Origin of the sequence: Mesorhizobium sp. M0663 (genome assembly GCF_040320585.1) — a bacterium.
GTDB lineage: Bacteria > Pseudomonadota > Alphaproteobacteria > Rhizobiales > Rhizobiaceae > Mesorhizobium.
Map to the genome: position 1 here is coordinate 166,721 of NZ_JAMYPX010000004.1, position 111,865 is coordinate 278,585.

Here is a 111,865-nt window from a genome sequence, read left to right on the forward strand (position 1 = left end):
GCCGCATGTCGAGGTCGACCCCGAAACCTATGAGGTCCGCGCCGACGGCGAACTCCTGACATGCGAGCCGGCTACCGTGCTGCCGATGGCGCAACGCTACTTCCTGTTCTGAACCACAGGCGTTAGAACGACCGATGTAGAACATGCCGCGCCAGGCCTATGGACCCGCAACTCCCCTACGCCCACGACATTTTCCCGCATATCCGCATCGTCCTGGGCATGGTGATCGGCCTCGGCGTCACCCGCCTGCTGTCGGGGGTCGCCCGCATCGTCCAGCATCCCGGCCAATACCGGCTCTATCCCGTGCACCTCGCCTGGGTTGCGTCGGTGCTTTTAATGCTGGTGCATTTCTGGTGGTGGGAGTTCGGCCTGTTCCAGATCGAGAATTGGACCTTCGGCAAATACCTGTTCATCATCTTCTACGCCGTCACGCTGTTCCTGCTCTGCGCGCTGCTGTTTCCGGATTCGATGCTGGACTACACCAGCTATGAGGATTTCTTTTATTCGCGCCGGGCCTGGTTCTTCGGCCTGCTGGCGGCGACTTATCTGCTCGACGTGATCGATACGCTGCTGAAAGGGCCGGAGCATTTCGCCCATTTTGGCGTCGAATATCTGATCCGCACGCCGGTTTTCGTCGCGCTTTGCGTCATTGCGATCCTGCTGCGCGACCGCCGCTTTCACATCGCCTTTGTCGCCGGCGCGCTCGTCTATCAGATATCGTTCATCCTGCGGCTCTTCGACACGATCGTCTGAGCCCCATTGGGGCGGCGGACGCGATAGGCTAGGCTTTTTGGGAGAGGCAGTTTTTACATGAAGCTCGATATTCGCACCGACTTCACCAAATTCCCGCGCGCCGTCTCCGTCCTGGCCGCAGGCGAAGCCGGAACCACCACGCCATACGACAGTGCGGTGCTTGCCCATGACGAGCGGCATCTGCGCCGTCGCGCCATCGAAACGGCCCGTAGCGACAAGGTGCTGGTCGACCTGCCCGAACCGGTGACCTTGAACCATAGTGACCGGCTGGTGCTGGAGGATGGCCGCCACATCGAGATCGTCGCGGCCGAGGAGCCGCTCTACGACGTCCGGGCCAGCGACCCTGTCCATCTGGCAGAGCTTGCCTGGCACATCGGCAACCGCCATCTCGCAGCCGCCATCGAAGCTGGGCGCATCCTCATTCTGCGCGACCATGTCATCAAGGCGATGCTGGAGGGATTGGGCGCCACCGTTAGCGACGTCTCCGAGCCGTTCAAGCCGGTGCGCGGCGCCTATTCCGGGCATGGCGGCCACGGCCACGCTCATGCCGAGGCGCATGCGCACAGCCACGCCGAAGCGCATTCCCATACCCATAGCGAATCGCATTCCCACAGCCATTCGCATGACCATGACCATGACTGACCAGCCTTCCAACGTTGCCCAGCCTTCCAATATTGCTTTGTTGCGGCTGATGGCGTGGCTGTCGCCTTCCTTCCCGGTCGGCGGCTTTTCCTACAGCCATGGTCTCGAGCAAGCCGTGCATGCCGGGCTGGTTGCCGACAGCAAAGAGCTCGCCGCGTGGCTGGAAACGCTGGTCGAGATGGGTTCGGGCTGGAATGATGCGGTGCTGTTTGCCGAAAGCTGGCGCAGGGGGCGCGAAACCGGCGATCTCGATGAAATCGTCGCCCTTGCCGAAGCTCTGGCAGGCTCGCGCGAGCGCCATGCCGAGACCATGCTGCAGGGCGCTGCTTTCCTGAAGGCGGCCTTCGCCTGGCCGTGCCAGGTGCTGGATCGCCTGCCGGCCGAATGTGCCTATTGCGTTGCCGTCGGCGCCGTTGCCGGCGATCACGGCATTGCGCTGCGGGACGCCCTGGCGGCCTTTCTGCAGGCCTTCTTCTCCAATCTCGTCCAGGCCGCGATCCGGCTCGGCATCGTTGGCCAGAGTGCCGCGATGACGCTACTGGCCGCCTTCGAACCGCTTGCCCTGGCCACGGCCGACCGCGCTGCCGGCTCGACCCTCGATGATCTCGGCGGCTGCGCTTTCATCTCCGACGTCACGGCGATGAAGCACGAAGCCCAGTATTCGCGGCTGTTCCGCTCATGATCGTCCTCGCTTTCGCGCTCTCGCTGGTCCTGCTGTTGATCACAGCACTGCATGTCTATTGGGGCATTGGCGGCATCTGGCCGGGCAGGGACGCCGCCTCCTGCGCTCGCGCGGTCATCGGCTTTCGCGGCGTCGACGAGATGCCGGCACCCTTCGCCAGCTTCGCCGTTGCCGCCTGCCTCGGCCTGGCGACGCTGTGGCCGATGGCGCTCGAAGGCGTGTTCGCCACGCCCTTTCCCAAGGCCGGGCTGGCCGCCACGGCGCTGCTCATCGCGCTGGTCTTCCTGGCGCGCGGCATTGCCGGCTTCACGCCGTGGTGGCGCCGGCTGGCGCCCGAACAGCCTTTCGCGCGGCTTGATGTCAGCTACTATTCGCCGCTCTGTCTGTTGATCGGGCTCGGCTTCGCCATTCTTGCCATCACGGAGTTCCCTAGATGACACAAGCCAACGGTCCTCTTCGCATCGGCATCGGCGGCCCGGTCGGCTCCGGCAAGACGACGCTCACCGAAAAGCTCTGCAAGGCGCTGCGTGACGAGTTCTCGATCGCCGTCGTCACCAACGACATCTACACCAAGGAAGATGCCATGATGCTGGCCCGGCTTCAGGCGCTGCCCGAGGATCGCATCATCGGCGTCGAGACCGGCGGCTGCCCGCACACCGCCATTCGCGAGGACGCCTCGATCAATCTGCAGGCGATCGCCGAGATGACCAAAAAATTCCCGGATCTCGACATCGTCTTCATCGAATCGGGCGGCGACAACCTCGCCGCCACCTTCTCGCCGGACCTTGCCGACCTGACGCTCTATGTCATCTCGGTTTGCCAGGGCGAGGAGATTCCGCGCAAGGGCGGACCGGCGATCACCCGGTCCGATTTCCTGGTCATCAACAAGAGCGACCTTGCGCCCTATGTGAACGTCAATCTCGACATCATGGAACGCGACGCTGCCCGCATGCGCGGCAAACGGCCGTTTGGCTTCACCGACCTGTCGCGCGGCAAGGGCCTGCAGGAGGTGATCGATTTCATCGTCGAGCATGGCGGGCTTCGGGTCGGCGCGGCCACCAGCACGGCGGCATAACGGCGCTCGCCTGTACCAAACGAAACCGGTTGCGCGTGTTCCAGCCGCGCGGCATCCTTGCTTCTTTCACGGAGGTTACGATGAGCATCACGCGCCTGCAGAAGGAAGTGCTGACCAACCTGCCGTTCTATGAGGAGCGCGTCGATCTGGCTTGCGCCTTCCGCTGGACGGCGCGGCTTAACATGCATGAGGCGGTGGCCAATCATTTTTCGCTGGCGGTCAACGACGATGGCTCGCAATTCCTGATGAACCCTAACCAGGTGCATTTCTCGCGCATCAAGGCGAGCGATCTGCTTCTGATCGACGCCAATGATCCCGACACGCTGGTCGGCCCGAATGCGCCCGACCCGACGGCGTGGGGCCTGCATGGTGCCATCCATCGCAACGTGCGTCATGCACGCTGCGTCATGCATGTCCACTCGATCCACGCCACCGTGCTTGCCTCGCTCGCCGACTCGACGTTGCCGCCGATCGACCAGAACTCGGCGATCTTCTTCAACCGCCATGTCGTCGACGCTCATTATGGCGGGCTGGCCTTCGAGGAAGAGGGCGAGCGCTGCTCCCAGCTTCTTGTCGACCCGAAGGTCAAGGTGATGATGATGGGCAACCATGGCGTGCTGGTCATCGGCGACAGCGTCGCCGACACCTTCAACCGCATGTTCTATTTCGAGCGCGCCGCCGAAACCTATATCAAGGCGCTGTGGACCGGCCGGCCGCTGCGGGTACTGTCGGATGAGATCGCGGAGAAAGCGGCAAGGGAACAGGAAGACTATCCCGGCCAGGCCGAGCGCCACCTTTCCGAACTGAAGGCGATCCTCGACGAGCAGGAGCCTGCCTACCGGAGTTGAGCGCGGTCCCGCCGGGCCTGGCTTAAAGCCCGAGTTCGGCCCGCAATTCGCCGGCGCTGTTGATGACAATCGCCCCCGGCGGCCCCTCCATGGGCACCTCTGGCCAGAAAATCGTCTTCATTCCAGCTGCCAGCCCCGCCGTGGCGCCGGTCACGCTGTCGTCGACCGCCACGGCCTCGGCGGGATCGACGTCGGCCAACCAGGCGGCGCGCAGGAAAGGTTCGGCATGCGGCTTGCCTTCACGCACGTCGTTGCGGCTGACCGTCTTCATGCCGGGATATACGAGGCCTACGGCGCGCAGATTGGCATCGACGATCAGCCTGTCCGAGTTGGACACCACCGCTTGCGGCACGCCAAGCGCGAGCAGCTCATTGAAAATCTCGATCGCGCCGGTGCGTGGCGTCAGCGTTTCGGCCATCGGCAGATAGTGATCGTATTTGCGCACGATCCAATCGTCGAAAGGCAGGTCGAGGCCGAACTCGTCGCGCAGCATTTCGTAGACCGGCCATGCGGCGATGCCGAGCACGCGCTCATGCAGGTCGGCCGGCGGCGCGATGCCGACGCTGTGCAGCGCCGCAATCAGCGCCGCCTCGTGCAGCGGCTCGCTGTCGACCAGCGTGCCGTCCATATCCCAGAAAACCGCTTTCGGCGTCATGCAAGGCTCCATTCTCAAAAAATTCCTTAAAGCGTTTAGCGCGCGAGATAAACCGCCGCGTCCCCGCTAATGCATGTCGCGCAAAGTGTGCAGCGGTTTTGCGATGACGACATGCATAAAAAGGAACCTAAAACGCGTCGCATGAGGCCGATCGAACGCAACGCGCTTTAGAACCGGGATTGGTGCGACCTCGACAGCCTTGCTGTTGCAACGAGACTGGGTCGACCTGTCACTTCGCTCCAAACACCAAGTTTCATCACTAAGCAATTGCTCTTACAATAGGCAATTGCGCGCAAGTTCATTCCCTGCGAAACTACTGCGCTCCGCCTCTTATGCTCGGCGGGGTTGGGAGGCAGGAACTTGAATTCGCGGCAGGACAGCGGCGGCAACAGGCTGGACGACGCGGCGCGTGCCGGCTGGCTCTATTATGTCGCAGGCAACACCCAGGACCAGATCGCCGCCACGCTTGGCATCTCGCGGCAGACGGCGCAGCGGCTGGTGTCGCTCGCAGTCTCCGAAGGGCTGATCAAGGTGCGCGTCGACCATCCGATCGCCAATTGCCTCGACCTTGCGGCACGGCTGAAATCGCGCTTTGCGCTTGATCTGGTCGAGGTGGTGCCGAGCGACCCTTCTTCTTCCTCCACCGTCATCGGCGTCGCCGAGGCGGCGGCGGCCGAGATCGAACGGCGGCTGCGGTCGCCGGTGCCGATCGTAATGGCGATCGGCACCGGCCGCACGCTGAAGGCCGCGATCGAGCAACTGCCGCCGATGGAATGCCCGCAGCACAAAGTGGTGTCGCTGACCGGCAACATCTCGCCGGACGGCTCGGCGGCCTTCTACAACGTCATCTTCACCATGGCCGACAGGGTCAAGGCGCGTTCGTTTCCGATGCCTTTGCCGGTCATCGCTTCCTCGCCCGAGGAGCGCGAGATGCTGCTCAGCCAGCCGATGATCCAGCCGACGCTGGCGCTTGCGGCCGAGGCCGACGTCACCTTTGTCGGCATCGGCGATCTCGGCCCGAAGGCGCCGCTTTACGAGGACGGCTTCATTTCGGAGGGCGAATTAAAGGCGCTGCAGAAGGCCGGCGGCGTCGCCGAGATCGTCGGCTGGGTATTCGATCGTGACGGCCGCATGATCGAGGGCATCACCAATGATCGGGTGTCGTCGGCGCCGCTGCCGTCGCGCGAAAAGTCGCTGGTGATCGCGCTTGCCATGGGCGACCGCAAGCTGCCGGGCATCTTCGCCGCCGTCAACCGGCGGTTGGTCAACGGCCTCATCACCGATGAGCGGACCGCCGCCGCCTTGCTGGCGGGCGCATGATCTCCGAGCCGCTGGCGGTCGGAAACGATCATGTGAAATCGAAACGCATCTGAATCCCCGATAAAACGAGCGTCACTACTGGTGCCGGCCGCAAGGATCGTTGCCGTCGAGAAAGCCCATGTCGCGCTGCAGATGCGGCGGCAGCTCCCGGACGTCGAGATAGGCCCGTTTCCGCGCCGCGTGCCTTGCCAATCCCCGCGCCAACCGTGAAAACCAGCCATGGGCTGGAGCAAGAAGCAGCTTTTCCTGTATTGTGGTCATGATCGTCAGCCTTCGCTATCTCTAGGCGTAATTGATCTTCAATACGGAATATCGGTAGGACCGGCCGGTGCCGCCAATCAAACGTCGATCACTGCCCATAAGGAGGGCTTATGCCGGAGCTCAATTCACGACAGCTGGTTTCGCAGCTTCCTCCGCTTCAGGCGATCCGGGTGTTCGAGGCGGTGGCGCGGCATCTCTCGTTCACCAAGGCCGCCCAGGAGCTTGGCATGACGCAGGCGGCGGCAAGCTATCAGATCAAGCTTCTGGAGGAGCGCATCGGCGCGCCCCTGTTCTTGCGCCAGCCAAAACAGATCGTGCTGACCGAACCCGGCCAGCGCCTGGCGCCTGCGGTCAGCGAGGCGTTCGCGCTGTTGAGCGGCGCCTATGCCGCCGCGCGCACCGGCGCCGACGGCTTGCTTTGCGTTTCGACGCTGCTGACATTTGCCTCCAACTGGCTGGCGCAGCATCTCGGTTCGTTCCAGGTCGCGCATCCGTCGCTGGCGGTGCGCGTCGATACTTCGAACAGGGTTGTCGACTTTGCCAGAGAGGATATCGACATCGCCATCCGCTCCGGCGGCGGCAACTGGCCGGGCGTCGAGACCCATATGCTTTTCAGGGCCGATTTCACGCCGGTCCTTAGTCCAAAGCTCGCGGCAAGCATCGGCGGCGTCAAGGAGCCGGCCGACCTGCTGCGGCTGCCGATCCTCGACCCGGGTGACATCTGGTGGCGGGACTGGTTTGCCGCCGCCGGCCTGCCGGTCGAGGAACTGGCCAGGCGTCCCGGCACCAGCATGGGCGCGCAGGCCTACGAGGCCAATGCCGCGATTGCCGGCCACGGCGTGGCGATCGTTACCAAGGCGCTGTTCAAGACCGAACTTGCCGACGGCCGCCTGATCCAGCCCTTTGATCTGGTCGGAGACGACGGCCACGCCTATTGGCTGGTCTATCCGACGGCACGACGCAACGTGCCGAAGATCCGCGCCTTCCGCGATTGGATCCTGAGCGAGATCGCTTGCCAGTAGGCTGAATCCCAGCAAGCCCGATAGCAAAGCGCCGGGCCCAATCAGCCCGGCCGAATCCTTCGTCAGACATGCCGCAAACGTCCCAGGCTTGCCGCTGCACGAGACCCGGCGTGCTGCGCTGCAGCAACGAATCCGTCTTGACATAATTCATCGCAAGTGAGTAATTGCTCACAGCCAAGGCAAATGCTCATCTTGGTTTATGGGAGGAATTTTGATGAAACTTCGCACGTTCACCCTAGGCCTGTTCTCGGCCGGCGCCCTCGCTTTCGCCGCGCATGCCGAATCCATCACCATCGCCACGGTCAACAATGGCGACATGGTCCGCATGCAGAAGCTGACCGACGACTTCACCGCCAAAAATCCCGACATTCAGCTGCAGTGGGTCACGCTCGAGGAAAACGTCCTGCGCGAGCGCGTCACCACCGACATCGCCACCAAGGGTGGCCAGTACGACGTGATGACCATCGGCACCTACGAAGTGCCGATCTGGGCCAAGCAGAACTGGCTTTTGCCGCTCGACAAGCTCGGCGACGATTACGACGTCAAGGACATCATCCCGGCCATAGCCGGCGGCCTGTCGGTCGACGGCAAGCTCTACGCAGCCCCGTTCTACGGCGAAAGCTCCTTCGTCATGTACCGCAAGGACCTGATGGACAAGGCCGGACTCAAGATGCCCGATGCACCGACCTGGGACTTCATCAAGCAGGCCGCCGACAAGATGACCGACCGCGCCAACGGCGTGAACGGCGTCTGCCTGCGCGGCAAGGCCGGCTGGGGCGAGAACATGGCCTTCCTGACCGCCATGTCGAACTCATTCGGCGCGCGCTGGTTCGACGAGAACTGGAAGCCGCAATTCGACCAGCCCGAATGGAAGAACACGCTGCAGTTCTATGTCGACCTGATGAAGGCCGACGGCCCCGAGGGCGCGTCGTCCAACGGCTTCAACGAAAACCTGGCGCTGTTCCAGCAGGGCAAATGCGGCATGTGGATCGACGCTACCGTCGCTGCCTCCTTCGTTTCCGACCCGAAGAACTCCACCGTCGCCGACAAGGTCGGCTATGCGCTGGCGCCGGACAATGGCCTCGGCAAGCGCGGCAATTGGCTGTGGGCATGGTCGCTAGCCATCCCCGCCGGCACGCAGAAGGCCGACGCCGCTCAAAAGTTCGTATCCTGGGCAACCAGCAAGCACTATGCCGAGCTCGTCGCCTCGAAGGAAGGCTGGGCCAACGTTCCGCCGGGAACGCGCTCGTCGCTCTATGCCAATCCCGAATACCAGAAGGCAGCACCTTTCGCCAAGATGACGCTGGACTCGATCAACTCCGCCGATCCGACGCACCCGACCGTCAAGCCGGTGCCTTATGTCGGCGTCCAGTTCGTCGCCATTCCTGAGTTCCAGGGTCTCGGCACCACCGTCGGCCAGCTCTTCTCGGCGGCACTTGCCGGCCAGTCGAGCGTCGACGATGCCTTGAAGCAGGCGCAGGACGCCGCCACCGCGACGATGACCGAGGGCGGTTACATCAAGTAAGCTCCTCCCGGTGCCGGTTGCCAATGGCGACCGGCAACGGCCGCCCGAATCCCAGTTCGGGCGGCCAGCTTTCACACCGCTGAAAAACTTGGCCGACCTCGAAGGGTGACCGTCATGGCTACTCAGCAGACCCGTTCGCTTGCCCGTTTCATGATGGCGCCATCCGTGGTGCTGCTGCTGGTCTGGATGATTGTGCCGCTGGCATTCACGCTGTGGTTTTCCTTCCAGCAATACAACCCGCTCAATCCGATGCGCGACGGCTTCGTCGGGTTTTCGAACTACGCGCTGTTCTATTCCAACCCGGCATTCCTGCAGTCGATCCTCAACACGCTCACCATCGTCGTCAGCGTGCTTTTGATCACGGTGATCGGCGGTATTCTGCTCGCCCTTCTGCTCGATCAGCCGATGTGGGGACAGGGCATCGTCCGCATCCTTGTCATCTCGCCGTTCTTCGTCATGCCACCGGTGGCAGCACTGGTCTGGAAGAACATGATCATGCATCCGCAGTACGGGGTTTTCGCCGATATTGCGCGCTTCTTCGGCGGGCAGCCGATCGATTGGTTCGGGCAGCACCCGCTCCTGGCGATCATCATCATCGTTGCCTGGCAATGGCTGCCGTTTGCTACGCTGATCCTGTTGACCGCGCTTCAGTCGCTCGACGTCGAGCAGAAGGAAGCCGCCGAAATGGACGGCGCCGGCTTCATCAGCCGCTTCATCTATTTGACGCTGCCTCATATGTCGCGCGCCATAACCGTCGTCATCCTGATCCAGACGATCTTCCTGCTGTCGGTCTATGCCGAGATCCTCGTCACCACCAATGGCGGCCCGGGTTACGCCTCCACCAACCTGCCCTTCCTCGTCTATCAGAAGGCATTGCTGGAGTTCAAAATCGGCCAGGCGTCCGCCGGCGGTATCATTGCCGTCATTCTCGCCAACATCGTTGCCTTCTTCGCCATGCGCGCTGTCGGCAAGAACCTGGATAAATAAGGGAGGATAAGATGGCACGTGCGCTGAACCACCCCCACTCCGTCCCGCTGCGCGGGACACCTCTCCCCCTGCCCGGGAGAGAGGAAAGGCCTGCATCGAAGCCGCGCCCTTCCTCTACCCCGTCGATCGGGGGAGAGGTGGTTTGCGCAGCAAACCGGAGTGGGGGTCGACCCTGCCGCCAACATCGCCGATAGGGAGGACCTGACCATGGCACGTGCAGTCACCACCCAGCACAAGACGATTGCTACCGCGGCCGCCTGGATCGTCGCGCTGCTGATCTTCTTCCCGATCCTCTATACGATCATCACCTCGTTCAAGTCGGAGCAGGAGGCTATCCAGGGCTTCAACCTGTTCCCGTCGGGAACCACGGAGAGCTATTCCGAGGTCCAGGCGCAGAACGGCTATTTCAAATTCTTCCTGAACTCGGTGTTCCTGTCGGTCGGCTCGACCATCCTGGCTCTGCTCGTCGCCATACCGGCGGCATGGTCGATGGCGTTTTCGCCGGGCAAACGCACCAAGGACATCCTGATGTGGATGCTTTCCACCAAGATGATGCCGGCCGTCGCCGTGCTGTTTCCGATCTATCTGATCTTCCGCGATACCGGTCTGCTCGACAGCCGCATCGGCCTGATGGTCATGCTGATGCTGATCAACCTGCCGATCGTGGTCTGGATGCTTTACACCTATTTTCGCGAGATCCCGGGCGAGATCCTGGAAGCGGCGCGCATGGACGGCGCATCGCTCTGGAACGAGATCATCTATGTGCTGACGCCGATGGCGGTCCCCGGCATCGCCTCGACCATGCTGCTCAACATCATTCTCGCCTGGAACGAGGCGTTCTGGACGATCCGGCTGACCACCACCGAGGCCGCGCCGCTCACCGCTTTCATCAGCTCCTTCTCCAGCCCGCAGGGGCTGTTCTGGGCCAAGCTTTCGGCCGCCTCGACGCTGGCGATCGCGCCGATACTGATCATGGGCTGGTTCAGCCAGAAGCAGCTGGTCCGAGGCCTGACATTCGGTGCGGTAAAGTAGCGGGCATCGCCTGACGCAAAACGAAAAGATAGCCCTTCGGGGGAGGAAACCATGGGAAACATCACGCTCAAGAACGTCTCCAAATCCTTCGGGGCGACGTCCATCATCCCCGGCCTCGATCTCGTCATCGAGGACGGAGAGTTCGTCGTCTTCGTCGGCCCGTCGGGCTGCGGCAAATCCACCCTGTTGCGTCTGATCGCCGGTCTCGAGGATACCAGCGGCGGCACCATCATCATCGATGGTCGCGACGTCACCGGCGAGGCGCCGGCCAAGCGCAAGCTGGCTATGGTGTTCCAGTCCTATGCGCTCTACCCGCACATGACGGTGGCCAAGAACATCGCCTTCCCGCTGAAGATGGCGGGCGAGGACCAGGCGACCATCGACAAGAAGGTGAAGGACGCCGCGCGGATCCTGAACCTCACCAACTACCTCGACCGCCGCCCCGGCCAGCTCTCCGGCGGTCAGCGGCAGCGCGTCGCCATCGGCCGCGCCATCGTGCGCCAGCCGTCCGCCTTCCTGTTCGACGAGCCTTTGTCCAATCTCGACGCGGCGCTGCGCGGCACCATGCGGCTGGAGATCAGCGAGCTGCATCACCAGCTCAAGACAACCATGGTCTACGTCACCCACGACCAGATCGAGGCGATGACCATGGCCGACAAGATCGTCGTGCTCAATGCCGGCAATATCGAGCAGGTCGGCTCGCCGATGGAGCTCTATAAGACGCCGAAGAACCTGTTCGTCGCCGGCTTCATAGGTTCGCCGAAGATGAACCTGATCGAAGGCGCGCCGGCCGCCAAATATGGCGCCAAGACAGTCGGCATTCGCCCGGAGCATATGAACATTTCGAAGACGTCAGGCGACTGGAAGGCGACGGTCGGGGTTGCCGAGCATCTCGGCTCCGACACGTTTTTGCACGTCCAGGCGGATGGTGTCGGGCAGCTGACGGTGCGTGCCGACGGCGAGTTGGCCGCCCATCACGGCGACACGATCTACCTGACGCCGGAAAAGGCCAAGCTGCATCGTTTCGGCGCCGACGGGAAGGCGATGCTGCAATGAGGCTCCGGGGTAAATCGGCGCTGATTACCGGATCGGCGCGCGGCATCGGCAGGGCGTTTGCCGAAGCCTACATGCGCGAAGGGGCGACGGTCGCGATTGGCGACATCAATCTCGAAGCCGCCGAGAAGACGGCTTCGGAAATCGGCCGCAACGCCTACGCGGTAAAGCTCGACGTCACCGATCTCGCGTCTATCGATGAGGCCGTCAAGGCGGTCGAAGCCAGGGCCGGCGGCCTGGATATCTTGATCAACAACGCTGCTTTGTTCGACCTGGCGCCGATCGTCGAGATCACCAAGACAAGCTACGACAAATTGTTTTCGGTCAACGTCGCCGGCACGCTGTTTACGTTGCAGGCCGCCGCCCGTTCGATGATTGCCCGGGGCAAGGGCGGCAAGATCATCAACATGGCAAGCCAGGCCGGGCGCCGCGGCGAGGCGCTGGTCACCGTCTACTGCGCCACCAAGGCGGCGGTCATCTCGCTCACCCAGTCGGCAGGGCTCGATCTGATCAAACACCGCATCAACGTCAATGCCATCGCCCCGGGTGTCGTCGACGGCGAGCATTGGGACCATGTCGATGCCTTGTTCGCCAAGTTCGAGAACCGGCCGAGGGGCGAGAAGAAGAGGCTGGTCGGCGAAGCCGTGCCTTATGGCCGCATGGGCACGGCGCAAGACCTCACCGGCATGGCGGTGTTCCTGGCCAGCGATGAGGCCGAGTACATCGTCGCCCAGACCTACAATGTCGATGGCGGCCAGTGGATGAGTTGAGGGGGCGAAGGCGCTCTTCCCCCCGTCTCCTCCACGGGGGGAAGAGCCGTCCCGCTAAAGGGTAAAAGCAGATGACCGTGAAACTCTCTTCTTCCATCCTCGCCAAGCTGCCGCCCAAGGTCGCCGGCCCGAAATATGATCGCGCCGCGCTCAAGGCCGGCATCGTGCATTTCGGCGTCGGCAATTTCCATCGCTCGCACCAGGCCGTCTATCTCGACGACCTGTTCAATTCGGGTGTCGGCCACGACTGGGCCATTGTTGGCGCCGGCGTCTTCGAGGGCGAGAAGGTCGGCCGCGGCAAGTTGCAGGAGCAGGACTGGCTGACCACCGTGGTCGAGCAGGACAGCGGCCATATGAGCGCGCGCGTCACCGGCGTCATGATCGACTTTCTGGTGCCGGGCGATGCGGTCGCAATCGTCGAGCGGCTTGCCGATCCGTCGATCAAGATCGTCTCCCTGACCATTACCGAGGGCGGATATTTCATCGATCCGGCATCCGGCGTCTTCAATCCGACACATCCCGACATCGTTGCCGACGCTGAGCCGGGGGCGACGCCGAAGACCGTCTTCGGCCTCGTCCTCGCCGGGCTGCTGCGCCGCCGCGCCGACGGTATCGTGCCCTTCACAATTATGTCCTGCGACAACATCCCCCATAACGGCCACGTCACCTCAGATGGCGTCATCGGCCTTGCGCGGCTGATCGACGAAGGTTTGGCAAACTGGGTGAGCGAGAACGTTGCCTTTCCCAATGGCATGGTCGACCGCATCACGCCGGCCACCACCGACCGCGAGCGCGGCATTCTCTCCAGCGAGTTCGGCCTCGACGACAATTGGCCGGTGTTTTGCGAACCGTTCAAGCAATGGGTGCTGGAGGACCGTTTCACCGACGGCCGCCCGCCGCTGGAAAAGGTCGGCGTGCAGTTCGTCAGCGACGTCGCGCCCTATGAGCTGATGAAGATCCGCATCCTCAATGGCGGCCATGCGACCATCGCCTATCCGGCCGGGCTGATGGACATCCATTTCGTCCATGAGGCGATGCAGGAGCCGCTGGTACGCGGCTTCCTCGACAAGCTCGAGCATGACGAAATCATCCCGACCGTGCCGCCGGTTCCGGACACCGACCTCGAAGATTACTACCAGCTCATCGAGCACCGCTTCTCCAATCCGAAGATCGGCGACACCATACGCCGGCTTTGCCTCGACGGCTCCAACCGCCAGCCGAAATTCATCATCCCGACCATCGCCGACCGACTGAAGGCTGGCAAAAGTGTCACCGGCCTTGCGCTGGAATCGGCGCTCTGGTGTCGCTACTGCTTCGGCACGACGGATTCCGGTGCCGTCACCGAGCCCAACGACCCGAACTGGGGCCGGTTGCAGGCGACGGCCAAGGCGGCCAGGGACATGCCTGCCGCCTGGCTTGCCATGGAGGACATCTATGGCGATGTCGGCCGCTCGCCGCCGTTCGCTGAAGCCTTCGGCCAAGCGCTGAGACTGCTGTGGGCGGACGGCGCGCGCGCGACACTGACGCGCTATCTCGCCGGCGACCTCTGAAGCCGATCCAGCGCGATGACGCCTGAACTAGTCATTTTCGACTGTGACGGCGTGCTGGTGGACAGTGAGATGCTGTCCGTCTCGGCATTGCTGGAGATGATCGCGCTTGCCGGCGGCAACGTCAGCGAGGACATTGCCTACGAGCACTTCCTCGGCAAGAGCATGAAGAGCGTCCGCGAAATCCTCGCAAGCGACTTCGGGCTCGATCTCACCGACCAGCATCTGACCGAGATGCGCTCCGAACTGATGCGCAGATTCCGCGAGGAGCTGAAACCGATGCCAGGTATCGCACAGGTCCTGCCGAGGCTCGGCGTACCGTGCTGCGTCGCCTCCTCCGGCACCCTGGAACGCATCCGCTATGCGCTCGCCGTCACCGGGTTGCTTGGGCTGCTGGAGCCGCATTTGTTCAGCGCCGCCATGGTGGCGCGGGGCAAACCGGCGCCCGATCTCTTTCTCCACGCAGCAGATAAAATGAGAGCGGCCCCGCGAAACTGCCTCGTCGTCGAGGACAGCCCGGCCGGCATCGAGGCGGCGCGGGCGGCCGGCATGCGCGTCCTTGCCTTCACCGGCGGCTCGCACACCGGCAACCCGGCATTGAAAGCGCGGCTTGCGTCGAGTGAGCCGGACTTTATATTCGCTGACATGCTGCAATTGCCCGATCTGATTGCAGGCCTGGGAGCGAGAGCAAGAACACCTTGACCAACAGTTTCGTTTGCGCGGTCGATGTCGGCACCGGAAGCGCTCGTGCCGGCATTCTCGACACCGGTGGCGCCTTGCTCGGCCGCGCCGAGCACCCGATCGCCATGCAACAGCCGAAGGCCGACCATGCCGAGCACGATTCGCAGGATATATGGTCGGCGGTGTGCATGGCCGTCCGCGCTGCCCGCGAAAAGGCGGGCGTGCGGGCCGAGGATATCGTCGGCATCTCCTTTGATGCCACCTGCTCGCTGGTGGTGCGAGACCGGCATGGCGGCCAGCTCAGCGTGTCCGTCACTGGTGAAAGGCGCTGGGACACCATTGTCTGGCTCGACCATCGCGCAATTGCCGAGGCCGACGAATGCACTGAAAGCGGCCACGCTGTGCTCGACTATATCGGCGGCGTCATGTCGCCGGAAATGGAGACGCCGAAGCTGATGTGGCTGAAGCGCAACCTGCCCGGAACATGGAACGAAGCCGGCTATCTATTCGACCTCACCGACTTCCTCACCTGGAAGGCAAGCGGCTCGCTCTCCCGTTCACAATGCACGCTGACCGCCAAATGGACCTATCTAGCCCATGAAGCGACCGGCTGGCGGCGCGACTTCTTCGAAGCCGTCGGGCTCGGCGATATCTTTGAGCACGGCAACCTGCCGGAAAAGGCAAGCCCGGTCGGTGCCGATATCGGCCCGCTCGGCGCGCAAGCCGCGACGGAGCTTGGCCTCACCGAAAAATGCCGGGTCGGCGCCGGCGTCATCGATGCCTATGCCGGCGCGCTTGGCGTGCTCGGCGGTTTCGCCGGTGACGCGACGAACATCGGCCGCCATCTGGCCCTGATTGCAGGTACGTCGAGTTGCGTCATGGCGATGTCGCCCGATCCGCAGCCTTTCGCCGGTGTCTGGGGCCCATATTATGGCGCAGCCCTTCCCGGCCTGTGGCTGTCGGAAGGTGGCCAGTCGGCCACCGGCGCGCTGCTCGACCACATCATCCGCTGGCATGGCGCCGGCGGCGAGCCGGATGCCGCCATGCATGCCAGGATTGCCCACCGCGTCGCCGAGCTGCGCGCCGCCGAGGGCGACAACCTCGCCGCAAGGCTGCACGTACTGCCCGATTTCCACGGCAACCGCTCGCCGCTCGCCGACCCGCATGCCGTCGGCGTCATCAGCGGGCTGACGCTGGATGCCTCCTTCGACAGTCTGTGCAAGCTCTACTGGCGCACCGCCGTCAGCATCGCGCTTGGCGTCCGTCATGTGCTGGAAGCGCTGAACGAGAACGGCTATCTGATCGACACGCTGCACGTCACCGGCGGCCACACCAAGAACCCGCTGTTGATGGAGCTCTATGCCGATGCCACCGGCTGCACGGTGGTCGAGCCGCTGGCGGATGAAGCGGTGCTGCTCGGCACCGGCATGATTGCCGCCACCGCGGCCAGGCTTTTTCCCGATTTGAACGCTGCCTGCGTCGCCATGCAACAGGGCGGCAGGACGCGAGAGCCCAATCCGGCTGCCGCCGGCCGGTTCGATCGCGACTACCGCGTGTTTCTCGAAATGCACAGGCAAAGGCAGGCGCTGGACGCGATCCGATAAATCGGGATCGGTTGCTATCTCTGGTTCCAGCGCCGGATGACCGGCTCGTCAAGGTCGTGCTCATAACCGAGCACGCTTATGCCGGCGGTATCCAGCACGAAAAACGCGCCGGCTTGCGGCGGCAGGCCGAGGCAGCGTGCGGCCAGCACCCTAAGGAAATGCGAGCTTGAGAAGACCAGGACATTGCTGCCGACCTCGCGCAACTGGCTGACGATCCGGTCCGCCCTCGAGCCGACATCCGTGGCGGACTCGCCGCTCGGGCAGCCGTCGCGAAAGAGACGCCAGCCGGGGCGCTCGGCGAGGATTTGCTTGGTGGTCAATCCCTCATAGGCACCATAATCCCACTCCGCCAGATCGTCCTTCTTCACGCCTGACGAGCCGAAGCCGGCCAGCGCACAGGTGTTGAAGGCGCGCTGCGACGGGCTCGACCACACCGCCGAGAAGGACAGGCCCTTGAGCCGCTCAGCGATCCGCCTTGCCGCTTCCTCGCCGGCCGGCGTCAGCGGTATGTCGGTTCGGCCGGTATGTTTTCCGGACGCACTCCATTCCGTCTCGCCATGCCGAACCAGATAGATTTCGGGAAACGCGCTCATCAGGCTGCCTTTCAAATGGATTCTGCCGCGACCATAGCGGCTTCCATAGCCTCTCCAATAGCCTGCATTGAACCGACTGGCTTAACCCTTCCGCAAGTCAGCCTCTTGCCACCGGTGCCCATTTGATAGACAAACCCGTCGTAATGCGGAATCCGGCCGATCTTGGCCATTTTCCGCGCTGAGACGCGGCTTCCGGCTCTTGCCGACGTGCCGCAATCGGATAGGCGGAAAACTAGAATGTCTGCGATCGAAGCCGACGCTCGCGCGCCGGAAAACCTTTGGCGTCGGGAAATCAGGGCGATGCTGGCGCTCGCCTGGCCGATGGTGCTGACCAATCTCGGCCAGACCGCGATGACCGCTACCGACGTCATGATGATGGGGCGGCTGGGGCCGGACACGCTGGCCAGCGGTGCGCTTGGTGCCAACCTCTACTTCATGCCGCTTATCTTCGGGCTCGGCCTGATGCTGGCGACCTCGCCGATGATGGCGACCGAGCTCGGCCGCCGTCGGCACTCGGTGCGCGACCTGCGCCGCACCGTGCGCCAGGGTCTGTGGCTGGCGATCCTCATTTGCATTCCGATCTGGGCCCTTCTCTGGCACGGCGAGAGCGTGTTGCTGGCCATGGGTCAGGAACCGGCGCTGGCGCACCAGGCCGGCATCTATCTGCGCTGGCTCGAATGGGCGGTGCTGCCCTTTTTCGGCTACATCGTCCTGCGCTCGTTCATTTCGGCGCTGGAGCGGCCGGGCTGGGCGCTGATCATCGTGTTCGTTGCCGTCGCCTGCAACGCCTTCTTCAACTGGCTGTTCATGTTCGGCAATCTCGGCATCCAATCGATGGGCATCGCCGGCTCCGGCCTCGCCACCACTCTGTCCAGCACGTTGATGTTCGCCGGCATGGCGGCGGTGGTGATGCTTGAGAAGAAATTCCGGCGCTATCGTCTGTTCGGACGCTTCTGGCGCGCCGATTGGCCGCGCTTCAAGGGCCTGCTGCGGCTCGGCCTGCCGATCGCGGGCCTGCTGGCGTTCGAGGTGACGATCTTCAACGCGGCGGCCTTTCTCATGGGCCTGATCGATGCAGCTTCGCTTGCCGCCCATGCGATCGCCATCCAGATCGCCTCGATCACCTTCATGGTGCCGCTCGGCCTCAACCAGGCGGTGACGGTGCGCGTCGGACTTGCCCACGGCGCCGGCAATCCGGAAGGTGTCAGCCGGGCTGGCTGGACCGCCTATGTCGTCGGTGTCTCCTTCATGGCGCTGATGGGGCTAGTGATGATCCTGTGGCCGCATCTCTTGATCGGCGCCTTCATCGATCTCGGCAATCCGGCTAATGCCGAGGTGGTGGCGCTTGCCGTGTCGTTCCTCGCCTTTGCCGCGCTGTTCCAGGTTTTTGACGGTGCGCAGGCGGTCGCCAGCGGCATGCTGCGCGGCCTGCACGACACCAAGGTGCCGATGATCTATGCCGCGATCGGCTATTGGGGCATCGGGCTGCCGCTCGGCGTGCTGCTGGCCTTTCGTTTCGGCTTCAACGGCGTCGGCATCTGGATCGGCCTGTCGTCGGGACTGGCGGTAGTTGCGGCGCTCTTGCTAGGGCGCTGGCTGCGGCGTGACAGGATCGCGCCGCCGCTGGTATTCGGGCGTTGAATTGCTGGTCGCACGCTCAGCGGGCCGCCGCCCGCTGCTCGAGCGAACGTGCGTATTGCGTCAGCGGAAAGCACATGACGAAGAAGATCAGCGCTACCAGCCCATAGACTTTGAACGGTTCGAAGGTCGCATTGTTGATCGCGTTGGATGTCCTCACCAGCTCCTCGAAACCGATGATCGACGTCAGCGCGGTCGACTTGATCAGCTGCACCAGAAAGCCGACGGTCGGTGCGCGGGTGATCGAAAACGCCTGAGGCAAGATGATCAGCCGGAGTTCCTGTAGATAGTGCAGGCCGAGGCTGGCGCCGGCGTCCCACTGGCCGCGCGGCAGTGCATCGACGCCGCCGCGCCAGATCTCGGCGAGATAGGCGCTGGCAAAGAAGGTCAGGCCAAGCACCGCCGCGGTCCACGGCTCGATGCGCAGGCCCAGCATCGGCAAGCCGAAGAACATCAGGAAGAGCTGCATCAGCAGCGGCGTGCCCTGGAAAAGCGCGATGTAGCCGGAGGCAAACCGGCGCGCCCATTTATTCTTGGCGATCCGGAAGAACAACACGATCATGCCGACCACGGCCCCGCCGACAAAGGCGGCCAGCGACAAGAGCACCGTCCAGCGCGCCGCCAGCAGCAGGTTGCGCAGAATGTCCCAGAAGGTAAATTCGATCATGACACGCCGGCTCCGAGAAGCCGGCGCCCGCCGCCGACCAGCAGCCGGCGCAGCCCAATCGACAGGATGAGATAGACCATCGTCACGATGAGATAGGTCTCGAAAGCCCGGAACGTGCGCGCCTGCAGCATGTCGGCTTCATAGGTCAGCTCGCGAACGGCGATCTGCGATACCACGGCGGATTCCAGCATCATGATAACGATCTGGCTGGTCAGCGCCGGATAGATCACCTTGAGCGCCTGCGGCAGCACGATCTTGATGAAGACCTGGCGCGGCCTGAGCCCAAGCGCCAGTGCCGCTTCCGTCTGCCCGGGCGGCACCGCGTCGAGCCCGGCGCCAACGATCTCGATCGTATAGGCGGCCATGTTGAGCGTCATCGCCAGCATGGCTGCCAGCACCGGATCGAGCCTGACGCCGATGCTGGGCAGCCCGAAGAAGATGAAGAATAGCTGCACCAGGAACGGCGTGTTGCGGATCACCTCGACATAGACGCCGATCGCCCGCTTGAGCAGGAGCGGACCGTTCCGCCGCCCTGCGGCGCCGAGGATGCTGAGCAACGTTCCCGCCAGCGTGGTCACGGCGATCAACAGGATCGTCGTGGCCGCGCCGCGCGCGATCGCCCCTGTCGCCCCGGCAAGCCAGCCGAAGTCGAGGCTATAGCTCACCGGCCATCAATCCTTGAGATTGGCGGGATCGAGCGGCGTCTTCAGCCAGGCTTTCGAGCTTTCGTCCAGTCTGCCGTCGGCCAGCATCTTGGCAACCGCGTCATTGACCGCCTGCTTCAGGCGGTCTTCCTTCTTGTTGAGGCCGATATGCGAGGGCGAGGTGAGAAGCTGGAATTTCTGCTCCGGCTTCAGTTCCTCCTGGCGGGCAAGCACCTGGGCGCCGACATCGTTGCCGACCACCATCAGCTGGGTCTGGCCCGAAATGAAGGCCTGGATGACGGAATTATAGTTGTCGAAGCGGCGGATGTCGGCCGAGGCCGGTGCCGCCTCGGTCAGCGAGGTATCCTCCAGCGTGCCGCGATTGACGGCGATCGACTTGTCGGCGAGGTCTTCCTTGCCTTTGACCGCAAGAGCTGCCGGGCCGATGACGGCGATGTAATAGGGCGCGTAGGCGGCGGCGAAATCGATCACCTGCTCACGCTCCTTGGAATAGCCGACGCTCATCAGCAGGTCGACGCGCTTGTCGGTCAGGTACGGAATGCGGTTCTGGCCGGTCACGCTGACCAGATTGAGCTTGACCTTGAGCTGGTCGGCGATGGATTGCGCCACGTCGATGTCGTAGCCCTTGATGCTCATGTCGGCGCTGGCCGAGGAGAAGGGCGGGAAGTCGGAAAAGATGCCGACATTGATGGCGCCGGCCTTGGCGATGTCGTCGATCGCGTCGGCATTGGCGGCCTGGTTGGTGAAAGCAAGACCGGTCGCGCCGAGCATCAGCACGGCGGCGATGGATGATTTGAGCTTCATGTGAAGTGTCATTGTCATTCCCCTGCTGGAAGCTTGTTTGTTTGAGTGCAACCGCCGACTCCAGCGCGGCGGTCGCCTTTGGGTTCTCTAGTGGACCATGATCTTCTCCGAAAACCGGTTCCGCCTTTTCGGGATCATGGTCGAGCGTGTCAGCCCGCCTTGCTGGTGATTGCCGGGCTGAAGACGATCAGGCTGAGGATCTCGAACAGCACCTGCGCGCCGGCATGCGCCGTGTTGCTGGTCGCGTCGTACTGCGGTGCCACCTCGACGACGTCGCCGCCGACGATGTTGAGGCCTTTCAGGCCGCGCAGCAGCTCGAGCACTTCGCGCGTCGTCAGCCCGCCGACCTCCGGCGTGCCGGTGCCCGGCGCGAAGGCAGGATCGATGCTGTCGATATCGAACGAGACATAGGTCGGGCCGTCGCCGACTATCCTGCGCGCCTTGTCGATAATGGCGGGAATGCCGAGGCCGGTCACCTCTTCGGCATGCACGACGGTCATGCCGGACTCATAGGTGAACTCCCACAGATACTCGGCCGAGCCGCGAATGCCGATCTGGATGGTGCGGCTCGGGTCGAGCACGCCGTCCAGCACCGCGTTACGGAACGGCCCGCCATGGTGGAACTTGGTCATGTCGAACAGGCCGCTGGTGTCGCAATGGGCGTCGATATGGATCATGCCCACAGGCGCCTTTTTGCCGACCGCCTTCAGGATCGGATGGCTGATCGAATGATCGCCGCCGACCGAAAGCGGCAGAACGCCGGCGTCGACGATCTGGTTGGTGCGGCGTTCGATGTCGTCATGGCTGGTCTCTAGCCGGTAGCGGCTCTGGAACGGCACATCGCCGATGTCGGCGACCTTCAGCTCATGCGTCGGTGCGCATTCCAGCACATGATTGTAGGGGCCGATGCGCTCGATGGCGCGCAGCGCCCTTGGCCCGAAACGGGCGCCCGGCCGGTTGGTGACGCCCAGATCCATCGGCACACCGATCATCGCCACCTGCAGATCGCCGAAATCCGGATTGTCGGCGGCGATTTCACGATAGGGCGCCGCGAGGAAGGTCGGGATGCCGGAATAGGGCGCCAGTCGCGTGCCGGTCTTGGAGAAGATCTTGTCGGCGACACGCTGGAATTTCGGGTCGAACATTTCGCCGCCATGGCTCTCGCCGTATTTGCGGCGCAACGCTTCGAGCTTGCCGCGGTCGTAACCCATGTCGGTCCTCCATGGCTGGTGCGGCGCGCGGACAGCGGTCCCGATAGCCGCAGCCGTCGGCTGCCTGCAGATTTCACGTCTTGATGCAATGCCTGGGCAAAGTGTCCCGTAGCTGCATTGAAAAATCAATTGATATTGTTAGTGTGTTATCTGTGAGAAAATCTCACAGAGCCTCGGGTCCAAATGGCCAAGCGTTTGCCACCGCTCAACCCGCTGCGCGCCTTCGAGGCGACGGCGCGCCACGCCTCGCTGACCAAGGCGGCGGCTGAGCTCAACGTCACCCACGGCGCCATCAGCCATCAGATCAAGGCGCTCGAGCAATCGTTGGGTGTCAAGCTGTTCGAGCGTGCCGGTCAGCGGGTGAAGCTGACGCCACACGGCGCCGAGTTGCTGCCGGCGGTGTCGACCGCCTTCGACGGCATTGCCGCCGCCACGCAGCGCATGACGAGGCCGGCCAGCACCGGCGTTCTCTCTGTATCCTGCGTGCCGGCGCTACTGTTGCTGTGGATGATCCCGCGGCTGGGCAGCTTCACGTCGCAATATCCGGATATCAGGCTGACGCTGATCCCATCCAATGATGCCAAGGACGTCCGCGCACCGCATATCGATGTCTGCGTGCACTATGGTGACGGCAGCTGGACCGACTGCTGGATGCGCAAATGGTCGGGCCTCGAACTGTTCCCGGTGGTCAGCCCGACGCTGATCAACAACCGCCCGATCCGCACCGTCCGCGACCTCGCCGATCACGTCTTCCTGCATGGCGACGACGGCCGCGAATGGCATACCTGGCTGGCCGCCGCTGACGCGCTGGACCTGGAGCGCGGCCGCCGCCACCATCTTGGCGACGCGCGCATGGCGACCGAGGCCGCTGTCCACGGCCATGGCGTGGCGCTCGGCGACACGGTGACGGCAAGCGGACTGCTCGCCAGGGGCCTGCTTGTCGCCCCGTTCAGTCTTTCCGTGCCGGCCGTCGACGATTTCTACATCGTCTGCCGCAACGAGATGCGGTCGGCGCCGATCGTGCAATTGTTCATCGACTGGCTGTTTGCCGAGAAAGAGCAGGCCGACCGCCGCGCCGACGCGCCGGTGGCAGGCCGCATCGGCATTCGCCGCAAGCGTCCAGCGCTCAAGGTGGTCGGCGCCAAGACCGCATCCTGAGGCCGAAACTGCCGTAGGCGCCGCTTGCCGCAGGGGCTTCTTTTTGTCGGGCCAGCCCGCAAAGCGGGAGGCGCGTTCAAAAATTCGATGCTAAGAGGCATTTGGAGCAATTCCAGGAAAAGTGCGCAGCGGTTTTCCGTCCGGAATTGCGCTAGACAAAAGCTAGACCGAGCAGCGAAGGCGCATTGAGCGATGGCAAAGACCGATATAGCGCGGCGCGTCTACAATCACACCTGGAAGCTCGACCCGATCGTCCGCAGCTTGCTCGACACCGATTTCTACAAGCTTCTGATGCTGCAGATGATCTGGGGCATGTATCCCAAGGTCGACGCCACCTTCTCGCTGATCAACCGCACCACCTCGGTCCGCCTTGCCGAGGAGATCGATGAGACGGAGCTGCGCGAGCAGCTCGACCATGCCCGCACCTTGCGCTTCTCTAAGAAAGAGATGATCTGGCTCGGCGGCAACACCTTCTATGGCCGCAAGCAGATATTCGAACCGGAATTCCTCGCCTGGCTGGAAAATTTCCGGCTGCCCGAATACGAGCTTTCCAAGCGCGACGGTCAATACGAACTCGCCTTCAGCGGTCCGTGGATGTACACGACGCTGTGGGAGATCCCGGCGCTGGCAATTATCAATGAACTTCGATCTCGCGCGGCCATGCGGGCGTTCGGGCCGTTCGCGCTCGACGTGCTCTATGCCCGCGCCAAGGCCAAGATGTGGGCCAAGACCGAGCGGCTGAAGGCGCTGCCCGGCATCCGCATCTCGGATTTCGGCACCCGCCGCCGTCATTCTTTCCTGTGGCAGCGCTGGTGCGTCGAAGCGTTGAAGGAGGGCATCGGCGAGGCCTTCACTGGCACCTCCAACGTGCTGCTCGCCATGGACAACGATCTCGAGGCGCTCGGCACCAATGCGCATGAACTGCCGATGGTGTTCGCCGCGCTCACCAATTCGGAAAAGGAATTGAAACAGTCGCCCTACAACGTGCTGCAGGACTGGCAGCGCTACTACGGCGGCAACCTGCTGATCGTACTGCCGGACACCTTCGGCACCGCGGCGTTCCTGCGCGATGCACCGGACTGGGTCGCCGACTGGACCGGCTTCCGCCCCGACAGCGCGCCGCCGATCGAAGGCGGCGAGAAAATCATTTCCTGGTGGCGCGAAAAGGGCAAGGACCCCAAGCAGAAGCTGCTCATCTTCTCGGATGGGCTGGAGGTCGAGACCATCGAGGAAACCTACCGCCACTTCCGCGGCAAGGTGCGCATGTCCTTCGGCTGGGGCACCAACCTGACCAACGATTTCGAGGGCTGCGCGCCGACCGAGACCAACCGGCTAGACGCCATCTCGCTGGTCTGCAAGGTCACCGAAGCCAACGGCAGGCCGGCGGTCAAGCTTTCCGACAATCCGGCCAAGTCGACAGGCGACGAGAAAGAGATCGAGCGCTATTTGCGCATCTTCGGCCAGAAGGACCGCGTGGAGCAGTTGGTGAAGGTGTGAGGTAGGGGAACTCTTGCGTAGTATGAGTTCCTTCGCGCCCCCCTCTGTCCTGCCGGACATCTCCCCCACGAGGGGGGAGATTGCGCCCTCATTGCTGCTTTCGCCAATCGCTAAAGTTGCAGAAGGAGAGCCGACGGCGGAACCGCCGATCTCCCCCCTTGAGGGGAAGATGTCCGGCAGGACAGAGGGGGGCGCCGTAGAGCGCTGCATTTCTGCAATCAGGCCCTTTCCCGGCCTCGTCGCTTCCTTGGCATTCCCATCCACGCCCGCCTTCGCCCACGCCTCCGACCGCGGCCACGTCCTGCTCCTCCCCACCGGCTACTACGTCGTCGGTGGCGCGCTCTCGGTTGCCGCCAGTTTCCTTGTCCTGGCGCTACTGCCGCCGGACTCCCTCGACCGCTTCTGGCGCAAACGCCTGCCGCTTTTTACCTTCGGCGACGGCGCGCGGACTGCCGTCAGCCTGGTATCCTTTGCCGGCTTTGCAATTCTGATTGCCGCCGGCCTGTTCGGCAGCCGCGATCCGCTTTCCAATCCGATGCCGCTGACCGTATGGACGCTTCTCTGGGTTGGCCTGGCTCTGTTGCAGGGGCTCGGCGGCGATCTCTGGTCGTGGCTCAACCCCTGGTACGGGCCATGCCGCGTCGCCTCGCGCCTGTCCGGCAGAACGCAGCCGTATCTGCTCCCCCAACGGCTCGGCTATTGGCCGGCTTTCCTGCTGTTCTTCGCCTTCGCCTGGTTCGAGCTGATCGACCCTGCGCCCGACGATCCGGCGCGGCTGGCCTGGGCCGCCGGCCTCTACTGGCTGCTGAGCTTCGCCGCCATGCAGGTCTTCGGCTACCGCGACTGGACCCTGCGCGGTGAGTTCCTGACCGTGTTCTTTTCCATGGTGGCGCGCTTCGCCATCGTCGAACGTAGCGCAGACGGCCGGCTAAAACTCTGCTGGCCGGGCGCCAAGCTGCTCGGTGCCGCGCCGCTACCGCGCAGCGGCGTCGCTTTCCTGCTGCTTGCGCTGTCGTCGGTGTCCTTCGACGGCCTGTCGAAAACCTTCTTCTGGCTAGGCTGGTTCGGCATCAATCCGCTGGAGTTTCCGGGACGCACCGCTTTGATCGGCATCGGCAGCTTCGGCCTTGTGCTGAGCTTTGCCGTGCTTGCGGCCGTGTTCGCGCTCGCCGTCTTTCTTGGCCAGAACCTTGCCGGCAGCAAGCATTCGCTCGGTCACGCCGCCGGGCTTTTGGTCTGGTCGATCGTACCGATCGCGCTCGCCTACCACTTCGCGCATTATCTGACGGCGCTGCTGGTCGACGGCCAATATGCGATTGCCGGTCTCTCCGACCCGTTTGCGCTGGGCTGGAACCTGTTCGGTACCGCCGACATGTCAATTGAAGCCGGCGTCGTCGCCGGTGCCGGTTCGGCGTGGTGGCTGTGGAACCTCCAGGCCGGCGTCATCATAGCCGGCCACATGCTTGCTGTGCTTGTCGCCCATGGCTTGGCCTGGCGGCTGCACGCCATTCCGGCTCGCGCCGCGCTCAGCCAGTTCCCGCTCACCGTGCTGATGATCGCCTACACCGTCCTCGGCCTATGGCTGCTTGCGACGCCGAGCGCCGGATGAACGAGGTGTGCGATGCCCGCCAATCGAACCTTGGGGAAAGCTCGCTTGCCACGTCAGAGCTTTGGTGATTTAGTTTGTACACATGCAATTTTCGCCCCTCTTAACAAGAGTGGCCTGCCTGCTACAGCCATTGGTCAAAGCTCAAAAACAAGGGGAACTGCCGTGACTGACAAGAATGGGTTTTTCGATCTCTCCAGATCCGCTCTCACCCGCCGCACGGCGCTGAAGGGCCTTGCCGCCGGCGCCGGTCTTGCCGTCGCGCCGGGTTTCGTGCGTTACAGCCAGGCGCAGAGCTCGGCGCCGATCAAGATCGGCTTCCAGTCGCACCGCACCGGCATCGGCGCCGCCTATGGCCGCTGGTACGAGAAGACCACAGCGGCTGCCGTCAAGGCGATCAACGAAGCCGGCGGCATCAACGGCCGGCCGGTCGACGTGATCATCGAGGATGACGGCACCGATCCCGGCCGGGGCGCCGAAGTCGTCGGCAAGTTCGCCTCCCAGCACAAGACCGACATCGTCTACGGCACGCTGTTTTCGCATGTCGTCATCGGCTCGGCGCCGGCCGCCGGCGAGGCCAAGATGCCCTATTTCGTTGTCAGCGAAGGCCACCACGTCGCCTCGACCAAATTGAACCGCTACGTCTTCCAGCCCGGCATCACCGATGTGAAGAGCCAGATCCAGTCGATGGCACCGTGGATTGCCGCCAATGCCGGCAAGAAGGTGACGCAGATCTTCCCCGATTTCGCTTTCGGCTATGACCATCGCGACTACCTGCCGCCGGCGCTGAAGGCGCAAGGCGCCGAGGTCATTGCGCAGATCGCGATTCCGCCGACGGAATCCTCCTTCACCAAATATTTCCCGCAGATCCCCGCGGAGACCGAGGTGATCTACCACGTCATGGTCGGCCCGGCGGTGCTCACCTTCGTCAAGGAGCTCGGCGAGTTCTACGGCTCCAATCGGCCGCAATTGTTCGGCTTCATCGATTCGCTCGAAGCCACCGACATCAACAGCCCCGGCCTCGAATTCCTCGACGGTAGCCATTTCTGGGAAGGCTCGCCGCGCTACGCGCAGCCCGATGATTCCCCCGCACAGAAGGCCTACCGCGCCGCCGTCGGCATCGATGACAATGGTGCCGCCGTCGGCGACCCCAAGGACGTCTCCACCGCCGCGCACATGTTCGGCTGCTGGGAAACGCTCTACGTCGTCAAGAAGGCGATGGAGGATGCCGGCTACAAGGGCCCGGAAGACCGCGCCAAGCTGGTCGAGGCGACCGAGGCGTTGACCGAGTTCGCCGAGGGGCCCGAGCATCCGCAGGGACCGAAAACCTTCAACGGCAAGATCCACCAGTGCTTTGGTATCCAGAACATCTCCAAGGTCGAAGGCGGCCGGCTGAATGTCGTCCACAAGACCAAGATCGAGGACGGCCTCTATGAGCCTGAGGGGGATTACACGACGCAGACGCTGTGAGCTTGGTTTCATTAAGCACAGTGCGCTTCGGCCCACCCCCCTCTGTCCTGCCGGACATCTCCCCCTCAAGGGGGGGAGATTGGCTGTCACCAGCGCTTTCGCCAATCGCAAAGGCCGGTAGGTGGCCGCCTTCGCGGGAACTGCCAATCTCCCCCCTTGAGGGGGAGATGTCCGCAGGACAGAGGGGGGTGCGCCTCGCACCTGCGATGGGTGTGTAACCGATGCACTTCGGACCTCACCTGCTCCTCGCCGCTCTCGAAGGCCTCGTCACCTCCGCCGTGCTGGCGCTGACGGCGCTTGGCCTGTCGCTGGTGTTCGGCGTCATGCGCGTCGTCAATGTCGCGCATGGCGAGTTCTTCATGCTGGGCGCGGTGCTTGCCTGGGCGATCTCAACGGCGGTATCCGGCCATCCGGCGCTCGGCTTCCTGGCCGCCCTGGTGCTGGCGCCGCTGATCGTCGGCCTGATCGCGCTGCTCGCCGAACGGCTGGTGCTGCGCCGGCTCAACTACAATCCGGAAGCCACCATCGTCGCCACTATCGGCATGCTCTACATCATCCAGCAATTGGCACTGACCTTCTACGGCCCGGAGGCGCGGCCGGTGGAGCCGCCGTTCAGCTACCGCATCCTCCTGCCGTGGTTCGGTTATTCCGGCTACAAGCTGTCGATCATCGCCGCGTCGGCGCTGCTGCTGGTCGCGACCTGGCTGGTGCTGACGCGCACGAAAATCGGCCTCGTCATGCGCGCCACGCAATATGACAGCGAGACGGCGCAGGCCTTCGGCATCCCGGTGACCAGAGTCTATGCCGGTGTTTTCGCGCTCGGCGCCATGCTGGCTGCTGTCGCCGCGGTGCTGATCGTGCCGATCAGCCAGGCCCACTATCTGATGGGGCAGGACCCGCTGTTGCTGTCGTTCATCGTCGTCATCATCGGCGGCCTCGGCTCGCTGCGCGGCACGGTCGTCGCCGCGGTGCTGATCGGCCTTTCCGACGGCATCATCTCGGTGTTCTTCTCACCGACGCTGGCCAAGATCATCGCCACCTTGCTCGTCGCCATGGTGCTGGTGTTCCGGCCGCAGGGCCTGTTCGGGACGACATCGCGATGAAGGATGCTTCGCCGGCAAAGCCATATGCGCTGCACCTCGGCGCCATCGCCCTGCTTTGCGGGCTTAGCTTCGTCCTGCCGGAATACCATCACGGCCTGCTCGCCCGCATCATGGTGCTGGCGGTCTTCGCCATGGGCTACAATCTGCTGTTCGGCTATGTCGGGCTGCTTAGCCTCGGCCATGCCATGTTCTTTTCAGCCGGGCTCTATGGTGCCGGCCTTGCCGTCATCCATCTCGGCTGGAGCGTGCCGGCCGCCTTCGCAGCCGGGCTTGCCTGCGGCGCGCTTCTCGCGCTGGGGATCGGGCTGCTGGCGCTGCGCACCTTCGGCGTCGCCTTCATGATCGTCACTATGATGTTCGCGCAGGTATTCTATCTCGTCATCCTCTATTTCGCTGCCTGGACCGGTGGCGACCAGGGCATGGTCGTGCCGCAGCCGATGCGTGTCCTTGTCCTGGGCAGCACGTCACTCGACCTCACCAACCCGACCGTGCGCTATATGAGCGCGCTGGCACTGTTCTCGATCGTGCTGCTCATAAGCCTGGCGATAGTCCGCTCCGGCTACGGTCGCGTGCTGGTCGCCATCCGCGAGAACGAAGAGCGGACCAAAATGCTTGGCTACGATACATTTTCCAACAAGCTCGCCGCCGTCGTCATCTCAGGCAGCATCTGCGCGGCTTCCGGCGCGGCCTATGCGCTGCTGTTCGGCTATGTCGGCTCGAGCTTCGCTTCGGTGCAATATTCCATCCTGCCGCTGCTCTGGGTGCTGCTGGGCGGCGCCGCCACCACGCTCGGTCCGCTGATCGGCACGCTGTTCATGTATTATGTCATCGACATCGCCAGCGGCTACACCTCGGCCTATCTGCTGATCGTCGGCATAGCGCTCATCCTGCTGGTGCTGTTCTTCCCGAGAGGCGTTCTCGGCAGCATCCGCCAGCGCTGGCTCGGGTGGTTGCCATGATGCCGCTGCTCACCACCAAAGGCCTGTCGCGCAGTTTCGGGGGCTTGCGTGCCGTCGACGGCGTCGACTTCGCGCTGATACCGGGCGAGATTCGCGCCATCATCGGCCCTAACGGCGCCGGCAAGACCACCTTCGTCAGCCTGGTCAGCGGCCGCATCCAGTCCTCGTCGGGCACGATCATCTTTGACGGCGCCGATATCACCAGCCTGCCTGCCTACGCCAGGGTTCGCCTTGGCATCGCCTATACGTTCCAGATCACCAGCGTCTTTGCCAATCTCAGCGCCTACGACAATGTTGCCCTGCCGGTGCAGCGCACGCTGACCGACGGCCGCTCGAAGGGCGCGGTTCACACCGGCGTCATGGCCGCGCTCGAGCGTACCGGCCTTGCCGACCGCGCGCAAATGCCGGCCGGGCAATTGTCCTACGGTCACCAGCGGTTGCTGGAAGTGGCGATGGGACTGGCACTGAAGCCGCGGCTGCTGATCCTCGACGAACCGACGCAAGGGCTGGCCGACAGCGAGATCGACAATTTCATCGAGCTGGTGCGCGAGATCGCCGATAGCGCCACCGTGCTTTTGATCGAGCACAACATGCCGGTGGTCATGCGGCTCGCCGACCGCATCACCGTCTTCAACGCCGGCAGGATTTTGGCTGAAGGCACGCCCGAGCAGATCCGCGCCAATGCCGCGGTGCAGGACGCTTATCTGGGGACCACCCATGACTGAGGTCCAGTCCAAGGCACTGACCGTTTCCGGGCTCGATTGCTTCTATGGCGAGGTCCAGGTGCTCTATGGGCTGGATCTGGTTCTGAACGAGGGCGAGGTGCTTTGCCTGTTCGGCCGCAACGGCGCCGGCAAGACGACGACGCTGAAGGCGATCATGGGCCTGGTGCCGGCAGCCGCCGGCTCGATCAGGCTCGAAGGGCGGGAATTGACCGGCTTGCCGGCGCACGAGGTGCCCAAGGCCGGCGTCGCCTACGTGCCGCAGGGCCGGCGGCTGTTCGCCGAGATGACGGTGGGTGAAAACATCGAGATCGGCCTGATGGCCCGCAACAAGGGCAAGGCGACGCGCGAAAACGTGCTCGATCTTTTCCCGCTGCTGCGCCAGCGCCTCAGGCAGCGTTCCGGCACGCTATCCGGCGGCGAGCAGCAGATGCTGGCCATGGCCCGCGCCCTGTGCCTGGAACCACAGGTGCTTCTGCTCGACGAGCCGACCGAAGGGCTGATGCCATCGATGATCGCCAAGATCCGCGAAACGGTGTCGAAGCTGCGTGCGCTTGGCGTGTCGACAATTCTTGTCGAGCAGCGCGTCGATGCCGTGCTCTCGGTCGCAGACCGCGTTTGCTTCATCGAAAACGGCCGCAACCGCGAGACGGTCGATGTCGAGGAACTGCGTTCCGATCCCTCCGCGGTCCGCCGCTATGTCGGCGTCGGATGATCAGGCAAAGAACAGCAAGCCGGCAAGCAGGAATGTCGGGATCAGCACCGCGCCCGACCATGCCATATAGCCAAAGAAGCTCGGCATCTTGATGCCGCGATGCCTGGCAATGGCATAGACCATGAAATTCGGCGCATTGCCGACATAGGTGTTGGCGCCCATGAACACCGCGCCTGCCGAGATCGCCGCCAGCGTCGAGGCGAGCTCGGTCATCAGATGCTGCGCATCGCCGCCAGCCAGCTCGAAGAACACCAGATAGGTCGGCGCATTGTCGAGGAAGGACGACAGCGCTCCGGTCAGCCAGAAATAGGCAAGGTTGTCCGGCGCGCCGGTCGGCGAACTGACGAGCAGCACCAACGGCGCCAGCGCGCCGTCGAGCCCGGCCCGCAATATGGCGACAACCGGCACGATGCAGATGAAGATGCTGGCGAACAGCTTCGCCACCTCGGCAATCGGCCCCCAGCTGAAGGCGTTTGCGCCGCGAAACTCCTTCGGCGAGACGACAAGCGAAGTGAAGGCCAGTATCAGGATGGCGGCGTCGCGCACCAGATTCTGCAGCTCGAGGCTGACGCCCTGAAAAGAGAAACTCACTCCCGGCTTCCAGGCAGCGGAAATCAGGATCGCGGCGATTACGCCGGCCAGCAGCGGGATGTTGGCCAGGCCGCGAATGCGCACCTTGCTGTCGGGCGTCGGATCCTTGATCTTCGGCGCGCCTTCCTCCCGGCGATGCATGATGATGTCGATCGCCAGGAAAACAGTCAGCACCACGCCGGCGACGAACAGCGTCTCGGGCAGCAGGTGAACTGTCGTCCAGAAGAAATCGACGCCGCGCAGAAAGCCGACGAACAGCGGCGGATCGCCCAGCGGCGTTAGCGACCCGCCGATGTTGGACACCAGGAAGATGAAAAAGATGACGACATGGGCGTTGAAGCGCCGGTTGTCGTTGGCGCGGATGAGCGGCCGGATCAGGATCATCGAGGCGCCGGTTGTGCCAATGATCGAGGCAAGCAGCGCCCCTCCCAGCAACAGCCCGGCATTGACCAGCGGCGTGCCGTGTATGTTGCCGGCAACGAAGATACCGCCCGAAATCGTGAACAGCGCAAACAGCAGGATGATGAACGACATGTATTCGGTGAGCAGCGCATGCAGCACCGCCTGCGTGGCGGACGGGATGCCGAAGGCGATGGCCAGCGGCCCGATCACCAACGCTGCCCAGAAGGCAGCGATCTTGCCGTAATGGTGCTCCCAAGCATGATGGAACAGCAGCGGGCCGGTCGCGATGCAAAGCAATAGCCCTGCAAACGGCAGCACCCACCAAAGCGACATGGCGGCGCCCGGCAATTCGTGCGCTTCGGCCGCGAGAACCGCATTCGGAGAAAAGATTGCTGCAATAAGTGCAGCACTTGCCGTGGCCGCAAACCGCATGAAGCCCTCAAAAGTCTGTCAGGTTCGGCTGGATGACGTTCAAATCAGTGTCACGCCGGCATCGCGCATCCGGCCCAGCATCCTCTCCACGGAGCCGTTGAGATCGATGCCGCGGCAGGCGTCGAGCCGCACGGACGTCTCAAAACCGAGCTTGACCGCGTCGAGCGCCGAAAAGGCGACGCAGAAATCCGTCGCCAGGCCGACCAGGGTCAGCGTCTCGATGTTCCGATCCCGGAGATAGCCGGCAAGGCCGGTCGGCGTCGTCCGGTCGTTCTCGAAGAATGCGGAATAGCTGTCGATCGCAGGACGGAACCCCTTGCGGATCACCAGCTCGGCCTTGCTCCAGGCGAGGCCCGAATGGAAATCCGATCCCAGGCTGCCCTGGATGCAGTGATCCGGCCACAGCGTCTGGTGGCCATAAGGCACGTCGATCGTTTCGAACGGGTGCTTGCCGGGGTGGCTGGAGGCAAAGCTCGAATGGCCGGCAGGGTGCCAGTCCTGCGTCAGCAGGACGTGCTCGGTCCGCCGGATTAGGTCATTGACCAACGGCACGATTTCGTCGCCACCGGCCACTTCAAGGGCGCCACCCGGGCAGAAATCGTTCTGCAGGTCGATAACGACAAGCGCTTCGTCGGCCATGGAGCCTCCTTATTTTCTTGGTCTTGAGCTTAGGCTCCAATGAAAACGCGACCGGACGCAGAAACTTGACCAGATGGCCGGCTGCGTCAACCTCTCATGGCATAACAAATGCGTTCCGGGTGCACCGGTGCCAACAGCCGTGCAAACTCTGGCTTTGACAATTCCTGCCGGCTTGATATCATTTGCATACGAATGAATTTCCTGCCTTGAATGCTCGGGAAAATCTTTCGGCAGGATCCCCTCTCGGGAAGCCCATTCTGGGAAGGCAAAGCGTGATCCGTTACGCAAAACCCACCACGGTCGACGACGCCCTCGCTTTGCTCCGCGAAGGGCAATGGCGCATCCTCGCCGGCGGCACCGACTTCTATCCGGCACAGGGCAGCAAGCCTTTCCGCGACAATGTCCTCGATATCAATGGCCTGGTGGCATTGCGCGGCATTGCCGAAGCCGAAAACCATTGGCTCGTCGGCGCGCGCACCACCTGGACCGATCTCGTCCGCCATCCTCTGCCGGCGGCTTTCGACGCGCTGAAGCAGGCGGCGCGGGAAGTCGGCTCGGTGCAGATCCAGAACGTTGCCTCGATTGCCGGCAATCTCTGCAACGCCTCGCCGGCCGCCGACGGTGTGCCGGCGCTGCTGGTGCTCGATGCCGAAGTCGAACTGCGTTCCGCTGTGGCGACCCGGCATCTGCCCCTTGCAGAATTCATCCTCGGCAATCGTCGCACCGCACTGCAGCCCGGCGAAATGGTCACGGCAATCCGCATTCCCAAACCCGCGACCGCCGGCAGCTCCGCCTTCGTGAAACTCGGCGCGCGGCGTTATCTCGTCATCTCCATCGCCATGGCCGCCGCACGCCTGGCCGTCGAAGATGGTATGGTCAGGAACGCGGCCGTCGCCGTCGGTTCCTGCTCGGTTGTCGCCAGGCGCCTGGCGGGTGTCGAGGCGGCGCTACGCGGCCGGCCCGTCGGCCACGCGCTGGCCACTGCGATCCAATCCGCACCGATGGACGAGCTGTCGCCGATCGGCGACGTGCGCGGCAGCGCCGAATATCGGCTGGACGCTGCGCGCGAGATCGTCGCCCGCGCCGTGCTTGGTGCGATGGGCGCTGTTCCCGACGAAAGGGCGGCGGCCTGATGGGCATGGAGCGCGCCGACATCGCCTTCGAAGTCAACGGCGCCGCCGTCAGCGTTTGTGTGCCGCCGGTGCGGCGGCTGTCCGCGGTGCTGCGCGACGAGTTGCGGCTGACCGGCACCAAGATCGGCTGTGATGCCGGCGATTGCGGCGCCTGCACGGTGCTGGTCGACGGCGAGCCGGTCTGCGCCTGCTTGATGCCCGCGGCTTCCGCCTCCGGCACCGTGGTGACGACAGTCGAAGGCCTCGCCAATGGCCGGTTGTCGGCGCTGCAGGCTTCGTTCCTCAGCCATGGCGCAGCGCAATGCGGCGCCTGCACGCCCGGCCTGCTGGTCGCGGCAACGGCACTCCTGGACAGGACGCCTTGCCCGAGCGAGGCCGAAACGCAGGATGCACTTGGCGGCGTGCTCTGCCGCTGTACCGGCTACCGCAAGATCGTCACCGCGGTGATGGATGCTTGGCGCCACGCCGATGGTCTCGATCAGCGCATGCCATCCTCTGGCCATGCCGTCGGCTCCTCCCCGATCCGCCTCGATGGCCTTCCGAAAGTCACTGGCGGCGAAAAATTCGGCGGTGATTCATTCCCGGCCGACGCATTGTCGGTGCTGGTGGTCCGCTCGCCGCATTATCATGCCGCTTTCACTTTTGGCGATCTCGGCAGCTGGGTGAAATCCCGTCCTGGCATTGCCGGCGTCTTCACCGCCGCCGACATTCCGGGAAAGAATTGTTTCGGCGTCATCGCGCCCTTCGCCGACCAGCCGGCGCTGGCCGAAGGGGTTTCGCGCTTTCGCGGTGAGGCGGTGGCGCTGGTTGCCGGCGAACGCGAGGCTATCCTCGATCTCGACCTTGCCGATTTTCCTGTCAGTTGGACCGAGTTGCCGCATTTTCTGGAAACTGGCGAAGCGCAGGCCGGCGGCGCGCCACTGGTCCATGAAAACCGGCCCTCGAACCTGCTCACCTCCGGCTTTGTCGAGCGTGGCGACCCCGAAGCCGCGCTCGCCGGTGCGGCTTTCGTCGTTTCCGGCGCCATCGACACTTCCTATGTCGAGCACGCCTATATCGAACCGGAAGCCGGCTATGCCTTCATGGACGGCGACACGCTGGTCGTCGTCGCCTGCACGCAGGCGCCCTATATGGACCGTGACGACACGGCAAAAGTGCTCGGCCTTGCCCCGGAACAGGTGCGCATCGTGCCGACCGCCACCGGCGGCGGCTTCGGCTCCAAGCTCGACGTCTCGCTGCAACCGCTCATCGGCCTCGTCGCCATGAAAACCGGCCGGCCGGCGGCGCTCGCCTATAGCCGCACCGAATCGATGATCTCGACCACCAAGCGCCATCCCGCTCAGATGAGAGCGAGCATCGGCGCCGATGCCGACGGCCGCATCACCGGCATGGTCTTCGCCGGCGATTTCAACACCGGCGCCTATGCCAGCTGGGGGCCGACGGTCGCCAACCGCGTGCCGGTGCACGCCTCCGGCCCCTATGCGACGCCGAACTATCGCGCCGAAGGCCGCGCCATCCACACCAATGGCCCGATTGCCGGCGCCTTTCGCGGTTTCGGCGTACCGCAGGCGACGATCATGCAGGAGACCCTCTATGACGAGCTAGCCGACAAGCTCGGCATGGATCGGCTCGACTTTCGCCTGAAGAACTGCCTTCGGAACGGATCCGAAACAGTCACCGGCCAGCGGCTCGAGTCGGGCGTCGGCATCGCCGACTGCCTGGAGGCCCTGCGCTCACATTGGCGGCGTGCCCTAACTGACGCCGATGCGTTCAACGCCCGTAGCAGCAGCGAAAAAAAACGCGGCGTCGGCGTCGCCTCTTGCTGGTACGGCTGCGGCAACACCTCGCTGCCCAATCCGTCGACCATCAAGGTCGGCATCTCGGCATCGGGCGAAGTCGTCCTGCATCAGGGGGCGGTCGATATCGGGCAAGGTTCGAACACTGTCATCGCGCAGATATGCGCCGACGCGTTGGGTCTTCCGCTTGAAAAGCTGCGGCTGAAAGGCGCCGACACGGCGATCACCCCCGACGCCGGCAAGACATCGGCCTCGCGCCAGACCTTCGTCACCGGCAAGGCCGCCGAAAAGGCCGGCCGCGCCTTGCGCGATGAGATCTTGCGTTTCGCCAATGTCTCGGAAAAGGCGGCGATTGCGCTGGACGGCACAAGCCTGAGCATCAGGGAAGGCGAAGCGACGCGCCGCATCGATCTTTCCTCGCTCACGGCGGACGCCGACGGCTTCGTCTTTCACGCCGAGGAAAGCTACGACCCGCCGACGCTGCCGCTCGATGCCAAGGGCCAGGGCAAGCCTTATGCCGTCTATGGCTATGGCGCCCAGATCGCCGAACTGGAGGTCGACCTCAGGCTCGGCACCGTGAAGCTTATAAAAATCACCGCCGCTCACGATGTCGGCAAGGCCATCAACCCTTTACTGGCAGAGGGCCAGATCGAGGGTGGCATCGCCCAGGGCATCGGCATGGCGCTGATGGAGGAATTCATCCCCGGCCGCACCGAAAACCTGCACGATTATCTGATCCCGACGATCGGCGACGTGCCACCGATCGAGACCATCCTGATAGAAGTTCCGGATCCGGAAGGACCCTTCGGCGCCAAGGGTTTGGGCGAGCATGTGCTGATCCCGACGGCGCCGGCGATCCTCAACGCCATCCGCCACGCCACCGGTGTGCTGGTCACCAAAATTCCGGCGACGCCGACCCGCATCCGCGCCGCCATCCTCGACAAGGAGGCGCGCCGATGAGCGAGCTTGCCGAACGCTTCGAGACCCACGATCCCGGCGAGAAGCTGGTGGCCGAGAAGATCCGCTGCGATGCCTGTCCAGTCATGTGCTACATCGCCGATGGCCGCACCGGCGCCTGCGACCGCTACGGCAATGTTGGCGGCAGGATCGTGCGGATGGATCCACTGACCATCCTCGACCACGCGGCCGAGACCGGCGCCGCAATCGTACCCTTTGCCGAAGAAGGCGAGGCATGGGACGGCGAACTGGTCAACACCGGCCGCCGCTTCGTCACCGCCATCGGCGCCGGCACCACCTATCCCGATTACAAGCCGGCGCCCTTCATCGTCAGCCAGGAGGTCGAGGGCGTCGATCTGGTCACCGTCGTCACCGAGGGCATCTTCTCGTATTGCGGCGTCAAGGTGAAGATCGACACCGACCGTCATATCGGCCCCGAAACGGCTACGGTCCGTGCCCAAGGCGAGGCGATCGGCCATGTCACGACCGGCGAATACGGCTCGCAGATGCTGTCGCTGGGCGGCGTACATCATCTGACCGGCGGCTCGAAGGCTGAAGGGCGCACCACCTGCGACGCCATGCTCGCCCTGTGCAACCGCAAACCGGTTGAACTCGTCATCGACGGCGGCGCCACCGTCATCGTCGAAGCCGGCAAGCCGCCGGTCATCGACGGCAAGCTCGAGCAGCGCATGCGCGTCGGCTGCGGTTCGGCTACCATAGGCATGTTCGCGACCCAATGGCGCGGCCTTGTCGACGAGGTGGTGGTGGTCGATGACCACATCACCGGCGTCGTCTCCGAGCATCAGGCCGGCAAGGTGCTTGGCTGGCAGGATACCGGCATCAAGATCATCGGCCGCCGTTCGACGCCGGGCCGTTATTTCAAGGTGTCGGAGCCCGGCCTCGGCTGGGGCGGCACCAGCATTTCCGACCCGCTGTCGATCCTTGGTGAATGGAACGCCAAAAAGGGTGCGCGCCCCGGCATGTCGCTGCTGATGGTCTCGACCACCGGTGAGCAATTCGCCTATTACGAGCTCGACGACGAATTGAAGTCGGTCCAGAAACCGTTCCCGGAGCGGCTGCGGAAGTCGGTCGAACTGATCGAGGACAATTGCGAGCCGGCGCTCTGCACCGTGCTTTTCGTCGGCGGCGCCGGCGGCTCGCTGCGCGCCGGCGTCACCGAGAACCCGGTCAATCTGACCCGCTCGGTGCAGGGCTTGACGACCTACGTGACGGTCGGCGGCGCGCCGGTCTATGTCTGGCCGGGCGGCGGCATCACGCTGATGGTCGACGTCACCCGCGTCCCGGAAGGCGCCTTCGGCTATGTGCCGACGCCGGCGCTGGTGGCGCCGATCGAGTTCACCATGCGCCGCGACGATTATGTCAGGCTTGGCGGCTACGAAGGCGAAATCCGCAGCGTCGACGATATCCTGGCCAAGGGCGGCGAATATCTCAATCCGCGCCGCGGCACGGCCGCACCCCGTGACAATCCCTGGCCGCCGCTGGCGCAGTTGCGTCGCGCGGCCGCAAACGGGGCCGGGCGATGAACGGCCCGCAGGCGCATTGGCTCGAGGACGGCCGGAGGCTTCACCTCAATCATGGGCCGATCGACCTGATCGTCGAGGCATTCGGCGAGGCGAGTGAATGCAGCGCCGCATATCGCCAGGCAGTGGCGCGCTTCCAGACAATCCTGCCCGAACTGGTCGAAGAGTTGCCCGAACTGCGGCGCCCGGCCGCCTCGCGGCCACGTGCTTTCGCTGGCCCGACGGCGCGCCGCATGGAAGCGGCGGTCGTTCCGCTAGCGAAACAATTCATCACGCCGATGGCGGCCGTCGCCGGCTCGGTAGCCGACGAAGTGCTTGGCGCGCTGCTTGCCGGCCGCCGGCTCGAGCGCGCCTATGTCAACAATGGCGGCGACAGCGCGATCTATCTCGGCCACGGGCAGTCGATGACGCTTGCCATTGCCGGGACAGGTCATGGGTTGGCAGATCGTCTCACGATCCGCCCCGAAGACGGGATCCGCGGTGTCGCGACAAGCGGCTGGCGCGGCCGCTCCTTTTCGCTGGGCATCGCCGACGCGGTCACGGTGCTGGCGCGAACGGGTGCTGAAGCCGATGCCGCCGCGACCTTGATCGCCAACGCCGTCGACCTGCCCGGTCATCCGGCCGTTAGGCGCGTACGGGCGCGCGATCTCGCACCTGACAGCGATCTCGGCGACCGTTTGGTGACGCAGGGCGTGGGGCCGCTTTCCGCCGCTGAAATCGATATGGCACTGGAAGGTGGATTTACCGTTGCCGAGGAGTTTCGGCGGCGCGGCCTGATTGCCGCCGCGGCGCTTTTCCTCGGCGGTCAGGCACGCATCGCAGGTCCGATGGCGCTCGCCAATAAGGTTTTAGAGAGGGAAATTGCTCATGCCTGAGTTTCCGATCCGCAAGATCGCCGTGCTGACCGAAGAGATATTTCACGAGGGCGGGCCGGTGGCGAAGGTGCCGCGGCGCCGCGCGGCGGCCATGGCCGTGGTCAAGAACCCGTTCGCCGGCCGTTACGTCGAGGAACTGCAGAGCGCCATGGAGGATTTGAAGCCGCTCGGGCTGTTGCTCTCCGACAGGCTTGTTGCCGCATTGGGCGGCGACGTCAAACAGATCGACGGTTACGGCAAGGGCGCCATCGTCGGCATGGCGGGCGAGCTGGAGCATGGCGCGCTGTGGCATGTGCCGGGCGGCTATGCCATGCGCGAACGGCTCGGCGACGCCAAGGCGATCGTGCCCTCGGCAAAGAAGGTCGGCGGCTTCGGCGCGCGGCTCGATGTGCCGCTCGGCCACATCAACGCCGCCTATGTGCGCAGCCATTTCGATGCCATGGAAATCGGCATTAGCGATGGCCCCCGTCCCGACGAGATCCTGTTTTGCCTCGCCATGACCTGCGGCCCGCGCGTGCACGACCGCATGGGTGGGCTGGCGGCCAAGGACATTAAGGCATGGGATGGGCTGCGGTGAGCGCCGAGGACAATCTGCTCGAGCTGGTCGAGGCCGAGGAGCCTGACGAAAACGACTATCGCTTGCAGGAGCAGGTCGGCTTCATCCTGCGCAAGGCGCATCAGCGCCATGTCTCGATCTTCGCCGCACACATCGCCGATCTGACGCCGCCGCAATTTGCCGCTTTGGCCAAATTGCGCGACGTCGGCGAGACCTCGCAGAACCAGCTTGGCAGCCTGATCGCCATGGATGCGGCCACCGTGAAGGGCGTCATCGACCGGCTGAAAGCGCGTGGCTTTGTCGAACTTAGCAAACACGAAATCGACAAACGGCGCCTGCTGGTCAATCTGACCGCCGAGGGGCGCGACGCGATCGAGCGGCTGATTCCGCTTGCCCGTGAGATTACGCAGGAAACGCTGGCGCCGCTTTCCGCCAAGGAAGCGGCCATTTTCATGAAGCTGCTGGCCAAGCTGGCTTAATCTGCTGCCTGCCGGCGTTTGGTTGTTGTTCCTGCCGGGCGCTGAACGCCCGGCAGGAAAGCCTCGTCTCAGAGGCCGTTGTCCTTCAGGATCTGGGCGGCATTTTCCTTGGTGATCTTCTGCGTCGGCAGGGTGATGGTCTTTTCCACCTTCTCCCCGTTCAGGAACTTGATCGCCTGCCGCAGCCCTTCGGCGCCCGGCGTCACATAAGTGAACGTCGCCGTCAGCTCGCCATTGGCGACCAGCTGCACGCCTTCATTGGGCAGGCCGTCGATGCCGATGAACTTGATGTCCTTCTCACGTCCGACGTCCTTGGCGGCAAGATAGGCGCCATAGGCCATCGGATCATTGTGGCCGTAGACAAGATCGATTTTCTCGTTGTTGCGCAACGCCGTCGCCATGATGTTGTAGGCCTGGTCCTGCTTCCAGTCGCCCGACTGCTGGTCGAGCAGGTATTTTATGCCTGGCTCCTTATCGGTGAATTCATGGAAGCCGTCATGGCGGTCGTGTGCCGGCTGGGTGCCCATGCCGCCCCAGATCTCGACGACGTTGCCGGCGGCCTTGCCCTTGCCGCCAAGCAGCTCGACGGCATATTCACCGGCAGCCCGGCCGATCAGCTTGTTGTCGCCGCCGACGAACTGCGTGTAGTCGTTGGTTTCGACGTTGCGGTCGAGCACGAAGACCGGGATCTTGGCATCGATCGCCTGCTGCACGACACCGGTCAGGCCGGCGGATTCTTTCGGTGATACCAAGAGCGCATCGACCTCCTGACGGATAAGGTTTTCGACATCGGCGACCTGCTTCTCGGTCTTGTCCTCGCCGTCGGTGATGATCAGCTCGACTTCCGGATGCTTGGCCGCTTCGGCCAGGATGTCCTTGTTGAACTGGGCGCGCCAGGGTTCGATGGTCGTCACCTGCGAGAAGCCGATCTTCCACTTCTTGTCCTGCGCATGGGTGCCGCCGGCAAGCATGGCGGTCGTGGTCAGGAGTGCCGCTGTCAGCCCGGCGAGCTTCAACAATTCACGTCGTTTCATTTCTTGTTTCCTCCAATATTCAGAGACGCGGTCTCTTGCGACGGCCGCTTTGCCGCGGCCGTTTCCTTGTGCGCTTGCCCGCCGGGCAGTCGCAGATAGAAGAGAAGATCACCGGCACTGCGCTCCTGTACGAGCACGGTACCGATGATGATCATCCCCTTCAGCACCAGCTGAAGGTTCGAATTGATGTTGTGCAGTTGCAGGATGTTGGAGAGCAGCCCGAAGATCAGCACGCCGCAGAACGTCCCGGTGAGGCTGCCGCGTCCGCCCATCAGGCTGGTGCCGCCGATGACCACGGCGGCAATGGCGTCGAGCTCCAGCCCGGCGCCGGCGTCCGGCTTGCCTTGCCGGTACTGCGCGACATAGAGCACCGCCGCGATGCCGGCCAGCAGCCCTGACACGGCATAGGTGGCGATCTTCACGCGGCCTGCGGCGATGCCCGACAGCCGCGCCGCCTCCTCATTGCCGCCGATCGCATAGACATAGCGGCCGAACGGGGTGAAGCGCAGCACGGCGCCGTAGATCAGGATGGCGCCGAGGAAGAACAGGCCCGGCATCGGGATCACGCCGAATACCAGAGAGCGCAGCATTTCGAAATCGGCGGTGGCATTCGAGCCGGTGTAGACCGGCAGCACCGCATTGTTCTGGCCGGCTGTCAGCCGGGCGATGCCGAGCGCAGTGACCATCATCGCCAGCGTCACGATGAAGGGCTGCAGCCGCCCGGCGACGATGATGAAGCCGTTGAGCGCGCCGAACAGCAGGCCGACGCAAGGCGCCACCAGCAGCACGCCGAGCACGCCGAATTTTGAGCCCACCTGCGGCAGCAGGAACCACAGCACCAGACTGCACAGGATCACCCCGACAATGCCGGGCGTCACCAGCCCGCGAACGCTGTCCAACCTGATGTCGTGCGTGGCCTGCGCGCCGGCGCGGGATTTTTCGATGTTCAGCAGGATGAAACGAGTGACGAGAATGCCGAGGCAAAGGGCTGCCAGGGCAACTGTCGGCACCCCCAGCACCACCGCCGGCGTCACGCCGGGGACCGTCAGCAGCATGGCACAGACGACCGTGCAGATAGCCATCAGCGAGCCGACGGAAAGGTCGATACCGCCGGTGATGATCACCGCAGTCATGCCGGTGGCAATCAGCCCGGTGGTCGACACCTGGCGCAGCACATCGAGCAGGTTGCCGTAGGACAGGAAGATGTTGTTGCCCTTGGAGCTGATCGGCGAGCCGAGCACGCCGATCAGGAAGATGGCGATCAGGCCCCAATAGAGCTTCGTCCGGGACAGGATATGCAAAATGCTCATGCGGCAGGCCTCGTCATCGTCCGTCGCGGCGCCGCAAGCCGCATGATGGCCTCCTCGCTGGCTTGCGCGCGGGACAGGATTCCCGTCTGGCGGCCGTCGGCCATGACCAGGATACGGTCGGAAAGATGCAGCAGCTCCGGCAATTCCGAGCTGATGACGGCGATTGCCAGCCCGTCTCGCGCCAGCTTGAAGATGAGATCGTAGATTTCCCGCTTGGCACCGACATCGATGCCGCGCGTCGGCTCGTCGAGCAGCAGCACCCGCGGCCTCGTCGCCAGCCATTTACCGATGACGACCTTCTGCTGGTTGCCGCCGGACAGCGTGCCGGCCGGCTGCTCGACGGTCTCGCAGCGAATTCCGAGCGCCTTGACGGCGTCCCGTGCCAGCCCTTGCTCGCCGGCCAGCGAGCGCAGGCCGAACCGCGCCAGCGCGCCGACCAGCGGCAGTGCGACATTGTCGGTGATCGAGGCCTCGAGATGCAGGCCTTGCGTCTTGCGGTCTTCGGTGACCAGGGCGATGCCGAGCCGGCGTGCGTCGCGCGGCGAACGGATTTCTACTGCCTCGCCATCGAGCCAGATCTCACCGCCGGCACGGCCGCCGCTGGACCCGAAGATGGTTTCCAGGATTTCGGTACGGCCCGAGCCCAGCAATCCGCCGATACCGAGAATTTCTCCGGCGGCAAGATCGAAGCTGACGCCGTCGAGCACGGTGCGCCAGCCATGGCGATTGGGCTTCGACAGCGACAGCTCGCTTACGGAAAGGACGGTGTTGCCACCGGGAATGCGGTGTTCCTGGGAGGAAGCAAGCAGGTTTCGCCCGACCATCGCCGAAATTATGGCGTCTTCGTCGAGCTTGTCCATCGCCTGCGTCAGGACGTGGCGTCCATCGCGAAACACGGTGACGCGGCTGGCCAGATGCATAACCTCGTCGATGCGGTGCGAAATGTAGACGATCGCCACGCCGCTGTCGGCGAGCTGGCGGATGATGCGGAACAGCCGCTGGCATTCGGCCGGCGAAAGCGCCGAGGTCGGCTCGTCCATGATCAGAATGCGCGCCGACATCGACAGCGCCTTGGCGATCTCGACCAGCTGCTGTTCGCCGACGCGCAAGGCACCGACGCGCGCATCCGGGTCGAGCTCGATGCCGAGCCTTTGCAAGAGCGTTCCGGCGGCGCGGCTGCTCGCCTTGCGGTCGACGATCAGTCCGGCGATCAGCTTCTCGCGGCCGAGAAAAATGTTGTCGGCGACGCTGAGTTCGGGGACGAGGTTCAGCTCCTGGTGGATGATGGCGATGCCGGCGCGCTCGGCTTCGCGGACGCCGGTAAAGCGCACCGGGTGGCCATCGATACTGACCGTTCCGTTATAATCCGTGTAGACGCCGGACAGGATCTTCATCAGCGTCGACTTGCCGGCGCCGTTCTCGCCCATCAGCGCATGGACCTCGCCGCGCCGCAGTTCGAAGCCGACATCGACAAGCGCGGCGATACCGCCGAAGGACTTGGAGATGTGCTCGGCGCTCAGTACGACAGCCGAGCCGTCCGCCATAACGCCTTGCGCAGGGATGGAATTGCCGTGCTGCATGACAAGGACGGCCTCCCTCCGTCGTCACCGAACACCTCAAACGCTAATCTAAACGTTTCGATCATGTCAAGGCAATATCTGGAGCCTGAGATTGTTCCATTTCAATTCTTGCGCAAAATCATAAGATTCCGTACGTATTGCTACCGTGGAGTGGTGAAACGTTTCGAAAATGACAGCGTCAGGACGAAAAAAGCAGCGCAAATTCACTGCTCCGACTATGCTTCATGTGGCCGAGGCCGCGCGTGTTTCCGTGGCCACCGTATCGGCGCTGATCAACGGCACCGCGACCGTCAGCCCCGAGCTCAGCCAGCGCATCGAACAGGCGATCCGCGACATCGGCTACAAGCGCAACGCCATTGCCCGCAGCCTGAAGATGGGCACCACACGCACCATCGGGCTCACCGTCCCACACATCACCAATCCGTTCTTTACCGACGTCGTTTCGGTCATCCAGCAGGCTTTCGACAGGGCCGGCTACGCCGTCATGCTGTGCTGCACCGACGAGCACCTGAACACGCAGGACGACCAGATCAGGCTGCTGCTCGACCGCATGGTCGACGGACTGATCGTCGCGCGTGTCGGTGACGGCGCGATCCTCAAACGGATTGTCGACGACGCCAATGTGCCGGTCGTGCTGCTCGACCGTGTTTGCCAGGGTGTCGACACCGATGCCGTCGTTCTCGACAATCAGCGCGCGGTGTTCGACGCCATCACTTACCTGATCGATCTCGGCCATCGGCGCATCGGCTACATCTCCGGCTCGTTCGATATCTCGCCGATGCATGACCGCATGGCGGGATACCGCGAGGCCCTCCAGGCCGCCGGCCTGCCGGCCGAGACCGAACTCGTCCGCTTCGGCAACTTCCACGAAGTCGATGGCTACAACGCAACCATGCAGCTGCTTTCGCTGCACGACCGGCCGAGCGCCATCTTTTCGGCCAACAACCCGATGGTGATCGGCACCATGAAGGCCATTCGCGATATCGGCCTGTCCTGTCCGGAGGATATTTCGGTCGCCTGCTTCGACGATTTTCCGTGGTCGGATGTGTTCCGGCCGCAATTGACCACGGTCGCCCAGCCGGTGCAGGCGATTGGCGAACAGGCGGCCAATCTGCTGCTCGACCGGCTCGCCGGAAACAGGGATGCGCCGCCGCGCAAACTGACGCTCAAGGGACGCTTGATGATCCGCAATTCATGCCGTCCGCCAGGTGCGATCGCGCAGAGCGTCAGCGCGTAGCGCTTGGGCTCTGTTCAGAAACTTTGCAATGCCGGACGGACAGCGCTCCCTCTGTCCTGCCGACCCCGGGCCTTCGCAGCCACTACGGGCGTTCGTCTTTCGAAAACCGAGCAATTGAAGGACGCGGCGCCGATCGAGCCAAGTGGCCAACAATCAGCCAGCCGACAGTCAGGAAAATCTTGGCAATCGAAGCATGTCGGTTTAGGAATATGACGAGATGCGGCTGATCGCCCACACGGGCGCCGGCTTGAGTCATGCGCGTGAGATCGATCCTAATCGGGCTGGTACTTGCTGGGATGGTCGCATTCTTCGGCTGCACCACCGGCGGCGCATTAAAGACTTTCCCCTCGGCCTATGGCGGCCTCACCGACGCCGGTTTTCGCGTTCCGCCGGTTCCGATCTACAAGGTTGACCAAAAGTTCCGTCGGCAGACAGTGCCTTATGCGACTGAAGAGGCGCCGGGCACCATCATTGTCGATACAGGAGCGAAGTTCCTCTACTACGTGTTAGGAGACGGTCAGGCACTGCGCTACGGCATCGGCGTCGGCAAGGCGGGCTTCGAGTGGCATGGCACTGCTCACGTTGCGAGGAAGCGCGAATGGCCGGATTGGAGCGCGCCGTCCGCCATGATTGTACGCGAGCAGAAGCGAGGCCGCATCATACCGGCCCATATGGAGGGCGGACTCGTGAACCCGCTCGGTGCGCGGGCGCTTTATCTTTTCAACGAGAAGGGTGACACTGGATATCGCCTGCACGGTAGCCCCGAATGGTGGTCCATCGGCAAAGCCGTGTCTGCGGGCTGCATTCGCCTCATGAACCAGGACATCATCGATCTTTATGACCGCGCCACAATCGGCACCAAGGTGATCGTTATTTAGTGGACGCCGCGTTTCCCGCTAACGGACGAGCATGACGGATCGAAAACCTCCGCGTAAAACGCGCGAAATGTTCGCTATGTCTTCGCACACCTGTTCGCGATGTTCCCTGCCTAAGGCCGGCCTTGCCCGCAACAGTGGCAAGTGGCGAACCAACTCTCAGGCAGCTTCCGACAGCGATTTGTGAGCGTCGGCCAGGATCTCGAACGAGCGCACCCGCGCCGCATGGTCGAAAATCTGCGCTGTGACCATCAGCTCGTCGGCCCCTGTGCGGCGCACAAACGCCTCGATGCCTTGCCTGACCGTTTCCGGGGAGCCGACGACGGCGCAGGAAAGCGCTTGGCCGAGCATGGTCTTGGCCATTGGATCGAGGTCGCGCTCATATCCTTCGACCGGCGGCGGCAATCGGCCGGGCCGGCCGGTGCGCAGATTGACGAAGGCCTGCTGCAGCGAGGTGAACAACAGCCGCGCCTCGGCATCGGAAGGAGCGGCGAAGACGTTGAGGCCGAGCATCACATAAGGCTTGTCGAGCTGCTCCGAAGGCTGGAAACGCGAGCGGTAGATCTCCAGAGCATGGTCGAGCTCGGCCGGCGCAAAATGCGAGGCGAAGGCGTAGGGCAGGCTGAGCATGGCGGCAAGCTGCGCGCCGTAGAGGCTGGAACCGAGAATCCAGATCGGCACCTTTTCGCCTTCGCCGGGCACCGCGCGGATGCGTTGGCCGTCTTCGGCCGGCTGGAAATAGCCCATCAGCTCGACGACGTCCTGCGGGAAATTGTCGGCGCCAGCGTCGAGGTTACGGCGCAGCGCCCGTGCCGTGGCCATGTCGGTGCCGGGCGCCCGGCCGAGGCCGAGATCGATGCGGCCGGGATGCAGAGCGTTAAGCGTACCGAACTGCTCGGCGATGACCAGCGGCGAATGATTGGGCAGCATGATGCCGCCGGCGCCGACGCGTATCGTATTGGTGCCGCCGGCCACATGGGCAATGACCACCGAGGTGGCGGCGCTGGCGATGCCCGGCATATTGTGGTGCTCTGCCAGCCAATAGCGCCGGTAACCCAGCCGCTCGGCATGACGGGCGAGATCGAGCGAATTGGCGAGTGACTGTGAAGCGTTGCTGCCTTCGACGATCGGCGACAGGTCGAGAACGGAAAGAACGGTCATCGGCGCGGGTTTCCTGTGGGCCGAAGGGATGTAGGAAGCCGTTGCCGAGGCGGCAAATTCAAAATGTTGATGGAGCGCTGAGGGCACAACGGACGTGCGACCGATGCAAGGTCGTGATCTGCACCATCGGGGGGACGCTTTTGACCCTTTAAGCCGCTACTTTTTCACCTCGGGAATCTCTTCGTCCTCGATCGCTGCCGTGTGTTGCGCCGCCAGGAAATTGCCGACATGGCTGAGACCGTCGAAATGATCGCAGAACACCTTGATGACGACCAGCAGCGGCACCGCCAGCAGCGCGCCGACAAAACCCCACAGCCACGACCAGAAGGCGATGGCGATGAGGATCGCCACTGCGTTGATTTCGAGACGGCGGCCGACCACCGTCGGCGTCACGAACTGGCCTTCGACGACATCGCACATAAGGACGAAGGCCGGCGCCAGCAGCGCATAGGAAATCGTGTCGAAGCTTATCAGCGCGATGATCGTAACCAGCGTGATGGTGGTCAGCGCCCCGATATATGGCAGGAAATTGAGCAGAGCCGCTGCCGCGCCCCAGACCTGCGCGTTGGGCACGCCGAGCGCCCACAGGCCGAGCCCGATGACCACGCCGAGACATGTATTGATGACCGTGACAGTAAGCAGATAATGCGAGATTTCACGTTCTACGTCGTAGACGACGCGCAGCGCCCGCTTCTTTTCGCTGAGACTGGGGAAGGACTGGACGATCTTTTCATAGAACATCGTGCCCGAGGCGAGCAGGAACAGCGACAGGACGAAGACGATGGTAACGCTGGCGCCGGCCGACAGCACATTGCCGGCGGCCTGCGAGAGAATACCGGATGGCGCCGTCGCCACCCTCTGAACGCCCGGCTCCTGGGATGTCTGTGTCAGGCCCTCGATCTGGCGCGAAATCTCCACGATCCGTTCGAACGGACGGCGCAGTTGTGCCAGCCGTTCGGTAAGCTGCTGGCCGATCGTCGAGGTGTTGTTGATGAGGTCGATGACCGGGCCGCTGAGCAGATATCCCGCGACGGCGACGAGGCAGAACGAAAGCAGCACCAACAGTGTCGCTGAAATGACATCGGGCATGCCATGCTTGCGCAGGAAGCGAACGATCGGCGTCAGCGTCAGCGCCAGCAGGAAAGCCAGAATGACCGGCATGAAGAAGGCGCGGGCGAAGTAAAGCGCGTAGATCGCCATGAGGATGAAGATGCCGACGAGCAGCGAACGCATCAGATGCGCATCCGCCCGCGCCTCGACGCGCGGATCCGGGCTTTCGGCAGCGCTTGCGCCCGAAGCGTCGGGTTCGGCTTTCATTCTGACCCTCGGCGGCACACCGCGATTGGTGCAGACCGTTGGCGAAAACGCCTCTGTCGCTTCAAGGTTCCGTTAGCTGGCGTCACCGGCAAGGCCGCCTCGCGGCCTTGGCAATGAATCAGGTGACCGGGAATCAGGCAACCGGCGCCGCCACGGCGGGAACGGCCTTCGCAGTTTCCCGGCGCACGATCGGCGCCACTTTGGTGCCGTAGAGTTCGATGGCCTTCATCACCTTGGCGTGCGGCATGGTGCCGATCGCCATTTGCAGCAGGAAGCGGTCGTTGCCGAATATTCTGTGCTGGGCAATGATCTTCTCGGCCACCTGTTCTGGATTGCCGACGAACAGCGCGCCGTTTGGGCCGCGCGATTGGTCGAAATGCGCCCGCGATGTCGGCCCCCAGCCGCGCTCGCGGCCGATGCGGTTCATCACCTCGGCCTGCGGCCCGTAAAAATCGTCGGCTGCCTGGTCCGTGGTGTCGGCAATGAAGCCGTGCACGTTGAGACTGGTGGCAAGGCTTGCCGGATCGTTGCCGGCGCGCCTGGCTGCATCCCTGTAGATGTCGAACAGCGGTGCGAACCGCGCCGGCTCGCCACCAATGATCGCCAGTGCCAGCGGCAACCCGAGCACACCCGCGCGGGCGACGGATTGCGGTGTTCCACCGACGGCGATCCAGATCGGCAATTTGTCCTGCAAGGGCCGCGGATAGACGCCGCGGTCGTTGATCGGCGCGCGCAGACTGCCCGACCAGGTCACCTTGACATGATCGCGGATGGCGAGCAGCAGTTCGAGCTTTTCGGCAAAGAGCTCGTCATAGTCTTCGAGTTCGTAGCCGAACAGCGGAAACGATTCGATGAACGAACCGCGCCCGGCCATGATCTCGGCCCGGCCGCCGGACAAAAGGTCGAGCGTCGCAAACTGCTGGAAAACGCGAACCGGATCGTCGGAGGAAAGCACGGTGACCGCGCTGGTCAGCTTTATGCGCTTGGTGCGTTCGGCCGCCGCGGCCAGGGCCACGACTGGCGCCGAAGCGGCATAATCGGGACGGTGATGCTCGCCCAGCCCAAACACGTCGAGGCCGACCTGGTCGGCCAGTTCGATCTCCTCGATCAGGTTGCGCAGCCGCTCATGCGCACCGATGGCGCCTGGCCCCGTTTCCGGGCTGACGTCGGCGAAGGTATAGAGACCGAGTTCCATCATGTGTCATCCTGGCGTTTTGTTTTTCGCGCTAGAGGTAGCGACCCGCCCGCCGCGCCGCCAGAGGGCCGGATGGTGAACAGTGCATGTCCGTTTCAGCCGAATTCAATCGAAATGGCGTCTCCCGGCTGCAACAGATCAGAATTTCATGGCTGGCATACCGTTTTGGCGCTTGAACTCTCGGTTTTCGCGCGTATGTAAGCCTCGCAAATTGACTTCAGGGAAGTGGACTTGGCTATCTATAGGGAAAAAGACGTTTTCGAGCGGCGCAATGCCGCAAACGAGGCAAAGAAGGCGCTTCTGGAGCGCTTCAAGGCAAAGCCGGCGCCAGATGATCCAGCGGTGCTGGCACGACAGGCCGAGCGCAAGGCGATCCTCGAGGCCCGCGCGATACGCGAGGCCGAAAAGGCCAGGCTGAAGCAGGAAAAGCTGGCGCGCGAAGCGGCCGAAAAGGCCGAGCGCGAGGCAGCTGCCGAAGCGGCACGCATCGCCGCGGAAGAAGCCGCACAGGCCGAAGCGAAGATCCGGGAAGCTGAAGAGAACGAGCGGATCGCCCGTTTTCTTGCCGACGAGGCCGAACGCAAGGCTAAGCGTGACGCACGCTATGCGGCGCGCAAGCAGCGCACCGGCAGGACGCCGCCCGGCTTCTCCGCGCGATAGCGCCTTCCGGCACTGATCAGCCGAATTCAAGAATCAGGGCCGCCTTGCAGCGGCCCCGAACGCGTTCGTCTGTCAGAATCGGCTAAGCCGCGAGCTTCAGTCCCATGATGCCGCAGACGATTAGCGCGATGCAGGCCAGCCTGATCGCCGTCGCTGGCTCGCCGAGCAGCCATATCCCCAACAGCGCCGTGCCGACGGTGCCGATGCCGGTCCACACCGCGTAAGCGGTGCCGACCGGCAACGCCTTCAGCGCCAGGCCGAGCAAGGTCAGGCTGACGATCATCGAGGCTACCGTCAGGACGCTCGGCAGCGGCTTCGAGAATCCGTCGGTGTATTTGAGGCCGATCGCCCAGCCGATCTCGAACAGTCCGGCGAACAACAGGAAGATCCACGACATCGGAACGCTCCGTTTCGATGGCTTCCGGCCGATTTCTTGAAAAGCGCAAAAATTGCCTTCGCCGCATCCATAGGGGATGCGCGTGAGCTTAGTGAACAATCATACCGGCCGCGTTTGCGGCCGGTCGAGATAAGCCGAAACGGTAGCTGCGGCCCTACTTGTCCTTCAGCTTCATCGCCTTCACCGGCGGTGCCTTCAGGGCCGGCGCCGGAGCCGGTTTCTTCGCGTCCTTCTTCGGCTTGCGGGCCTCCTTGCCTGCCTTCATCGCACCCTTAGCCATGATTCGTTCCTCCAGTTGATGTCTGGCGAAGTGAAACAAGAGAAACGCTCGACTGCAAGAGGCCGCTGCCGTGCAGTCGCCCTGGCCGATGGCTGTCAACTGGTTTCTAATTCCCTCGTAAACCGCAGCGGTCCGTGCCATGGTCTTCTTCGCACTGCAGCATCAGCCCTTGCGTTTCGCCGGCTGATGATCAGGCAGGCCGGTCAGGACGACAATGCGGATCCACATCGGTTGCCAGATGAGCTTCGACTTCCCGCAGGAAACACCGCTGATCGCGATGCTAAACGTCCATTATTCGCGCGCATCCGATCTTGAGCGGCCGGACTTCCTGACGTCGAACCCGCCGGTGCCGATCGAAAGCTACCGCGACAGTTTCGGCAATTGGTGCAACCGTTTCGTTGCGCCGGCCGGGCGCTTTGCGTTCGGCACGGACGCGGTGATCCGCGACCCCGGCTCCTTCGAGACGCGCGAGCTGACGGCGTGGCAGCACGAGGTGCGCGATCTGCCGTCGGAGACGCTGCTGTTCCTGCTGCCCAGCCGTTATTGCGAGAGCGACGTGCTGTCGAATGAAGCGTGGCGGCTGTTCGGCAACACCCCGCTCGGCATTCCGCGCGTCCAGGCGGTCTGCGACTTCGTCCATAACCACATCGTCTTCAACTATTTCAATGCACGGCCGACGCGCACCGCCGCCGAGGCCTATCGCGAGCAGAGTGGTGTATGCCGCGACTTTGCTCACCTCGCTGTTGCCTTCTGCCGCGCCCTGAACATTCCGACCCGCTACTGCACCGGCTATATCAGTGATATCGGCCTGCCAAAGCCGTGGTCGGACATGGATTTCGCCGCTTGGATGGAGGTCTATCTCGGCGGCCGCTGGCATGCGTTCGACCCGCGCAATAACGCGCCGCGCATCGGCCGCATCCTGATTGCCTCCGGACGCGATGCCGCCGATGTGCCGCTGACCCACATTTTTGGGCCGGGCGCGCTGGCTGGCTTCAAGGTCTGGACGGACGAGGTCGTCGAATAGCCCCGCGCCGCCCTTTTGAACAACTGACCCTGTGAACAACTGGGCACTTCGGGCGTTGTGGGGACTGTGGAGCGTGGGCGGGCGCTCCGCCAATCTCGGTGCATCAACCAAGGCAGCACACCATGGCGGCGCATGGCGGGTCGAAAAAAGTGATCTATGCGGCGCTCGCCGGAAATCTTGCGATCGCACTGACCAAATTTGCCGCTGCCTTGTTCACGGGCAGCTCGGCAATGCTCTCGGAAGGCGTCCACTCGCTCGTCGATACCGGCAATGGCAGCCTGCTGCTTTACGGCATGCACCGTGCCGCCCGGCCGGCCGACCGTACGCATGCTCGGCCATGGCCGCGAGCTGTACTTCTGGAGCTTCATCGTCGCGCTCCTCGTCTTTGCACTGGGTGCCGGCATATCGTTCTACGAAGGCGTGACGCACATCATGGCGCCGGAGCCGATTGCCAACGCCAAGGTGAACTACGCTGTCCTTGGCGTTTCCTTCCTCTTCGAAGGCACCTCTTGGCTGGTGGCGCTGAAGGAATTCCGCCACCAAAAAGGCAGCCACGGCTGGCTCGAGGCGGTGCAGCTCAGCAAGGATCCGAGTGTCTACACCGTACTCTTCGAGGACAGCGCGGCACTTCTCGGCCTCGTTGTCGCCTTCGCCGGGATATCGGCGGCGGAACTGCTGGACATGCCGAAGCTCGACGGCGCCGCGTCGATCGGCATCGCGCTGATCCTGGGCGGGACCGCGATCTTCCTGGCGCGCGAAAGCAAAAGCCTGCTGCTCGGCGAGCCGGCTTCGCCCGAGGTGCAAACAGAGGTGCTGGCCATCGTCCAGCAGGACCCGGCGGTGCAGCGGGCGAATGGCGCGCTGACGCTGCATATGGGTCCGCAGGAGATCGTCGCCGCTTTGAGCATCGAGTTCGAGGATCATTTGTCGGCGCCGGAGATAGAGACCTGTGTCGAGCGCCTCGAGACGCGGCTGAAGGCGGAGATGCCGGAGGTGACGCGGCTCTTCGTCAAGCCGCAGACCACCGGCACCTGGGAACGCCGGAGCAAGGCCTTGGCGGCGTCCGGAGGGGAACCGGCCTGAGGAAAATGGCTGCGCCATCGGGCAGTCCCGGTTATGATTGCGGGCAAAAGCTCCAGGAGGAACGAAGATGAAAATCGACGGCGCGTGTCATTGTGGCGCTATCACTTACGAGGCCGAAGTCGATCCGGAAAAGACCACCATTTGTCACTGCATCGATTGTCAGAAGCTAACCGGAACGGCCTTTCGCGTCACCGTGCCGGCGTCCGAGGACAATTACAGGATCACCAAGGGCACGCCGAAGATCTACATCAAGACCGGTTCGAGCGGCGCCAAGCGTGCCCAGGCATTTTGCGGTGAGTGCGGCTCGCATCTCTACGCCACGTCGGCGGGCGAGGGACCGAAGGTTTACGGTATCAGGGTCGGCACGGCACGGCAGCGCGAGCAACTGGTGCCGAGAAAGCAGATCTGGCACCGCTCGGCGCTGCATTGGCTGCCGGAATTCGAAGGCACAACCATCATCGAGGAGCAGTAGCGCCAGACCGGGGCGAAGCCTCCGGTTCCGGCGCAGCTCTCAATCGTCGCCTTCGACGACCCTTAGCCTCAACTGCCCGGTTTTCGAATCGGCGACGCGCGGGCTGCTTTCCGCTTTTGCTCCGCTGCCATTCGAACCAGCGGTGTCCTCCGCCGGCTGCACGCCAAACTCCAGCGCCTCGATCTTTTGTCCGCGCCTGGTCACCTTCGATGTCGAGACCAGAATGTCGTCGATATCCTTGGCCGATTGGCCGAAATGCGTCTGCAATTTGCGCACCCGCTCGTCTAGCCGGGAGACGTCTTCCATCAGCCGGATAACCTCGCCCTGGATCAGGTGTGCCTGCTCGCGCATGCGGGCATCCTTGAGGATCGCCTGGATGACCTGGATCGACAGCATCAAAAGCGATGGCGAGACGATGACGATCCGTGAGCGATGCGCCTTCTGGACAACGGCCTCGAAATTCTCGTGGATTTCGGCGAACACCGATTCCGAAGGCACGAACATGAAGGCGGTGTCCTGCGTCTCGCCCTGGATCAGGTATTTTTCGGAAATATCGCGGACATGCACCTCGATGTCGCGGCGGAAAGCCTGTGCGGCGGTCTTCTGCAGTTCGGCGCCTTCGGCGGCCCGGATGGCATTCCAGGCCTCGAGCGGAAACTTTGCATCGATGGCAAGCGACGGTGCGCCGTTCGGCATCTTCACCAGGCAATCGGGCCGGCTGCCATTCGACAAGGTCGCCTGGAATTCATAGGCGCCGTGCGGCAATCCGTCGGCGACGATGGCTTCCATACGCGACTGGCCGAAGGCGCCGCGCGTCTGCTTGTTGGAAAGGATCGCCTGCAATTGCACGACCTGGCCGGCCAGCGACTGGATGTTGCCTTGCGCGATATCGATGACCGCCAGCCGTTCCTGCAGCTTGGCGAGGCTCTCATGCGTCGATCTCGTCTGCTCGGTCATGGTCTGGCCCAGGCGGCCGGTCATGGCATCGAGGCGCTGGCCGATCGACTGTGTCAGTTCCGCCTGGCGCGCCCCGAACACTTCGGCGATGGCGCCCATGCGGCCCTGCATTTCCGCTTGGGATTGCAGAATGCCGGCCATCCGCGCCTCGGCGTCGCGGGCATGGTCGGCGGCTTCCGCGGCCGCTACCGCACGCGCCTTGGCCGATCGCCACAGCGCAATGACCAACGCCACGAACAGACCGAGGAACAGCATTGCACCGAAACCCAGGACATGGCCGAGGGTGAGTGTGGTGGCGCCGAGGCGGGCGACAGGTTCGGACAGGATGGTGGCCAGTTCGTTCATGCCGACAGCATAGATGATTCGGAACGTCGGCACAGATCAAAACGTGAACGGCCCGGAGGCGCCCCGGTTGACGCTTTTCCTGCGACGTCTTAGGTGAGACGCCATGTCGATCAAGCCGCTTATCATCCTCCCCGATCCCGTCCTGCGCCAGGTTTCAAAACCGGTCGAGCGTGTCGATGGCGATTTGCGCAAACTGGCCGGCGACATGCTGGACACCATGTACGACGCGCCCGGCATCGGCCTCGCAGCGATCCAGGTCGGCGAACCCTTGCGCATGCTGGTGATCGACCTGGCCAAAGAGGACGAGACGCCGGCACCGCACGTCTTCATCAATCCCGAAATCCTTGAAAGCTCCGACCAGCGTTCGGTCTACGAGGAAGGCTGTCTGTCGATCCCGGACTACTATGCCGAGGTCGAGCGCCCCGCGGCGGTGCGGGTGAAATATCTCGATCGCGACGGCAAGCTGCAGGAGATCGAGGCCGAGGGCCTGATGGCGACCTGCCTGCAGCATGAAATCGACCACCTCAACGGCGTGCTGTTCATCGATTACATCTCCAAGCTGAAGCGCGACATGGTGGTCAAGAAATTCAAGAAGCTCGCCAGGGACAAGGCGCCGGGCAAGATGGTGGGGTAGGCGTCGACGAATGCCCCTGCGTGTCATCTTCATGGGTACGCCCGAATTCTCCGTGCCGACGCTGCGGGCGATTGCCGGGGCCGGGCACGAGTTGGCAGCCGTCTACACGCAGCCGCCGCGCGCCGGCGGCCGGCGCGGGCTCGAACTGACGCCGTCGCCGGTGCAGCGCGAGGCGGAGCGGCTTGGCATCGAGGTGCGGTCGCCGGTGTCGCTGAAGGGCGAGGCGGAGCAGGAGGCGTTCCGCGCCTTGGGTGCCGACGTCGCCGTGGTCGTCGCCTACGGGCTGCTTCTGCCCAAACCCATTCTCGAGGCGCCGCGGCTCGGTTGCCTCAACGGTCACGCATCGCTATTGCCGCGCTGGCGCGGCGCTGCCCCTATCCAGCGCGCCATCATGGCCGGCGATACCGAAACGGGCATTATGGTGATGCGGATGGAGGAAGGCCTCGACACCGGCCCGGTGGCAATGGTTGAAAAATGTCCCATTGGTCCCGACATGACGGCCGGCGATCTGCACGACCGGCTGATGGTCCTCGGTGCTGCGCTGATGGTGCAAGCGCTCGAACGGCTGGAGCGGAATACGCTGACATTTACCACACAGGCGGAGGTGGGGGTGACCTACGCCAAGAAAATCGATAAATCGGAGACTCGCATAGACTGGCTGCGACCTGCCGGCGACGTGCACAACCAGATTCGCGGCCTGTCGCCCTTTCCCGGTGCATGGTGCGAGGCCGAAATCGGCGGCCGCGTGGAACGGCTGAAACTGCTTCGCTCGACGCTCTCGCAAGGCGCCGGCGAACCGGGAGGAATTCTCGATGACCGACTGACGGTCGCCTGCGGGTCAGGCGCGATCAGGCTGGTCGAAGTTCAACGTGCGGGCGGAAGGCCCATTGCCGCGCAGGAGTTTCTGCGCGGGGCCAAGCTCGAAAAAGGAATGAAATTGTCATGAGCATGATGTCCATACGCGCGGCGACGCCGCGGGACCGCGAGGCGATCCGCCTTGTCGAAGAACACGCATTCGGCCAGCAGACGGAGGCCGGACTGGTCGACGCGCTGGTCACCGGCGGTGATGCCGTCGTCGAACTGGTGGCGGACGAAGACGGGCAAGTGGTCGGCCATATCCTGTTTTCACGGCTTTTCGTGCAGAATGGCGGCAAGAGCTTCCCGGCGGTGGCTTTGGCTCCTTTGGCGGTCGAGCCGTCGTTCCACGGCACCGGCATCGGCGGTGCCCTGGTACGCGAGGCTCATATCCGCCTGAAGGCTGCTGGCGAGACGCTCGCCGTGGTGCTCGGCGATCCGGCTTACTATGGCCGTTTCGGCTACAGCCGTGCCCGTGCCGCGAAATTCGACAGCGACTATCAGGGCGAAGCCCTGCAGGCGCTTGCCTGGGGCGAGGCGCCGGAGACCGGCAGGCTGGTCTACGCCTCGGCCTTCGGGTCAGCCCTCGCCGCCTGATTTCGCCTCGATCCGGGAATGCCGCGTTTTCGCCTCGACATCGAATATGACGGCAGTCTCTTCGCCGGCTGGCAGCGCCAGGCCAACCAGCCATCGGTGCAGCAGGCGATCGAGCAGGCGATCGAGAAGTTCTGTGGTCAGCAGGTTTCGCTGCGCGCCGCCGGCCGCACCGATGCCGGCGTCCATGCGACCGCTCAGGTGGCGCATGTCGATCTGATCAAGGCATGGCCCGGCGACAAGGTGCGCGACGCCGTCAACGCGCATCTGCAAGCGGCCAAGGTGCGCATCGCCATCCTGAAGGCCGCCGTCGTGCCGGATGGCTTCGATGCGCGTTTCTCGGCGATCGGCCGCCATTACCTCTACCGCATCGTCAATCGCCGCGCGCCGGCGGCGCTCGACAAGGGCAAGATCTGGTGGGTACCGAAGCAGCTCGATGCCGGTGCCATGCACGAGGCGGCAAAGGTGCTGCTTGGCCGGCATGATTTCACCACCTTCCGCTCGACCCAGTGCCAAGCCACCAGCCCCGTCCGCACGCTCGACCGGCTGGATGTCAGCCGGGCGGGCGATTTCATTGAGGTCCGCGCTTCGGCGCGGTCATTCCTGCACAACCAGGTGCGCTCGATGGTCGGCTCGCTCAAACGTGTCGGCGAAGGCGGCTGGACTGTTGCCGACCTCAAGGCGGCGCTTGAGGCGCGCGACCGTGCGGCCTGCGGTCAGGTGGCGCCGCCCGACGGGCTGTTTCTCGTCGGCGTCGATTATCCGACGCCTGGCTGATCCGGAACGCTGATCCCGAGCAGCGCCTGCAGGCCGAACAGGACGATCAGCGACGCCACGAACATGCCGGCAAAAACGGCGCTGCCGGTGGCCGCACCCCTGCCGATCGCAACGTTGGTCATCCGCCAGGTCAATACCATCGACAGCGCGAACAACAGCAGCGACACGAGTCCGGAGACTTCGTTGGCCGACGTCAGGAAAAGCCGGATCAACGCCGATGGCAGCATCATCCAGGCGATGATCGCCGAGGCCCAATTGCTGGCCACGACATAATGGACGAAACGGCCGCCGACGCCGACCCGCGGCGCCACCAGGGCGAGGCCTATGAGCGGCAGCACCCAGGCGCCGATATCGACGGTGGCCAGGCGGATCAACATGCTGAAACGGCCGACGAATGCGTTGGGATCGCCGATCTCGTTGGCAATACCGACCCAGCCGACGATCAGTGCCGGCGCCGCGACAACGATGGCAAAAAAGGAGTTCCAGAAACCGTCCGCCGAAAGGTCGAGCAGGCGAAATCCGTCGGCCTTGCCGAGCATCAGCCGCCAGGCACCGGCAAGCGAAGCGTAGGTTTCATCCGCTGAAAGCATCACTAGGATATGTCCTGCGCAAACCAGTCTTCAACGAAGCGCAGATAAATCTGCGTCAGCGTCTCGAGGTCGGCAATCGCCACGCGTTCGTCGACCATGTGCATGGTCTTGCCGACCAGTCCGAATTCGACCACCGGACAATAATCCTTGATGAAGCGGGCATCGGAGGTGCCGCCAGAGGTGGAGAGCGCCGGCTTCCTGCCGGTCACCGCCTTGATCGAGCCGCCAAGCGTCTCGATCAACCTGTCGTCGCGTGTCAGGAAAACATGGCTCGGCCCGTCGCGCCAGACGATCTCGTAGTCGACCGGCGTCTTCTTGCCGGCGCGGTATTTCTTGCGTTTCGCCGCCCGGTCGAGGCGGTTGTGGATCTCGGCCTGGATCGTCTCGGCAGTCCATGTGTCGTTGAAGCGAATATTAAAAGTAGCCGCTGCCTTCGCCGGGATGACGTTGGTGGCAGGGTTGCCAACATCGATGGAGGTGACCTCAAGATTGGTCGGCTGGAAATCCCTTGTTCCGTTGTCGAAGACGGGGTCAAGCAAGGCGTCGACCAGCGTCACCAGGCCGCGCACGGGATTGTCGGCTAGCTGCGGATAGGCGGCGTGTCCCTGGCGGCCGCTGACGACGACCGTACCGGAGAGCGAGCCGCGCCGGCCGATCTTGATCATATCGCCGAGCGCGTCGGGATTGGTCGGCTCGCCGACGATCGCAGCATGCCATTTCTCACCCTTGGCGGCCGCCCATTCGAGCAGCTTCGTCGTGCCGTTGATCGCCGGCCCTTCCTCATCACCGGTGATCAGCAGCGAGACCGACCCGTTCGGGCCGCCCTTCTGCGCGATATGTCGCGCTACCGCCGCGACGAAACAAGCAATGCCGCCCTTCATGTCGACGGCGCCGCGGCCGAACATCTCGCCATTGGCGATGTCGGCGGCAAAGGGCGGGTGCGTCCAGGCTGTTTCATCGCCCACCGGCACGACATCGGTATGGCCGGCAAACATCAGATGCGGGCCGTTGCCGGAACGCCGCGCGTAAAGGTTCTCTATGTCAGGTGTGTCGGATTCGGAAAACACCGGGCGCTCGACGGCAAAGCCGAGCGGCTTCAACATTTCTTCCAGCGCGCTCAGCGCACCGCCTTCGGCGGGCGTCACGGAAGCGCAGCGGATGAGAGCAGCCAGATTTCTGGTCGGATCGGTAGGCAGCGTCATGGGCAAAAGCGATAGTCGAAAGCGCAAGGCCTGTCACGGCCAGACATAAGGGCCAGCCATGCCGCCGACATTATGGTTTTCATGCCGTATAGTTGCGGCCAGGCCTCTCGACCAGGACAGGGCCATCGCATGATCACGCATGGCAGGACGATCGTAATCGCCGGTGCCGGCAGTATCGGATGCTACGCCGGCGGCTGCCTGATACTTGCCGGACGAAAGGTGGTTCTGCTGGCGCGGCCTCGCATCGAGAAGGCGCTGCAAAAAGGTGGATTGCGCATCACCGACCGTGATGGCCGCGACCGATCCGTCAAGCCGGAGGCATTGTCGGTCACCGCCGATCCGGCCGCGGCATTCCCCGGTGCCGATGTCATCCTGCTAACGGTCAAGAGCGGCGCGACGCAGGACATGGCCGGGCTTATTGCGGCCCATGCCCGACCGGATGCGGTGGTACTCAGTCTGCAGAACGGCGTCGACAATGCCGATAAGTTGCGAGCCCATCTCGCCGCCCGGCGGGTGCTCGCGGGCATGGTGCCGTTCAACGTGGTCCAATCGGCGGAGGGCGAATTGCCGCTTCGTCTGCACCGCGCCAGCGGCGGCAAGGTGATGATCGAACAGGGTCCGACAGGCCTTGACGAACTGCTTGACGTTGAGGGCTTTGCCGTTGCCACGCATGGTGACATCGAAGCGGTGCTATGGGGCAAGCTGCTGCTCAACCTCAACAACGCGCTGGTGGCGCTTTCCGGCCTGCCGCTGGCGGCAGAGCTTGCCGATCGCCGCTGGCGGCTGATCCTGGCCGGCCAGATCGACGAAGCATTGGCGGCAATGATGGCGACGGGCATCGAACCCGCTCGCATCGCCGGCCTGCGTCCCGCGCTGCTGCCGAAAGTGCTTCGCCTGCCCGACTGGCTGTTCAAGTTCTTGGCGCGGCGGATGCTTGCCATCGACCCTGCCGCGCGTTCGTCGATGTGGGATGACCTTCAGCGCCGCCGGCCGACGGAGATCGGCGAACTGCAAGGCGCGGTCCTGCGTTTGGCCGAAAAGGCCGGCACGCCGGCGCCGTTGCTGAAGCATGTCACGGCACTGGTGCGCGCGGCCGAGCAGAAGAGGCGCGGATCGCCCTGCCTGTCGCCGGAAGCCGTTGTCGCGACCGTCAGATCGTAGCCCGCACAGGCGCCCAGTAACGGCCCTTGCCGGTGCGCTTGGCTTCGTAGAGCGCATGGTCGGAACAGGTGAGCAGGATTTCCGGATCGCCTCCGTCGGCGGGTGCGCATGCGCTGCCGACGCTCAAGCCGACATGGATGGCGGAACCGACCCCGAGGTCGAAAGGCACCGAGACCTTTTCGATGGCCCGCTTTGCCAGGTAGGTGGCCTCGATCTCCGAGGTTGCGGGCAAAAGGATGACAAATTCATCGCCGCCAATGCGGAAGACCACGTCCCCCGGACGGAAGCCGCGCTTCAATCGCTCGGCCACCTTGCGCAGCAGCACGTCGCCGACGGCGTGGCCAAAACGGTCGTTGACCTGTTTGAAACCGTCGAGATCCATGCTGAGCACTGCAAACGGCTTGCCGCCATTGGCGGCCGGCGCCGCAAGGTCGCGGCACATGTCGCGCAATTTCTCCTGCAGGAAGATGCGGTTTGGCAGGCCGGTCAGCGCGTCCTTGATGGCCAGGTCGCGATTGTCCAGTTCGGCGCGGATCATGCGGGCATTGATTGCGTGGTTCTGAAGCAGCACGATGATGACGCCGGCCACATAGAACGGCGTTTGAATTCCGACGATCGGCATTCCGGGCGCCGCAGAAAACAATGCACCGACCACGTAAGGCAGGCTTACGGCCAACATGACGAATATGGCGAAGCGCGGGGTCGCCGCATTGCGTGACGACACCACGCCGACGACGCCTGCGACATTCAAGGCGGCAAGTACGGAAAGCGCCATATTCCCGCTGGCAACACAGCCATAGCAGCCGAGGCCGAAAACGACCGACCAGACGCCGCTGGCTGCCATCAGGCCCGCCAGCGGCCCTTTCGAGCCGCGCCTGCGGGCCTGCTCGCATTCCCGCATCAGCAGAACGCGGACGGTGAAAAGCATCAGGTCGGCGGCAATCCAGGCGTAGGGCCACCAATCCCCGGTGGCAAGAGCGGCGCTGACCGCAACCAACAGAACGCTGATGGTGCCGAACAGGACCGCGAATTTGCGCTCGAAGGTGGTGTCGAGAAGCCGGGCGCGGACAGCTTCCGGTTCCAATTTCATCGGCGAAGAGAACCAGGCAAACAGGCGAGCGGCGGCGCTCCACGTTTTGCGCGGCTCGTTGGTGGTCAGGGATAGGTCGCTTGCCAGTCGAGCGCTCCGTGCCGGTCGACACAGTCTTCGCCGGCATGCTGGGCCAGGGTGATTAACATTCGCTTAGAGCATCCGGCGCAAAACCGGGCTTTCGGAACTCCCCGTTCCGCCGCTCTGGAGCAATTCCAGGAAAAGTGTGAAGCGGTTTTCCGTCCGGAATTGCGTCAAAACAAAAAGATAGAGCGGTTCGGCGTTTCTGCGAAACGATGAACCGTTCTAGCGGATCTGCCGCCGGATGGCCGGTTTTAGCTTGCCGGCCCCGGTTGTCTGCGGACTGCAGGCCGACGCGGCGGACCCGGCTCGGGATAGGTCTTCGCCGCACGTGCCGGCTGCCCATGAGGGGTTTCGATCAGCGTGATCTTCTGCCAGATCTTTCGCGAGAGGCTCGAAGCCAGGTTCTCGATGTCGTTGACGCCGTCGATGACCACGGCGTCATTGACCGACTGCGCAAACAGCGCGGCGATCTTGCCGGTGATCGACAGCATCTCGGAGCAGTAGTCGAGATAGCGGGCAAGGTCGGCGGCGTTGGTGATGCGGGCTGGCGAATGCGCAGTCGGCTTGAAACTGGCTGAAAGCGTTGCCGGATCCTTGGTCAGCTGGTGCATGTCGATGACGTGGATCAGCGAACGCAGCCCGTGGAGCTGGCGAAACACCCGCTTGCGCTTGATCCGCTCCTCGGAGCGAATCAGGGCCAGAAAGCCCAGCACCGCGAGGATGATCATGTTGAGGGAGGCTTCGATGCCTTGCATCGACTGGAAGGCATCGTGGTTTCCCGAGATGCGGCCGAGCGGCAGGATTGTGCCGACGAACAGGAACATCAGCGCTCCGACGACGAAGGCGGCGATGATGAGGCCGCGCAGCCACCAGATCGGCGCCTCCAGCGCCTTGGCTGCCTTTGCCAGATCGCGCGACAGCGACACGAGCTCGGCGGCGACGCCGCGCAAGCCGGCATCGGGAAAACGCTCGGCGACGCGCTCTTCCAGCCGTTCGGCGGTTTCGAGGATCAGTTTCGAATCAAGCGAGCGGTAGCGCATGACGAAATATCCGATCGGCGCTCAGGGTTCGGCCGGTGCGTTGGTGCGCTTGCCGTAGCGGTTGGGTCCCGGCTGCCCGGGAAATAGGCAAAGCACGAGGAAAGCGATAATCGAGACAACCGGCACGAACAGCACCAGCGCCGCAACGCCCGGCTTGTCGAGGTCGTGCAACCGCTTCACCGCCAGCACCACGTTCGACCAAAGCGAGGCAATGAAGGCGATGAAGAAAATGAACGACCACATGTTGCTCTCGGTAGTGCCTTCCGGAACCAGCGTGAAACGGTAGAGTGGGAGGGCCTGTATGATGGCCACCAGCAGTCCTCCCAGAAAATAGGCCGCGCGGCTGACGCGGCCCGAAGTTCTGAAGAAAAGCCAGATGAGGTCTGATCTGTCAGGCAAGCGAATTCCGTCCGTATTCGTTGAGAAAGATCAATCGCGCAGCAATTCGTTGATCGATGTCTTGGAACGGGTTCTGGCGTCGACCCGCTTGACGATGACGGCGCAGTAGAGGCTGGGGCCGGGCTCGTTGTTTGGAAAAGGCTTGCCCGGCAGCGAGCCGGCGACGACGACGGAATTAGGCGGCACCTCGCCGTAGAAGATCTCGCCGGTGGCGCGGTCGACGATCTTGGTCGACTGGCCGATGAAGACGCCCATGCCGAGCACCGAGCCTTCGCGCACGATGCAGCCTTCGACCACTTCGGAACGGGCGCCGATGAAGCAATTGTCCTCGATGATGGTTGGGCCGGCCTGCATCGGCTCCAGCACACCGCCGATGCCGACGCCGCCCGACAGATGCACATTCTTGCCGATCTGGGCACAGGAGCCGACCGAAGCCCAGGTGTCGACCATGGTGCCGCTGTCGACATAGGCGCCGATATTGACGAAGGACGGCATCAGCACGGCGCCGGGCGCGACATAGGCGGAGCGGCGCACGATCGACGACGGCACGGCGCGGAAGCCCGCCTTCTCAAAATCGACGGCGCTCCAGCCGTCGAACTTCGAAGGCACCTTGTCCCACCATACCGCCTGACCGGGACCGCCCTTTATGATCTCCATCGGGGTGAGCCGGAACGACAGCAGCACCGCTTTCTTCAGCCACTGGTTGACGTGCCATTTGCCGTCGGCCTGCCGCTCGGCGACGCGGGCGACGCCCCGGTCGAGCAGGTCGAGCGCCGATTGGATGGCCTCGCGCGTCTCGCCGCGGGTTGCGGTCGAAATCGTGTCGCGTTCCTCGAAGGCGTTCTCGATAATCTCCTCGAGGCTCGCGAGATCGGGCTTCGACATGAATTCGCTCCATTACCAAGCTGTTAAGGGCCGGCGCCTTAACCTGTTTGAAAGTCGCGCGGACCCTATGTGAAGGCTTGGGGAGGGTCAATCGCGGCAGCGTCACGGGACGGCGCAGGTGAATGATTGGACGGGTAAAGCAAATATGACTCCCATGGAAAAGACGGGATGGACGCCGCTGCCGCATTCGGACGAGGATCTGGAGCGGTCGAGAAGCGTGCCGGACACGCCGCAAACGCGCGCGGAGACATACCGGCTGGCCTGGAACGATCCCGATTTCATGACGCGGCGCGAGTTGCGCGCGGTCAGGCTGCAGCTCGAACTGCTGAAACCGGAGATGATCCTGGCCGAGCGCGGCATCCAATCGACCGTCATCCTGTTCGGCGGCGCCCGCATTCCCGAGCCCGGCGGCGAAGCCTGGGCGGCCAAGAACGAGACGCAGAAGAAGAACCTCGAGCAAAACAGCAAATATTACGAGGAGGCGCGCAAATTCGCCCGCCTCTGCTCGCAGCAATCGGCCACCTCGTACTTTCGCGAATTCGTCGTGGTGACCGGCGGCGGGCCGGGCGTCATGGAGGCCGGCAATCGTGGCGCCGACGATGTTGGCGCGCCGTCGATCGGTCTCAACATCGTGCTGCCGCACGAGCAGGCGCCAAACGCCTACGTGACGCCGGAACTCTGCTTCAACTTCCACTATTTCGCGGTCCGCAAGATGCATTTCGTCATGCGTGCCAAGGCCGTTGCGGTATTTCCAGGCGGCTTCGGCACGATGGACGAGTTCTTCGAAACGCTGACCCTGATCCAGACCGGCCGCATGGAACGCGTGCCGGTCATCCTGTTCGGCAAGGCTTTCTGGGCAAGGGCGATCGACCTCGATTTCCTCGCCGAGCAAGGCACGATCACGCCCGGCGACCAGGATATCATCGATTTCGTCGACACTGCCGACGAGGCCTGGGGGATCGTCAGCCGCTTCTATAAACTTTGACATGCAAGCAAGGACTTGAAGCGCGCCGGCTGCCTCAAGCAGGGACTTCCACGATCGCCGTGAGAAAGCCGGCGAGGTCGTCGGTGACGAAGTCCACATCGTCCTCGTTGGCCGGGTCGCGTTCCCAGATTTCCGAGAAGGTCGGCTCGAAATTGCGCGGCACCACCAACACTGTGGTCATGCCCAGCGATTTCGGCACCGACAGGTTGCGGGCAAGATCTTCGAACATCACCGCATTTTGCCCGGTAACGGCGTGGAGTTCGGCAAATTTCTCATACGATTGCCGCGCCGGCTTGGGGTTCAGTCCGGCTGCGACGATATCGAAAATATCATCGAAATGCTCGAGAATGCCCAACTGCCGCGCGGTGCGTTCGGCATGCCGGCGATCGCCATTGGTGAAGATGAATTTACGGCCGGGAAGCTGGCGAATGGCGGTGCCTAGGACGGGATCTGGAACCAGCCAGGAATAATCGATGTCGTGGACCTTCTCGAGAAAATCATCGGGGTCGATGCCGTGGCGCGTCATCAATCCGTTCAGCGTCGTGCCATATTCGCGGTAGAGCTCCTTTTGCAGCTTGCGTGCTTCCTCGCGCGGCAGCGTCAGCAATTCTCCGACGTAGGCGGTCATCTTCACATCGATCTGCGAAAACAGATTCGAATGATGCGGATAAAGCGTGTTGTCGAGATCGAACACCCAGTCGGTGACATGGGCAAAGCGGGCGGGGTCGGGAAGTGTGGTCATACGTCCTTATGGCACGAAACGATCTTTCTAACAGGAGGTTTATCCACAACCTATGCGCGCCCTGGGTGGTAAAAATGGCGCCATGATTAAAATCTTAAGGATCGCCGAAAGGTGACATTCAGCGCTTTGCTGGAACCAAGACGGACCAGTGGGAGCAAGCGATGAATCGCATATTTCTAAAGTCTGCCGCCATCGCTTTCGCCTCCGTCGCGGTCTCGCTTTTGCTGACGCTGATCGTCGTGCCGGCAATGGGGTTTCCGATCAATCGCACCATCTGGCTGACATCCACCGTGTGCCCGCTCGCGCTTGCCTGGAGCGTCGGCGCCTATACCTTCTGGCAGGGCGAAAGGTTGCAGACCGCGCATCGCGAGCTCGCCCGCGCCCATGCCCAACTCGCCGCCGCGCACAGGCGCCTGGCGGAAAAGGCGAGCCGCGACGACATGACGGGCATGCTCAACCGCGAAAGTTTCTTTGCCGCTCTCGACGGCTCCCGGCGCAAATCCGATCGCGGGGCATTGCTGATCGTCGATGCCGACCATTTCAAGACCATCAACGACAGCTACGGCCATCTGATCGGCGACGATGCGCTGCTCCTGATCGCAAACGCGATAGAGCGTGGCGTGCGCAGCGGCGACGTGCTTGGCCGCATCGGCGGTGAGGAATTCTGCGCCCTTCTGATTGGTGCCACCGAACACGAGGCCAGGCGCGTCGCCGAGCGCATCCGGCGTGAAGTCGAGCGTATCCGTTTCCGGCCCGTCGACGAACGAACGGTTCCGCTGACAGTCAGTATTGGCGGCATCACCTGCGGCAGAGACGCCGCAGTTTCGGAGCTGATGCGCGCCGCCGACCAGCGGCTCTACGAGGCCAAGCATCGCGGCCGCAATCTGTCGATCATCGACCGCGATATTTCCGAAGCCGCCTGAGCTCGGCCCTAAGCCTTCTGCTGCATTCAACCGCGCCGCTGCCAGACTGTCAAAATCCGAAGATGGCGAGGCGGAACAGCAGGGCGGCCGCCGCCAGCGCGACCAGAGCGATGCCAAGGCCAATGGGAGAGCCCCAGCCATACCACTCCATCGCCAGCTTGGCATATTTGAACTCCTCAGCCGGTGTGAGTAGGCCGCGCATTGGGGTCTGATTCATGTTTCACTCCTTGCAGGCTGCGACAGGCCTTGCCTTGCGCCTGATGCAGCATATTACTATAATGGCCGTAATGTTAGGCAGATTGATAGTTAGATGATCGAAATAAATTCGTCAAGCATGAATCGGGCCGACATGAAGACCGCCATCAGCCTTGCCATTATGGGCTGGCAGGACGCGACGCAGGCTTATGACGAGGCAGTGGGCGATAGGCTTGGGCTGAGTATGGCGGAACGCCATTGCCTGGCGCTGCTCTATGGCGGCCCGCGATCGGCTGGCGAGGTCGCGGCCGCAACAGGGTTGACGCCGGCCGCGGTCACCGCGCTGATCGACCGGCTGGAGGCACGCGGCCTGCTGACACGAACGCGCAGCCTCGAGGACAGGCGCAAGGTGGTCATAGAGGCGACGGAACTCACGCGAGAACTATCGACGCGCTATTATGGCGCGATCGCGCAGGAGGGGGAAAAGGTGATCGCCACATTCAGCGACACTGAACTCGCCACGATCCTGCGCTTCGTTACGGCGTCGCTCGACCTTCAGCGCGACCAGCTGGCCCGGCTGAAGGCCGAGGCGTTGGAAATAACCGACAGCCTATAGGCTCGCCGGGTCGAGCGCTGGCTCGCCTTTGCGGCGCGCCACGATCGCCGCAAGATCGGCGGTCTCGAAAGCATCACGCAGGGCGTCGAACGACGGCAGCACGAAATAGGCACGCTGGAACTTGTCGATCTCGTAGCCGGTGCGCATTACAGTTTCCAGGTCGAAGGGGACATGGTGCGCCTCGCCGCCTTCGACCGCGAACTGAAGCTCGGTGAAGGATGACATCAGCCCGGCACCGAAAGCCTTCAGCGGCTGGCCCGGCTCGCGTATCAGCCCGTATTCGACGGTGTACCAGTAAAGCCTGGTGATCATCTCGTCGCCGCCGAGCGCAATCACGCTGTCGGCCTTTTTGCCATACATCTGCATGAAGTCGGCAAAGACCGGCTGCGTCAGGATCGGCACGTGACCGAAGAAATCGTGGAACATGTCGGGCTCGACGATGTAGTCGAGCTCCTTTTGGGTTCGCAGCCAGTTGGTGACCGGGAAGCGGCGGTTGGCGAGGTGGTCGAAGAACGGCTGGGCGGGGATGAGCCCCGGCACGGCGACGATCTCCCAGCCGGTGAGCTTGCGCAGCTTCTCACTGACCGCACCGAAATCCGGGATCTTGTCGAGAAGGCCGAGCGCCGCGACGCCATCGAGATAGGAATGGTGGGCGAGCTTCCTGGTCAGCTTCGTCTGGCGGTCGCACAGCGTGCGCCACACCGCCTGTTCTTCGTCGCTATAATTGTAGCCCTGCGCCACGGTGAAATCGGCACGGCAGACCGAATAATCGCCGCGAAGGCCTCGCGCAGCGCATTCGCGGGCATAGTCGGCAACGTTCATTGTCATGGCTTGCTCTCCCTGGAAATCATGATCAGCGGATTGCCGGAAATTCTAGCCGGATGGCGCGAGGCAAATCAGCTTTGATGGTGGCTCAAATGCGGGGTTGGAGGTAAAAGACTCCACGATCGAGCTTTGGGAGAGTGAAAATGCCTCAGTTTGATGAATTCGAGATCAAGATGCTCGACATCCTGCAGCGCGACGGGCGCAAGCCGGTCTCCGAATTGGCGCAGGAGATTGGGCTGTCGACGACACCTTGCGCGCGGCGCTTCGAGGCCCTTCAGCAGGCGGGCATCATAAAGGGCTTTGCTGCGGTGCTCAGCCGCCGCGCCGTCGGGCTGATGGTCGAAGTGTTCATCCAGGTGCGCCTCGTAACCCACAGCGACGGCTCGCCCGAAACCTTTATCGCCGCCGTGCAGCGCATGGACGAGGTGTCGTCGTGCTGGACGATGACTGGAGACTACGATTTCCTGCTGCATGTCATGGTGCCGTCGGTCGACGAGCTCAATGCCTTCGTCATGCACCGGCTGATGCGGCTCGAAGGCGTGCGCGACGTACACACGCAGCTTGTGCTGCAGAACATCAAGGGGCCTGGCCATGTCCCGCTTGCACATCTCAGACGATAGGCATTTCTGCGGAAAAGCTGCACACGAACTGCTGAAGCTGGCCAATCTCCAGAGCTAGATCGCCGACTACGACATGCGGACCGCCATTGCAAAAGGCCCGCCATGAAAATCGTCCTGATCAACCCGCCGCATACCGCCATCGGCAGCCGTGTGCCGGACGACCATCTGCCGCCGCTCGGTTTGCTGGCACTGGGCGGTCCGCTGATCGACGCGGGACACGAGGTGCGGCTCGTCGATGCCGAATTCGGGCCGATGCCGCTTGCCACGCTGGTCCGGGACGCCTTGAGCGACCATCCCGACTGCATTCTGATCGGCCATTCCGGCTCGACCTCTGCACATCCGACAGCCCTGCTGATCGCCGGCATGGTCAAGGACATCGAGCCAGCGACAATCCTGATTTATGGCGGCGTGTTTCCGACCTATCACTGGCGCGACATACTGGCCGAAACGCATGCCTTCGACTTCATCGTGCGCGGCGAGGGCGAGGCGACAATCGTCGCGCTGGTCGAAGCGCTTGAGAAACGCAAGCCGCTCTCGGACGTGGCGGGGATCGCCTTTCCTGACGATTTGCGCCGTCCTTTTGCCACCCGGCCGGCAAGGACGATCGCCAATTTCGACGATTACCGCATTGGCTGGGAACTGATCGACTTCAGTCGCTACAGCTATTGGGGCGGCCAGCGTGCGGTGGTCATGCAGTTCTCGCGAGGCTGCCCACATCTGTGCAATTATTGCGGCCAGCGCGGCTTCTGGACGCGCTGGCGGCACCGCGACCCCGGGAAGTTCGCGCGGGAGATTGCCTGGCTATACCGCGAGCATGGCGTCGAGCTGATCAACCTTGCCGACGAGAACCCGACGTCGTCCAAAAAAGCCTGGCGCGCCTTTCTCGATGCGATGATCGCCGAGAATGTGCCGGTGCTGATCGTCGGCTCCACCCGCGCCGACGACATCGTCCGCGACGCCGACAGCCTGCATCTCTATCGCCAGGCCGGCGTCATCCGCTGGCTGCTTGGCATGGAAAATACCGACGAGCAGACGCTTGCATTGATCCGCAAGGGCGGCAGCACCTCGTCCGACCGCGAGGCGATACGGCTGCTGCGCCTCAATGGCATCTTGTCGATGGCGACCTGGGTGGCCGGTTTCGAGGACGAAAGTTTGCGCGACCTCTGGCGCGGCTTCCGCCAGCTGATCGCTTATGACCCCGACCAGATCCAGGCGCTCTATGTAACGCCGCACCGCTGGACGCCGTTCTTCAGGATTGCCAGGGACCGCAAGGTGATCCAGCTGGACGCCCGCCTGTGGGACTACAAGCACCAGGTGCTGCGGATGACGCGCCTCAAGCCGTGGATGTTGTTCTTCGCCGTCAAGCTGATCGAACTGGCCGTGCAGTCGCGGCCCAAGGCGCTGGCGCGCATCCTGTTCCACAAGGATCCGGAGCAACGGCATTCGATGCGCTGGTACACCAAAATGGGCCGCCGCGTCTGGTTCCGCGAAGTCTGGGGCTTTCTGGTCCGCGACCGCCGCCTGAAAAATGGCCCGACGCTCGCCGAATTCTGGGGCGCGCCGCAAGACGAGGAGGAGGAATCGATGGTGGTCGCGCGCCCGGCCCGCAAGGCGGTAGAAACAGTCGTCGCGATCTCGCCCGGCGCCTGATACCTGACTATGCGCATGACGTACGACCGCTCGCGCGACCTCTAGAGATAAAGTGCGATGCGGTGCGCAAACTGATATGTGCGATGGAGAATGGGGAGGGCCGCATGCAGACGAAAGTGCATCAGAGATTTGTTGCTCGAATCGCCGCGTACGAGACGGACCTTGAGCTTTCAAATGTACTACTCAATAAATTTATCAATCAAACGCCGGACAGTAACCAAACGGTGGCCGTCGCTATCAATGCGAACCCCCATACTCATCAAAAACTCGATGGCAGGGTAAACACAAAGACTTCCCGGAAAATCGTGGGTATCCATCTCAAAAGGACTGTCTATGGGTCCTTCATCAAGGATGCTTACGAGGATTTTGGCGAGTTCTTGACTTCGATCGTAGGCGTCGCCGCTCTCGCTGGCTTCGATCCTGCACGCATAATCGGTGACCTCAAGGTCGATATTAAACTAAGCGACCTTCTCGCGACGGGTTCTTGGAATGAGATGATCAAAAAGGTTTCCGAGACGATCTTCCGTTCCCTGGAAAATGAGCGGAGCACGATCAAGCTAATCGAAAAAATAGACAAACGACTGGGCCTGGAATTGACGCAGGTGACGATTGATGCCGCCATGCCCTTCCTGGACGCGCGGCACATAATTGTTCACAACGACGGTAAAATAGATGCGGCTTATACTGCGAAATACGCTGCAATCGCGATATCGGAAGGGCGCATTAAACTTGATTTCCCATTCGTGAACGATGCGAGGCACGCGATATGCGCCTTGGCCCGTCACATTGACGATCAAGTGCAGGCCAAGGGCCTTTGCCGCGCAACGGATCTGGTCGCTTAATCGGTTTTTGCCGATAGTGGCGAGAGGCTCTCTATTCCCTTTGTAGCTTCACGCGGCGCTTGGTCGCCGACGCGTCCAGGTAATTAGCACTGCGCGCTTGAACTTCCGATGCCGCAAATGGGGCATTAGGTTATAATATCCCCATGCCGAACTTCTTTTTCCCCATAACCTGGCTGCTCCCTGAATTCGAGGGGGATGTGTGCGGCAACGACCTCGTACGCGTGCACAAGCGCAAATGGGAGGTCCCGATCTTCGATTTGTATTCCCTCGTCGCGGAACATCATCCCATCAGGGTGCCGGCCGAGCTGATGCAAGTCTTTCTGCAAAGCGTAAATCTCGAATTTGAGACTACTGGCAGAGATTTTCCCGAGGCCGCCGATCGCATCGATGCGTACCGCGCGATGCTATACCTTCGTGGGACTTGCCCCACAGTCGCGCCGTTTGGTTGCAACACGTCGCTCAACGCTTACGCCGGCATAAACGCCCGCTCATCCGGCCATCAAGCGACAATGCACGAAGGAATGCGCGAAGGAATCACGCACGCGACCGCGCGGGTTGAGACCTGGTCGCATGAGCTATCCTTTGTATGCATCGTCGGCGAACCGGGTCAATTTACCCGAAACGTAAGTGAGGGTGTCGCCGATGGGGTCGCCCAAGATATGACAAAGTGGCTCGCTTTCGAAAAAGAGACGCCCGTACTGCGCGCGGCGCGCCGTGCCTTGGTCAAAGCCCCGCTAATCCCTGATCTGGGGAGCTCGATCCTTCATATCTGGCAGGGAATCGAAGGCCTTTTTCCATCGATAAGCACCGAGATAACGTTTCGAACATCTCTGCTGTTAGCGGAGCTACTAGCCCCGCTCAATTCCCGTTCCGTCACATATGAGGCCGCGAAAAAAAGTTATGGGGACCGCAGCAGGATTTCTCATGGTTCACAAAAGCCGGTTAGCATGGAGAATTGGGCGCGGGCTTGGTTGCTCTTACGCGACGCGCTACAAGCAATCCTGCTGCACGGAAGCATGCCAAACGAAGAGGATTTGACGCGAAGCCTGCTCAAAGACGATTGAATCCCGAGGCCGCCAATCACGGCACGATCAGCGTGCCGGCGCCGTGTTCGGTGAACAGCTCGAGCAGCACCGCATGCGGCGTCTTGCCGTTAAGGATGACGACGCCTGCGACGCCGCGCTCGATTGCCTCGATGCAGGTCTCGACTTTGGGGATCATGCCGCCCGAGACCGTGCCGTCCTTGATCAGGGCCTTGGCCTCGGCCACGGTCAGCTCGTCGATCAGCTTCTTGTCCTTGTCGAGCACGCCGGGCACGTCGGTAAGGAACAGCAGGCGCGTCGCCTGGCAGGCGCCGGCGATGGCGCCGGCAAAAGTGTCGGCGTTGATGTTGTAGGTATGGCCGTCGCGGCCGGGCGCCACCGGCGCCAGCACCGGGATCATTTCGGACCGCGCCAGGAGGTCGAGCAATGTGCGGTCGACCTCGACAGGCTCACCAACGAAGCCCAGGTCGAGCACCCGTTCGATGTTGGAATCCGGATCGATCATGGTCTTGCGCGCCTTTTCGGCAAACACCATGTTGCCGTCCTTGCCGCACAGGCCGATCGCCCACTCGCCCTCGGCATTGATCAGCGCGACGATCTCCTTGTTGATCGACCCGGCCAGCACCATCTCGACAATCTCGACGGTCTTCTGGTCGGTGACGCGCAAGCCGCCCTCGAATTTGGATTCGATGCCCATCTTGCTGAGCATGGCGCCGATCTGCGGCCCGCCGCCATGCACGACGATCGGGTTGACGCCGGATTGTTTCAAAAGTGCGATGTCGCGGGCGAAAGCCTTGCCGAGCGCGATGTCGCCCATCGCGTGGCCGCCATATTTCACCACGACCGTCTTGTTCTCGTAGCGCTGCATATAGGGCAGCGCCCTTGAAAGCAGCGCGGCCTGCATTTCGGCGGTGGCGGCGACATCCGTCATCGGCGTGGTTCCCAGCTTGGCATGAACGGCGGCGTCTTAGCGGGAATTGGACGAGGGGGCAAACGGCTTTGCTGTCACGATCGATCAAATCACCGCCTATGCCGGCCGCTGCAGCGGCGCCCGTCGGCCCAACCAGCCCGAGATCCTTTCCATCTGCGCGGCGAACGACAAAAGCGTTTCCTCGTCGCCGGGGCGGCCGGCGGCCTGGACGCCGAGCGGCAGGCCGGCATCGGTGACGTAAACCGGAAGCGTGATCGACGGTTGCCCGCTGACGTTCTGGATCGCCGGCCAGTGGGTGAACCACAGGCTCTTGTCCATCAGCTGGCCGAATAGCGGCTTGAACTTCAGCAGGCCGGCGAGGCGCAGTCTGTCCAGAACATTCTCGATGAATTCGTCGGCGCCTTTCGGGTCCATGGTGCCGCAGGCGAGCGGCGGGTGCGCGATGACAGGCATCAGCACTGCATCATAATGCGCGGTTTCGGTGATAAGCCGGCGCGAGGTTGCGTGCAGCCGCTGCAGGCCGGCATAGATTTCGCCGGCCGAGAGAATTTCACCGAACCGGCTCATCACGCGCGTGGCGCGTTCGATGTCGCCTGAGATGGAGCGGCCGACGCGCAAGGCCTCGCCACGCATCGTGCCGGCCACCGCCGCAGCGACGGTTCTGGCGAAATCGGCGATGAAATCGCGATCGATATAGGGCAGGTCGATCTCCTCGACGCTGTGTCCGCCTTCGCGCGCCAGCCCGATCGCCGCATCCAGAGCTTTCAACGTCTCTTCCGATATCGGCAGGCCGAGCGGCGATTTTCGATAGAAGGCGAGCTTGAGCTTGCCCGGATCGCGCCCGGCGGCCGCAGTGAAACTGCCGTTCGGCGAGGGTGCCGCGTAGGGCGACAGCGGGTCGGGCCCGTGGGTCAGGTCGAGCAGCAGGGCCGTATCGCGCACCGAGCGGGCCAACGCATGGTCGACGACGAAGCCGTACCAGCTTTCGGTGACGAGCGGCGTCAAGGGTACGCGGCCGCGCGAGGTTTTCAGCCCGATCAGCCCGGTACAAGCCGCAGGCACCCTGATCGAGCCGCCGCCATCCGAGGCATGCGCCACCGGCACGACGCCGGCCGCGACCAGCGCAGCCGCACCGCCCGAGGAACCGCCGGTCGTGTGCGCGGTGTTCCATGGATTGCGGGTGACGCCGTAAGCCACCGACTCGGTCACCAGCCTCAGCCCGTGTTCGGGTGCGGTGCTGGTGGCGATCGGGATCAGGCCGGCGGCCAGATAGCGTTCCGTCATCACCGAGCTGAAATCGGGGGTGAAAGCCGGGATGCGGCTGCCGCCATGCGTCGGCACGCCCTTCATGGCGATGCCGAGGTCCTTCAACGCAAAGGGCACTCCGGCAAGCGGCAGCTTGTGGTCGACGGTTTTCGCTCGCGCCCGCGCCGCCTCAAAAAGCGGTTCGGCGATGGCGTTGATCTCCGGCAGGGTGGCCTCGGCCCGGGCGATCGCCGCATCGACGAGATCTTGCGGTGTGATCTCTCCCTTGCGCACGAGTGCGGCCTGGCCGGTTGCGTCATGCTCCCACAGAACCCGCTCGATCGACATGGTCGCCCTCCCGCTCATTGCAAGCTAGCGGGCGGCGATTTCATTGGCAATCGACGCTGGCGCTGCCGGTGCGCAAGACCATTTCAGTCGTTGCAAATACATTGCAATCGCCTAATTTGGCGGCGGATGACGCCGCAGGACATCAGCAACCTGATTGTCCGGACTTCGATGAAGGACCGGGCTGCGTTCGATCTGCTCTACCGGCAGACCAGCGCGAAACTTTTCGGCGTCTGCCTTCGTGTATTGAAGGATCGGGGAGATGCAGAAGAGGCGCTTCAAGAGGTCTTCGTCAAGATATGGACGAAGGCGGACCGTTTCGCCGTTTCGGATCTGAGCCCGATCTCCTGGCTGGTGGCCATTGCGCGCAATCATGCGATCGATCGGATCAGAGCGCGGCGAGAGCCTGCCGCCTATATCGATGCCGCGCTCGACGTGGCCGATCCGGCGCCGGGGCCGGAGGCCATGGCCGTGGCGGGCGGTGAGTCCGAACGCATCTACCATTGTCTCAAGGAATTGGAGAAGGATCGGGCGGCGGCCGTCCGGGGCGCCTATCTGGATGGCAAAAGCTATGCCGAACTGGCGGAGCGCTATGGCGTACCGCTGAACACGATGCGGACCTGGCTGCGGCGCAGCCTGTTGAAACTGAGAGAATGCCTGGAAAGATGACGCTGGCTGACGACAACGGACAGGAACGTGGGGGCGACGACCTGTTCGCCGCCGAATACGTTCTTGGCGTTCTGGCCGCCGATGAACGCGAGATCGCGTCGCGCCGCATCGATGCGGACGCCGCCTTCGCGCGCCTTGTCGATGCCTGGGAGGCGCATCTTTCGCCGATGGCCGCCGCCTATCCGGAGACAGAGCCTCCGATCAGGGTCAAGGAAGCATTGGACCGCCGGCTGTTCGCTGCAGAGCCGCGCGCCGGCCTGTGGTCGAGCCTTGGCTTCTGGCGCGGTCTTGCCGCCGCCGCCATTGCGGCGCTGGCGATCTACATCGCCGTGCCTTACTTCCGCCCGTCCACCGAACCGCCGCAGGCGCGGCTTGTCGCCTCGCTGGCGGCCGAAGGCAGCGACGTCAAATATCTCGTCGTCTACGATGCCGCCCGTCACGAGGTCGGTCTTTCCCACGTTTCCGGCGAGCGGGCCGCCGGCAAGGACTTCGAGCTGTGGATGATCGAAGGCAAGAAGGCGCCGGTGTCGATGGGCGTCATCCCGGCCGGTGCGACCGCGCATTTGGCCATCCCGCCCGCCGTCCAGGAGAAATTGGCGCAAGGCGCCGTGCTTGCGGTCAGCGTTGAGCCTGCCGGCGGTTCACCGACCGGCCAGCCGACTGGACCGGTGGTCGCAGCGGGCGATCTGAAGAGCATCTGACCGCTTCTCATCTCCGGAAGCAGACCTTAAATCTATCTCCCGCGATTTAAACGCCTGCAAAGCTTGTTGGCGGCTGTCGATCCGCGCCGGGCAAATTGCAGCGACAAATATTTTTTTGCGGAGAGGGCGAAACTCCAGCATTTCTATCGCGTATCTCCTTGCGTTCCCAAATGAGGGGAACAATAACCCGAGGAGATTGAAATTATGCGTAAATTCGCCACCATTTTGCTTGCCGGCACGGTCGCCATTTCCGCGCTCGCCACCATTGCCTATGCTCAAAATCCGATGGTCGGCGGCGCCGCCATGTATGCCCAGAAAAACATCGTCGAAAATGCTGTCAACTCGAAGGACCACACGACGCTGGTCGCTGCCGTCAAGGCAGGCGGCCTGGTCGATACGCTGCAAAGCGCTGGCCCCTTCACTGTGTTCGCGCCGACCAACGAGGCCTTTGCGGCACTTCCAGCCGGCACGGTGGAGACGCTGCTCAGGCCTGAAAACAAGGACAAGCTCGTCAAGATCCTGACTTGCCATGTCATCGGCGCCAAAGCGATGGCCGCCGACGTCGCCAAGATGGTCAAGAACGACGGCGGCACCCACAAGGTCAAGACGGTCGGTGGTTGCGAACTGTCGCTCAAGGCCGACGGCGGCAAGGTCACCGTGACCGACGAGAACGGCAACGTCGCCAATGTGACCATCGCCGATGTCGAGCAGTCCAACGGCGTCATCCACGTCGTCGACAAGGTTCTCCTGCCGAAGATGTAACAAACGCACGCTGCCGGCGAAGATATCACTAAGGGCCTCCCTGCGCACACTCCGCGCCGTTCACGCAAGATGTGGATAGGCGCGGAGTCCCGCTTTGAGGACAGCGATCGTCACCGGCTTTTGATTTCCGTGTGGCGGTCGAATTTGGCACAAGCAATGACAGGAGGAATGGCCATGAACCGTCGCGAGCTTCTTTTGAGTGGTGCGGCAGCCATTGGCGTTGTCGCAGGCGCCACCGCGCTGCGCATGGGCGGAGCCCAGGATGCACGCGCGGCTGAGACTTTCGAGGTTACCAAGACCGAAGCCGAGTGGCGCGCCATCCTGTCCGACGCGGCCTTCAATGTGCTGCGCAAGGAGGGCACGGAATACCCGGGCACCAGTCCGCTGCTCAACGAGCACCGCAAAGGCATCTTCGCTTGCGCCGGCTGCGGCCTGCCGGTCTATTCGTCAGAGACCAAGTTCGATTCCGGCACTGGCTGGCCGAGCTTCTGGCAGGAAATCCCGAATTCCGTCGGCAAGACCGTGGACAGGTCTTTGGGCATGACCCGCACGGAGGTCCATTGTCGCCGCTGCGGCGGCCATCTCGGCCACGTATTCGACGACGGTCCGCCGCCGACCGGGTTGCGACACTGCATCAATGGCGTTGCCTTGACCTTCAAGCCGGCGACGGCGTGAGGACGGCTGCGACCCTGACTTTGTCGGAGCGCGAGAGGACTTCGTAATGGTTGATTTTGCGCATGACCCCGAAAATCGCTTTTCGGGGTCATGCGCGAGGGCGCCAGGCGGGGGATCCAGCGCGCCTCAATGGCCTCCGCCACCGCCGCCCTGAGCGGCTGGCTTGCGGATCACCAGGGTGAAGAGCCCAAGCGTCGCGAACAAAACCGTCAGCATGAAGAATACGTCCATGAACGACAGCAGCGACGCCTGCTGCTGGACCATGCCTGACAGTTTGGAGATGGCCGCCTTGGAGGCGTCGAGCCCGGCGGTCTGCTCGAAGTTGAGCGTCATGTTCTGCAGCTTCTGCTGCGCAGCGGCACTTCCCCATTGCACGTGCTCGGAGAGCCTGGCGTAGTGGAAGGCATTGCGGTCGATCAGCACGGTGTTGATGACTGCCAGGCCGACGGCGCCGCCGAGATTGCGGGTCAGGTTGAACAGGCCAGACGCATTCTTCAGCCGCTCCGGCGGCAAGGTTCCGAGCGCAATGTTGTTGATCGGCACCATGCAAAGCATCATCGAGCAGCCGCGCAGGATCTGCGGGATCAGCAGTTCATAGAAATCCCAGTCGGCGGTGAGATGCGTCATCCACCAGGTCCCCGTGGCGAAGCCGAAGAAGCCGATCATCATCATGATGCGCGGGTCCATCTTGTTCGACAGGATGCCGGAGATCGGCGCAGTGAAGAACATGGCCAGGCCGCTGACGAACAGCGCCTCGCCGATCATCATCGAATCGTAGCCGCGGATCCGCCCCAGGAACACCGGATAAAGATAGGTCAGACCGTAGAGGCCGATGCCGACGACGAAGGAGAACAGCGAGCCGAAGGCAAAATTGATATTGCTGAAAGCCCTCAGATCGACAATCGGCTCCTCGGCGGTGAACACGCGCCAGAAGAACAGCACCGCGCCGAAGGTCATGATGACGGCGCAGATGAACACCGCCTGATCCTGCAGCCAGTCGTTGTTGGGACCTTCCTCCAGCACATATTCCATGCAGCCGAGGAAGGCGGCCATGCCGGCAAGCCCCCACCAGTCGAACTTGCTGAACAGCTTGAGATTGGGTTTGTCGAAGTCGATCAGCGACCAGGCGGCCGTCGTCACCAGAATGCCGGGCACGACGTTGACCAGGAACAGCCAGTGCCAGGACATGGCATGGCTGATATAGCCGCCGACGGTCGGGCCGATGGTTGGCGCCAGCGTCGCTACCAGGCCGATCATCGGCGAGACGATGGCGCGACGCGACGGCGGGAAGATGGTGAAGGCGGCTGCAAAGACGCTCGGGATCATGCCGCCCCCGATGAAGCCCTGCACGGCGCGGTAGACGATCATCTGGTCGATATTGGTTGCGGTCGCCGCCAGCGCGCTGGCCGCGGTGAAACCTGCCGCCGAGATTGTGAACAGCACCCGCGTCGACAGCATCCGGCTGAGGAAGCCCGACAGCGGGATCATCACCACCTCGGCAATCAGATACGCCGTCTGCACCCAAGGAATCTCGTCCGAACTGGCGCTCAGGCCCGCCTGGATCTCGGCCAGCGAGGCCGAGACGATCTGGATGTCCAGGATGGCCATGAACATGCCGAACACCATTGCCAGGAAGGCGATGACGCGGCGTGTCGAGATGTGGTCAACCGGCACCGGCATGGCTGGCGTCGGCGCCGATCCTGCAGTTAGGGTTGCGGTCGCCATGACCTTTGCTCCCGGTTCCGCTTTACTTCGATGCCGAAGGCGCCGTGCGGCTGTCGACGGCGACGACGACGCTCAGGCCGGCGCGCAGCTTGCCCGTCTTCAGCACATCCGCGGGCACGTCGATGCGAACCGGAACGCGCTGCACCACCTTGGTGAAATTGCCTGTGGCGTTCTCCGGCGGCAGCAGCGAGAACACTGCTCCCGAAGCCGGGGCCAGCGACGACACGGTACCCTCGATGTCCTGACCGTCGATCGCGTCGACCGACACTCTGACCTTTTCACCAGGCACCAGCCGGGCAAGCTGGGTCTCCTTGAAGTTGGCGACGATGTAGAGCTTGTCCATTGGCACGATGACGGCGAGCTTCTGTCCGGGGCTGATCAGGTCGCCCTGCTCGACCGAGCGGTTGCCGACCACGCCGTCATAGGGTGCGCGCAGCACGGTGAAGGACAGATCCCGCACCGCCTTGTCGTGGGCAAGCTGCAGCGAGGCCAGCGTGCTTGCCGATTCCGCCCGCTGCGCCTGAAGCACGCCGATATTGGCCTGAGCCGCCGCGATCTGCGCGTCGGCGCCGGCTAGTGCGGCATTGGCTTGCTCGACCGCCGTCTGGGCATCGTCCAACTGGGCCTGGGTACCGACGCGGGTCTTGAGCAACTGGGCGGCACGAACCTGAGCTCGCTTCGCATTATCGGCCGCGGCCTGGTCGGCGGTCTTCTGCGCCTGCGCCTGCTTGAGCGAGGCGCGCGCCGCTTCGGTCTGGGCATCGATGCGGTCGAGCGTCTTGCTCAACGTGGCGATCTGCGCCTCGGCCTGGGCAACGGCTATCTTGTAGTCGCCGTCATCGACGATCAGCAGCGGGTCGCCGGCCTTCACCTGCTGGTTCTCGGTCACTTTGACCTGATCGACATAACCCGAGATTTTTGGCGAGATGAACGCCGTGTCGGCCTGAACATAGGCGTCGTCGGTCGTGATCATGAAGCGCCCGTCGGTCCAGTAATCATAGCCATACCAGGCGCCGGCGCCCAGCAGGGCTAGGCCGATGATGGGCAGCAACATCGAGCGCATCGAGCGCTTCTTCTTGGCGGGAGCCAGCGGGGTGACGTCGGCGGGCTTGAGAGGGGTTTCCGGCGCTTCGATCGCAGGCTGGACCTTGGCACTGGGGAAGGGGCGGACTTCGGCACTGGTGGGCGCGTTCGAGGACATGATATCTCTCTAAATTAACTGGCGCTGAATTTCGTCAGACTGAACCGTTCGGTTCGATCTCGACGTTGACTTAGCGCTTAAAGAGGCCCATATCAAGAGCAATCGAACCGGGTGGTTCGAATTATTTTACGAGGTGTGACATTATGGCCGAAGCCCCCAAGGCCGCTCCTTTGCCTGATTCAGGCCCATTGCCCAGCGCCGGCAAGGACCAGTGCGATCTGCTGGACAGTCTGCCGCGCGGCCGCCCGGCCGCGGGGCAAGACCCGGTCAAGCGCAGCCAGATCATCGAGGGTGCGCGCCGTGTCTTCATCGATAAGGGCTTCGAAGCCGCGTCGATGAACGACATTACGCGCGAGGCCGGCGTGTCCAAGGGCACCATCTATGTCTACTTCGCCAACAAGGAAGAGCTGTTCGAAGCGCTGATCGAGGAAGAGCGCGGCACGATTTTCAAGAACATGTACGAAGTGCTCGACCAGATCGGCGACCTTCGCCAGACGCTGGTGAAGTTCGGCATCGTGCTATCCATGAAGATCACTTCGGCGAGGGTCATCCTGGCGCAGCGGACGGTGATCGGCGCGTCGGAACGCATTCCGGAGCTTGGCGCGCGATTTTACGAACGCGGCCCAAAGCGCGGCCATGACAGGGTTGTCGTTTTCCTCAACATGGCTATCGAACGCGGCCTGCTGAAGATCGACGACGTCGAGCTTGCCGCCTATCAGTTCACCGAGCTGTGCCTGGCCGGTCTTTTCCGCCAGTGCATATTCGCCTATCGCACCAAGGCGCCAAGTGCGGCCGAGATCGAACACATCGTCAGGTCGGGCGTCGATGTGTTCCTGAAGGCCTACGGCACCGAACAGCTGGCAGAGCAGGAACGGGCCTCCAGCCCCGCCTGACCAGCCGTCGGAATCCGTTGCCTATCCGCCGTTGGCGGCGAGCACGATCGCCGCACGCAATTCCTCGAGGCCCTCGCTCTTTTCCGACGACGTGGCGAGCACGAAGGGAAATGCCGCCGGGCGTTTCTTGATCTTCTGGAGCGTTTCCTCGATCAGCCGCGGTACCCCCGCCGCTTTGATCTTGTCGGTCTTGGTCAGCACGATCTGATACGACACCGCCGCCTTGTCGAGCAGCGACAGCACCTCGTCGTCCTTGGCCTTGATGCCATGGCGGGCATCGATCAGCACGTAGACGCGCTTCAGCGTCACCCGGCCCTTCAGATAGTCGAACACGAGCTTCGTCCACTCGTCGACCTTTTCCTTCGGCGCCGTGGCGTAGCCATAGCCCGGCATGTCGACCAGGGCCATCGGCGGCAGATCGGCGCCCTCTCCCGAAAATCCGCCCGGCACGAAATAGTTGAGTTCTTGCGTGCGGCCCGGCGTGTTGGAGGTGCGCGCCAGCCCCTTTTGGTTGACCAGCGCGTTGATCAGCGACGATTTGCCGACATTGGAGCGGCCGGCAAAGGCGATCTCGGGTGGACCCTCCGGCGGCAGGAATTTCATCGCCGGCACGCCGCGGATGAAGATCCAGGCTCGCGTGAACAATTCGATGCCGATCGTGGTCTTGTTCAACGCGTTCAAACCGCTGCCTCCAGAAGAAAAATGTTGCTGCCACGAATGGCATCGAGATTGCGGCTGATCTTTTCCACCGGCCAGTGCCACCACGCCAGCGCCAGCAGCCGCCGGATGGTCCTGTCATCGAAGCGCATCTTCACCACCTTGGCCGGATTACCGGCGACAATCGCATAGGCTGGCACATCGTGCGTCACCACCGACTTTGCCGCGACGATAGCGCCGTCGCCGATTTTCACGCCCGGCAGCATCACCGCTTCCATGCCGATCCAGACGTCATTGCCGACGATTGTGTCGCCACGCACCTCCTTCGACCATGTCGCCGGGTCGAAGCCTTCCTCCCAGCCATGGCCGAAGATGTTGAACGGATAGGTCGAAAAGCCGGACATGGCGTGATTGGCGCCGTTCATGATGAAGCGCGCACCCTCGGCAATGGCGCAGAACTTGCCGATGATCAGCCTGTCGCCGATGAACGGATAATGATGCAGCACGCATTTTTCGGCGAATTTGTCGGGTCCGTCAGGGTCGTCATAATAGGTGAAGTCGCCGATCTCGATATTCGGCGCCGTCACCAGCGGTTTCAGAAAGCCGAGGCGTGTGTGCAACGGGATCGGATGCTTGATCGATGGATTGGGTCCGGTCATATCGAGCTCCGTCGAGCAACTGCCAGGCAGGTCAAAATAGCGCGATCCGTCCGGCAGTACCAATCGCTTAATCCAGGCGGGCAGCTTTTGCAAAAAGCCCCGGACGAACCGGGGCTTTTTGGTTTCGCGTCCTAGGAGCGCCGGCTATTCCGCCGGCGACGGTTTCTTGCGGAACAGCGCGACCAGATTGTCCCACAATTCGATCTTGGCGCCTTGCCGCTTCATGATCACGCCCTGCTGCAGGATCGACAGCGTGTTGTTCCAGGCCCAGTAGATGACGAGGCCGGCCGGAAAACCCGCCATCATGAAGGTGAAGATCACGGGCATCCAGGTGAAGATCGCCGCCTGCGTCGGGTCCGGCGGCGTCGGGTTCATGCGCATCTGCAGGAACATCGTCACGCCCATGATCAGCGGCCAGACGCCGATCATCAGCATGTGCGGCAAGGTAACGGGGATCAGCCCGAACAGGTTGAAAATCGATGTCGGGTCCGGCGCCGCCAGATCCTGGATCCAGCCGAAGAACGGCGCGTGCCGCATCTCGATGGTGATGTAGAGCACCTTGTAGAGCGAAAAGAACACCGGGATCTGCAATGCCACCGGCCAGCAGCCGGCGAGCGGATTGATCTTCTCGGTCTTGTAGAGCTCCATCATCGCCTGCTGCTGCTTCATCTTGTCGTCCGCGTATTTCTCGCGGATCTCGAGCATCTTGGGCTGTACCTTCTTCATGTTCGCCATCGACGCATAGGACTTGTTGGCGAGCGGGAAGAACAGCGCCTTGACAATGACGGTGGTGGCGAGGATCGCCAGACCGAAATTGCCGAAGAATTTGTAAAGCGTGTCGATCAGCGAGAACATCGGCTGAGTTATGAACCAGAACCAGCCCCAATCGATCAGCTTTTCGAAAAGCCTTATCTTGCGATCTTTCTCGTAAGCATTGATCTTGTTGACTTCCTTTGCGCCGGCAAAGATCTCCGATTCAATGGTCTTGGATTCGCCGGGCTGCAGCGCAATCGCGTCCGTGCGGAAGTCAGCTTGATAGCGATGACGGCCGTCCTCGTAATAAGCGAAGTTTGGCTGAAACTCCTGCGCCTCTGTCGGCACCAGCGTCGCCGCCCAGTATTTGTCGGTGATGCCCAGCCAACCGTCCTTGGACTTGCTCGGTGTGTACTGCTTGTTTTTCTCGAGATCGGCGTATTTGTGTTCCTGCAGGCCTTCGCTGCCGGTGACGCCGATCAGGCCTTCGTGCAACACATAGGTGCTGGCGACCGCCGGCTTGTCGAAGCGGGTGATGCGGCCGTAATTGAACAGCGAGACAGAGCTGCTACCGGAATTCTGCACGGTGTCGGAAACGGTGAACATGTAGTCGTTGTCGACCGAGAGTGTGCGTTTGAAAGTCAGGCCCTTGTCGTTGGTGAAGGTGAGCGTCACTGGTGTAGCCGGCGTTAGCGTCGGATTGCCGTCGACGTTCCAAACGGTCTTGGGTCCCGGCAGCGTTCCCACCTTGTCTTCGCCAACAAAGCCGATCTCGGCGAAATATCCGTTCGGCAGCGACTCAGGATTGAGCAGCGCGATCTTGGGTGAGTTTTTGTCGACCGTCTCCGTGTAGTGCTTGAGCTTGAGATCATCGAGACGCGCGCCGGTGAGGTTGATCGAGCCTTCGAGGCTCGGCGTGTCGATCTTGACGCGCTTGGTCGAGGCGATCGCCTGGTCGCGGCTAGCCGCGGCGACGGCTTCGCCGCCAGGCGCGCTCGGAATGGCGCCGGGCTGCACCGGTGTTTCGCTGGCGCCCGGACTGGTGCCTTGGGCGGCCTTCTTCTGCTCCGCCACGCGCTGCTCTTCGATGCGGGCGGCTTCGCGCTGCATCTCGCTGCGCGGCATCACATAGAAATATTGCCAAAGCGCCAGGATCAGCACCGACAGTGCGATGGTGATGAAGAAGTTGCGGTTGTTTTCCATCGAAGCCCTTGGCCTATCGTGTTCCACGCAATCTGCGGGAGAGTTCGGCCTTCAACTGGCCGAACGGAGTGGTAAGCACGTCTTCGCGCCCGACGATGACATAATCATTGCCGGGCGCCATGTCATCCGCGGCATGCGTGCGCACGGCCTCTCTGAGCCGCCGCCGGATGCGGTTGCGAACGACGGCGTTGCCGACCTTCCTAGTGACGGTGTAGCCGACGCGCGGCGCCTCGCTGTCGCCGCGGCCCACGACCTCGACGAGGAAAAGCCGCCCGCGGCGCTTTTCGCCGCGGCGGACAGCCAGGAATTCCGCGCGCTTCAGAAGCCGCTTGGGATGGGCACCCGTTGGCTTGCCGGTTGCGGGCAACGATCTTGTCTCTCGCTTGGTGCTCAGGCGCTGAGACGCTTGCGGCCGCGGTTGCGGCGGGCTGCGACGACGCCGCGGCCACCTTTGGTGGCCATGCGGGCGCGGAAACCGTGCCTGCGTTTGCGGACGAGTTTGGACGGCTGGTAAGTACGCTTCATTTGTTTAAATACCGCGGGGTGCGGCCCTTCTTGATTCTGTCACTTTGTAACAGGAGCTTTGCCGGGCCGGTTTTGGCGCGATCGAAACCGCGCCGGGACGAATGGCCCGAGCGTGAGCGGGCTTATAGAAAGAAGGGTTTTGGAAGTCAATCCAGCGTGTCGGGCCGGCATTGTCGGACCGGCATCGGAGTCTTGCGGCCCTTTGTCCGGCTTCGGCCAAGGATGAATTTGGCAAAAAAGCCGCAATCGCCTAATCTCACCCGATCAAGCGATCGTGAAGACGAGCAGTCCCTAAGACAAGCAGCCGTGATGACAGGCAGCCGTGACGACGAGCATGAGTGAAGTCCCAGCAACCGACGAAAGCATCGCCCAGGCGAAGGCGGCCACCCGCAGGGTGCCGCTGGCGCGCGGCCTGTCGACCAAGTTGCTGCTGCTCACCATCGTCTTCGTGCTCTTGGCCGAAATCCTCATCTTCGTGCCCTGGATCGCCAGCTACAGGCTGAGTTGGCTGAAGGAGAGGCTGAGCACCGCCGCCGCGGTTTCCATCGTCCTAGTGCAGGGCGAACCTGCCTCGCTGTCGCGTGCCGCCCAGAACGACGTACTGATGGCGATCGGCGCCAAGGCGATCGCCGTGCGCGACGGCGGCGTCTCGCGGCTTCTGGTCGTGGCCGAAATGCCGCCGCAGGTCGACGAGCATATCGATATCGCCAATGTCGGCATGATCGAGGGTATGACCGGCGCGCTGGACACGCTGTTTTTCGGCGGCAAGCGGATGCTGCGCGTTTTCGGGCCGGTCGGCGACAGCGACAAAGAATTCGAGCTGATCATGCCCGACCACCGCCTGCGCAATGCCATGCTGATCTATTCGCGCAACGTCGCCTTCGTCTCGCTGCTGATCTCGCTGTTCACCGCCATGCTGGTCTACGCCGCGATAGACCTGATCATGATCGGCCCGATCAGGACGATGACACGCTCGATGCTGTCCTTTTCCGAGGCGCCCGACGACCCCGGCCGCATCATTCACCCCGCCGCCCGGGCCGACGAGATCGGCGTCGCCGAACGCGAGCTGTCGCAGATGCAGGAGCGGCTGCAGAAGATGCTGACCGAGCAGAAGCACCTGGCCGATCTCGGCCTGGCCGTGTCGAAGATCAACCACGACATGCGCAACATCCTCGCCTCGGCGCAACTGATGTCGGACCGCCTGCGCCAGGTCAAGGACCCGACCGTGCAGGCCTTCGCACCAAAACTGCTGCGCGCGCTCGACCGTGCGGTGTCCTACTCGGAGGGCGTGCTGGCCTATGGCCGCACCCAGGAGCCGCCGCCGTCGCGCCGCAGGCTGCGGCTGCGCCAGCTGGTCGAGGACGTCCAGGGCCTGCTCGACATCGAATGCGGCATCGAATTCGTCAACGCCGTCGATCCGGTGCTCGAGGTCGACGCCGATTCCGACCAGCTGTTCCGCGTGCTCACCAATCTTAGCCGCAACGCCGTGCAGGCGATGGCGGCCGACACCGAGAGCGCCGTGGTGCGCCGCCTGACCATATCGGCCGAGCGCATCGGCAGCGTCAGCCGCATCGTCGTCACCGACACCGGCCCCGGCCTGCCGCCAAAGGCGCGAGAAAACCTGTTCGCGGCATTTCGCGGCTCGGCCCGCAGCGGCGGCACCGGCCTTGGCCTGGCGATCGCCCATGAATTGATCCGCGCCCATGGCGGCACGGTGGAGCTGGTCGAAAGCATCGGCGGCCGCACCACATTCGCGGTCACCATTCCCGACCAGCCGGTCCGGCTCGACCAGGCCCGCAACGGTCTGCGCCGCCCGGCGTAACGAACCGTTTCGTTACGGACCGTTTCAATTCGCAAATGGTTGGTCCGAGACTACGAGCCGTCGGCTCGGCCGCCGTGCAACGGCGTGTTTCGTTACGGGCCGTTCCGATTGGCAAATGACTGATCCAAGACGACGACCTATCGGCTCGGCCGCCGCGTGACGCGATCTTGCCTTCGCCGGCCGGCACATGACGGCAAAACTTTTGGCCAGGATCGGCTTGCTTTTCGCAAATTCAGTCGCTAGGGAACAGCTCACATTCGCGGCCGGTCGCCAGGATCGGATCGCGGGGCTATGCAAAGCATGGCCTGTTGCGCGCCCGTAGCTCAGCTGGATAGAGCACCAGACTACGAATCTGGGGGTCAGGAGTTCGAATCTCTTCGGGCGCGCCATTAAACCCATGCCTACCCCGGGAACATAGGTAACAGAATCTACCACCGGTGGCCGGAAAGTCGCGAGGGCTGAGCGCCATCCATGCCAAAAAGGGGATCGTCAGCTAATGCTGCTCAGTCGGCCTGCTTAATCTCCGGGCCCGGTTCAGTCGGCGGGCCTGGCGTGCAATCCTGGCCAGTGCATTCCTGCACGGGATCTTTCGCCGGCGGGAGACAATTTTGGCCTTCACAATGAACGGGCGGCTGCGTTGTTGCGGCTTTATTGTTCTGCGGCACAGGCCGATCCTCAGCGCGAACGGCCGGCATTCCAAGGTCGATCATGGCCGTGCACAAGAGCGCAATCCGAAGCAAATTCATTTTCGCCTCCGCAACTGACAGCGAGACGCAGATTATACCTTCGAACTGCGGCCAACATCCTGTCACCCGCGAACGGCGTTAACAGCGCGTTTCATTGCCGGTCGGAAGGGCGTACCGATTGAGATCGAGCGTCGTCCTCTTCCTGGCAAAATAGCGCCAGAAACGGGGCTTTCGGCCAGAGGTGACTGAAGCCAACCTTCCGATTTTCCTGTACACCTGTTCGAAGGGTTCGAGGCGCGTTAGGGCCTCGCATATTCGAGGTTTTCAGTTCTTTCACGGGGGAACGTACATGACGGCATTCAACAGCGTCCGCTTCCGGGTCAAGCCGGGTAGTGAAGACGAATTCGTCGAACTATTCAGCAGCGCTCCGCGCAATTTCGAGGGATTGCGAAAAAGGGCTCTCATCAAATCGGGAGATGGCGCCTTCTTCTCGATTGGAGAGTGGGACACTTTTCACCACATGGTCGATGCCAGGCCCAAAATGCTGGGCAATCTTGATCGGTTCCGGCATACGTTGCAGCAGCTTGAGGGCGGATATACGGATGCTGTTTCCGGCGAGGCTGTCTTCGAAACGGACGGCAGGAGCAGCGGCAGGTCGGTATAGTTTCGCACTTCGAAAAGCTTATGCCGTGCGCCACGTCCCGGCTCTATTACCTAAACCGCACATTCCCCCTGGAAAGCTCTGCCACCGACCTGCATCCCATCAGCCGCATGTCGCGTTCGATCTCGGTTCGCATCAGGCCGAGCGCCCGTTCGACGCCGGCCTTGGCGCCCAACGACAGGGCCTTCAGCACATGCGTGCCGCGCTGGACGCCGCTGTCGATGATCACGTCTATCTTGTCGCTCACCGCGTCGGCAATCTCCGACAGTTGGTCGAAGGGGCTGCGCGAGCCGTCCAACTGTCTGCCGCCATGATTTGACAGAACGATACCGGTGCAGCCGATGTCGACCGCCTTTCTGGCATCGGCGACGCTCATGATCCCCTTCAGGCAAAACTGGCCGTTCCAGAAGCGGACCATGTCTTCGACGTCCTTCCAATCCAGCGACGGGTCGAGGATCTCGGTGAAATAGCGGCTGATGGAAAGTGCTCCGCCGCCGAGATCGATATGGCCGTCCAACTGCGGCAGGCTGAACTTTTCGTGCGCCAAATAGTCGATGGCCCATCTCGGCTTGATCGCGAACTGCATCATGCCGCCGAGCGTAAGCCGAAAGGGGATGGAAAAGCCGGTCCGCAGGTCACGCTCGCGGTTTCCGCCGGTGACGCTGTCGACCGTCAGCATCATCACGTCGACGCCGGACGTCTTGGCGCGCTCCATCATGGCGCGGTTCAGGCCGCGATCCCTGTGGAAATAGAACTGATAGACCTGCGGCGTCCTGTGCTTGCGGACTTCCTCCAGGCTGACCGTGCCGAGCGACGAGACGCCGAACATCGTGCCGAACTTCTCCGCCGCCGCGGCGACGGCGCGCTCGCCGCTATGGTGAAACAGCCGCTGGAGAGCCGTCGGCGAGCAATAGACCGGCATCGCCAGCTTCTGGCCCATGACGGTGACCGACATGTCGACCTGTCCGACGCCGGCAAGGACGTTGGGGACGAGATCGCAATCCTCAAATGCCGCCGTGTTGCGCCGCAGCGTCGTCTCGTCGTCCGCGCCGCCATCGATATAATTGAAGATCGGACCTGGCAGGCGCTGTTTTGCCAGCCGGCGGAAGTCCTGAAAATTGTAGCAGCTTTGCAATCTCATGAAATCAATCGGGTATATGCCGGGCCCGATGTCAAGCCTGTGCCATTGTCGATCGCCGGCGCTCTCGCCTCAGCCCGCCGCAGCGCCAACCGACTCCCGCTCCACCAGCGGGCATTCGAGCTTTGTGATGGGATAGCGGCCACGACCGGGAGCAGCGGGGACTTCGAGCTGCTCGATCGCCCATTGTCCCATCGCCATATGCGGCAGGATCGACGTCGTCAGCGGCGGGAACAGATGTCGCGCGATCTCCTCGTCGTCATAACCGATCACCGAAATATCCCGGGGGATCTGCAGGCCGGCCTCCTTTAGCGCCTCGTAGCAGCCGATCGCGGTGCGGTCGTTCTGGCAGAAGAGGGCGGTCGGCCGGTCCTTCAGCGCCAAGAGCTTGACGGTCGCGGCATAGCCGGCGCTCGCCGACCAATCGCCTTCGACGACCAGCGCCGGGTCGAACGGGATGTCGGCTGTCGCCAGCGCCCGGCGGTAACCCTTCAACCGGTCCTGCGCCGCCTGCATCCAGGGTTCGCCGGTAATGGTGGCGATACGTCTGTGGCCATGGCTGATCAGGTGGCGGGTGGAGCTCTGGCCGCCGGCGATCTCGCTCGGCACCACGGCGGGGAAGGCATAGTCGGCGGTGTAGCAGTTGAGCAGGATGACCGGAATGTCGAGGCCGTAGAGATAGTCCGGCGCGACGATCTCGCGGGTGAAAATGGTCATGTAGATCAGCGCCGAAATGCCCCGCTTGGTCAGTGCCGCGATGGCCCGGGGCTCCATCACCTCGTCGCCCATGGTCTGCGCCACCAACACTACATTGCCGGCGTTCCACGAGGCTTGCCGCGCCCCTTCAATGGCGACGACCGCCTCCGGGCTGGTCGCCAACTGGTCGACGGCGAAGCCGATCACGCCATCCAGCCCGTCGAATGCGGCAACCGGGGCTCGCAAGGCAGAAAACACCGGCGGCGAATAGCCCAGCGTTCGCGCCGTCTCGATCACCCGCTCTCGGGTTTGCTGCGACAGCCTGATGCCCGGCGTGTTATTGAGGACGAACGAAACCGTCGCCTGCGAACATCCGGCAGCCCTGGCGATGTCGGTCATGGTAACGCGGCCCTTGGGATTTTTCCCGGACGGCTTGCGCCGCCTGGTACCCTCAAGGATGGGATCGCGCAGTGGTTCGTTCATGTCATTCGTCCCTCAAATCTCGCATTTATAACGCGAAGCGCTACTAATAGATATAAGCGCCCTCTCAGGTGATTTTAGTCGCCAATCCGAAACGGCAGCGACTTGGGAGGCCTCTCCTTTTTTGTGAGAATTCCGATTAAACTAATACTCTTTACTAATATCTGGCATCCCTATAACGTCAATCCGTCATGCCCGGACGACATCGGACCGTGCATGTTCGGAACGCAAGCCAGCCTGGTATCGGACGGTTCCCGTCAGCCGGAGTTCGCCTGCCGTTTCGGCGAAATGTCAGACAAATCGGACTATTTACGAACGGCGAATGAGTCTCTAAAGTCGATGATCGCGGCTGGAATGGCGTCGTTCTTCGCTGCCGAAACCCTGAGGAGGAGGGCGTCCAAGCCGCGCCGGCACGTTCATCATCAGCGAAAATTACTGAGTCAAATGGGAGGTTGAATATGAAATCTGCGATACGAAATGCGTCCGTCGCCGCTGCGGCCCTGCTGCTCGGCCTGTCCGTCAGCGCAATTGCGCGGGCCGACGACAAGCCGACACTGGCCTTCGTCGTCAACGGCGCTTCCGATTTCTGGAAGGCTGCCGAAGCCGGCGTCAAGAAGGCTCAAGGCGAATTGCCCAATTACAATCTCGAACTCAAATATCCGGAGCAGTCCTCGGTCGCCATCCAGCAGCGCCTTATGGACGATCTGGTGACGGCCGGTGTTAAGGCGATCATGGTTTCGGCCGTCGATCCCAAGACGTCGACCGACGGGCTGAACAAGATCGCCTCGGAAACGGCGTTGTTCACCACCGACAGCGACGCACCGCAGACCAAGCGTGTCGCCTATATCGGCTCTTCCAATGTCGATGCCGGCAAGCAGGCGGCAGAGATCGCCAAGAAGGCAATGCCCGACGGCGGCAAGTGCCTCGGCTTCGTTGGCCTGCTAGGCGCCGACAATGCCAAGGAACGCATCCAGGGCATGAAGGACGGCCTCGCCGGCACCAAGATCGAATTGGTCGACGTGCGTGGCGACGACATCGACCAGGCCCGCGCCAAGAAGAACGTCGAGGACGCGCTGGTCGCCAGCCCCGACGTCACCTGCATGGTCGGCTTCTACTCCTACAACACGCCGCGCATCTATGAAGCGCTGCGCGATGCCGGCAAGCTCGGCCAGATCACCGTCGTCGGCTTCGACGACGATCCGATCACGCTGGGCGGCGTCAAGGAAGGCACCGTCGCCGCTACCGTCGTACAGCAGCCTTTCGAATGGGCCTATCAGGGCATGAAGCTGATGGCCGCCTATCTCGAGGGCGACAAGTCGGGCGTTCCCGCCGATGGCCTGATCATCGTGCCGACCAAGATCATCGGCAAGGACGATGTCGACGCCTACGCCGCCAACCTCAAGGCGATGTCGGGAAACTGAGCGAATAAGTTGCGCCGGCTCAAGGGTTCGCCCTGAGCCGGCGATTCTATTGACGCGCCTCGCAAGGCCCGTCAGTCTGAGGCCAAAACGGCTCACCGGCTGCTGTCAGGCGTGATGAATTATTCCGATCCATCCATCGTTGCATCCACGGCCGCTCCGTTCCTGAGCCTCGACGGCGTGCGCAAGACCTATCCCGGCGTTGTCGCGCTGGACGGGTTCTCGATCGAGGTCAGGCCCGGCGAGGTCATCGGCCTGGTCGGCGAAAACGGCGCCGGCAAATCGACGCTGATGAAGATCCTCGGCGGCGTGACCCGGCCGGACACCGGCACCATCACCGTCGATGGCGTCGCCCATGACAGTCTGACCGTCGAGGCCAGCATCGGTTCGGGCATCGCCTTCGTCCACCAGGAACTCAACCTGTTCGAGAACCTCGACGTCGCCGCCAATATTTTCTTCGGCCGCGAACCGCTGCGCGCCGGCCCGTTCAGGCTGGTCGACCGCGCCAGGCTGCGAGCGCTGGCGGCGCCGCTGCTCAAACGCGTGGGCGCCAATTTCTCGGCCGATACGCCGGTGTCGGCGCTGTCGCTGGCCCAGCAGCAAATGGTCGAGATCGCCAAGGCGCTGTCGATCGAGGCGCGGCTGGTCATCCTCGACGAACCGACATCGAGCCTGCCGATCGCCGAAACCGACAAGCTGCTCGGTGTCATCAAGGCGCTGAAGGCAGACGGCATCAGCGTCATTTTCATCTCGCACCGCCTGCACGAGGTCGAGCGCGTCGCCGACCGCGTCGTCGTGCTCAGGGACGGCATGCTCGCCGGAACCTTGCCGAAGAGCGCCATCAATCACGACCAGATGGTCAAGCTGATGATCGGCCGCATGCTGAAGGAGAGGGAGAAGGCCGCAGAATCGGCGCGCCCGCCGGGCTCTGTCGCGCTGTCGGTCAAGGCCATTCGCACCACTGCCTATCCCGACCGGCCCGTCGACCTCGATGTCAGGCATGGCGAGATCCTCGGCCTCGCCGGTCTCGTCGGCTCCGGTCGGACGGAGCTGGCGCGCGTCCTGTTTGGCATCGACAAGAGCTTTGGCGGCTCGTTCCAGCTTGACGGAAAAGATCTGGTTCTTGGTTCGGCCGCGGACGCAGTGGCCAACGGTATTTTCCTCGTCCCCGAGGATCGCAAGCTGACCGGCATCCTGCTCGACCTTTCGATCGCCCAGAACATCTCGCTGCCCAATCTGCCGGCACATTCGCGGCGCTCGCTGGTCTCGGCCAGCGCCGAGGCCGCCACCGCCGAGAAGCAGAAGACCGATCTCGGCATCAGGGCGCCCTCCGTGCAGACGCGTACCGGTACGCTGTCGGGCGGCAACCAGCAAAAGGTCGTGCTGGCCAAATGGCTGGCGATGAAGCCGAAGGTGATGATTCTCGACGAACCGACCCGCGGTATCGACATCGGCGCCAAGGCCGAGATCTACGGACTGATGCGGGCGCTGGCCGATGCCGGCGTCGCCGTGCTGATGATCTCCAGCGACATGGAGGAGGTGATCGGCGTTTCCGACCGCATTGCCGTCATGCATGAAGGCCAGATCTCGGGCATTCTCGATAAGGACCGGTTCAGCCAGGAAAACGTGCTGCTGCTGGCGGTCGGCAAGCAGCCGAAGTAGTTCGCAGGCACTGGGAGAAGACGATGAGCAAGAAAGATCTCGGCCTGCTGATCCTGATCCTGGTGGTCGGTGCGGTGGTGGCGATCATCAACCCGCGCTTCCTGCTGCCGATCAATCTCGCCAACACCTCGAACCTGATCGGGTTGTTCGGCATCCTGTCGATTGGCCAAGCCTTCGTCATCATCACCGGTGGCATCGAATTGTCGGTCGGCTCGGTGGTTGCGCTGCTCGGCGTGCTGTTTATCGACTTCATCGCCACGCGCGGCATGGCCTGGCCGGTCGCCCTGCCGCTGATCCTGGTGCTCGGCGGCATCATCGGGCTGGCGCATGGCTGGCTGATCACCCGGCTCAAATTGCAGCCTTTCGTGGTGACTTTGTGCGGCCTGTTGATCTATCGCGGCGTGGCGCGCTTCTACACCGCCGACGGCACCGCCGGCTTTGCCTTCGGACAGAACTTCCCGGAACTCGAGTTCCTGACGGCGGGGCGGTCCTGGGGCGTGCCGAACAGCTTCATCGCGCTGATCGTCATCGCCGTCGTCATGTGGGTGGTGCTGCACCGGTCGGTGTTCGGGCGCTATCTCTATGCCATCGGCAAGAACGAGGAAGCGGCAAAATATTCCGGCATCCGCACCGGCCGCATCGTCATGGCCGCCTATGTCATCTGCGGCGTACTGACGGCGCTGTCGGCTATCTATTTCGCCATGTACACACGCTCGATCTCGCCGGCGAGCCACGGCCAGTTCTACGAACTCTACGCCATCGCGGCAGCGGTGCTCGGCGGCTTCTCGTTGCGTGGCGGCGAAGGCTCGCTGATCGGCGTCCTGCTCGGCACCGTGCTGCTGCAGGAGCTGCAGAACCTCGTCAACCTGCTCGGCATCCCGTCCTCGCTCAACTTCGCCGTCATGGGCGGGGTGATCCTCATCGGCGTGCTGGTCGACCAGCAATGGGGCGTGTTCAGGGCGCGGCGGCGGATGCTGGAAGCCACACGCAAGGGCGTGGCGGGTGCTGCCGCTGAGTGACGCAAAAATAGCTGGATGAAATACGCCGACTGCCATGGCAGGTGGCGTGAAAGAGTCAGCCGGAGCTTCGCGACAGCAGTTCAGGTCGGTCTCTATTTGGAACGAAACCCGTATCTGAGCGTTTGTTTAAGCTTTGCTACGCGGAGGCGTTCCATGCCTACGAATCCAGTTAGTTCCGCCAAAGTAGGAACTCACCCCCTCCACCCGATGCTGATACCTTTTCCTGTCGCGTTTCTTGTCGGTGCGTTTGTCACCGACCTGGTTTTCTGGGGAACTGCCGATGCCTTCTGGGCACGGGCATCGATGTGGCTGATCGGGGCAGCCATAGTAATGGCCCTTCTCGCTGCGACAGCCGGTTTTGTCGACTTCCTCAACGAGCCGCGCATTCGCGCCTTGTCCGACGCCTGGTACCACATGCTGGGCAACTTGACCGCGGTCGTTGTGGCACTGATCAATTTCTACCTTCGCTATGCGCAAGGCGCCGAAGCCGCGGTCCGCCCATGGGGTGCGCTCTTGTCGTTCATAGTGGTCTGCATACTGCTGTTCACCGGCTGGAAGGGCTGGGAGATGGTGTATCGGCACCACGTTGGAGTTCTGGATACACCAGCGGATGCGCCAGCGAAGCCTTCGACAACCACTGCCACGGATACTCGTCACGCTGGTCGGGACCGGCACGCCGCATGAGGCCATAATCCCGAAAAGTGGATACCGGTTTCCAAAAAGATATCGGTTAGACAAGTAGCGCCCATACCGAATGCATCGGATGGGCGCTACTTTAGATAAGGCCCGACATGTCGGAGAAGGCCATGGCCTTGCGCAGCACCTCGGCGAAGCGCTCGCCGGCGGCTTCACGAGGGCCGCTATTGTCGATCGAGGTGACACCCGGTCCGGACAGCGCGACATTGGCACTGCGCGCCAGCCGTGCCAGCACTTCGCCGCGCGATTCGCGACCGCGCAATGCCAGCCGCTCGGCCAGGATATCCGGTGTAGCCGTGATCTCGACGACAGCCAGATTGGCGTAGCGCTCCCGCAGCGCCGGGATGATCGCGCGCGAGACGTTGGCGATCGCGACACGGCCGTTGGAGACCGACCAATCGACTTCGGCCGGGATGCCATAGCGCAGGCCATGCGCTTCCCAGGAAATCGCGAAGGCGCCATCCGCTTCGGCCTCGACGAAGGCAACGTCGGCGAGCGTGTCGTGATCCTCGGTGGCCGCATCGCTCGGCCGGGTGATCACCCGGCGCACGAACTCCAGCCGGCTCTCGTCGGCAAACACGGCGCGCGCATAGCCGATCACCGTGTCCTTGCCGGCACCGCTCGGCCCGACGACGGCGACGAAGACACCGTCGCGGATCGGAAATCCCGTAGCGGACAATTCACGCTCGACCGATGCCGATACCATCATGCGACTCGGCGTCCCTGCCGCCAGACCGTGCGGACGACCGGGACATGGTCGTCGACGCGCACGCGAACCAGATCGGCGCGCCGGCCGGGCTCGATGACACCGCGATCGCTGAGGCCGACCGCCTCGGCCGGGTTCTTCGAGACCATCGCCACCGCCTGTGGCAAGGAAATGCCCTCGACCACGTCGCCGAGGAAGAAGGCTGACTGGATCAGACTGAAGGGAATGTAGTCCGACGACAGGATATCGAGCAGGCCATCGCCGGCCAGCGTGCGGGCCGAGACATTGCCCGAATGCGACGCGCCGCGCATGACGTTCGGCGCGCCCATCAATACGCCGAGCCCTGCCTCTTTTGAAGCCCGCGCCGCCTCCTCAGTGGTCGGGAACTCGGCGACGCGCACACCTTGCTCGATCGCTTCGTCGACATGGCCGACGGTTGCGTCGTCATGGCTGGCGAGCACGATGCCGCGCTCTTGGCAGGCAGCGGCGATGAAGCTGCGGTTCGGGCTCGAATTCCTCGCCGATTCCGCCATCCGCTTTTCGCAGAATTTCTGGAAATCGTGATCGGTCAGCTTCAGCTTGCGCTGGTAGTAATAGGCGTAGGTTTCCAAATTGACGAACTGGCGCTGTCCGGGCGCATGGTCCATCAGCGACGCCAGCCTGACCCGCTCGTCGCCGTCGAAATTGGCGAAGGCCGTGAGGCAGTCCGGCGCCGAAACCTCGCAACGCAGATGGAGGAAATGGTCGGCCCTGAGCCGGTCCTGCTGCACGCTGTCCTCGATCGCGTCGGCCAGCTTGCGTATGTCGGCGGCCGTCAGGTCGGCATCCTCGTCCATGCCGACGCGCAAGGCGTCGAGCACGGTGGTGATGCCGGCGGTCGCCACCTGCGCGTCATGCGCGAGCACAGCTGCGATCGGGTTCCAGCGCACTTTCGGCCGCGGCGCGTAATGGCCTTCGAGATGGTCGGTGTGGAGCTCGACCAGGCCAGGGATGATGAAGTCGCCGCCCATGTCCTCGCCGCTGCGGCCAGCGCCGGGATCGATGGCGGCGATCACCCCATCGCGCAGCACGATCGACCCTTCGACGATCTGGTCGGCCAGCACAATACGGGCATTGTCAAGAACGGTCTCGGCAGTCATTTCAGGCAGTCCTTGCAGCATTTTGCAGCCAATTGAAAATGAATTGGCGTCGCACCATGCGGTTAAAGCAAATAGTCATTTAGGCAGTTCTTCTGGCCGGGCGGCGCCCGAGCGCGTGATGGGACAGCACCATGAACGGTGCGCCCGGTTCAGTTTCCACAAACAGCGTCAGCGCGTCCACCGCCACCGGCCGTTGCAGCACGTCCGCAAACAGGCTGTCGATTGCTAGGCGAAGACGAGGGCTTTCCTGTGACGACACCCGGCCGGACAGCGTCATATGGAAGCGAAACGTCTCGAAGACATAGGGATAGCCCCACTGGCAGAGATTGCGGAACTCGTCGGGCTTCAGCGAATCGGGGCTGCGCCGTTCGATCTCGGCTTCCGTCAACGGCGCGCGGAAGCGGTCGAAGTCGCGCACCACGTCGTCGGCGAAGCGGTTGAGCGCCGGCAGCGGTGCTTCCGGCAACAGCGCGAAGAAGCCGTCGATCTGGCTGACGATGAGGCGCGGGATCGTAACCACCGGCGTCGCCTCGGCAAAATCGTCGAGTGCTGCACGAAGCGACGTTTCCGTCTCGTTGGAGGCCAGTCTGAAGGGCGCCTTCAGTGTCGCATGAAAGCCATAGCGGCGCGCCGAGGCGGTATGGAAGGCAACTTCTGCCGCCGACAACTCGCCCGCAGCCTCGACCGGCTTTGTGGCGGCACCGAATGGGTCGCGGCCGAGCCAGTTGGCGGCGATACGTGCCAGCGGTTCGTCTTGTCGGGGGGTGAAATAGATCGCGTAGCGCATCGAAAGTCCTCGTCAGCCCCGCTGCCATAGGTGATTTCCATGACGAATTGACGAAGCTTTGCGGCGTTTTCGGTAACAAAACCACACAGCCGGGTCGTTAGCCGACGATTTTTCGCTTGGACCAGCGGTTGGGGCGAAGGGGAAGTGGTTAGGCCTTCATCAGCCATTCGTGCTCGGGCGCGTTATGGAATTTCCACGTCCGCTTCGGTCCGGCCATGACGTTGAGATAATAGAGATCATAGCCGTGGCAGGCTGCGCAGGGGTGATAACCCTTGGGGACCAGCACGACGTCGCCGTCCTCGATCGCCATCGTCTCGTCGAGCGAACGAGCACCGTTCTCGTCGGCATCGGTGTAGACGCGCTGGAAAGCAAAGCCCTGTGGCGGGTTGAGACGGTGGTAATAGGTCTCCTCGAGATAGGATTCAGCCGGCAGATTGTCCTGGTCGTGCTTGTGCGGCGGATAGCTCGATGTGTGGCCGCCGGGTGTGATGACCTCAACCACCAGCAAGGAATCGGCCGGCTTGCCCTCCGGCAGGATGTTGGTGACATAGCGCGTGTTGGTGCTTTTGCCGCGAACCTCCTGGCCGAGATCGTCGGGCCCGATGACACGGACCGGCAGACCGCCGCCCAGTCCCGGCGCCGAGCAGACGGCAAGTTCGAGATCGGTATCGGCGCTCACCGACCACTCCGAGCCCTGCGGCACATAGACCGACCAAGGTTTGCCGTCGAAGGGCGACATGCGTTCGCCGAGTAAGCCGAGATCCTTGCCGCCGGCCTTGGCCTTGCCCTTGCCGGTGACGAACACCAGGCAGACCTCACGATCCGCGGTTTGCCCGGAAGCGCTCTCGCCGGGCCTGAGCCGATGCAGATCGAAGCCGACATAGGTCCAGCCGGCGCTTTGCGGCGTCACATGGGCGATGCGGCCGTGGCCCTTATTGGCTTTGACGAGCAGCTTCGACATGGTCATTCCTTCGGTTTGGCGTCTGCCGATGGCTTGTCCTCGTCAGCCGGCTTGTAGAGATAGAAGAATTGCCAGACGGCATAGCCGGCGAAGCCGAGCGCGATCACGCCCCAGAACGGTGTGCCCGTAGCGAATTCGATCACCGACCAGACCAGGCAGACCGCGACAACGGCAACGCGCCGCCACAGCGGCCGGAAAAACGGGTGCTCGGAGTCTTTCATCGGATCAACACCTTTCCTCGCGAGCCTCAAGCATTGGGAAAGCCCTGTGTCTCCACCGTATAGCCGGCCGCCGTCATAGCCCGCATCAATTCCTTGTAGCCGACCTGCGCCATCTTGAGCGGCGGGTTCTTCTTCGGATCCTGCTCGGCCTCGACCACGAACCAGCCTTCATAGCCATGGTCGGCGAGCCTCTGGACGATGGCGCCAAAATCCAGCGAGCCATCTCCCGGCACGGTGAAGGCGCCAAGTGCCACCGCGTCGAGGAACGATTGCTTCTCGCGATCCAGTCCCGCGATCACCTCCATGCGCACATCTTTCACATGCACATGGTTGATGCGCGGGTGGTGGTTATCAATAGCGCGCAGCACATCGCCGCCGGCAAAGGCCAGGTGACCCGCGTCGAGCAGCAATGGAATGCCTTCTCCCGAATAGCGCATGAAGGCATCTAGCTCTGGCTCGGTCTCAACTACTGCCGCCATATGATGATGGTAGGAGAGCCGCATGCCTTGCTCTGCACACCATTCGCCGAACTGCGTGAGCCGCCGGGCGTAGGCTTTCATTTCCTCGTCCGAAAGCCTGGGCTTGCTGGCGAGCGGCTTCGAGCGGTCGCCCTGGATGGAGCGGCCGACTTCACCATAGACGATGCAGGGCGCGTTCACCGCCTTGAACAGGTCGATCATCGGCTGGATACGATCCTTGTTCTTCGCCATGTCTTCGTCGACCAGCGTCCCCGAGAACCAGCCGCCGCAAAGCGTCACGTCGGCCTCTTTCAGGATCGGCAGCATGATTTGCGGATCGTTGGGAAAGCGGCGGCCCATTTCCATTCCGGTAAAGCCAGCCGAGCGCGACTGGCGCAGGCACTCCTCCAGCGACACATCATCGCTGAGTTCGGCAAGATCGTCGTTCCACCATGCAATGGGGGACATGCCCAGTTTGGCTTTCAAGTCGTCACTCCAGTTTCAGACATTCGAGGCGCGTTCGCGGATGGCTAAAGAAACCCGCCCGCTCAGCGCTTCCTCATATTTCTTGCGCGCCGCATTCACTTGCGGCCGTGCCGAGACTTCCGGCACTGCGACATCCCACCAGCTTCCACCGGCCTCGGTCGAAACCAGCGGGTCGGTGTCGATGACCAGCACGGTCGTTCGCGTGTTCTTCTTCGCTTGCGCCAGCGCCGTTTCCAGCCCGGCGATCGATGGCACTTTTTCGGCAATCGCACCCATGCTCGCAGCATGCGCGGCGAAGTCGATCTCGGGCAAGGTTTCGTGACGGGCGTCCTTCAGCAGATTGTTGAAGTTGGCGCCGCCGGTCGCCATCTGCAACCGGTTGATGCAGCCATAGCCGCGGTTGTCGAGCAGCACGATGGTCAGCTTGAGGCCGAGCATCACCGAGGTCGCGATCTCGGAATTGAGCATCAGATAGGAGCCGTCGCCGATCATCACCACGACCTCTTCGTCCGGCTTGGCCATCTTGACGCCAAGCCCGCCGGCGATTTCGTAGCCCATTGTCGAGAAGCCGTATTCTGCGTGATAGGAGCCGGGCGCGCCCGCCTGCCATAGCTTGTGCAATTCGCCGGGCAAGCCGCCGGCGGCATGAAGCAGTACCACGCCGGAGCCCATGGCGCGCTGTACTGCGCCGATCACTTGCGCGTCGGACGGATAGGCGGCATTGGTCGACGCCGTCACCTTGTCGGCATCCGCTTGCCATTCCTTCTTGCCGCTAATCGCATTGTCGGTCCAGTCTGAAGGGGCTTTCCAGCCTTTCAGCGCCGCAGCGAGTTCGGCGAGCCCTTCCGCCGCATCGGCGACCAGCGGCAGCGCCTGGTGCTTTCCGGCGTCAAAAGGCTGGACATTGAGCCCGATGAGGGTCTTGCCGGCATTCTTGAACAGCGCCCAGGAGCCGGTGGTGAAATCCTGCAGTCTGGTGCCGACGGCAAGCACGACGTCGGTCTCTTCGGCCAGCCTGTTGGCCGCCGAGGTGCCGGTAACGCCGACCGCAGCCATGTTCAGCGGATGATCGTCTGGCAGCGAGGATTTGCCGCCTTGCGTCTCGCAGACCGGAATGCCGGTGTCTTGCACCAGTTTTGCCAGCTCCTCGGACGCCTGCGAATAGAGTACGCCGCCGCCCGCGATCACCAGCGGCTTTTTCGCCGCTTTGAGTACCGCGACTGCGGCCGCCAGTTCGTTGCGGTCCGGGCGCTGCCGTCGCGGCGTCCAGAGTCGCTCGGCAAAGAAACTCTCGGGGTAGTCATAGGCCTCGGCCTGCACGTCCTGGCACAGCGCCAGCGTCACCGGGCCGCATTCGGCGGGATCGGTCAGCACCTGCATGGCGCGGTTGAGCGCCGGCATGATCTGCTCCGGCCGCGTGATGCGGTCGAAATAGCGCGACACCGGGCGGAGGCAGTCATTGACCGTCGCCGTGCCGTCGGAAAAATCCTCGGCCTGCTGCAGGACGGGATCGGGAATGCGATTGGCGAAGACGTCGCCGGGCAGAAACAGGACAGGCAACCTGTTTACATGCGCAAGTGCCGCAGCGGTCACCATGTTGAGCGCGCCGGGGCCGATCGAACTGGTCGCGGCCATGAAGCGACGGCGGAAATTGGCCTTGGCGTAGGCGATCGCCGCATGCGCCATTGCCTGCTCGTTATGGGCACGGAAGGTCGGCAGTTCGTCGCGAACCTGGTAGAGCGCCTCGCCGACGCCGGCGACATTGCCGTGGCCGAAGATCGCCCAGACGCCGCCGAAGATCGGCACTTTCTTCCCGTCCATCTCGGTCATCTGTCGAGCAAGAAAGCGGGTCAGCGCCTGCGCCATCGTCAGGCGGATTGTCTTGGTCATGTCGGTTCCTCCGCAGTCCTTATGCCGCGCCTTCTTATGCTGCTTTGCGGCCGCGCGCCGCAAGCCATGCCTCGGTCAGTCTCTCGAAGCGAGATGCCATGTCGGCAACCGCTTCATCGTCTGACATCTTGCCGGCAAGCCATTGTTCGGCCGCGTTGATGAAGATGGTGCGGCCGACGGCAAAGCCCTTGACGATAGACGCCTTGGCGGTGGCAGCAAAGGCCGCTTCCAATTCGTCCTGCGGCGCTTCGAGGCCAAGCAGCACAATCCCGCGGCACCACGGATCGTTCTTCAGGATCACCGCCTCGATCTTTGCCCATGCGCCGGCCGATGCCTGCGGTTCGAGCTTCCACCAATCGGGCTTGATGCCGAGTGCGTAGAGTTCCTCGAGCGCGCGCGGGATGGTCATGTCGTCGAGCCTGCCGTGCTTGCCGGCGATGATCTCGACCAGAAGTTCTCTGCCCACTTTCCGCGCGGCCTCGAACAAAGCGCGCAGTTTCTGCTGCTGTTCGCTCTTCAGCGCCGCGGGATCGTCGGGATGATAGAAGCACAGGCACTTGATGCAGTGGTCGACCGGCCATTCGGTCAGTTGCGAACCTATGTCTTGCGAGAACTCGAAGCGAAGCGGTCGCGAACCCGGCAACTCGACCGGCCGGCCGAGCCAGGCGAAGGAATGGTGGGCGAATTCGAACATCGCCTCGCGTCCGTATTTTTCGTCGAGCAGCATGCCGTAGCCGGCGCGGCCAGCCGCGACCTTGGCCGCAGCCTTGACCGTCAGCACCTTGAAAGCTGGGATTCGCGACGGATCGGCGCCGGCTTTTGCCGCGACATCCTCCAGCTGGACGCGGTGGTCGCAGGCGAACGCCATCAGCGAGGGGATGTCGCGCCGGCGCGTGGTCGCCCAATGGATGTGATTGATCGCCTCGTCCTTGCGCAGCGCCAGATGCTTGCTGCCGTTTTTCAGGAAGAAATTCAATTCCTCGAAAGTCGGGTATTCCGGTGCGCAGAGCAGCCGCGACACGGCAAAGGCGCCGCAGGCATTGGCCCAGGTCGCCGCCGTCGCCAGGCCTTCCTCGCCGAGCCAGCCGCGCAGGAAGCCCGACATGAAGGCGTCGCCGGCGCCGAGCACATTGTAGACCTCGATTGGAAATCCCTTGCCGACAATACCGTCCTCGAGGTCGTCGCTGATCGGCCCGTCATAGACGATGCAGCCCATGGCGCCGCGTTTCAGCACGATGGTTGCCGCCGACAGCGAGCGGATGGTTTTCAGCGCGCTCAGGCAATCGTCTGCGCCCGAGGCGATCATGATTTCCTCTTCGGTGCCGACGATGAGATCGCAATCGGGCAGCACCGTCTTCAACTGCGCCGAGACGCGGTCGGATTTCACATAGCGCTCGAAGCCTTCGGCGTGGCCGGCGAGACCCCAGAGGTTGGGGCGGTAGTCGATGTCGAACACCACCTTGCCGCCCTTGGCTTTCATGACACGGATCGCCTTGCGCTGGGCGGCGTCGCTGTTGGGCCGTGAAAAATGCGTGCCGGTGACGACGACCGCGCGTGCCGAAGCGATAAACGCCTCATCGATATCGTCTTTCGAAAGCGCCATGTCGGCGCAATCGCTGCGATAGAAGATCATCGGCGAGACGCCTTCATCCTCGACCGACAGCAGCACCAGGGCGGTCAGCCGCTCCGGATCGGTCTTGAGGCCTTGGACCGAAACGCCCTCGCGGGTCAGCTGCTCGCGGATGAAGCGGCCCATCTGCTCATTGCCGACGCGGGTGAGCAGCGCCGAGCGCAGGCCGAGCCTGGCAGTACCGACCGCGATATTGGCCGGACAGCCGCCGACCGACTTGGCAAAGGAAGTAATGTCCTCGAGGCGCGAGCCGATCTGCTGACCATAGAGATCGACGGAAGCGCGGCCGATGGTGATGATGTCGAGCGGCGAATATTTCGCTTCCACGGCTTCGCCCATTCAAACCTCCCATCGGCTTTGTTGTCTTGGGTAACACGCGCGAGCGGCAGCGTGGCGCCGGCAATATGAAATAATAATTCCAATCCATAGTCAATATGGAACGAGCATTCCCAAGGCTGAAAAGTGCTGTGCAAGGCTCGCGCGTTCAGAAACTTTGAAGTCAGACGAACGTCAAGTGTCTACCACTGAAACCAGCTGATTTACCAAGGAAGCGGGCCATCATCGTTGAAGTACCCGGCGGTCGGGCCATCGGCGTCCAAGGTCGCCAGGTGAATGACGATCTCGGCCGCCTGCTGCACCGTGCGGTGACCTTTATACCCGTTGAGATCGGTGGCAGTGTAGCCGGGCGCCGCGGCGTTGATCTTGATGCCTTGGGGCGCGAGCTCCCTGGCGAACGCCACCGTGATGGCATTCAAGGCTGTCTTGGAGCTGCCGTAGCCCATCATGTTAACGGCGTGGTTCGCAGTGGCGGGATCGAGCGCCCGGCCGATGGACCCGGTGGAGCTGCTCACCATCACGATCCGGGCAGCAGGTGCTGCTAGCAGCAGCGGCAGGAATGCCTGGGTCACGCGGATCGGGCCGAAGACATTGACGTCGTAGGTGGCCTGGATGTCGGCGATCCGCTGCTGGCTCGGCGGCAGGTCGTAATTGATGGCGACGCCGGCATTGTTCACCAGCACGTCGAGGCAGGGGCTGGCCTGCCTGAATGCCTCGGCTGCCGCCTTCACACTGTCATCCCGCGTGACGTCCAGCTCAAGCCACTCCACGTCGAGGCCTTCGGCGCGCAATGCCTGCGCCGCCGCCATGCCGCGTTCGGCGCTCCTGGCGCCGAGCCAGACCTTGAAGCCCATGGTCGCCAGTCGCCGGGCGATTTCACGGCCTATACCCTTGTTGGCGCCGGTCACCAGCGCGCTTTTCGATGTTCTCATAATCGGTGTCTCCATTTTTCTTGTGGAAGACCCACAAATGGTGCGAGGCAGCGGGCGTTGCGCGCCGGAAACTCTCCAGCTCTTGCCTAATCCTCTCACGCTGTTGCGCCGCCGGTGCGAATGCGCGATGCTGGCGCAATGGGCGAAGCGCTGCAGGAGTTGATCGAGATCGCCAGCCGCCATGCGCGCGGGCGACGAACAAGAACGGCGGTTCCCCGCGTTTCGATCGGCCGCAGCGAAGTCGCCACGCCGCCATTGTCAGGGGTGTGGGGGTCGGGGATCTTATTCGTACTGCAGGGCGCGAAGACGGTTCTGATCGGCGACCGGGCTCTTCGTTACAATCCGGCCAGCTATTTCATCTATACTGTCGAGACGCCCACCATCAGCCAGATAATCGAAGCGAGCGCGGCGCGTCCTTACCTGGCCATTGGCTTGACCCTTGACCTGCAGGCCGTCGCCGCGCTCCTCGTCGAGCACGCGCCGGCCCTCAGTGGCGACAGTTTCTCCACCTCTCCCGCTGATGACGATCTGCTCGACGCGTTGCGTCGAATGATGCGGCTGCTTGACCGGCCAGCGGAGATTCCCGTGCTCGCGACCATGATCGAGCGAGAGATGCTGTTTCGGCTCCTGCAAGGCCCCCAAGGCGGAAAGCTTCGTGAACTTGCGCGCGCCGATGGCCATCTGTCCAGGATTGGCCGGGCGATCGCCTGGATCCGTTCGCATCCCCATCGGCCGGTCCGGGTCGGCGATCTGGCCGAGATTGCCCGTATGAGCAGTGCTGCGTTTTATCGTCACTTCAAGGCGGCGACGGCCATGAGCCCAATCCAGTATCAAAAGCAAATCCGCTTGCTGGAAGCCCGCCATCTGCTGATTGCCCAGCCGGGCAACGTCGCACGTGTCGCCTTCGCCGTCGGCTATGAGAGTGCTTCCCAGTTCAGCCGGGAGTATGCCCGCCAGTTCGGGTCGCCGCCTGCCCGCGACGCAGCGCGGCTTTCGGCAGAAGGCGAAACGGCAATAGAGGTGATCTAAGGCTTGCGCTTCTTGCCAGTATCGCGCCGCTTCTCGCCGACCGCGACGGTCAGCGCCATAGCCAAAGCCATCGTCGCCGACAGCGAGCGGAAGCCGGCGAAATCGGCCTCGGCGACCTCGAACCAGACCCTGGCGAATTGGGCGAGTGGCGAAAAGGAGCTGTCGGTAATCGCCACGATCGGCACGCCTTGCTCCGAAATGACGCGCGCCTCCTCGATGGTGGCCGGGGCATAGGGCGAAAAGCTGATGGCGATCACGGCGTCCCTTGGAGAGGCAAAGCCGATCATCTCTGCATTGAGGCCGGCGGCCGATTCGATCAGCTGGTTGCGGATCTTGAGCTTGCCCAATGCATAGGCGATATAGGAGGCGACCGGGTAGGAGCGCCGCTTGGCCAGCACGTAAATGGTTTCGGCCTTGGCCAACACGGTGATTGCATCTTCGAAATGGTCTTCATTCAGCGTGCGCGAAATGTCGTTGAGCGAGGTACTGGCTGCGGCAACAAAACCGTCGAAAATCGCGCGGTGGCCGGCGCCTTCCTCGGCCTTGGCGCGCAATGCCGCCAGCCTTTCATCATAGGATGAGTTGCGCTCGCGCAGGCGCTCGCGAAACACCAACTGCAGGCTGGTGAAACCATCAAAACCAAGCTGCTGGGCAAAGCGGATCAGGGTCGAAGGCTGGACACCGGCGGAAGCGGCAATGCTGGCAGCGGTGCCGAAGGCGATATCGTCTGGGTTGTCGAGCGCATAGGCGGCGATCTGGGCGATACGTTTCGGCAGGCTGTGGCGCCGCTCCAGGATCGTCGCCCGCAGCGTCTCGAAATCGCGCGGCACCCGTTCGTCCATCGTCGCTCCGCCCAGGCTCATCGTCTGGTTCCCTCTGTGCCCCATCATAGCGGGCCTGTGCAAGAACACCATAAAAAATGAGACAAGCGTTCCATCTGCAGACAAAATGGACTAATTCATCCACACAAATTTTGCACACAGGGAGGCAAGCGGATGGTCGGGGTAGGTCTTATCGGCACGGGTTTCATGGGCAAGTGCCACGCCATTGCCTGGAACGCGGTCGGCACCGTCTTTCCCGAAGTGGCCAAGCCAAGGCTGGTCCATCTGGGCGAGGTCAACGAGGATCTTGCCAAACGCCGTGCCAGCGAATTCGGCTTCGCCAAGGCCTCCGGCGATTGGCGCGCTGTCGTCGACGACCCGGAAGTCGATGTCATCTCGCTGACCACGCCGAACCAGTTCCACCCGGAAATGGCCATCGCCATCCTCGAAGCCGGCAAGCATCTGTGGTGTGAAAAACCGATGGCGCCGAGCTTCGCCGAGGCGCAAGCAATGGCTGCGGCGGCCCAAAAGTCCGGCAAGGTGGCCGCGCTCGGCTATAACTATATTCAGAACCCAGCGATCCGCCATATCGGCGCGCTGCTCGACGAGAAGATCATCGGCGAGGTCAACCATCTGCGTATCGAGATGGACGAGGACTTCATGGCCGATCCGGAGGCGCTGTTCTTCTGGAAGCACGAGGCGGCGTCCGGCTACGGCGCGCTCGACGATTTCGCCGTGCACCCGCTGTCGCTCATCGCCGTACTGTTCGGCCGCGTTGCCCGCGTCATGTGCGACATGGCCAAACCCTATGCCGACCGCCGCGTCGCCTCGGGCGGGCGCCGCGCGGTCGAGACCTACGACATCGCCAGCATCCTGATGCATCTCGAAAACGGCATCGCCGGCACGCTGCTGGTCAACCGTTCGGCCTGGGGCCGCAAAGGCCGGATCGCCATCCAGATTTTTGGCTCGAAGGGCTCGATCCTGTACGACCAGGAGCGGATGAATGAGTTCCAACTCTATCTGACGGCCGACCGGCCGACCGAGCAAGGCTACCGCACCATCCTGGTGGCGCCGCATCATAAGCCTTATGACGCCTTCCTGCCGGCGCCCGGTCACGGCCTTGGCTTTAATGATCTCAAGATCATCGAATGCCGGGAGCTGTTGACGCGGCTTGCCGGCAAGCCGGCGCGGATCATCGATTTCGACGAAGGCCTGGAGATCGAGCGCACGGTACACGCGATGGCGCGCTCGTTCGCGGAACAGCGCTGGATGGAGGTGCGGTAGTAAGTCCGCGCTGGTCTCCCCTTCTCCCCTTGTGGGAGAAGGTGGCCGAGCGAAGCTCGGTCGGATGAGGGGTGTTGGACGGATCGCTACAGCGAAGAAATAACCGCTTAAAATCCCTCAATATTTTACGCCGAGTTTCTTCCAGCACCCCTCATCCGGCTCGGCGCTGCGCGCCGATCCACCTTCTCCCACAAGGGGAGAAGGAGAAGTGCTCACGCGGCTCCCGGGCGATCGGCGATCATGGCACGTCTCGCCGACCGGCGCCGCTCGACGGCGTCGGCAAGGCCGTAAAGCACCGTCTCGGTGGTTGCCCAGTCGATGCAGCCATCGGTGATGCTCTGGCCATAGACGAGCGGCTTGCCGGGCACGACGTCCTGCCGGCCGGCGACGAGGTTGCTCTCGATCATGATGCCGACGATGCGCTCGTCGCCCGCCGCTACCTGGCCCGCCACGTCAGCCGCCACCAGCGGCTGGTTTTCCGGCTTCTTGCTGCTGTTGGCGTGGCTGACATCGATCATCAGCCGCGGCGCCACGCCGATCCGGCCGAGCTCAGCGGAGGCAGCAGCAATGCTTGCCGCGTCATAATTCGGCACAATACCGCCGCGCAGGATGACGTGGCAGTCCTCGTTGCCGGTGGTCGTCGCGATGGCGCTGCGCCCGCCCTTCGTCACCGCCATGAAATGATGCGGCTGGGCGGCGGACTTCACGGCTTCGGCGGCAATCCGCAAATTGCCGTCGGTGCCGTTCTTGAAGCCGACCGGGCAGGAGAGGCCCGATGCGAGCTCGCGATGGATCTGGCTCTCTGTTGTGCGCGCGCCGATCGCGCCCCAGGCGACGAGGTCGGCAATATATTGCGGGGTGGCCATGTCGAGGAATTCGGTCGCTGAGGGAAGGCCGAGATTGTTGACCGCCGAGAGCACGTTGCGTGCCATCCGCAGACCCTTGTCGATGTTGAAGCTGCCGTCGAGGTCGGGATCGTTGATCAGGCCCTTCCAGCCGACCGTCGTGCGCGGCTTCTCGAAATAAACCCGCATCACGATCTCCAGCCGGTCCGACAGGTTTTCACGCAGCGATGCCAAACGGCTGGCATAGTCTACGGCGGCGGCCGGGTCGTGGATCGAACAGGGGCCGACGACGACCACCAGCCGATCGTCGGCGCCGGTCAGCACGGCATGGATGGCATTGCGTGATGCGGCAACGGTGCGCGTCGCCGTCAGCGTGCGCGGTATTTCCCGCATCACCTCGTCGGGTGTGCTCAGTTCTCTGATTTCCTTGACCCGAAGATCGTCTGTGGTCGTCAACACGGCTTCTGCTCCTGATTGGGAGACCTGCCGGCTGAAACAAAAAAGCCGCCAGGTCTGGCGGCTGTTCGGATGTTATTGCTGCAATCTTCAGATCGAGCGCAATCCTCCCGCCGCCAGCGAGCTCATAAAGTACCAATATGTGGCGGTCAGGTTGATCATGAGGGCTGATATAGTCGATGCGGATGCGCTTGTCACGTGCCTGGTGAGGAGGAGGTTTACTCCAGCCCATTCGCGATTGGCTGAAGCCCCCCGAACTTCGTCATCCCAGGGCGAAGCAGGAGCGGAGCTCCGTCGCGGAGACCCTGGGATCCATGCCGTTGCCTTGGCCAAGGAGTGCTGCGGAACTAAATTCTGCATTGTAGCGACGCCTAGATGTCACGGCATGGATCCTCGGGTCTGCGCCGCGTCGCTGCGCTCCTTGCTCTGCCCGTGGATGACGAAGTGATGGGCGGCGTTCCGCTAGACTTGCCGGCGTTATTCCGGTGACGCCCCGGCGATGCTCTGATCGTAGTCGACCAGCGACCCGGTCATGACGCCGGACTGCGGGCTGATCATATAGCTGATCAACCGGGCAAGCTGCGCCGGTTTCACCAATTGGCCCATCGGCTGCGCGGCTTCGGCCTTCTCCAACCAGTCCTCCGGCGCGTCGTGCCATTTCTTCTGCACGATCGCCTCGCCCTCGGTGTCCATCCAGCCGGGCAGCACCGCATTGCAGCGGATGCGATTGCCGCGATAGGCATTGGCGACATTCTTGGTGAGTGTCGCCAGCGCTCCCTTGCTCGACGAATAGGGCGCCAGGAACGACTGGCCGCAATGCGCCGACATCGACAGCACGTTGACGATCGAGCCCGGTACCTGGCGCGCCAGCAAATGCGCCACCACGCCCTGCATCAGGAAAAACGGGCCGCGCACATTGGTCTGGAATATCTGGTCGAACAGATCCTCGGAGGTCTCGACCAGCGAGCCGCGAGCCGAGGTGGCAGCGGCGTTGACCAGCGCGTTGACGGTACCAAAATGGCCAATCGCCGTTTCGACCGCACGCTTGCAGTCGGCCACTTTTGAGACGTCGGCGCTGATGAAGATGGCATCGACGCCTGCCCCCTTGAGGATGGCGACAGCCTTGTCGCCCTTCTCCTGCGAGCGGCCGATCAGCGCCAGCGCCCGGCAGCCCTCATCGGCCAGCGCTTCGGCGACGGCAAAGCCGATGCCTTGTGCGCCGCCGGTGACGATGGCGCGTGTTTCGGAATTGCGACCGGCTGAACCGTTCATCGCCTTGCTCCTGTGCTTGATAGTCAGATTGTTTTGTCGAGGCGG

113 protein-coding genes, 1 tRNA gene and 1 pseudogene (2 of these 115 cut by a window edge) are annotated in these 111,865 nt (G+C 63.0%); 64 read left to right on the forward strand and 51 right to left on the reverse strand.

What is annotated here, in order from left to right; genetic code table 11:
- The 7 genes from ureC to NKI54_RS10175 form a co-directional block, all read left to right on the forward strand.
- Positions 1-112, forward strand: the end of a protein-coding gene (ureC, locus tag NKI54_RS10145; RefSeq protein ID WP_031211834.1) for an urease subunit alpha. Its footprint begins 1,601 nt before the window's first position; the window shows 112 of its 1,713 coding nt (coding positions 1,602-1,713); its start codon lies beyond the left edge, outside the window; it ends in the stop codon at positions 110-112.
- 47 nt (positions 113-159) lie between these two features.
- Positions 160-753, forward strand: a complete 594-nt coding sequence (locus NKI54_RS10150; protein ID WP_023677004.1) for a hypothetical protein — start codon at positions 160-162, stop codon at positions 751-753.
- 57 nt (positions 754-810) lie between these two features.
- Entirely contained in the window at positions 811-1,395 is a 585-nt protein-coding gene (locus NKI54_RS10155; RefSeq protein WP_352637360.1) for an urease accessory protein UreE, read from the forward strand.
- Positions 1,376-2,077, forward strand: coding sequence for an urease accessory protein UreF (locus tag NKI54_RS10160; RefSeq protein WP_031211833.1), 702 nt, complete (start codon positions 1,376-1,378; stop codon positions 2,075-2,077). The genes NKI54_RS10155 and NKI54_RS10160 overlap by 20 nt, the downstream gene beginning before the upstream one ends.
- A complete protein-coding gene (locus NKI54_RS10165; RefSeq protein ID WP_023677001.1) occupies positions 2,074-2,514 on the forward strand; it encodes a DUF3995 domain-containing protein in 441 nt (146 codons plus the stop codon). Before NKI54_RS10160 ends, NKI54_RS10165 begins: the two co-directional genes overlap by 4 nt.
- Positions 2,511-3,152, forward strand: a complete 642-nt coding sequence (ureG, locus tag NKI54_RS10170) for an urease accessory protein UreG (protein WP_023677000.1) — start codon at positions 2,511-2,513, stop codon at positions 3,150-3,152. Before NKI54_RS10165 ends, ureG begins: the two co-directional genes overlap by 4 nt.
- An 80-nt stretch (positions 3,153-3,232) precedes the next feature.
- Positions 3,233-4,000, forward strand: coding sequence for a class II aldolase and adducin N-terminal domain-containing protein (locus NKI54_RS10175; RefSeq protein WP_352577614.1), 768 nt, complete (start codon positions 3,233-3,235; stop codon positions 3,998-4,000).
- A 22-nt stretch (positions 4,001-4,022) separates the two neighbouring features.
- On the opposite strand, the gene NKI54_RS10180 is transcribed toward NKI54_RS10175, so the two are convergent.
- A complete protein-coding gene (locus NKI54_RS10180; protein WP_023676998.1) occupies positions 4,023-4,655 on the reverse strand; it encodes an HAD family hydrolase in 633 nt (210 codons plus the stop codon).
- 360 nt (positions 4,656-5,015) lie between these two features.
- Between NKI54_RS10180 and NKI54_RS10185 the strand changes: the two genes are divergently transcribed.
- Positions 5,016-5,975, forward strand: a complete 960-nt coding sequence (locus tag NKI54_RS10185) for a sugar-binding transcriptional regulator (RefSeq protein WP_023676997.1) — start codon at positions 5,016-5,018, stop codon at positions 5,973-5,975.
- A 75-nt stretch (positions 5,976-6,050) separates the two neighbouring features.
- On the opposite strand, the gene NKI54_RS10190 is transcribed toward NKI54_RS10185, so the two are convergent.
- Positions 6,051-6,236 (reverse strand): hypothetical protein, encoded by a 186-nt coding sequence (locus NKI54_RS10190; RefSeq protein ID WP_254815832.1) that lies wholly within the window; start codon positions 6,234-6,236, stop codon positions 6,051-6,053.
- A 110-nt stretch (positions 6,237-6,346) separates the two neighbouring features.
- Here NKI54_RS10190 and gcvA (NKI54_RS10195) point away from each other — a divergent pair, with 110 nt between their 5' ends.
- The 9 genes from gcvA (NKI54_RS10195) (at position 6,347) to NKI54_RS10235 (ending at position 16,457) form a co-directional block, all read left to right on the forward strand.
- Positions 6,347-7,258 (forward strand): transcriptional regulator GcvA, encoded by a 912-nt coding sequence (gcvA, locus tag NKI54_RS10195; protein WP_352634756.1) that lies wholly within the window; start codon positions 6,347-6,349, stop codon positions 7,256-7,258.
- Positions 7,259-7,472: 214 nt separating this feature from the next.
- Entirely contained in the window at positions 7,473-8,783 is a 1,311-nt protein-coding gene (locus tag NKI54_RS10200; RefSeq protein ID WP_352634758.1) for an ABC transporter substrate-binding protein, read from the forward strand.
- A 114-nt stretch (positions 8,784-8,897) separates the two neighbouring features.
- On the forward strand, positions 8,898-9,770 hold the full coding sequence (locus NKI54_RS10205) for a carbohydrate ABC transporter permease (protein WP_023676993.1): 873 nt from the start codon (positions 8,898-8,900) through the stop codon (positions 9,768-9,770).
- A gap of 207 nt (positions 9,771-9,977) precedes the next feature.
- Entirely contained in the window at positions 9,978-10,802 is an 825-nt protein-coding gene (locus NKI54_RS10210; protein WP_023676992.1) for a carbohydrate ABC transporter permease, read from the forward strand.
- A gap of 51 nt (positions 10,803-10,853) precedes the next feature.
- Positions 10,854-11,858, forward strand: a complete 1,005-nt coding sequence (locus NKI54_RS10215) for an ABC transporter ATP-binding protein (RefSeq protein WP_023676991.1) — start codon at positions 10,854-10,856, stop codon at positions 11,856-11,858.
- Complete coding sequence (locus NKI54_RS10220; protein ID WP_023676990.1) at positions 11,855-12,625, forward strand: L-iditol 2-dehydrogenase; 771 nt, start codon at positions 11,855-11,857, stop codon at positions 12,623-12,625. Before NKI54_RS10215 ends, NKI54_RS10220 begins: the two co-directional genes overlap by 4 nt.
- 71 nt (positions 12,626-12,696) lie before the next feature.
- Positions 12,697-14,175 carry a mannitol dehydrogenase family protein gene (locus NKI54_RS10225; RefSeq protein WP_352588653.1) on the forward strand — a complete coding sequence of 493 codons (1,479 nt, stop codon included), beginning with the start codon at positions 12,697-12,699 and terminating at the stop codon, positions 14,173-14,175.
- Between the two features lie 15 nt (positions 14,176-14,190).
- Positions 14,191-14,874, forward strand: coding sequence for an HAD family hydrolase (locus NKI54_RS10230; RefSeq protein WP_352588650.1), 684 nt, complete (start codon positions 14,191-14,193; stop codon positions 14,872-14,874).
- A complete protein-coding gene (locus NKI54_RS10235; protein WP_352619426.1) occupies positions 14,871-16,457 on the forward strand; it encodes an FGGY-family carbohydrate kinase in 1,587 nt (528 codons plus the stop codon). The genes NKI54_RS10230 and NKI54_RS10235 overlap by 4 nt, the downstream gene beginning before the upstream one ends.
- Positions 16,458-16,471: 14 nt before the next feature.
- Here NKI54_RS10235 and NKI54_RS10240 read toward each other — a convergent pair whose 3' ends face one another.
- Entirely contained in the window at positions 16,472-17,053 is a 582-nt protein-coding gene (locus tag NKI54_RS10240) for a histidine phosphatase family protein (RefSeq protein WP_352635032.1), read from the reverse strand.
- Positions 17,054-17,287: 234 nt separating this feature from the next.
- On the opposite strand from NKI54_RS10240, the gene NKI54_RS10245 reads away from it, so the two are divergent.
- Complete coding sequence (locus NKI54_RS10245; RefSeq protein WP_352634760.1) at positions 17,288-18,691, forward strand: MATE family efflux transporter; 1,404 nt, start codon at positions 17,288-17,290, stop codon at positions 18,689-18,691.
- 16 nt (positions 18,692-18,707) lie between these two features.
- On the opposite strand, the gene NKI54_RS10250 is transcribed toward NKI54_RS10245, so the two are convergent.
- The 4 genes from NKI54_RS10250 to speB all read right to left on the reverse strand — a co-directional run bounded on the left by NKI54_RS10250 (position 18,708) and on the right by speB (position 22,035).
- Entirely contained in the window at positions 18,708-19,355 is a 648-nt protein-coding gene (locus NKI54_RS10250) for an amino acid ABC transporter permease (RefSeq protein ID WP_023722520.1), read from the reverse strand.
- Entirely contained in the window at positions 19,352-20,020 is a 669-nt protein-coding gene (locus NKI54_RS10255; protein WP_352634762.1) for an amino acid ABC transporter permease, read from the reverse strand. Before NKI54_RS10255 ends, NKI54_RS10250 begins: the two co-directional genes overlap by 4 nt.
- A 6-nt stretch (positions 20,021-20,026) precedes the next feature.
- On the reverse strand, positions 20,027-20,836 hold the full coding sequence (locus NKI54_RS10260) for a transporter substrate-binding domain-containing protein (RefSeq protein ID WP_352588638.1): 810 nt from the start codon (positions 20,834-20,836) through the stop codon (positions 20,027-20,029).
- A 137-nt stretch (positions 20,837-20,973) separates the two neighbouring features.
- Entirely contained in the window at positions 20,974-22,035 is a 1,062-nt protein-coding gene (gene speB / locus NKI54_RS10265) for an agmatinase (RefSeq protein ID WP_352588634.1), read from the reverse strand.
- 183 nt (positions 22,036-22,218) lie between these two features.
- On the opposite strand from speB, the gene gcvA (NKI54_RS10270) reads away from it, so the two are divergent.
- From gcvA (NKI54_RS10270) to NKI54_RS10305, 8 genes are all read left to right on the forward strand, one after another.
- On the forward strand, positions 22,219-23,193 hold the full coding sequence (gcvA, locus tag NKI54_RS10270; protein ID WP_352634764.1) for a transcriptional regulator GcvA: 975 nt from the start codon (positions 22,219-22,221) through the stop codon (positions 23,191-23,193).
- A gap of 192 nt (positions 23,194-23,385) precedes the next feature.
- A complete protein-coding gene (pncB, locus tag NKI54_RS10275; RefSeq protein ID WP_254815847.1) occupies positions 23,386-24,690 on the forward strand; it encodes a nicotinate phosphoribosyltransferase in 1,305 nt (434 codons plus the stop codon).
- A 169-nt stretch (positions 24,691-24,859) separates the two neighbouring features.
- Positions 24,860-26,299, forward strand: coding sequence for a hypothetical protein (locus NKI54_RS10280; RefSeq protein ID WP_352691404.1), 1,440 nt, complete (start codon positions 24,860-24,862; stop codon positions 26,297-26,299).
- 162 nt (positions 26,300-26,461) lie between these two features.
- Entirely contained in the window at positions 26,462-27,766 is a 1,305-nt protein-coding gene (locus NKI54_RS10285) for an ABC transporter substrate-binding protein (RefSeq protein ID WP_352455933.1), read from the forward strand.
- Positions 27,767-27,987: 221 nt separating this feature from the next.
- Positions 27,988-28,869 (forward strand): branched-chain amino acid ABC transporter permease, encoded by an 882-nt coding sequence (locus NKI54_RS10290; protein WP_352449466.1) that lies wholly within the window; start codon positions 27,988-27,990, stop codon positions 28,867-28,869.
- Positions 28,866-29,828: a branched-chain amino acid ABC transporter permease gene (locus NKI54_RS10295; RefSeq protein ID WP_352588621.1), complete on the forward strand. Its 963-nt coding sequence runs from the start codon at positions 28,866-28,868 to the stop codon at positions 29,826-29,828. The genes NKI54_RS10290 and NKI54_RS10295 overlap by 4 nt, the downstream gene beginning before the upstream one ends.
- A complete protein-coding gene (locus NKI54_RS10300; protein ID WP_352588619.1) occupies positions 29,825-30,553 on the forward strand; it encodes an ABC transporter ATP-binding protein in 729 nt (242 codons plus the stop codon). The genes NKI54_RS10295 and NKI54_RS10300 overlap by 4 nt, the downstream gene beginning before the upstream one ends.
- Positions 30,546-31,265 carry an ABC transporter ATP-binding protein gene (locus NKI54_RS10305; protein WP_352588616.1) on the forward strand — a complete coding sequence of 240 codons (720 nt, stop codon included), beginning with the start codon at positions 30,546-30,548 and terminating at the stop codon, positions 31,263-31,265. The genes NKI54_RS10300 and NKI54_RS10305 overlap by 8 nt, the downstream gene beginning before the upstream one ends.
- Here NKI54_RS10305 and NKI54_RS10310 read toward each other — a convergent pair whose 3' ends face one another.
- Positions 31,266-32,690 carry a sodium:proton antiporter gene (locus NKI54_RS10310; protein ID WP_352691407.1) on the reverse strand — a complete coding sequence of 475 codons (1,425 nt, stop codon included), beginning with the start codon at positions 32,688-32,690 and terminating at the stop codon, positions 31,266-31,268.
- 39 nt (positions 32,691-32,729) lie between these two features.
- On the reverse strand, positions 32,730-33,329 hold the full coding sequence (gene pncA, locus NKI54_RS10315) for a bifunctional nicotinamidase/pyrazinamidase (RefSeq protein ID WP_023676971.1): 600 nt from the start codon (positions 33,327-33,329) through the stop codon (positions 32,730-32,732).
- A gap of 272 nt (positions 33,330-33,601) precedes the next feature.
- Between pncA and NKI54_RS10320 the strand changes: the two genes are divergently transcribed.
- Genes NKI54_RS10320 through NKI54_RS10345 form a run of 6 tightly spaced genes read left to right on the forward strand, consistent with a single transcriptional unit; the run spans position 33,602 to position 40,666 of the window.
- The gene (locus NKI54_RS10320; protein WP_352691409.1) at positions 33,602-34,462 is read left to right on the forward strand and encodes an FAD binding domain-containing protein; all 861 of its coding nucleotides are present in this window, start codon (positions 33,602-33,604) and stop codon (positions 34,460-34,462) included.
- On the forward strand, positions 34,462-37,218 hold the full coding sequence (locus NKI54_RS10325; RefSeq protein WP_352691411.1) for a molybdopterin-dependent oxidoreductase: 2,757 nt from the start codon (positions 34,462-34,464) through the stop codon (positions 37,216-37,218). Before NKI54_RS10320 ends, NKI54_RS10325 begins: the two co-directional genes overlap by 1 nt.
- Entirely contained in the window at positions 37,215-38,759 is a 1,545-nt protein-coding gene (locus NKI54_RS10330; RefSeq protein ID WP_352691412.1) for a 6-hydroxynicotinate reductase, read from the forward strand. Before NKI54_RS10325 ends, NKI54_RS10330 begins: the two co-directional genes overlap by 4 nt.
- Entirely contained in the window at positions 38,756-39,631 is an 876-nt protein-coding gene (locus NKI54_RS10335; protein WP_352691414.1) for a UPF0280 family protein, read from the forward strand. Before NKI54_RS10330 ends, NKI54_RS10335 begins: the two co-directional genes overlap by 4 nt.
- Complete coding sequence (locus NKI54_RS10340) at positions 39,624-40,208, forward strand: amino acid synthesis family protein (protein ID WP_352568537.1); 585 nt, start codon at positions 39,624-39,626, stop codon at positions 40,206-40,208. Before NKI54_RS10335 ends, NKI54_RS10340 begins: the two co-directional genes overlap by 8 nt.
- On the forward strand, positions 40,205-40,666 hold the full coding sequence (locus NKI54_RS10345; RefSeq protein WP_023676965.1) for a MarR family winged helix-turn-helix transcriptional regulator: 462 nt from the start codon (positions 40,205-40,207) through the stop codon (positions 40,664-40,666). Before NKI54_RS10340 ends, NKI54_RS10345 begins: the two co-directional genes overlap by 4 nt.
- 68 nt (positions 40,667-40,734) lie before the next feature.
- Here the strand turns inward: NKI54_RS10345 and NKI54_RS10350 are convergent, their stop codons facing one another.
- From NKI54_RS10350 to NKI54_RS10360, 3 genes are read right to left on the reverse strand one after another with little or no spacing between them, the layout of a single operon-like run.
- Entirely contained in the window at positions 40,735-41,700 is a 966-nt protein-coding gene (locus tag NKI54_RS10350) for a substrate-binding domain-containing protein (RefSeq protein WP_352691416.1), read from the reverse strand.
- On the reverse strand, positions 41,697-43,010 hold the full coding sequence (locus NKI54_RS10355) for an ABC transporter permease (RefSeq protein ID WP_023676963.1): 1,314 nt from the start codon (positions 43,008-43,010) through the stop codon (positions 41,697-41,699). The genes NKI54_RS10350 and NKI54_RS10355 overlap by 4 nt, the downstream gene beginning before the upstream one ends.
- On the reverse strand, positions 43,007-44,590 hold the full coding sequence (locus NKI54_RS10360; RefSeq protein WP_352691417.1) for a sugar ABC transporter ATP-binding protein: 1,584 nt from the start codon (positions 44,588-44,590) through the stop codon (positions 43,007-43,009). The genes NKI54_RS10355 and NKI54_RS10360 overlap by 4 nt, the downstream gene beginning before the upstream one ends.
- Before the next feature lie 217 nt (positions 44,591-44,807).
- Between NKI54_RS10360 and NKI54_RS10365 the strand changes: the two genes are divergently transcribed.
- Together NKI54_RS10365 and NKI54_RS10370 are read left to right on the forward strand one after the other, a co-directional pair.
- A complete protein-coding gene (locus NKI54_RS10365; protein ID WP_023676961.1) occupies positions 44,808-45,827 on the forward strand; it encodes a LacI family DNA-binding transcriptional regulator in 1,020 nt (339 codons plus the stop codon).
- 254 nt (positions 45,828-46,081) lie between these two features.
- On the forward strand, positions 46,082-46,705 hold the full coding sequence (locus tag NKI54_RS10370) for a L,D-transpeptidase (protein ID WP_352634783.1): 624 nt from the start codon (positions 46,082-46,084) through the stop codon (positions 46,703-46,705).
- Between the two features lie 156 nt (positions 46,706-46,861).
- Here the strand turns inward: NKI54_RS10370 and NKI54_RS10375 are convergent, their stop codons facing one another.
- The 3 genes from NKI54_RS10375 to NKI54_RS10385 all read right to left on the reverse strand — a co-directional run bounded on the left by NKI54_RS10375 (position 46,862) and on the right by NKI54_RS10385 (position 50,375).
- The gene (locus tag NKI54_RS10375; protein ID WP_352634785.1) at positions 46,862-47,863 is read right to left on the reverse strand and encodes an LLM class flavin-dependent oxidoreductase; all 1,002 of its coding nucleotides are present in this window, start codon (positions 47,861-47,863) and stop codon (positions 46,862-46,864) included.
- A gap of 156 nt (positions 47,864-48,019) precedes the next feature.
- Positions 48,020-49,180: an AI-2E family transporter gene (locus NKI54_RS10380; protein ID WP_023676958.1), complete on the reverse strand. Its 1,161-nt coding sequence runs from the start codon at positions 49,178-49,180 to the stop codon at positions 48,020-48,022.
- A 133-nt stretch (positions 49,181-49,313) separates the two neighbouring features.
- On the reverse strand, positions 49,314-50,375 hold the full coding sequence (locus tag NKI54_RS10385) for an LLM class flavin-dependent oxidoreductase (RefSeq protein ID WP_352635034.1): 1,062 nt from the start codon (positions 50,373-50,375) through the stop codon (positions 49,314-49,316).
- A 231-nt stretch (positions 50,376-50,606) separates the two neighbouring features.
- Here NKI54_RS10385 and NKI54_RS10390 point away from each other — a divergent pair, with 231 nt between their 5' ends.
- Positions 50,607-51,035, forward strand: a complete 429-nt coding sequence (locus NKI54_RS10390) for a DUF6481 family protein (RefSeq protein ID WP_023676956.1) — start codon at positions 50,607-50,609, stop codon at positions 51,033-51,035.
- An 82-nt stretch (positions 51,036-51,117) separates the two neighbouring features.
- Here NKI54_RS10390 and sugE read toward each other — a convergent pair whose 3' ends face one another.
- Both sugE and NKI54_RS10400 read right to left on the reverse strand, forming a co-directional pair.
- Positions 51,118-51,432: a quaternary ammonium compound efflux SMR transporter SugE gene (gene sugE, locus NKI54_RS10395; RefSeq protein WP_352588587.1), complete on the reverse strand. Its 315-nt coding sequence runs from the start codon at positions 51,430-51,432 to the stop codon at positions 51,118-51,120.
- 154 nt (positions 51,433-51,586) lie between these two features.
- Entirely contained in the window at positions 51,587-51,712 is a 126-nt protein-coding gene (locus NKI54_RS10400; RefSeq protein ID WP_013528464.1) for a hypothetical protein, read from the reverse strand.
- A gap of 214 nt (positions 51,713-51,926) precedes the next feature.
- Here NKI54_RS10400 and NKI54_RS10405 point away from each other — a divergent pair, with 214 nt between their 5' ends.
- From NKI54_RS10405 to NKI54_RS10415, 3 genes and pseudogenes are all read left to right on the forward strand, one after another.
- Complete coding sequence (locus NKI54_RS10405) at positions 51,927-52,736, forward strand: transglutaminase-like domain-containing protein (protein ID WP_023676954.1); 810 nt, start codon at positions 51,927-51,929, stop codon at positions 52,734-52,736.
- A gap of 122 nt (positions 52,737-52,858) precedes the next feature.
- Positions 52,859-53,819 (forward strand): annotated as a pseudogene (locus tag NKI54_RS10410) (cation diffusion facilitator family transporter).
- Positions 53,820-53,886: 67 nt separating this feature from the next.
- Entirely contained in the window at positions 53,887-54,291 is a 405-nt protein-coding gene (locus NKI54_RS10415; RefSeq protein WP_023676952.1) for a GFA family protein, read from the forward strand.
- Positions 54,292-54,330: 39 nt separating this feature from the next.
- Here the strand turns inward: NKI54_RS10415 and NKI54_RS10420 are convergent, their stop codons facing one another.
- A complete protein-coding gene (locus tag NKI54_RS10420; protein WP_352691418.1) occupies positions 54,331-55,593 on the reverse strand; it encodes a DNA recombination protein RmuC in 1,263 nt (420 codons plus the stop codon).
- A 103-nt stretch (positions 55,594-55,696) separates the two neighbouring features.
- On the opposite strand from NKI54_RS10420, the gene def reads away from it, so the two are divergent.
- From def to truA, 4 genes are read left to right on the forward strand one after another with little or no spacing between them, the layout of a single operon-like run.
- A complete protein-coding gene (gene def, locus NKI54_RS10425; protein ID WP_352455964.1) occupies positions 55,697-56,227 on the forward strand; it encodes a peptide deformylase in 531 nt (176 codons plus the stop codon).
- 16 nt (positions 56,228-56,243) lie between these two features.
- Positions 56,244-57,173, forward strand: a complete 930-nt coding sequence (gene fmt / locus NKI54_RS10430; protein WP_352691558.1) for a methionyl-tRNA formyltransferase — start codon at positions 56,244-56,246, stop codon at positions 57,171-57,173.
- The gene (locus NKI54_RS10435) at positions 57,170-57,679 is read left to right on the forward strand and encodes a GNAT family N-acetyltransferase (RefSeq protein WP_352568527.1); all 510 of its coding nucleotides are present in this window, start codon (positions 57,170-57,172) and stop codon (positions 57,677-57,679) included. Before fmt ends, NKI54_RS10435 begins: the two co-directional genes overlap by 4 nt.
- Positions 57,680-57,697: 18 nt before the next feature.
- Positions 57,698-58,453 (forward strand): tRNA pseudouridine(38-40) synthase TruA, encoded by a 756-nt coding sequence (truA, locus tag NKI54_RS10440; protein WP_352568526.1) that lies wholly within the window; start codon positions 57,698-57,700, stop codon positions 58,451-58,453.
- On the opposite strand, the gene NKI54_RS10445 is transcribed toward truA, so the two are convergent.
- Together NKI54_RS10445 and dapE are read right to left on the reverse strand one after the other, a co-directional pair.
- Positions 58,435-59,043 carry a transporter gene (locus NKI54_RS10445; RefSeq protein WP_352455970.1) on the reverse strand — a complete coding sequence of 203 codons (609 nt, stop codon included), beginning with the start codon at positions 59,041-59,043 and terminating at the stop codon, positions 58,435-58,437. The genes truA and NKI54_RS10445 overlap by 19 nt on opposite strands.
- A gap of 2 nt (positions 59,044-59,045) precedes the next feature.
- On the reverse strand, positions 59,046-60,245 hold the full coding sequence (gene dapE / locus NKI54_RS10450; protein WP_352691419.1) for a succinyl-diaminopimelate desuccinylase: 1,200 nt from the start codon (positions 60,243-60,245) through the stop codon (positions 59,046-59,048).
- Between the two features lie 129 nt (positions 60,246-60,374).
- Here dapE and NKI54_RS10455 point away from each other — a divergent pair, with 129 nt between their 5' ends.
- A complete protein-coding gene (locus NKI54_RS10455; RefSeq protein WP_352691421.1) occupies positions 60,375-61,406 on the forward strand; it encodes a 2-dehydropantoate 2-reductase in 1,032 nt (343 codons plus the stop codon).
- Here the strand turns inward: NKI54_RS10455 and NKI54_RS10460 are convergent.
- From NKI54_RS10460 to dapD, 4 genes are all read right to left on the reverse strand, one after another.
- Positions 61,396-62,496 carry a GGDEF domain-containing protein gene (locus NKI54_RS10460; protein ID WP_023677471.1) on the reverse strand — a complete coding sequence of 367 codons (1,101 nt, stop codon included), beginning with the start codon at positions 62,494-62,496 and terminating at the stop codon, positions 61,396-61,398. The two genes, NKI54_RS10455 and NKI54_RS10460, sit on opposite strands and share 11 nt — an antisense overlap.
- Before the next feature lie 335 nt (positions 62,497-62,831).
- Positions 62,832-63,620 (reverse strand): hypothetical protein, encoded by a 789-nt coding sequence (locus tag NKI54_RS10465; protein ID WP_352568523.1) that lies wholly within the window; start codon positions 63,618-63,620, stop codon positions 62,832-62,834.
- A gap of 21 nt (positions 63,621-63,641) precedes the next feature.
- Positions 63,642-64,019 (reverse strand): DUF805 domain-containing protein, encoded by a 378-nt coding sequence (locus NKI54_RS10470; RefSeq protein ID WP_023677473.1) that lies wholly within the window; start codon positions 64,017-64,019, stop codon positions 63,642-63,644.
- 30 nt (positions 64,020-64,049) lie between these two features.
- Complete coding sequence (dapD, locus tag NKI54_RS10475) at positions 64,050-64,904, reverse strand: 2,3,4,5-tetrahydropyridine-2,6-dicarboxylate N-succinyltransferase (protein ID WP_352620596.1); 855 nt, start codon at positions 64,902-64,904, stop codon at positions 64,050-64,052.
- Positions 64,905-65,049: 145 nt separating this feature from the next.
- On the opposite strand from dapD, the gene NKI54_RS10480 reads away from it, so the two are divergent.
- Positions 65,050-65,889 (forward strand): LOG family protein, encoded by an 840-nt coding sequence (locus NKI54_RS10480; protein WP_352568521.1) that lies wholly within the window; start codon positions 65,050-65,052, stop codon positions 65,887-65,889.
- Between the two features lie 34 nt (positions 65,890-65,923).
- On the opposite strand, the gene NKI54_RS10485 is transcribed toward NKI54_RS10480, so the two are convergent.
- A complete protein-coding gene (locus tag NKI54_RS10485) occupies positions 65,924-66,631 on the reverse strand; it encodes a pyrimidine 5'-nucleotidase (RefSeq protein ID WP_023677476.1) in 708 nt (235 codons plus the stop codon).
- A gap of 161 nt (positions 66,632-66,792) precedes the next feature.
- On the opposite strand from NKI54_RS10485, the gene NKI54_RS10490 reads away from it, so the two are divergent.
- Positions 66,793-67,554, forward strand: a complete 762-nt coding sequence (locus tag NKI54_RS10490) for a GGDEF domain-containing protein (protein ID WP_352568520.1) — start codon at positions 66,793-66,795, stop codon at positions 67,552-67,554.
- A gap of 49 nt (positions 67,555-67,603) precedes the next feature.
- Here NKI54_RS10490 and NKI54_RS10495 read toward each other — a convergent pair whose 3' ends face one another.
- Positions 67,604-67,771 (reverse strand): hypothetical protein, encoded by a 168-nt coding sequence (locus NKI54_RS10495; RefSeq protein WP_352620599.1) that lies wholly within the window; start codon positions 67,769-67,771, stop codon positions 67,604-67,606.
- 93 nt (positions 67,772-67,864) lie between these two features.
- Between NKI54_RS10495 and NKI54_RS10500 the strand changes: the two genes are divergently transcribed.
- On the forward strand, positions 67,865-68,365 hold the full coding sequence (locus NKI54_RS10500) for a MarR family winged helix-turn-helix transcriptional regulator (protein WP_352691423.1): 501 nt from the start codon (positions 67,865-67,867) through the stop codon (positions 68,363-68,365).
- Here the strand turns inward: NKI54_RS10500 and phhA are convergent.
- Positions 68,360-69,193 (reverse strand): phenylalanine 4-monooxygenase, encoded by an 834-nt coding sequence (gene phhA / locus NKI54_RS10505; RefSeq protein WP_352568518.1) that lies wholly within the window; start codon positions 69,191-69,193, stop codon positions 68,360-68,362. The genes NKI54_RS10500 and phhA overlap by 6 nt on opposite strands.
- Positions 69,194-69,333: 140 nt before the next feature.
- On the opposite strand from phhA, the gene NKI54_RS10510 reads away from it, so the two are divergent.
- From NKI54_RS10510 to NKI54_RS10525, 4 genes are all read left to right on the forward strand, one after another.
- Entirely contained in the window at positions 69,334-69,810 is a 477-nt protein-coding gene (locus NKI54_RS10510) for an Lrp/AsnC family transcriptional regulator (protein ID WP_023677481.1), read from the forward strand.
- A 102-nt stretch (positions 69,811-69,912) separates the two neighbouring features.
- Positions 69,913-71,460 (forward strand): magnesium-protoporphyrin IX monomethyl ester anaerobic oxidative cyclase, encoded by a 1,548-nt coding sequence (gene bchE / locus NKI54_RS10515; RefSeq protein ID WP_352691425.1) that lies wholly within the window; start codon positions 69,913-69,915, stop codon positions 71,458-71,460.
- Positions 71,461-71,564: 104 nt separating this feature from the next.
- On the forward strand, positions 71,565-72,302 hold the full coding sequence (locus NKI54_RS10520) for a hypothetical protein (RefSeq protein ID WP_352634813.1): 738 nt from the start codon (positions 71,565-71,567) through the stop codon (positions 72,300-72,302).
- 143 nt (positions 72,303-72,445) lie between these two features.
- Positions 72,446-73,366 carry a hypothetical protein gene (locus NKI54_RS10525; RefSeq protein WP_352634815.1) on the forward strand — a complete coding sequence of 307 codons (921 nt, stop codon included), beginning with the start codon at positions 72,446-72,448 and terminating at the stop codon, positions 73,364-73,366.
- Positions 73,367-73,382: 16 nt separating this feature from the next.
- On the opposite strand, the gene argB is transcribed toward NKI54_RS10525, so the two are convergent.
- Together argB and NKI54_RS10535 are read right to left on the reverse strand one after the other, a co-directional pair.
- A complete protein-coding gene (argB, locus tag NKI54_RS10530; RefSeq protein WP_023677482.1) occupies positions 73,383-74,276 on the reverse strand; it encodes an acetylglutamate kinase in 894 nt (297 codons plus the stop codon).
- A gap of 96 nt (positions 74,277-74,372) precedes the next feature.
- Entirely contained in the window at positions 74,373-75,869 is a 1,497-nt protein-coding gene (locus tag NKI54_RS10535) for an amidase (RefSeq protein WP_352634817.1), read from the reverse strand.
- A 126-nt stretch (positions 75,870-75,995) separates the two neighbouring features.
- Here NKI54_RS10535 and NKI54_RS10540 point away from each other — a divergent pair, with 126 nt between their 5' ends.
- From NKI54_RS10540 to msrB, 4 genes are all read left to right on the forward strand, one after another.
- Positions 75,996-76,535 carry a sigma-70 family RNA polymerase sigma factor gene (locus NKI54_RS10540; RefSeq protein ID WP_023677484.1) on the forward strand — a complete coding sequence of 180 codons (540 nt, stop codon included), beginning with the start codon at positions 75,996-75,998 and terminating at the stop codon, positions 76,533-76,535.
- Positions 76,532-77,236 carry an anti-sigma factor gene (locus NKI54_RS10545; protein ID WP_352635038.1) on the forward strand — a complete coding sequence of 235 codons (705 nt, stop codon included), beginning with the start codon at positions 76,532-76,534 and terminating at the stop codon, positions 77,234-77,236. The genes NKI54_RS10540 and NKI54_RS10545 overlap by 4 nt, the downstream gene beginning before the upstream one ends.
- A gap of 204 nt (positions 77,237-77,440) precedes the next feature.
- Positions 77,441-77,998, forward strand: coding sequence for a fasciclin domain-containing protein (locus NKI54_RS10550; RefSeq protein ID WP_352588546.1), 558 nt, complete (start codon positions 77,441-77,443; stop codon positions 77,996-77,998).
- A gap of 174 nt (positions 77,999-78,172) precedes the next feature.
- Positions 78,173-78,673: a peptide-methionine (R)-S-oxide reductase MsrB gene (gene msrB, locus NKI54_RS10555; RefSeq protein ID WP_023677487.1), complete on the forward strand. Its 501-nt coding sequence runs from the start codon at positions 78,173-78,175 to the stop codon at positions 78,671-78,673.
- Between the two features lie 126 nt (positions 78,674-78,799).
- Here msrB and NKI54_RS10560 read toward each other — a convergent pair whose 3' ends face one another.
- Both NKI54_RS10560 and NKI54_RS10565 read right to left on the reverse strand, forming a co-directional pair.
- Positions 78,800-80,353: a DHA2 family efflux MFS transporter permease subunit gene (locus NKI54_RS10560; RefSeq protein ID WP_245274730.1), complete on the reverse strand. Its 1,554-nt coding sequence runs from the start codon at positions 80,351-80,353 to the stop codon at positions 78,800-78,802.
- 67 nt (positions 80,354-80,420) lie between these two features.
- Positions 80,421-81,599 (reverse strand): HlyD family secretion protein, encoded by a 1,179-nt coding sequence (locus tag NKI54_RS10565; protein ID WP_023677489.1) that lies wholly within the window; start codon positions 81,597-81,599, stop codon positions 80,421-80,423.
- A 143-nt stretch (positions 81,600-81,742) separates the two neighbouring features.
- On the opposite strand from NKI54_RS10565, the gene NKI54_RS10570 reads away from it, so the two are divergent.
- Positions 81,743-82,492: a TetR/AcrR family transcriptional regulator gene (locus NKI54_RS10570; RefSeq protein ID WP_352455986.1), complete on the forward strand. Its 750-nt coding sequence runs from the start codon at positions 81,743-81,745 to the stop codon at positions 82,490-82,492.
- 21 nt (positions 82,493-82,513) lie between these two features.
- Here NKI54_RS10570 and yihA read toward each other — a convergent pair whose 3' ends face one another.
- The 5 genes from yihA to rpmH form a co-directional block, all read right to left on the reverse strand.
- Positions 82,514-83,173 (reverse strand): ribosome biogenesis GTP-binding protein YihA/YsxC, encoded by a 660-nt coding sequence (gene yihA, locus NKI54_RS10575; RefSeq protein ID WP_031193748.1) that lies wholly within the window; start codon positions 83,171-83,173, stop codon positions 82,514-82,516.
- The gene (locus NKI54_RS10580; protein WP_352634819.1) at positions 83,170-83,808 is read right to left on the reverse strand and encodes a CatB-related O-acetyltransferase; all 639 of its coding nucleotides are present in this window, start codon (positions 83,806-83,808) and stop codon (positions 83,170-83,172) included. The genes yihA and NKI54_RS10580 overlap by 4 nt, the downstream gene beginning before the upstream one ends.
- 144 nt (positions 83,809-83,952) lie before the next feature.
- Positions 83,953-85,764: a membrane protein insertase YidC gene (yidC, locus tag NKI54_RS10585; RefSeq protein WP_352517616.1), complete on the reverse strand. Its 1,812-nt coding sequence runs from the start codon at positions 85,762-85,764 to the stop codon at positions 83,953-83,955.
- A 13-nt stretch (positions 85,765-85,777) separates the two neighbouring features.
- A complete protein-coding gene (gene rnpA, locus NKI54_RS10590) occupies positions 85,778-86,131 on the reverse strand; it encodes a ribonuclease P protein component (RefSeq protein ID WP_352517615.1) in 354 nt (117 codons plus the stop codon).
- Positions 86,132-86,154: 23 nt separating this feature from the next.
- Entirely contained in the window at positions 86,155-86,289 is a 135-nt protein-coding gene (gene rpmH, locus NKI54_RS10595) for a 50S ribosomal protein L34 (protein ID WP_008833937.1), read from the reverse strand.
- Positions 86,290-86,623: 334 nt separating this feature from the next.
- Between rpmH and NKI54_RS10600 the strand changes: the two genes are divergently transcribed.
- The 3 genes from NKI54_RS10600 (at position 86,624) to NKI54_RS10610 (ending at position 89,461) form a co-directional block, all read left to right on the forward strand.
- A complete protein-coding gene (locus NKI54_RS10600; protein ID WP_352455990.1) occupies positions 86,624-88,111 on the forward strand; it encodes an ATP-binding protein in 1,488 nt (495 codons plus the stop codon).
- Positions 88,112-88,423: 312 nt separating this feature from the next.
- Positions 88,424-88,500: transfer RNA gene (locus tag NKI54_RS10605), tRNA-Arg, on the forward strand.
- 646 nt (positions 88,501-89,146) lie between these two features.
- The gene (locus NKI54_RS10610; RefSeq protein ID WP_352691430.1) at positions 89,147-89,461 is read left to right on the forward strand and encodes a DUF718 domain-containing protein; all 315 of its coding nucleotides are present in this window, start codon (positions 89,147-89,149) and stop codon (positions 89,459-89,461) included.
- Between the two features lie 46 nt (positions 89,462-89,507).
- On the opposite strand, the gene NKI54_RS10615 is transcribed toward NKI54_RS10610, so the two are convergent.
- Together NKI54_RS10615 and NKI54_RS10620 are read right to left on the reverse strand one after the other, a co-directional pair.
- The gene (locus NKI54_RS10615) at positions 89,508-90,599 is read right to left on the reverse strand and encodes an alpha-hydroxy acid oxidase (protein WP_352691433.1); all 1,092 of its coding nucleotides are present in this window, start codon (positions 90,597-90,599) and stop codon (positions 89,508-89,510) included.
- Between the two features lie 69 nt (positions 90,600-90,668).
- Positions 90,669-91,691: a LacI family DNA-binding transcriptional regulator gene (locus tag NKI54_RS10620; protein ID WP_502898216.1), complete on the reverse strand. Its 1,023-nt coding sequence runs from the start codon at positions 91,689-91,691 to the stop codon at positions 90,669-90,671.
- 539 nt (positions 91,692-92,230) lie between these two features.
- Here NKI54_RS10620 and NKI54_RS10625 point away from each other — a divergent pair.
- The 4 genes from NKI54_RS10625 (at position 92,231) to NKI54_RS10640 (ending at position 96,555) form a co-directional block, all read left to right on the forward strand.
- Complete coding sequence (locus tag NKI54_RS10625; RefSeq protein WP_023677500.1) at positions 92,231-93,193, forward strand: sugar-binding protein; 963 nt, start codon at positions 92,231-92,233, stop codon at positions 93,191-93,193.
- 114 nt (positions 93,194-93,307) lie between these two features.
- A complete protein-coding gene (locus tag NKI54_RS10630) occupies positions 93,308-94,852 on the forward strand; it encodes a sugar ABC transporter ATP-binding protein (protein WP_352634827.1) in 1,545 nt (514 codons plus the stop codon).
- 23 nt (positions 94,853-94,875) lie between these two features.
- Positions 94,876-95,871: an ABC transporter permease gene (locus NKI54_RS10635; RefSeq protein ID WP_023677502.1), complete on the forward strand. Its 996-nt coding sequence runs from the start codon at positions 94,876-94,878 to the stop codon at positions 95,869-95,871.
- Positions 95,872-96,024: 153 nt separating this feature from the next.
- Positions 96,025-96,555, forward strand: a complete 531-nt coding sequence (locus tag NKI54_RS10640; RefSeq protein ID WP_352634829.1) for a DUF2231 domain-containing protein — start codon at positions 96,025-96,027, stop codon at positions 96,553-96,555.
- A 91-nt stretch (positions 96,556-96,646) separates the two neighbouring features.
- Here the strand turns inward: NKI54_RS10640 and phnN are convergent, their stop codons facing one another.
- The 9 genes from phnN to NKI54_RS10685 all read right to left on the reverse strand — a co-directional run bounded on the left by phnN (position 96,647) and on the right by NKI54_RS10685 (position 106,113).
- Positions 96,647-97,276: a phosphonate metabolism protein/1,5-bisphosphokinase (PRPP-forming) PhnN gene (gene phnN / locus NKI54_RS10645; RefSeq protein ID WP_352464731.1), complete on the reverse strand. Its 630-nt coding sequence runs from the start codon at positions 97,274-97,276 to the stop codon at positions 96,647-96,649.
- Positions 97,273-98,412 carry an alpha-D-ribose 1-methylphosphonate 5-triphosphate diphosphatase gene (locus tag NKI54_RS10650; protein WP_352464729.1) on the reverse strand — a complete coding sequence of 380 codons (1,140 nt, stop codon included), beginning with the start codon at positions 98,410-98,412 and terminating at the stop codon, positions 97,273-97,275. The genes phnN and NKI54_RS10650 overlap by 4 nt, the downstream gene beginning before the upstream one ends.
- Positions 98,413-98,491: 79 nt before the next feature.
- Entirely contained in the window at positions 98,492-99,199 is a 708-nt protein-coding gene (locus tag NKI54_RS10655) for a DUF1045 domain-containing protein (protein WP_352619339.1), read from the reverse strand.
- A gap of 148 nt (positions 99,200-99,347) precedes the next feature.
- The gene (iolB, locus tag NKI54_RS10660; protein WP_352619340.1) at positions 99,348-100,160 is read right to left on the reverse strand and encodes a 5-deoxy-glucuronate isomerase; all 813 of its coding nucleotides are present in this window, start codon (positions 100,158-100,160) and stop codon (positions 99,348-99,350) included.
- A gap of 2 nt (positions 100,161-100,162) precedes the next feature.
- Complete coding sequence (locus NKI54_RS10665; protein ID WP_254815905.1) at positions 100,163-100,381, reverse strand: DUF3329 domain-containing protein; 219 nt, start codon at positions 100,379-100,381, stop codon at positions 100,163-100,165.
- A 26-nt stretch (positions 100,382-100,407) separates the two neighbouring features.
- The gene (gene iolE, locus NKI54_RS10670; RefSeq protein ID WP_352588522.1) at positions 100,408-101,325 is read right to left on the reverse strand and encodes a myo-inosose-2 dehydratase; all 918 of its coding nucleotides are present in this window, start codon (positions 101,323-101,325) and stop codon (positions 100,408-100,410) included.
- Between the two features lie 15 nt (positions 101,326-101,340).
- A complete protein-coding gene (iolD, locus tag NKI54_RS10675) occupies positions 101,341-103,215 on the reverse strand; it encodes a 3D-(3,5/4)-trihydroxycyclohexane-1,2-dione acylhydrolase (decyclizing) (protein ID WP_352588519.1) in 1,875 nt (624 codons plus the stop codon).
- A gap of 34 nt (positions 103,216-103,249) precedes the next feature.
- Positions 103,250-105,184: a bifunctional 5-dehydro-2-deoxygluconokinase/5-dehydro-2-deoxyphosphogluconate aldolase gene (locus NKI54_RS10680; protein WP_352691443.1), complete on the reverse strand. Its 1,935-nt coding sequence runs from the start codon at positions 105,182-105,184 to the stop codon at positions 103,250-103,252.
- Positions 105,185-105,384: 200 nt separating this feature from the next.
- Entirely contained in the window at positions 105,385-106,113 is a 729-nt protein-coding gene (locus NKI54_RS10685; protein ID WP_352691445.1) for an SDR family oxidoreductase, read from the reverse strand.
- 138 nt (positions 106,114-106,251) lie between these two features.
- On the opposite strand from NKI54_RS10685, the gene NKI54_RS10690 reads away from it, so the two are divergent.
- Complete coding sequence (locus NKI54_RS10690; protein WP_352691448.1) at positions 106,252-107,142, forward strand: AraC family transcriptional regulator; 891 nt, start codon at positions 106,252-106,254, stop codon at positions 107,140-107,142.
- Here the strand turns inward: NKI54_RS10690 and NKI54_RS10695 are convergent.
- Positions 107,139-107,984 (reverse strand): MurR/RpiR family transcriptional regulator, encoded by an 846-nt coding sequence (locus tag NKI54_RS10695; RefSeq protein ID WP_023677514.1) that lies wholly within the window; start codon positions 107,982-107,984, stop codon positions 107,139-107,141. The two genes, NKI54_RS10690 and NKI54_RS10695, sit on opposite strands and share 4 nt — an antisense overlap.
- A gap of 153 nt (positions 107,985-108,137) precedes the next feature.
- Between NKI54_RS10695 and NKI54_RS10700 the strand changes: the two genes are divergently transcribed.
- Positions 108,138-109,247, forward strand: a complete 1,110-nt coding sequence (locus NKI54_RS10700; protein WP_352691450.1) for a Gfo/Idh/MocA family protein — start codon at positions 108,138-108,140, stop codon at positions 109,245-109,247.
- Between the two features lie 212 nt (positions 109,248-109,459).
- On the opposite strand, the gene NKI54_RS10705 is transcribed toward NKI54_RS10700, so the two are convergent.
- The 3 genes from NKI54_RS10705 to iolG all read right to left on the reverse strand — a co-directional run.
- Complete coding sequence (locus NKI54_RS10705) at positions 109,460-110,551, reverse strand: 3-deoxy-7-phosphoheptulonate synthase (protein ID WP_352691452.1); 1,092 nt, start codon at positions 110,549-110,551, stop codon at positions 109,460-109,462.
- A gap of 474 nt (positions 110,552-111,025) precedes the next feature.
- Positions 111,026-111,820, reverse strand: a complete 795-nt coding sequence (locus NKI54_RS10710; protein WP_023677517.1) for an SDR family oxidoreductase — start codon at positions 111,818-111,820, stop codon at positions 111,026-111,028.
- 23 nt (positions 111,821-111,843) lie between these two features.
- Positions 111,844-111,865 carry the 3' end of an inositol 2-dehydrogenase gene (gene iolG, locus NKI54_RS10715; RefSeq protein WP_352691455.1) on the reverse strand. Its footprint extends 980 nt past the window's final position, so 22 of the gene's 1,002 nt are visible here — the last part of the coding sequence; the start codon falls outside the window, past its right edge; it ends in the stop codon at positions 111,844-111,846.

Bases quoted from the DNA above. Each gene is read 5' to 3' on its own strand.
- NKI54_RS10690 (WP_352691448.1), top strand. From the start codon at position 106,252: ATGGGCGAAGCGCTGCAGGAGTTGATCGAGATCGCCAGCCGCCATGCG.
- NKI54_RS10305 (WP_352588616.1), top strand. From the start codon at position 30,546: ATGACTGAGGTCCAGTCCAAGGCACTGACCGTTTCCGGGCTCGATTGC.
- NKI54_RS10360 (WP_352691417.1), bottom strand. From the start codon at position 44,590: ATGCAGCACGGCAATTCCATCCCTGCGCAAGGCGTTATGGCGGACGGC.
- NKI54_RS10580 (WP_352634819.1), bottom strand. From the start codon at position 83,808: ATGACCGGACCCAATCCATCGATCAAGCATCCGATCCCGTTGCACACA.
- NKI54_RS10370 (WP_352634783.1), top strand. From the start codon at position 46,082: ATGCGCGTGAGATCGATCCTAATCGGGCTGGTACTTGCTGGGATGGTC.
- NKI54_RS10415 (WP_023676952.1), top strand. From the start codon at position 53,887: ATGAAAATCGACGGCGCGTGTCATTGTGGCGCTATCACTTACGAGGCC.
- phnN (WP_352464731.1), bottom strand. From the start codon at position 97,276: ATGATGGTATCGGCATCGGTCGAGCGTGAATTGTCCGCTACGGGATTT.
- argB (WP_023677482.1), bottom strand. From the start codon at position 74,276: ATGACGGATGTCGCCGCCACCGCCGAAATGCAGGCCGCGCTGCTTTCA.
- def (WP_352455964.1), top strand. From the start codon at position 55,697: ATGTCGATCAAGCCGCTTATCATCCTCCCCGATCCCGTCCTGCGCCAG.
- NKI54_RS10460 (WP_023677471.1), bottom strand. From the start codon at position 62,496: ATGAAATTGGAACCGGAAGCTGTCCGCGCCCGGCTTCTCGACACCACC.
- NKI54_RS10620 (WP_502898216.1), bottom strand. From the start codon at position 91,691: ATGACCGACATCGCCAGGGCTGCCGGATGTTCGCAGGCGACGGTTTCG.
- NKI54_RS10340 (WP_352568537.1), top strand. From the start codon at position 39,624: ATGCCTGAGTTTCCGATCCGCAAGATCGCCGTGCTGACCGAAGAGATA.
- NKI54_RS10160 (WP_031211833.1), top strand. From the start codon at position 1,376: ATGACCATGACCATGACTGACCAGCCTTCCAACGTTGCCCAGCCTTCC.
- NKI54_RS10545 (WP_352635038.1), top strand. From the start codon at position 76,532: ATGACGCTGGCTGACGACAACGGACAGGAACGTGGGGGCGACGACCTG.
- NKI54_RS10490 (WP_352568520.1), top strand. From the start codon at position 66,793: ATGAATCGCATATTTCTAAAGTCTGCCGCCATCGCTTTCGCCTCCGTC.
- NKI54_RS10335 (WP_352691414.1), top strand. From the start codon at position 38,756: ATGAACGGCCCGCAGGCGCATTGGCTCGAGGACGGCCGGAGGCTTCAC.
- NKI54_RS10495 (WP_352620599.1), bottom strand. From the start codon at position 67,771: ATGAATCAGACCCCAATGCGCGGCCTACTCACACCGGCTGAGGAGTTC.
- NKI54_RS10220 (WP_023676990.1), top strand. From the start codon at position 11,855: ATGAGGCTCCGGGGTAAATCGGCGCTGATTACCGGATCGGCGCGCGGC.
- NKI54_RS10210 (WP_023676992.1), top strand. From the start codon at position 9,978: ATGGCACGTGCAGTCACCACCCAGCACAAGACGATTGCTACCGCGGCC.
- NKI54_RS10230 (WP_352588650.1), top strand. From the start codon at position 14,191: ATGACGCCTGAACTAGTCATTTTCGACTGTGACGGCGTGCTGGTGGAC.
- NKI54_RS10245 (WP_352634760.1), top strand. From the start codon at position 17,288: ATGTCTGCGATCGAAGCCGACGCTCGCGCGCCGGAAAACCTTTGGCGT.
- speB (WP_352588634.1), bottom strand. From the start codon at position 22,035: ATGGGTTACGACCGCGGCAAGCTCGAAGCGTTGCGCCGCAAATACGGC.
- NKI54_RS10250 (WP_023722520.1), bottom strand. From the start codon at position 19,355: ATGATCGAATTTACCTTCTGGGACATTCTGCGCAACCTGCTGCTGGCG.
- NKI54_RS10710 (WP_023677517.1), bottom strand. From the start codon at position 111,820: ATGAACGGTTCAGCCGGTCGCAATTCCGAAACACGCGCCATCGTCACC.
- NKI54_RS10350 (WP_352691416.1), bottom strand. From the start codon at position 41,700: ATGAAACGACGTGAATTGTTGAAGCTCGCCGGGCTGACAGCGGCACTC.
- NKI54_RS10665 (WP_254815905.1), bottom strand. From the start codon at position 100,381: ATGAAAGACTCCGAGCACCCGTTTTTCCGGCCGCTGTGGCGGCGCGTT.
- NKI54_RS10695 (WP_023677514.1), bottom strand. From the start codon at position 107,984: ATGGACGAACGGGTGCCGCGCGATTTCGAGACGCTGCGGGCGACGATC.
- NKI54_RS10205 (WP_023676993.1), top strand. From the start codon at position 8,898: ATGGCTACTCAGCAGACCCGTTCGCTTGCCCGTTTCATGATGGCGCCA.
- NKI54_RS10610 (WP_352691430.1), top strand. From the start codon at position 89,147: ATGACGGCATTCAACAGCGTCCGCTTCCGGGTCAAGCCGGGTAGTGAA.
- NKI54_RS10540 (WP_023677484.1), top strand. From the start codon at position 75,996: ATGACGCCGCAGGACATCAGCAACCTGATTGTCCGGACTTCGATGAAG.
- NKI54_RS10640 (WP_352634829.1), top strand. From the start codon at position 96,025: ATGCCTACGAATCCAGTTAGTTCCGCCAAAGTAGGAACTCACCCCCTC.
- NKI54_RS10445 (WP_352455970.1), bottom strand. From the start codon at position 59,043: ATGCTTTCAGCGGATGAAACCTACGCTTCGCTTGCCGGTGCCTGGCGG.
- NKI54_RS10685 (WP_352691445.1), bottom strand. From the start codon at position 106,113: ATGAGAACATCGAAAAGCGCGCTGGTGACCGGCGCCAACAAGGGTATA.
- NKI54_RS10375 (WP_352634785.1), bottom strand. From the start codon at position 47,863: ATGACCGTTCTTTCCGTTCTCGACCTGTCGCCGATCGTCGAAGGCAGC.
- NKI54_RS10155 (WP_352637360.1), top strand. From the start codon at position 811: ATGAAGCTCGATATTCGCACCGACTTCACCAAATTCCCGCGCGCCGTC.
- NKI54_RS10385 (WP_352635034.1), bottom strand. From the start codon at position 50,375: ATGGAACTCGGTCTCTATACCTTCGCCGACGTCAGCCCGGAAACGGGG.
- NKI54_RS10200 (WP_352634758.1), top strand. From the start codon at position 7,473: ATGAAACTTCGCACGTTCACCCTAGGCCTGTTCTCGGCCGGCGCCCTC.
- NKI54_RS10570 (WP_352455986.1), top strand. From the start codon at position 81,743: ATGGCCGAAGCCCCCAAGGCCGCTCCTTTGCCTGATTCAGGCCCATTG.
- iolB (WP_352619340.1), bottom strand. From the start codon at position 100,160: ATGTCGAAGCTGCTCGTCAAAGCCAATAAGGGCCACGGCCGCATCGCC.
- gcvA (WP_352634764.1), top strand. From the start codon at position 22,219: ATGGCCAAGCGTTTGCCACCGCTCAACCCGCTGCGCGCCTTCGAGGCG.
- NKI54_RS10480 (WP_352568521.1), top strand. From the start codon at position 65,050: ATGACTCCCATGGAAAAGACGGGATGGACGCCGCTGCCGCATTCGGAC.
- NKI54_RS10700 (WP_352691450.1), top strand. From the start codon at position 108,138: ATGGTCGGGGTAGGTCTTATCGGCACGGGTTTCATGGGCAAGTGCCAC.
- bchE (WP_352691425.1), top strand. From the start codon at position 69,913: ATGAAAATCGTCCTGATCAACCCGCCGCATACCGCCATCGGCAGCCGT.
- NKI54_RS10280 (WP_352691404.1), top strand. From the start codon at position 24,860: ATGTCCGGCAGGACAGAGGGGGGCGCCGTAGAGCGCTGCATTTCTGCA.
- sugE (WP_352588587.1), bottom strand. From the start codon at position 51,432: ATGTCGTGGATCTTCCTGTTGTTCGCCGGACTGTTCGAGATCGGCTGG.
- NKI54_RS10420 (WP_352691418.1), bottom strand. From the start codon at position 55,593: ATGAACGAACTGGCCACCATCCTGTCCGAACCTGTCGCCCGCCTCGGC.
- NKI54_RS10510 (WP_023677481.1), top strand. From the start codon at position 69,334: ATGCCTCAGTTTGATGAATTCGAGATCAAGATGCTCGACATCCTGCAG.
- NKI54_RS10165 (WP_023677001.1), top strand. From the start codon at position 2,074: ATGATCGTCCTCGCTTTCGCGCTCTCGCTGGTCCTGCTGTTGATCACA.
- NKI54_RS10325 (WP_352691411.1), top strand. From the start codon at position 34,462: ATGGGCATGGAGCGCGCCGACATCGCCTTCGAAGTCAACGGCGCCGCC.
- NKI54_RS10500 (WP_352691423.1), top strand. From the start codon at position 67,865: ATGATCGAAATAAATTCGTCAAGCATGAATCGGGCCGACATGAAGACC.
- phhA (WP_352568518.1), bottom strand. From the start codon at position 69,193: ATGACAATGAACGTTGCCGACTATGCCCGCGAATGCGCTGCGCGAGGC.
- NKI54_RS10635 (WP_023677502.1), top strand. From the start codon at position 94,876: ATGAGCAAGAAAGATCTCGGCCTGCTGATCCTGATCCTGGTGGTCGGT.
- dapD (WP_352620596.1), bottom strand. From the start codon at position 64,904: ATGTCGAAGCCCGATCTCGCGAGCCTCGAGGAGATTATCGAGAACGCC.
- NKI54_RS10225 (WP_352588653.1), top strand. From the start codon at position 12,697: ATGACCGTGAAACTCTCTTCTTCCATCCTCGCCAAGCTGCCGCCCAAG.
- NKI54_RS10435 (WP_352568527.1), top strand. From the start codon at position 57,170: ATGAGCATGATGTCCATACGCGCGGCGACGCCGCGGGACCGCGAGGCG.
- rpmH (WP_008833937.1), bottom strand. From the start codon at position 86,289: ATGAAGCGTACTTACCAGCCGTCCAAACTCGTCCGCAAACGCAGGCAC.
- msrB (WP_023677487.1), top strand. From the start codon at position 78,173: ATGAACCGTCGCGAGCTTCTTTTGAGTGGTGCGGCAGCCATTGGCGTT.
- NKI54_RS10550 (WP_352588546.1), top strand. From the start codon at position 77,441: ATGCGTAAATTCGCCACCATTTTGCTTGCCGGCACGGTCGCCATTTCC.
- NKI54_RS10365 (WP_023676961.1), top strand. From the start codon at position 44,808: ATGCTTCATGTGGCCGAGGCCGCGCGTGTTTCCGTGGCCACCGTATCG.
- NKI54_RS10190 (WP_254815832.1), bottom strand. From the start codon at position 6,236: ATGACCACAATACAGGAAAAGCTGCTTCTTGCTCCAGCCCATGGCTGG.
- NKI54_RS10355 (WP_023676963.1), bottom strand. From the start codon at position 43,010: ATGAGCATTTTGCATATCCTGTCCCGGACGAAGCTCTATTGGGGCCTG.
- dapE (WP_352691419.1), bottom strand. From the start codon at position 60,245: ATGACGCTGCCTACCGATCCGACCAGAAATCTGGCTGCTCTCATCCGC.
- NKI54_RS10310 (WP_352691407.1), bottom strand. From the start codon at position 32,690: ATGCGGTTTGCGGCCACGGCAAGTGCTGCACTTATTGCAGCAATCTTT.
- pncB (WP_254815847.1), top strand. From the start codon at position 23,386: ATGGCAAAGACCGATATAGCGCGGCGCGTCTACAATCACACCTGGAAG.
- NKI54_RS10465 (WP_352568523.1), bottom strand. From the start codon at position 63,620: ATGCGCTACCGCTCGCTTGATTCGAAACTGATCCTCGAAACCGCCGAA.
- NKI54_RS10175 (WP_352577614.1), top strand. From the start codon at position 3,233: ATGAGCATCACGCGCCTGCAGAAGGAAGTGCTGACCAACCTGCCGTTC.
- pncA (WP_023676971.1), bottom strand. From the start codon at position 33,329: ATGGCCGACGAAGCGCTTGTCGTTATCGACCTGCAGAACGATTTCTGC.
- NKI54_RS10485 (WP_023677476.1), bottom strand. From the start codon at position 66,631: ATGACCACACTTCCCGACCCCGCCCGCTTTGCCCATGTCACCGACTGG.
- NKI54_RS10565 (WP_023677489.1), bottom strand. From the start codon at position 81,599: ATGTCCTCGAACGCGCCCACCAGTGCCGAAGTCCGCCCCTTCCCCAGT.
- iolD (WP_352588519.1), bottom strand. From the start codon at position 103,215: ATGACCAAGACAATCCGCCTGACGATGGCGCAGGCGCTGACCCGCTTT.
- yidC (WP_352517616.1), bottom strand. From the start codon at position 85,764: ATGGAAAACAACCGCAACTTCTTCATCACCATCGCACTGTCGGTGCTG.
- NKI54_RS10650 (WP_352464729.1), bottom strand. From the start codon at position 98,412: ATGACTGCCGAGACCGTTCTTGACAATGCCCGTATTGTGCTGGCCGAC.
- NKI54_RS10655 (WP_352619339.1), bottom strand. From the start codon at position 99,199: ATGCGCTACGCGATCTATTTCACCCCCCGACAAGACGAACCGCTGGCA.
- NKI54_RS10300 (WP_352588619.1), top strand. From the start codon at position 29,825: ATGATGCCGCTGCTCACCACCAAAGGCCTGTCGCGCAGTTTCGGGGGC.
- NKI54_RS10630 (WP_352634827.1), top strand. From the start codon at position 93,308: ATGAATTATTCCGATCCATCCATCGTTGCATCCACGGCCGCTCCGTTC.
- NKI54_RS10260 (WP_352588638.1), bottom strand. From the start codon at position 20,836: ATGACACTTCACATGAAGCTCAAATCATCCATCGCCGCCGTGCTGATG.
- NKI54_RS10455 (WP_352691421.1), top strand. From the start codon at position 60,375: ATGATCACGCATGGCAGGACGATCGTAATCGCCGGTGCCGGCAGTATC.
- NKI54_RS10625 (WP_023677500.1), top strand. From the start codon at position 92,231: ATGAAATCTGCGATACGAAATGCGTCCGTCGCCGCTGCGGCCCTGCTG.
- NKI54_RS10380 (WP_023676958.1), bottom strand. From the start codon at position 49,180: ATGAAAGCCGAACCCGACGCTTCGGGCGCAAGCGCTGCCGAAAGCCCG.
- NKI54_RS10290 (WP_352449466.1), top strand. From the start codon at position 27,988: ATGCACTTCGGACCTCACCTGCTCCTCGCCGCTCTCGAAGGCCTCGTC.
- NKI54_RS10215 (WP_023676991.1), top strand. From the start codon at position 10,854: ATGGGAAACATCACGCTCAAGAACGTCTCCAAATCCTTCGGGGCGACG.
- NKI54_RS10180 (WP_023676998.1), bottom strand. From the start codon at position 4,655: ATGACGCCGAAAGCGGTTTTCTGGGATATGGACGGCACGCTGGTCGAC.
- gcvA (WP_352634756.1), top strand. From the start codon at position 6,347: ATGCCGGAGCTCAATTCACGACAGCTGGTTTCGCAGCTTCCTCCGCTT.
- NKI54_RS10615 (WP_352691433.1), bottom strand. From the start codon at position 90,599: ATGAGATTGCAAAGCTGCTACAATTTTCAGGACTTCCGCCGGCTGGCA.
- NKI54_RS10680 (WP_352691443.1), bottom strand. From the start codon at position 105,184: ATGGGCGAAGCCGTGGAAGCGAAATATTCGCCGCTCGACATCATCACC.
- NKI54_RS10535 (WP_352634817.1), bottom strand. From the start codon at position 75,869: ATGTCGATCGAGCGGGTTCTGTGGGAGCATGACGCAACCGGCCAGGCC.
- NKI54_RS10330 (WP_352691412.1), top strand. From the start codon at position 37,215: ATGAGCGAGCTTGCCGAACGCTTCGAGACCCACGATCCCGGCGAGAAG.
- NKI54_RS10150 (WP_023677004.1), top strand. From the start codon at position 160: ATGGACCCGCAACTCCCCTACGCCCACGACATTTTCCCGCATATCCGC.
- ureG (WP_023677000.1), top strand. From the start codon at position 2,511: ATGACACAAGCCAACGGTCCTCTTCGCATCGGCATCGGCGGCCCGGTC.
- NKI54_RS10560 (WP_245274730.1), bottom strand. From the start codon at position 80,353: ATGCCGGTGCCGGTTGACCACATCTCGACACGCCGCGTCATCGCCTTC.
- NKI54_RS10525 (WP_352634815.1), top strand. From the start codon at position 72,446: ATGCCGAACTTCTTTTTCCCCATAACCTGGCTGCTCCCTGAATTCGAG.
- NKI54_RS10295 (WP_352588621.1), top strand. From the start codon at position 28,866: ATGAAGGATGCTTCGCCGGCAAAGCCATATGCGCTGCACCTCGGCGCC.
- NKI54_RS10520 (WP_352634813.1), top strand. From the start codon at position 71,565: ATGCAGACGAAAGTGCATCAGAGATTTGTTGCTCGAATCGCCGCGTAC.
- NKI54_RS10405 (WP_023676954.1), top strand. From the start codon at position 51,927: ATGCGGATCCACATCGGTTGCCAGATGAGCTTCGACTTCCCGCAGGAA.
- truA (WP_352568526.1), top strand. From the start codon at position 57,698: ATGCCGCGTTTTCGCCTCGACATCGAATATGACGGCAGTCTCTTCGCC.
- NKI54_RS10400 (WP_013528464.1), bottom strand. From the start codon at position 51,712: ATGGCTAAGGGTGCGATGAAGGCAGGCAAGGAGGCCCGCAAGCCGAAG.
- NKI54_RS10600 (WP_352455990.1), top strand. From the start codon at position 86,624: ATGAGTGAAGTCCCAGCAACCGACGAAAGCATCGCCCAGGCGAAGGCG.